This is a genomic window from Marinactinospora rubrisoli (assembly GCF_042664915.1).
In the GTDB taxonomy this organism is placed as follows: Bacteria; Actinomycetota; Actinomycetes; order Streptosporangiales; family Streptosporangiaceae; genus Marinitenerispora; species Marinitenerispora rubrisoli.
Genome location: NZ_JBHTBH010000009.1, coordinates 115,343 through 230,685 on the forward strand (window position 1 = coordinate 115,343; position 115,343 = coordinate 230,685).

Below are 115,343 nucleotides of genomic sequence, written 5' to 3' on the forward strand. Positions count from 1 at the left end.
CCCACTTCACGGGAGGCTCCATGGCAACGGTTCCCGAGGGCCGCGTCGACGGCGCGGCCCTGCGGGCGCGGGTGGCGGACTTCCTCGCCGCGCACGACCCCGCAACGACCGATCCGACCGAGTTCCTGGCCGCCCGGTTCGACGCCGGGCTGGCCTGGGTGCACTTTCCCGAAGGCGCCGGTGGGCTCAACGCGCCCCGGCACCTGCAGCACGTCGTCGACAGTGAGTTCGCCCGCCACGGCGCCGAGCCGGCCGGGCGGGAGATGCTGCTGATCGGCCTGGGCATGGCCGCCCCCACCATCGCCGCCTTCGGCACGCCGGAGCAGCGGGACCGCTACCTCCGGCCGCTGTACACCGGCGAGGACATCTGGTGCCAGTTGTTCAGCGAGCCGGAGGCGGGCTCCGATCTGGCGGCGCTGGCCACCCGCGCGGTCCGGGACGGCGACGGGTGGCTGGTCAACGGCCAGAAGGTGTGGACGTCGCTGGCGCACCGGGCGCGGTGGGGGCTGCTGCTGGCCCGCACCGATCCTGACGTCCCCAAGCACCGGGGGCTCAGCTACTTCATCTGCGACATGGCGGCGCCGGGTGTCGAGGTCCGCCCGCTGCGGCAACTGACCGGCCAGGCCGAGTTCAACGAGGTGCGGCTGACCGACGTGCGCATCCCGGACACCGACCGGCTGGGCGCGGCCGGTGACGGCTGGCGGGTGGCACAGACGACCCTCATGCACGAACGAATGGCCATCGGCGGCGACGCCGAGCCGCGCGAGGGCGGTCTGATCGGCGTGCTCTGTGCGCTGTGGCGCGACCGGCCCGAGCTGCGGACGCCCGGGCTGCACGACGCGCTGCTCCGCCTGTGGGTGGACGCCGAGGCGGCCCGGCTCATGCGGGAGCGGCTGCGACAGCAGGTCGCGGCGGGCCGGCCCGGTCCGGAGGGCTCGGCGGCCAAGCTGTCCTTCGCCCGGCTGAACCAGGAGATCTCCGCCCTGGAGCTCGAACTGCTGGGCGCCGAAGGGCTCGCGTACGACGACTGGTCGTTCCGGCGGGCCGACGGGGTGGACCTGTACGGGCGCACGGCCGGGTTCCGCTACCTGCGCACCAGGGGGAACTCGATCGAGGGCGGCACGTCGGAGATCCTGCGGACCATCATCGCCGAACGCGTCCTCGGCCTGCCGGCCGAGCCACGCGTGGACAAGGACGTCGCATGGAAGGACTTGTGAGCCCGGACGCCGACGGCCCCCGCCTGCTGTACGGCGAGATCGAGGAGGACCTGCGCGCGAGCGTGCGGGCGCTGCTCACCGACCGGTGCCCGTGGCAGGCCGTCCTGGCCAGGGTCGAGACGGCGGAGGTGACCGACACCGCGCTCTGGCGGGCGCTGGCCGCGATCGGCGCGGCCGGGCTGCCCATCGCCGACGCCGACGGCGGCTCCGGGGCGTCGTTCCGGGAGGCGTCGGTGGTGGCGGAAGAGCTCGGGCGGGCGGTGGCGCCGGTTCCGTTCCTCGGCAGCGCGGTCCTGGCCACGGCGGCGTTGCTCGCGCTCCCCGATTCCGGCGGCGGCCGGCCATCGGCCGGGACGCTGGCCGGCCTGGCGGCCGGCGAACGCACGGCCACCCTCCTGGTGCCCCTGGCGACGCCGCCGGACGCGCCGTTTCCGGCGTCCGTCCGCGCCGCGGACGGGCGGCTCACCGGGACGGTGCGCGGGGCGGCCGACGCGGACGTGGCGGACCTGCTCGTGGTTCCGGCCACCGGACCGGACGGAGCGGGTCTGTACCTGGTGGCGGCGGCCGACTCCGAGCGCACGCCGCTGGTCGGCCTGGATCTGACGCGGCCGCTGGCCGACATCCGGCTCAGCGCGGCGCCCGCGCGCGCACTGGCGACCGGCGCCCCCGCCGAGCAGGCGGTGCGGTCGGCGCTGGTGACCGGGGCGGCGCTGCTGGCGGCCGAGCAGCTCGGCGTGGCGGAGTGGGCGCTGGAGACGACGATCGGCCACCTGCGGATCCGCACCCAGTTCGCCCGTCCCCTCGGCTCGTTCCAGGCCCTGAAGCACCGGCTCGCCGACCTGTGGGTGGCCATCTCGCAGGCCCGGGCGGTGGTCCGCAACGCCGCTGGCGCGGTGGCGGCCGGCGGCCCCGACGCTCCGCTGGCGGCCGCGCTGGCCCAGGCGTTCGTGCCCGGTGTCGCCGTCCGCGCCGCCGAGGAGGCCGTCCAGATGCACGGCGGGATCGGCTTCACGTGGGAGCACCCGGCACACCTGTACCTCAAGCGCGCGAAGAGCGCCGCGCTGGCGCTGGGCACGGCCGACCGGCACCGGGCGGCCATCGCCCGGATGGTGGATCTGCCGGGGGCGGACGGATAGCCGGTATGAGGACGTCCCGGCCACCGTCGTGTTCCCGAACGGGAGGCGGGGGCGTCTCCGGCCGGGTCAGGTGGGCGGCCGGGGCCCGCTCGGCTGACGGACGAGTGGGAGGGTGCCCAGGGCGCCCTCCCACATGCGGATCGGTCCGGCGGCGTGCGGCTCGAACCGGACCGAGTCGATGTCGTGCCCGGCCGTCAACCGGACATCCGCGTTGAGGGCGGCGGCCAGCCGGCGCAGCAGGGTGACCGTCGGAGCGGTGCCCCCCTCCTTGATGCACTCGATCTCATCGATGGTCATGGCCGCCCGCCCGGCCAGGTCCGGAACGGAAAGTCCCAGAGCATTCCGCCGGTCATACAGCGCCTTACCGAAGGCCAGGGACTCCCGGATCGCCATCCGCTCCGGGTCTTCGGGGGGAGAATCCGGACGCACCCAACGCGGGTGGTACCCGGCCATCACACCCGCCTCTCATGGCTCTCCACGACCGCCCTCTCGTGCTCGCCGGCCCAGAGTTCCCGCGCCCGGAACTCGCACGTCGTGACCGCGTCGCAGGGCCGTGGTCCGGACGCGCTGTCGTTCACGACCCGAGCGTCCGTCCCACCTCTTCAGCGGGAATGACCTGTGAGCGACCGGCACGCAGGTCGGCGAGTCGTGCCTCGGCCACCCACCCGTCCTCGCGGTCCAGGTACTCCTCATAGGCTTCGACCCATTCGGCCGGGACCACGGCCGCCGCTCGACGATGTCCCCGCCCACGCGTGATGTAGGTGATCTCGCCGCCGAAAGCGGCCCGGTTCACGACCTGGGAGAATTCGTCGCGGGCTCTACGGATGGAGTACTCCGCTGGTTCAGCGCTCATGATGCGATCATGCGCCAGGTCCGCCGGGGTCGCCACCGAATCACGCTCATCCACCCGCCCGCACCACCGTGCCGATCCGCCGCAGCGCCTCGTCGATGTCGGCGTCGGCGATGTCCAGGTGCACGACCATGCGGATCCGGTCGGCTCCCAGCGGGAGGGCGGCCACGCCGGCGGCGCGGAACTCCGCGGCGCGGCGCTCCGCCGCTCCGGGCTCGGTCGTCACCAGCACCATGTTGGTGCGGGCGACGGCGGCCAGGCCGGGCAGTTCGGACAGCCCGGCGGCCAGACGTTCGGCCCGGGCGTGGTCCTCGGCCAGCCGGGCGACGTTGTGGCGCAGCGCGTACAGCGCGCCGGCGGCGATGATGCCGGCCTGGCGCATGCCGGCGCCGAGCATCTTGCGGGCGCGGCGGGCGCGGGCGATGGCCTCGGCGTCGCCGGCCAGCGCGGATCCCACGGGGGCGCCCAGTCCCTTGGAGAAGCACACCGCGACCGTGTCGGCGCCCTCGGCGGCCTGCTCCGGCGAGACGCCGAGCGCCACCGCGGCGTTCCACAGCCGGGCGCCGTCCAGGTGCACGCGCATGCCGTGTGCGTGGGCGAAGCCGGCGACCCGGCGCTGCTCGGCACGGGGGACGACCCGGCCGGTGAAGGTGTTCTCCAGGCAGAGCAGCCGCGGCCGGGCCCGGTGGATGTCGTCCACTCCGGCCGCCCAGGCGTCCAGCAGCTCCTGGCCGGGGTAGCCGTGGTCGCCGCCGTAGGTGCGGGGGAGCACCCGGCTGAGGACGGCGAGCGCGCCCTGCTCGTTGCCGACCACGTGCGATCGCTCGTGCGCCCAGATCTCGTCGCCGCTGGCGGCCGACACGAACACGCCCAGCTGGTTGGCCATGTGGCCGGACGGCACGTACAGGGCGGCCTCCCGGCCCAGTGCCGCCGCGGTCTCCTCCTCCAGCGCCCGGACGGTGGGGTCTTCCCCGAACACGTCGTCGCCGACCTCGGCCTCCGCCATCGCCCGCCGCATCTCACGGCTCGGCCGGGTGACCGTGTCCGATCTCAGGTCGATCATCTGCGCGCCTCTCCGCTCGCCCGCGTCCGATCCAGCGTAGTGAGAGGGCCGGTCAGCGGCGGCGGGGCCCTCCGGTCACGGGGCCGCGATGGGTCACCTCATTGACACGCTCTGTCGGCTGCTGTTCCATGAGCGCAACGTGACTGACCTCACCCGAGGGGCGAACGGGGGTCCGCATGGGCAGAGCAGGTCCCGGACGGCTCGCGTCGACGCTCGCTCTCGGGCTGGCCCTGCTCCTCGGCGGTACGGCGTGCGCCGGCAGTCTGCCCGATGACGGCGACGGGGCCGTGGTCACGTTCGTCGCCACCCGGGCCAGCGGCGGTGACTTCCAGGCGCTGGTCGACCGGTACAACGCCGCCAACCCCGACGCACGGGTCCGCTACGTCGCGCTGCCGGCCGCCGCCGACGCCCAGCGGGTGACGCTCGTGCAGGACCTGCAGGCGCGCACCGGCCGCTACGACGTGCTGTACGTCGACGCGGTGTGGACGGCGGAGTTCGCCGCCCGCGGCTGGCTGAGCCCGCTGGACGAGGACCGGTTCGCCGGTCCCGAGATCGTGGACGCCGCCGCGGCGACCGCGCGCTGGGACGGCCGGCTGTACGCGGCCCCGTGGGCCACCGGCACCGGCCTGCTCTTCTACCGCAGCGACCTGCTGGACGGCCCGCCGCAGACCTGGGCCGAACTCCTCGATGACTGCCGGGTGGCCGAGGAGCACGACATGGACTGCTACGCCGCCCAGTTCATGCGGTACGAGGGACTCACGGTGGCGTTCATGGAGGCCGTGGCCTCGGCCGGCGGGGAGGTCGTCACCCCCGACGGCGAGGTCCGGGTCGACTCGCCCGAAGGCCGGGAGGGCCTGCGGTTCCTGGTGGACGCGATGGCCGACGGCCACATCCCGCGCGCCGCGCTCACCTACAACGAGGACATGACCCGGCTCGCCTTCCAGCGGGGCGACCTGCTCTTCATGCGCAACTGGGCGTTCGCCTACCCGCTGATGGACGACCCCGGCGAGGAGTCACTGGTCCAGGGCCGGTTCGACGCCGCTCCCCTGCCCGGCCCGGACGGTCCCGGCACGGGCACGCTCGGCGGGAACAATCTCGGGCTGTCCGCCTACAGCGACCACAAGGCCGAGGCCCTGCGGTTCATCGAGTTCCTGCAGAGCGAGGAGGTCATGCGCGGCTGGCTGGAGGAGACCAGTACCCCCATGGCCCGTGAGGCGCTGTTCACCGATCCCGAGATCCTGGAGACGCGGCCCTATCTCGCGCCGCTGCGTGAGGCCCTTGACCAGGTGCGGCCCCGCCCGGTGACGCCGCGCTACACCGACGTCACCAACGCCATCCAGAAGCACGCCTACGACGCCATGACCGGTGAGGCGACCGTTGACGAGGCCGTGACGGACATGCAGGAGGAACTGGAGAGGGCGGTGCGGGGCACATGACGCGGCGGACCTGGCGGCGGACGCGGCACGGCGACCCGGCGGGCGTTCCGCCCGGGCGGGTGCTGGCGGCCGGCGTGCCGGGCGGCACGGCCCGTACCGTTCGCCCGGCGAACGCCGGTCCCGGCGCATCGGGCGCGCCGGGCGGCACCCGCCCTCCAAGTCGGCCATGGCCCCGGGGCCGGCCCATCACCGAGCGGGGCGTCGAGCGCAGGCTGGCGTTCTGGCTGCTGGTGCCGACCGTGGTCGCCCTGGGGCTCGTGGTCTGCTACCCGGTCGGCTCCGCGGTGGTCCGGTCGCTGTTCGACGACCCCATCGGGCGCGACCCGGTGTTCGTCGGCGCCGACAACTACCTCCAGGCGCTCGTCGGCTTCGACCGGGAGGACTTCTGGGCGGCCGTGGGCAACACGGTGTTCTTCACCGTGGTCAGCGTGGTCCTGGAGACGGCCCTCGGCCTGGCCATGGCGCTGGTCATGCACCGGGCGTTCCGCGGGCGCGGCGTGGTGCGGGCCGCCGTGCTGCTCCCCTGGGCGCTGCCCACCGCGGTGAGCGCGGTCATGTGGGACTGGATGCTGCAGCCGGAGGGGATCGTCAACGCGCTGCTCGGCACCCAGGTGGTGTGGGGCGGCGCCGAATGGCCGGCGAAGTGGTCGATCATCGTCGCCGAGGTGTGGAAGACCGCTCCGTTCGTGGCGCTGCTGATCCTGGCCGGTCTGCAGACCATCCCGCCGCACCTGTACGAGGCCGCGGCGCTGGACGGCGCGTCGGCGTGGCGCCGGTTCACCTCGGTCACGCTCCCGCTGGTCCGCCCCGCCCTGGTGGTGGCGGTGCTGTTCCGCACGCTGGACGCGCTGCGGATGTACGACCTGCCGCAGATCCTGACCGGCGGGGCGAACAACACCGAGACGCTGTCCATCCTGGTGGTGCGGACGGCGACCGGCGAGCTCAAGGCCGGCTACGGCGGTGCCCTGTCCACGCTGACGTTCCTGTTCGTGTTCCTGTGCGCGTTCCTGCTGATCCGCGCGATGGGCGCCAACGTGTTCGCGGGGTTCCGGGCGGAGGGGGGACGGTGACGGTGGTGGGGGGTACCGCGCGCGCGACGCGGCCGGGCGGTCCGCGTTCCCGCGCCGGGGCTTCGCGGCGCGGCTGGACGTGGGAGTCGTGGGTGATCGGCGCCGGCATCGTGCTGCTGGTGCTGTACTGCCTGGCCCCGTTCTGGTGGATGTTGGTGTCCAGCCTCAAGGGGCCGGCGGAGATCGCCTCGAACCGGCTCTGGCCGGAGGACCCCACGCTGGTGAACTACCGGGGGGTCTTCGGCGGGCAGAACGACTTCGGCTACGCGGTGCGCAACAGCGTCGTCATCGCGGTGGCGACCACGGTGTCGGCCATGGTCATCGCGGTGTTCTCCGGCTACGCGCTGGCGCGGCTGCGGTTCCGGGGCCGCAACCTCGTCCTGACGCTGGTCCTGGCCTGTTCGATGTTCCCCGGCGTGGCCATCGTGACCCCGCTGTACCAGCTGTTCAGCGACTGGGGCTGGATCGACCAGTACCAGGCGATGGTCGTGCCGAACATCAGCTTCGCGCTGCCGCTGGCGATCTTCGTGCTCACCACGTTCTTCCGCGAGATGCCGTGGGAGCTGGAGGAGGCCGCGCGGGTGGACGGCTGCGGCCCCATCGCGGCCTTCTTCCGGGTGATCCTGCCGCTCGCCGTGCCGGGCGTGGTCACCACGGGGCTGCTGGTGTTCTTCGCGGCGTGGAACGAGTACCTGATCTCCAGCGTCGTGTCGATCACGCTGGCGTCCAACCCGGTGACGGTGGCGCTGGCCAAGTTCGCCGGGGACACCGAGTTCCAGCAGCCGTTCGGTTCGCAGATGGCCGCCGGCGTGGTGGTCACCGTGCCGCTGGTCGTGCTGGTGCTGCTGTTCCAGCGCCGCATCGTCTCGGGGCTTTCGGCGGGCGGATTTCGTTGACCGGGCGGGGGCGCGCCGCTGCCTGGAACCTGGGAAGGGAGAGGGCATGTCACCGGTACGGGTGCTGATCGTGGGTGCGGGGTCGCGTGGCGGCGGCTACGCCAGGTGGATCCGGCGGCATCCGGAGGTGGCCGAGGTGGTCGCCGTCGCCGAGCCGAGGGCCGCCTACCGCGAGCCGCTCGCCGACGAGCACGGGGTGCCGCCGGAGCTGCGATTCGCCGACTGGCGGGAGGCGGCGGCGCTGCCGCGGTTCGCCGACGCCGCGCTGGTGTGCACGCTCGACGACGCGCATCTGGAACCGGCGGTGGCGCTGGCGGGACGGGGCTACCACCTGCTCGTGGAGAAGCCGCTCGCGCAGACGCGGGAGGACTGCGAGACGATCGTCGCCGCTGCCCGGCGCAATGGCGTGATCCTGGGCGTCTGCCATGTGCTGCGGTACGCCCCCTACACGCGCATGCTGAAGGAGATCGTCGGCTCGGGGCGGATCGGGGAGATCGTCAGCGTCGACCACCTCGAACCGGTCGGCTTCTGGCATCAGGCGCACTCCTACGTCCGGGGGAACTGGCGCAGCGCCGAGAGCACCGCGCCGATGCTGATGGCCAAGTCCTGCCATGACCTGGACTGGCTCCGCTACATCGTGGGCCGGGACGCCGTGGCGGTCTCCTCGTTCGGGTCGCTGCGGCACTTCCGGCCCGAGCACGCGCCGCCCGGCGCGGCGGAGCGCTGCGTGGACTGCGCGGTGGAGCGTGACTGCCCCTACTCCGCACCGCGCGTCTACGGCCGGTTCCTCGCCGAGGGCCGCACCGGCTGGCCGCTCGACGTGCTGACCCCGGAGCCGACCGAGTACACGGTGGCCGAGGCGCTGCGCACCGGGCCGTACGGGCGGTGCGTCTACCACTGCGACAACGACGTGGTCGACCACCAGGTGGTGTCCCTGGAGTTCACCGGCGGCGTGACGGCGACCTTCACGATGACGGCGTTCAACCGCCCGCGCCCGCGCGAGACCCGGATCTTCGGCACCCGGGGCGAACTGTACTGCGACGGCAGCCGCATCACGCACTACGACTTCCTCACCGACCGCACCGACGTGGTCGATGTGGCCGCGGCCAACGACGGCCTGATCGACTCGGGCCACGGCGGCGGGGACGGCGGGCTGCTCGCGGAGTTCCTGCCCGCGGTGGCGGCCGGGGATCCGTCCCGGGTGGCGACCAGTGGTGAGGACGCGTTGCGCTCGCACCTGCTGGTGTTCGCCGCGGAGCGGGCCCGGCTGGAGGGCCGGGTGGTGCGGTTGCGGCCGGACGGTCCCGAGGGCGTCCGGCCCGTGGCCCGGCTGGCCGATCACGGACCGGCCGGTCAGCGGCTGGCCGGGGGCACCGTGCCGGAGTAGCGTACGCCGGGCGAACGATCGCCCGGGATCCGCGATCCGTTCCGCGGCCGGGACTCCCCGGCCCTCGGCTCCCTCGCGGTCCGTCGCGGCCGGGCGCCGTGACCGGCCGTCAGTCCAGTCCGCGGGCGCTCATGGCCTCGCCCAGCGCCTCGGCGGAGCGGAGCAGGTTGACGACCACCGGGACGACCATACGGTGCGGCCGGCGGCGCAGGCCGCGGGCGACGTAGGACTCGCGTGCGGTCTGCCAGGCTCGCGCGACCATCGGCACACAGCGGATCGTCATGGCCAGGACCAGCGCCACGCGGTCGGGGCGGACGCCGAAGACGCGCAGCGGCCGGGCGAGCCGCTCGAACAGGGCGAGCATGGCGGTGACCCGCGTCGTCGCGGTGACCAGCCCGGCCAGTAGCACCGCCGCACCGAGCTGGCCGCACACCCGGGCCGCCACCTCCCAGCCCTCGGTGAGCGTCTGCACGGCGGCGATCAGCACGAGGAACGGCAGCAGCGGCCGGAGCGTCTCCCACAGCCGCCGGACGCCGAGCCCGCACACCGGGTACAGCACCGCGACCGCCGCTGTGGCGCCCACCGCGACCCAGGGGTCCGCGACCAGCAGCAGCCCGGTGACCGCGGCCAGCAGTACCAGCAGCTTGGCGCCGGCCGGCAGCCGGTACACCACGGTGTCGCCCGGCACGTACAGCCCGAGCACGCTCACGGCCGGTGCTCCATCAGCTCCCGGTAGTGGGCGACGGCGGCGCCGGGCGCGCCGTCGAAGACGATCCGGCCACCGTCCATGACCAGCGCGCGGTCGAAGTCGGCGATCATCTCCAGATGGTGGGTGAGCAGCACGACCTGCTGCGGCAGCCCGCGCAGCGTCTCGGAGATGACCCGGACGTTGCGCAGGTCGAGCAGCGTGGTCGGCTCGTCGCATACCAGGACGTCGGGCGCGGTGACCAGCACGGACGCCAGCGCGAGCATCTGCTTCTGGCCGCCCGAGAGCAGGTGGGCGGGGTGGTCGCGGTGGTCGGCCAGCCCGTGGCGGCGCAGGACATCGTCGACCCGGGCCGCGGTCTCCGCCGCGCTCAGGCCGTCGCCCCGCAGCCCGACCGCGACGTCCTCGGCGACCGTCGGCATGATGATCTGGGTGTCGGCGTCGGAGAAGACGAACCCGACCCGGCGCCGGATCGCGCGAGCGTGCCGGCGAGTGTCCTGCCCGTCCACCAGGACACGGCCGGAGTCGGGGATGACCAGCCCGTTGAGCAGTCGCGCCAGAGTGGACTTCCCGGACCCGTTGGCGCCGATCAGGGCGACCCTGCGCTCGGCGATGCGGACCGAGACGTCGCGCAGCACCGTCCGCCCGTCGTAGGCGTGCGTCACGTTCTCCAGTTGCAGCAGCATCTGCTTCCGTTGTTCCTGCTGGACGGAGCCGCCTCCGGGGTTCGGGGCGGCGGGGTGGGGACCGAGCGCAGCCTACTTCGGCGGGCGGGGCGCGCCGTCACCGGAGGGGCCGGGCTCCGGCCCCTCCGGTTCCACCCGGTGGCCCGCCGGCGGAATCGGGTAGGCGCGGTGCACGCCGGCCGCCACCAGCGCGGCGATGACGGCCTTCGCGAGATCGCCGGGGAGGAAGACGAACGCACCGACCAGGGTGGCCACCATGCCGTCGCCGAGCACGACCGCGCTCCACGGCAGCCCGAAGAGGTAGATGACGACGATCCCGCCGAGCACGTTGCAGGCCAGCCCCGGCCAGAAGCGGTACTTCGGCAGCATGCGGTCGGTGAGCAACCCGATCACCAGCGCGCCCGCGAGCCAGCCGATCATGTACCCGCCGGTGGGGCCGAGGAACGGCGCGAGCCCGCCGCGTCCGCCCGGCAGCAGCGGCAGGCCGGCCAGGGTGAGCACCAGGAAGGTCAGCACGGCGAGCGCGCCGCGTTTGGCGCCGAGCAGGCTGGGCGCCAGCATGATGGCCAGCGACTGCAGGGTGATCGGCACCGGCCCGACGGGGATCGCGATCGGCATGCTGAGGACCGCGATGAGCGCCGCGAACAGCGCGATCAGGGCGGTGTCGCGCGCGGTCAGGCCACGGCGGCGGATCTGTGGTGCGGCCGGTCCGGGGGTTTCGGCAGGTTCGGCCATGTTCGTCCTTCGGAGGGTCGGTTCGGCGCGGGTCCTCCCCCATCTTGGCCACGGGTGCCGACCACCGGAATGTCGGATCCGACAACATTCGGTACCGCGGAGTTGTGGGACTGCTCCGGGCGCCTCGTCGGTCCGGGCGGGACCGGCCGGTCCCGCGCGCCGGAGCTGTGGACCGGCGGGCGGGTCAGCCGGCCGCCGGGAGCACGCAGGCCGGCCGCGGGGAGTCGAGGCGGTGGCCGGTTGGCCGCGGGATGCCGGTGCGCTCGTCGACACGCAGCACGGTGAGGGTGCCGGACCGCTGGTTGGCCACGATGAGGTGGCCGGCCACCAGCGCGAAGTGCCGCGGCCAGGCTCCTCCGGTGGGGACCTCGGCGAGGCGGCGCAGGACGGCGCCGTCGGCCTCGACGGCGAACACGGTGACGGTGTCGGGGCCGCGGTTGGCGACGTAGAGCCGACGCCCGTCGGGTGAGAGCACGACCTCCGAGGGGTGGCAGCGCGTTCCGGTGGTCTCGGTCGCGGCGACGGCGGTGACGTGCCGGGCGGTGGCGGAGGCCGGGTCCCACCGCAGCACGTGCACGCGGGCGTCGAGTTCACCGGCGATGTGCAGGTGGCCGCTCGGGTGCACGGCCACGTGCCGTGGCCCCGTTCCGGGCGGCAGGCAGGCGGCGGTTCCGCCCGGTCCGTTGATCGCGCCGGTGTCCGGGTCGGCGGGGTAGCGGCGCAGTTCGTCGGCGCCGAGATCGGCGACCAGCAGGTGGCGGCCCCCGGGGGCGGCCGTGACGCTGTGCGCGTGCGGGCCCTCCTGGCGCTCCGGGTCCGGGCCGCTGCCGGAACCGGCGAGCAACCGCTCCCGTGGCGCGGGGGCTCCGGTGCCGGTCAGCGGGTGCACCGAGACGGCGCCGTCCTGGTAGTTGGCCACGACGAGCCGGCGGCCGGCGGAATGCACGAGAAGGTGGCAGGGTGCGCCACCGCCGGTCGGCACCGTGCCCGTCTCGGTCAGCGTGTCGCCGGGCCCGACCGTGAAACCCGTGACGGCGCCCCCATCGGGGAGTTCGTTCACGGCGTACAGCAGGCCACCGTGCGGGTGCCGGGCGAGGAACGAGGGGTTCGCGGTACGCGCGGCGGCGCCGCCGTCGGCGAGGTCGCCGGTGGCGGGGTCCAGCCGGACGCGGCGGATGTCGGCGGCACCCGAGTCGTCCGCGCCGTATCCGCCGATCCAGAGCAGCTGCCGTTCGCTCATGCCCGCCCTCTCGCACTCGGTGGTGGGACCGCCCGGCCACCGGGGTCAGGGCGCGCGGCGCATCCTATGCCGAAGCGCCGCGCGGCACCATGGCAGCACGCCGGGTGGTCCGGGACTCCCACCGTGGGCGAAAGACCCGGACCACCCGGACAGCGTGCCGTGGCCGCCGGTCAGCCGACCAGTTCGGCGCTCTGCGGCCGCGACAGCGTGTACTCCAGCAGCCGCTTGAGGACGTTGCCGGAGGACCGGCGGTCGCGGGCGTCGAAGTCGATGATGGGCACCTCGGGCCCGATCTCCAGCGCCTCGCGGATCTCCTCGGTGGTGTATTCGAGTTCGCCGTCGAACCTGTTCAGCGCGATGACGTACGGAATGTTCTGGTTCTTCTCGAAGTAGTCGACCGCGTCGAAGCAGTCGGCCAGCCGACGGCTGTCGACGACGATGACGGCACCGACCGCGCCGCGCACCAGGTCGTCCCACATGAACCAGAACCGTGCCTGGCCGGGGGTGCCGAACATGTACATGATCAGCTCCCGGTCGAGCGTGAGCCGACCGAAGTCCATGGCGACGGTGGTGGTCACCTTCTGCGGCGTGGCGGAGGTGTCGTCATGCGCCCGGCTGGCCTCCGTCATCACCGCCTCGGTGGTGACCGGAGGGATTTCCGACACTGATCCGACGAGGGTGGTCTTCCCCGCACCGAATCCGCCGGCGATGACGATCTTGGTCGACATCATCGACGCTGTGTCATTGGAAGAGACGTTCGAGCCCACGGAGCGCCCTCTCCAGAACTTGGTTTTCCGACGGACTGTGTCCGGTGATGGTCGGGTGGATGTAGACGAGCCCCTGGTCCGCGAGGTCACTCAGCAGCACCTGGGTCACGCCCAGCGGGATCTTCAGCTCGGCCGCGATCTCGGCGACCGATCGCGCTTCGCGGCACAGCCGGTAGATGTTCTGCGACTCCGGCATGAGGTTGTTCGGCGGCTCGGTGCCAGGGTCCGCGGTCGACACGAGGGTCTGCACCATCAATGGATGGCGAGACCGGGTTCGCCCACCCGTGAAGGTATAGGGACGAATCCGCGCGCCCCTTCGCCTGCGATAGCTCATTGCGGTGAAAACCTCTTCATGATTCGCTCCGGAGTCGTAAAGAGACGGGACGTCAGCGGGCGATGACCTCGCGGAGCTCGGACCGCAGCTGGGGGGTCAGCACGTGGCCGGCGTTCTCCACCAGCAGGGTCATCTGGTAGGCGACGATCTTCATGTCGGCGTCACCGGAGGTGAGGACGGCGAGCGACGAACCGTCGCTGATGGACATCACGAACAGGAAGCCGCGCCGCATCCGTAGGATCAGCTGCTCGGCGTCTCCCTTCCCGAACATCCGGGCGGTGCCGTCGGCGAGGCTCTGCAGACCGCTGGCGATGGCCGCCAGCTGCTCCGCGTGCTCCTCGGGGAAGTCCCGGGACGCGGTCAGCAGCAGGCCATCGGAGGAGACCACGACCGCGTGCTCGACGCCGGGCACTTCGGCGACGAAGTTGGAGATGAGCCAGGTGAAGTTTTCAGCGCTCTCGCTCAGGCGGTTGTCCATGTCCGTCCAGGTTCTTGGTCGTTGCGTGTGAAAGTGACGATTCGTGGGGCGCGCGTCGCGGCGCTACTCGTCCTTGGTCGCGGCGCGCTGACCCTCCAGGAAGCCCTCCAGATCCTCGCGGATGCGCTCGGCCTTGCTCTCGCCGTCGGCGTCGTCCGCCACATCGGCGGCGCTGTCGGCTTCCGGCATCGGGGCGGGGATGGTGGTCGCCCGCGAACTCCGGCGAGGGAGCCCTGCCGAGGTGAAGGAACCGGTTTCGTCGGTGTCGGTGGGCTCGTTACGGGGCCTGTTGGGCGTTGCGGAAGCGGTCACGGGAGTTGAGGGGCGCTCGGTGGGCGGGGTCATGGGCGCGACGCGCACGGGTTCGGGGCTCAGGGCTTCGGGGGCGGTCGCGGGGCCGGTGACGCTGAGCAGCTCGTTGGGCACGACCACGTGGGCGCTCAGGCCGCGGAAGGCGCGGGCCTGCAACTGCACCTGGAGACCGTGGCGGTGCGCGATGCGGCTCACCACGTAGAGGCCCATGTGCCGGATGACCTGCTCGTCGAGCACGGGGGCACCGCTCAGTCGCTCGTTGAGCGCGTTGAGCTGGGTCTCGGGGATACCGATTCCCTCGTCCTCGACCGTGAGCAGCAGTTTGTCCTCGCCCATGGGCTGGGCGCTGATGACGACCTGCGCGTGGTCGGGCGACTTGGCGGTGGCGTTGTCGAGCAGCTCGGCGAGCAGGTGGCTGATGTCGTCGGCGGCCTGGCCGGAGAGGAACATCTCCGGCAGCCGGCCCAGCCGGACCCGGTCGTAGTCGCTGATCTCGGACAGCGCCGCGCGTGCGACGTCGAGCAGCGGCACCGGCTCCATGTGGGAGTCGCTGCTGTCCTGCCCGGCGAGGACCAGCAGGTTCTCACCGTTGCGCCGCATCCGGGTGGCGAGGTTGTCGATCTTGAACAGCTGGTCGAGAAGCTCGGGGTCCTCCGTGGAGTCCTCCAGGTTCTCGACGATGGCCAGCAGCGAGTCGACCAGGGTGAGGTCGCGCATCGCGAGGCTGGCCAGGGTGGCGGTGACCAGTTGCTGGTCACCCGGCGTCTGGGGGAGCTCGGAAAGCACCGGGGCGGAGTCGGCGCCTCCGTCGCCGGACACGCCCTCCTCGGCGGCCGGTGCGGGAGCGGCCGGCTGTTCGCCGGGCGGCTGCGGGGCCGCGGGCCACGGCGCGGGCTCCCGGCGCCGTGGGAAGCCGAACCAGTCCAGGACCCGGCGCAACCGGCCGCCCTTGGCAGCGCTGGAGGCGTGGTAGTCCTGACGCATCATGTGCGACAGAGGATGGTCCGCGCGATCAGCAGATGACGGCGCCTGTGCCACAGCACATCTCCTCGATAAAGGGGGACTGACCAACGACGGCGGGCCGGCGACACGGGTTCGGCGGGAGACCACCGCGCGTCTTGGCTCACCGGGGTCCCGACGGGACGGCCGTCCGCCGGGAACCGAGGATGGCGTCCGCGACCACTCCTCGCCGCGCATCCGGCCAGTGAACCGCCAATAAAGCCGCCTACATACAATCGAATCGGCCGAAACACTAGCACAGGAAATCCCTACACAGCAGGCGTTCCCGACGCGTGCGACACCGGTTCGGACGCCCCTTCTCGATCCTGACCTTGGCGGTTGCCATGGAACGGACGGACGATACGCCACCGGGCGCGCAAACCGTCACCGTGGTGTTACACAGCGGCAGTCCGGGCGAAACCCGGCGCTCGGCCGGACTCCCCCGCCGCCCCCGGCCCCGCCCGGGACAAACCACACTCAGAGCGTCCATCGGAGACAACCTAGCGTGATCGCCGGCCGCCGGGCGCGTTTTCCACAATGTCCGCCCTGGTTCTCCCGCCGCCGTACGCGGTGTTCCGGGCCGGGTCAGTGCCGGGCCGAGGTGGAATCGCGCACCACGAGCGTCGGCTCGAACCGCAGCCGCTCGTGCCGGTGCGCCGGATCGTGGAGCTCGGAGAGCAGCAGCCGCATCGCCGCGCGGCCCATCTCGTACTTGGGCTGCGCCACGCTGGTCAGTCCCGGGTGCACCAGCGAGGCGACGTCGATGTCGTCGTAGCCGACGACGGAGATGTCGTCCGGGGTGCGGATCCCGCGCCGCCCCAGCGACTTCAGCAGCCCCAGCGCGAGCTGGTCGTTGGCGCAGAACACCGCCTGCGGACGGCGGCGCGGGCCGCCCGCCAGCACGGACTCGACCGCCTCGGCCCCGGCGCGCGCGTTGAGCTGGGGCCGCTCCACGATCCGCACCGCCCCGGTGGGGTCGAGCCCCGCCTCGACGCACGCCGCGCGCAGGCCGGCGAGGCGGTCCCGGCACTGTTCGATCGCGAATGGGCCGCTGACGAAGGTGAGCCGCTCGTGGCCGAGGCTGATGAGATGCCGTCCGGCCGCGAGCCCGCCGGCGTGGTTGTCGACGCTGACCCCGCACCCCTCGTGGGCGGCGACGTCGCCACGGTCCAGCAGCACCCAGGAGATCCCGCGCTGCCGCAGCCAGTGCAGGTCCGAAAGGTCGTCGTCGACCGGCATCACGACCGCGCCCGCGGCGCGCTGCTCGGCGAGCAGCCGCAGCGACCTGCGCTGGCGTTCCGGGCGCTCGGCGGAGTTGAGCAGAATGACGGCGAGCCCGGCCTCGACCGCCTCGTCCTCCACACCGCGCGCGACCTCGGTGAAGAACGGGTTGGTGACGTCCAGAACGAGCAGCCCGATCGAGTCGCTGCGGCCGGACCGGAGGCTGCTGCCGGAGGAGTTGCGCACGTAGTCCAGCTCGCGGATGGCCTCCTGCACCCGCCGGCGCGTCGCCTCGGCCACCCGCTCCGGCCGGTTCAGCACGTTGGACACCGTCCCGGGCGACACCCCGGCGCGCGCCGCGACCTCGCCGATTCCGACCGGCCGCCGGGATGACGACGGCTGCGAGGCGGTGGCTGACACGTTCGGCTCCCTTGCCCGGCGAGAGGTACGGCTGCGGGCCCCGGGCAGGCCGGAGCCGCCCTCTGATGCTACCGCTCGGCTTGAATCGTTTTAGCTAGCCGAGCGGCTCCGGGGCGGAGCGGTTCGGACAGGAAGCGAGGGCGCCCGAGGTCACGTTCTGCCACCCGGCCTGGACACGCTTCGATCCGGCCGGTCGCCGCGCGCCTCTTCCGGCACGACACCGTGTGGATCACCGCACCCCCGCGTCGCCGCGGCCGGTCCCACCCCCACGATGACCCGCCCCGGCGTCCCCGGATGAGCCCGCACGGCTACGGTGGCTCCCCCGCACGGCCATCGCTCCGGCACCCCGGTCACCTGATCGCTGACGGCAACCGGCCGCAAAAGACATGCCGGTCCAGCGGGGGTACGGCGTCAGCCGCCCGCGCGGGGTCCTCGGCCAGGGGCGTCGCGCCGCCAGGTCCGCCAGGTCGATGGCGTGTCGCCGCGGCGGTTCGCCACCACGCCGGACCGGGGCCACGCCGGCCCCGTCCCGCGGTCCACGCCACCCCGTACGGGCTCCGGGGACGGATTCGGCGGCCTGGCGGAGTGTGCCGCCTCCTCCACTGGCCGGGGCTCGGCCGATTGGCCCGGCTTCGACGCGGCGGCCACCCCGAGGTACTCGGCGGTTAGCCGGCTTCCGGCGGTCTCCTGGGTCAGCCATGCGGCGACCGCGGCGCGATCCTCGCCGGTCGGCCGGCGGTGGGCGTCGAGCACAACGAAATTCGCGTCGGCGGTCTCCGCGAGGTCTTCTCCGCGGCCCGGCCTGACCGGCAGGGGTCCCCAGCTCGGGACGACACCGTCGCCGCGCGGCCGCCCGGCCTGACTCATTTCGGGATGGTGTACGAGCACGGTTCCCGCGTCGGAGTACGCGACCTGCCCCACGGCGGGACTCCGGAAGGTGCCGGTCATGTTCTCCAGTGCCCCGTGATCGCGGGCCAGCCGGGAGAACTCCTCCCGGGAGAGGACGGGGGGCACGGCCACCGTGTGTTCCGTCCACCCCTGGCTCGCCTGGAACCTGCGGATCAGCATCTCGGAGGCGCCGGGGCGGTAGATCGCGGACGGCATCATGAAGGAGGGGTGTCCCGCGTAGAAGAAGGTCGCGTATGAAGGGCTGCGGTGTTCACCGGTGACCACTTTTTGTCCATTCTGTCGCATAACGACCCCTCGGAAGCATTCACACCGCTATACAGGCTCCATGGAGTACAAGGCAAGGCGATGGTCGCGCTTGGGCTGAACAGAACCGGCCGCCGATCACCCCGCCAGCTTCTGCAGCGCCTTCGCGATGCGCTTGTCAGAGACCGGGTAGGCCGTGCCCAGCTCTTGCGCGAAGTAACTGACCCGCAGTTCCTCCAGCATCCAGCGGACCTCCCGGACGTCGGCGTCGGCCGCGCGGCCGGGCGGCAGGTCGGCCACCGCCTTGTCGTAGGCGGTCCGGCATTGCGCGACCTTGGCCAGGTGCGTCTGGTCGCGGCGCGGGTTCTCCGGCAGCTTGTGCAGCCGGTGCTCGACCGCGCGCAGGTAGCGTTCGAGGTCGGGCAGGCGACGCCGCCCGGCGGCGGTGACGAAACCGGGGAAGACGAGCTCGGCGAGCTGTCCCTGCACGTCGTTGAGCGACGGCAGCACGGCCAGGCTGGTGGTGCCCTTGATCCGGCGCCGCACCTGCTGCCAGAGCACGAGGACCCGCTCCACCGCGGCGACCACCTCGGCGAGGGTGTCGGCGAGGTCGGCGCGCACGCGGTCGGCGAGGGCGTCGAACGCCGCCGGTTCCCAGACCGGGCCGCCGGCCTCCGCCATCAGCGCGTCCACGGCGCAGGTGAGGCAGTCGTCGAACAGCGCCGGCACGCTGCCGTGCGGGCCGTCGCTGAGCACCAGCTTGGACCGGTTCCCCAGCCCGCGCTGTACCACGGCCACCGGTGAGGGGATCCGCAGCAGGAGGAGCCGCCGGGTTCCGGCCCACATCGCGTGCCGCTGCTCGGCCTCGGTGTCGAAGATCCGCACGGCCACGCTGTCGCCCTCGTCGACGAGCGCCGGATAGCCGCGGACCGCGTGCCCGGCCGTCTTGCGCTCGAAACGCCGCTGCAGCGGGCCGAAGTCCCACGCGGTGCGGCCGGTCTTCTCGATCCCCTTGGCCTCGGCCGAGATGGCGGCCTGCAGCTTGGGTTTGAGCCTGCGACGCAGCTCGTCGAGGTCCTTGGCCTCGGCGAGGGCGCGGCCGCGGTCGTCGACCGCCCGGAAGGTGACCTTGAGGTGGTCGGGCACCCGATCCAGTTGCCAGGCGTCGGAGGGGATGCGGATCCCGGCGGTGCGGCCCAGCTCGCGGCCCAGCGCGTCGAGCAGCGGCTCCTCATGTGGACGCAGCCGGGCGAGGACCGCCCTGGCGTGGTCGGGGACCGGAACGAAGGAGGTGCGGATCGGTTTGGGCAGCGACCGGATCAGCGCAGTGACCAGCTCCTCGCGGAGTCCGGGAATCTGCCAGTCGAACCCGTCGCTCTCGACCTGGTTGAGCACCTTGAGCGGAATGTGCGCGGTGACGCCGTCGGCGTCCGCGCCCGGCTCGAACTGGTAGGTGAGCGGGAAGGTGTGCTCGCCCTGCCGCCAGACGTCGGGGTAGTCGCGCTCGCTGACGTCCTCGGCGCGCTCGTTGATCAGCATCGACTTCTCGAAGTTGAGCAGCTCCGGCTGCCCGCGCCGGACCCGCTTCCACCAGGAGTCGAAGTGCCGGGCCGAGACGCACTCCTCGCCCAGCCGCCGGTCGTAGAAGTCGAACAGTGTCTCGTCGTCGACGAGGATGTCCCGGCGCCGCGCGCGGTGCTCCAGGTCCTCGACCTCGTCGAGCAGCCGCCGGTTGGCGTGGAAGAACGCGTGGTGGGTCTGCCAGTCGCCCTCGACGAGCGCGTGCCGGATGAACAGTTCCCGCGACACCTGCGGGTCGATCCGGCCGTAGTTGACCTTGCGCTGCGCGACGATGGGCACCCCGTACAGGGTGACCTTCTCGTACGCCATGACCGCGCCCTGGTTCTTCTCCCAGTGCGGCTCGCTGTAGCTGCGTTTGACCAGATGACCGGCGAGGTTCTCCGCCCACTCCGGTTCGATGCGCGCGGCCATGCGGCCCCACAGCCGGGAGGTCTCGACGAGTTCGGCGGCCATCACCCAGCGCGGCTGCTTCTTGAACAGCCCCGACCCGGGGAAGATCGCGAAGCGGGCGCCGCGGGCACCCAGATACTCGTGCTTGTCGGGGTCCTTGAGCCCGATGTGCGACAGCAGCCCGGACAGCAGGGACACGTGCACCTTCTGCGGGTCGGCGGGCGCGGTGTTCACCGTGATGTCGAGGGTCTTCACCACCTGGCGGAGCTGGTGGTAGATGTCCTGCCACTCGCGGACCCGCAGGTAGTTGAGGAACTCGGTCCGGCACATCCGGCGGAACTGGCTGGAGGACAGCTCGCGCTGCCGCTCCTGCAGGTACCCCCACAGGTTGAGATAGGCGAGGAAGTCCGAGTCCTTCTCGGCGAACCGGGCATGCCGCTCCGCGGCGGCCTGCTGCTTGTCCACCGGGCGCTCCCGCGGGTCCTGGATGGACAGCGCGGCGGCGATGACCATCACCTCGCGGACGCAGCCGTTGTCACCGGCTTCGAGCACCATGCGGCCCAGGCGCGGGTCCACCGGCAGCTGGGCGAGCCGGCGGCCGAGCGGGGTCAGCCGCCGCCGCGGGTCGGGCTCGTCGGGGTCGATCGCGCCGAGCTCGTGCAGCAGCAGGATGCCGTCCTTGATCTGGCGGCGGTCCGGTCCCTCCACGAAGGGGAAGTCGGCGATATCGCCGAGCCCCAGGGCGGCCATCTGCAGGATGACGGAGGCGAGGTTGGTGCGCAGGATCTCCGGGTCGGTGAACTCCGGCCGGGAGAGGAAGTCCTCCTCGGAGTACAGCCGGATGCAGACGCCCTCCGCGACCCGCCCGCACCGGCCCTTGCGCTGGTTGGCCGACGCCTGGGAGATCGCCTCGATCGGCAGCCGCTGCACCTTGGTGCGATGGCTGTACCGCGAGATGCGCGCGGTGCCGGGGTCGACCACGTACCTGATTCCGGGCACGGTCAGCGACGTCTCGGCGACGTTGGTGGCCAGCACGATCCGGCGGCCGCGGTGCGGCGCGAAGACCCGGTGCTGCTCGGCCGCCGAGAGCCGGGCGAACAGCGGCAGCACCTCGGTCTCGGGCAGCTTCAGCTTCTCCAGCGCCTCGGCGGTGTCGCGGATCTCCCGCTCGCCGCTGAGGAACACCAGGATGTCGCCCAGCCCCTCCGCGCGCAGTTCGTCGACGGCGTCGCAGATCGCCTGCGTCTGGTCGCGGTCGTTGTCGGCGGTGCCGTTCCCGGCCGTGCCGGTGTCCGCGCCGTCGCCGGTGATGGGGCGGTAGCGGACCTCGACGGGATAGGTGCGGCCCGACACCTCCACGATGGGGGCGTCTCCGAAGTGCCGGGAGAACCGCTCAGGGTCGATGGTGGCCGAGGTGATGATGACCTTGAGGTCGGGCCGGCGCGGCAGCAACTGCTTGATGTAGCCGAGCAGGAAGTCGATGTTCAGGCTGCGCTCGTGCGCCTCGTCGATGATGAGGGTGTCGTACTGCCGGAGCAGCCGGTCCTGCTGCATCTCGGCCAGCAGGATGCCGTCGGTCATCAGCTTGACGAGCGTGTCACCGCCGGCCTGGTCGGTGAAGCGCACCTTGTAGCCGACGGCGTCGCCGAGCGAGGTGCCGAGCTCCTGGGCGATGCGCTCGGCGACGGTGCGCGCGGCCAGCCGGCGCGGCTGGGTGTGCCCGATGGTGCCGAGCACGCCTCGGCCGAGTTCCAGGCAGATCTTGGGAAGCTGCGTGGTCTTGCCGGACCCGGTCTCGCCGGCCACGATCACCACCTGGTGGTCGCGGACGGCCGCGAGGATATCGTCCTTCTTCTGGCTGACCGGCAGTTCCGGCGGGTACTCGATCTCGGGGACGGCGGTGCGGCGCCGCCGGATCCGCTGCTCCGCGGCGTCGACGTCGGCGGAGATGGCGGCCACCACCGCGTCGCGTTTGCGGGAGTCGCGGATCTTCTGGAGCCCGTCGATACGCCGACGCAGCCGGTGCCGGTCGGACGGCATCAGCTCGGTGAGGCGTTCGCGCAGTTCGGCGAGGGGGGAGGGCGGCACAGGCGGCGTTCTCATACAGGGGACAGGATAAGCGGGACCGCAACCGGTTTTCCGGTGGCCCGGCGGTGCAACGCGCCGGGTGGCCGCCCTTGTTCCCGGTGGCTCAACGCGGTGCCGGCCCGGCGCCCGCCGGCCCGCCGCCCGGTGTGACGGTCTGCAGCAGCCCCCACGTGAAGTCGGCGATGTACCGTCCCACCGCGCCGTCCGGTCCGGACGCGGTGAGCGCGAGCCGCCACCGCGAAGGCGCGGTGCCCTCCATGGGGGTCACCGGGGCGAACGCCCGCGCGACGTCGTCCACGACGAGCGCCCACGGCCGCAACTCCCCGACGTGCCGGGGCACCGGGGCGGGCGTGCCCGGGGCGCGCACCAGCCACTCCTGCCACACCGCCCCGCCCGGCCCGGTGACGACCTCCCAGCGCAGGTCCGGCCAGAGCGGCAGCCGCCAGTGGTGGCGGCGCAGCCGCAGGTCGCCGAACGGCCGGTCGGCGACGGACTCGGCCGCCCCCAGCACGTACCGGTAGCGGCGCACGCCCTGGGGAGCCGTCCGGGAGCGCAGCATCGCCTGCCACCGGCGGTTGACCTCGCGTGATTCGGTCCGCGTGGCGTTGAGGGCGCGCAGTGCCCCCTCCACCAGTTCGGGCCGCTGGTCGGCCATGCGGCGCAGCAGGACCATCTGGAACGCGCGCGGTCCCCATCCGTTGTCCGGTGTCATCGCCCCAGCCTGCCCCAGGCCGGTGGCCGACGGGTGATCCGGGGGGCGGCGGAGACGGGCGACGGCCCGCGCCCGCAGGATCTATGCTCTCTGCGTCCGCTGACCCGACATCCAGGACGTCCAGTGCCAGTACCGGAAGTGCCACCGACCACCGGGCCGTGGGGAGGCCCGGCGTGATCGCCCGTGGCCGCCGGCGGCTGGCCCGGCTGCGGCCCGAGGATCCGCGCGAGGTGGGGCCGTACCGGATCGTGGGCCGGGTCGGTTCCGGCGGCATGGGCACGGTGTACGCGGGCACCACGCCCGAACTCTCCGGCTACCTGGCCGTGAAGGTGGTGCACGCGGCGCACGCGGTCGATCCGGCGTTCCGGCGCCGCTTCGCCCGCGAGGCGCGTCTCATGGTGCGGGTGGACAGTTCGTGCGTCCCGCGGTTCCTGCGCGCCGACGTCGAGGCGCCGCTGCCCTGGCTGGCCACCGAGTTCGTTCCGGGCCCGACCCTGCGGCACCACGTGGAGCGGCACGCCCCGCTGCGCGGCGGCATGCTGCTCGGGCTCGCCGCCGGTGTCGCCGAGGCGCTACGCGCCATGCACTCCGTGGGGATCGTGCACCGCGACCTCAAGCCGAGCAACGTGGTCCTGGCACCCACCGGCCCCAAGGTGCTGGACTTCGGCATCGCGCACGCCGCCGAGGACCCGACGCTGTGGCTGCGGCTGCGCCGGATGCGGCGCCGGGTGCGCGACCTGCGGCTGCCCGTGCCCTCGGCGCTGCCACCCCGGCCGGGCCGGACGCGGGACTCCACGGGCGCGGGGCGGCCCGACCTCGTGGGCACGCCGGGCTGGATCAGCCCGGAGCAGTACCGCGGCCGGCCGGTGACGGACCGGTCCGACGTCTTCCTGTGGGGCGCGCTGGTGGCGTTCGCGGCGGCCCGGCACGACCCGTTCGGTCACGGGCACCCCAAGGTGCTGGCGCGCCGGGTGCTGCTGGAGGAGCCCGACCTGGCGGGGCTGCCGCCCGGCTTGGAGGAGCTGGTGCTGGCCGCCATGGCGAAGGACCCGGCCGGGCGCCCCGACTCCACCGAACTACTGCGGCGCGTCCTGGCCCTGGCGGAACCGCTCCTCCCCGGCGACGCGGCACCGCGCACCGACCGGCAGCGGGTGCGGGCGCTGCTCGCCCGCGAGTGGACCCGGGTGGCGGCCCGCCCGCCGAAGCCGCCGCTGGCGCTCCCCGCCTGGCTGCCGGGCGGCGGCCCCGGCCGCGGCACGCGCCGACCGCCGGATCCCGGCTAGGGTCGGATCAGCGGCGTGCCGCGCGGGCCGGTGTCGGCGTTCACGGCATGGAGCGGTCCGGTTCACCCGGCGGCTGCGCCGGGAGAGCAAGGTTTTCATCTCGATTCAAGGACATGGTGACGCTGACCCAGTAGATATCTCTTGTTGTCGGTAGAGAGCCGACCGACACGGGTAGACAACTGCTGGGCGACCACGACCCAGCAATACCGGCCATGCCGGGCGGTGCGCCGTGATGGCCGTGGCGAATTCTCCGGGTATGCTCCCGCGTTCCGCCGGCGCCGATCTCCACCGGCCGAGCCGGAGTCCGCACCACCGGGACGCCGCGAGGGTGCCACGGCGGTGGAGAGCCGCCGCGCCGGCCCTAGAGAGTAAGGACAACTGTGCGGATTTCGGTGATCGTCCCGGCCTTCAACGAGGAGGCGGTGATCGGGCGCTGCCTGGAGGCACTGGTCGGCCAGATCTCACCGGTCGACGAGGTCCTGGTCATCGACAACAACTCCACCGACCGGACCGCGGAGATCGCCGGCCGGTACGCGGACCGTGGTGTGCGGGTGGTGCGGGAGACCCGGCAGGGGCTGATCCCGGCACGCAACCGGGGGTTCGACGAGGCCGTGGGCGATGTGCTGGGGCGCATCGACGCCGACACCGTGGTGGAGCCCGACTGGTCGCTGCGGCTGCGGGAGGCGGCGGCCGACCCGACCGTCTCGGCGGTGACCGGCCCGTCCTGGTTCTACGACGCGCCGCTGCCGCGCGCCACCCAGGCCACGCACCGGCTGTTCTGCCACCAGGCGAACCGGGTGCTGGCGGGTTACCCGATGCTGTGGGGCTCCAACATGGCGCTGACCCGCGAATGCTGGCAGGAGCTGCGCGAGCACGCCTGCCCGGGCCCGGACATCTACGAGGACCTGGACCTCGCCATCCACCTGCACCGGCTGGGACGGCGGGTGCACTACGCGAAGTCGCTGCGCACGTCCATCTCCGCGCGCCGGGCGGCGGGCTCCCCCCGCGACGTGAGCCGGTACCTGCGGGTCTGGCCGCGCACCTACCGGCTGCACGGCGAACGGCGCGCGGCGGCGGGAGCGTGGGCCATCCACGCGGCCGTCCTCGTTCCGGCGCAGCCCGCGCTCGCGATGGTGCTGCGGGCCTACGCGCCCGACCAGGGGCTGTCGCTCAGCCGGCTCTTCTCTTCCCACGACGAGGCGGTCTCCCGCCCGATCCCCTGATCGCCGCCCGTTCGGCGGGCGCTCACGCGGAGCGGGAGCGCGCCGTCCGCCGCCCGGCCAGTGCCTCCCGGTAGACCCGTTCCAGCCGTTCGGCGAACCGCTCGCCGGTGTAGTCGGCCGCCAGCCGCCGGGACCCCGCGGCCAGGGCGGCGCGCAGGCCGGCGTCGCGGACCAGGCGGCCGAGACCGGCGCCGATGGCCGCCGGGTCGGGTTCGGTCAGCACGGCGTTCTCCGGGGTCACGCCCTCGCTGAGGTCGGGGTCGCACGCCAGGATCGGCAGCCCCGCCGCGACCGCCTCAACGACGGCCATGGGGTGGTTGTCGAAGCCGCATGAGGTGATCGCCGCGATGTCGGCGCGGTCGAGTGCGGCGAGCACCTCGGCGTGCGGGCGCGCGCCGAACAGCCGGACCGGCATCGGGTGTGCGGCGAGGAAGGCGCGGCACTCCCGCTCCTGCGCGCCGCCGCCGTACACCTCGGCCCGCCAGCCGGTGGGGGGCAGGGTGCGCAGCGCCTCCAGGAACGGCAGGACCCGTTTCTCCGCGCTGAGCCGGCCGGCCCACACGATGGTCGGCTCCCGCGCGGCGGTCCGCTCCGGCCGGTCGCGGGCGGTGACGGTCACGTTGGGCACCACGTGCAGCGGCGGGCGCACCCCCCGGTCGGCCAGTTTCTCGGCGAAGTGCCGCGAGGGGACCAGGACCGCGTCGGCGGTGTTGGCGTGCCGGACCATGAAACGCCACACGTTGTGCTGCGCCGGGGTGGCGTCCTCGGCCGGCCGGTAGGTGTCGGGTCCGGGGCGGAGCATGAGCCGCTGCAGGCGGACCAGGCGGCGCGACCACAGCAGCGGATCGGCGAAGGTGTCCTCCAGCTGGCGGTGCATGAGGGTGTGCATGGTGACGACATAGGGAGCGTCGCAGGCCCGTGCGACCGCGCGGGCGGCCATCGATAACCCGAACTCGGTGTGACCGTGCACGATGTCGAAACCCCCGCGCCGGGCGATCTCGGCGACCAGCCGACGCTGGTGGTGCGGCAGCGGCAGGTAGGGGCGGTGCTGGTCGAACGCCAGCCGCGCGGCGCTGGGCAGGTGGATGACGTGCGCGGCGCGCATGTCGCGCCGTTGCCCGTAGCTGGCGCACACGATCGTCACGTCGTGGCCCCGCTCGGTCAGCAGCCGGTGCTGGGCCGCCACGAGCGTCTGGACTCCCCCCACTGCGGGCAGGAAGTAGTCCGTGAACAACCCGATACGCACCGTTACAGAATAGGGGCCGGACACAGGCGACCTGGACCGACACGGCCGCGCGCGGCCGGTGCAGCCACGAAGGCCCGATCCGGCGGGCCGCCACCGGCCGCGCTTTACACACCGGCACGGCGCGGTTACGATCGGCAGGTCCGGGAGCGCTCCCAGCCCCCTCTCCCCGCGGAGGGGAGACCGGAAGGAGCACGATGCCCCGTTCACGCACGCTTCGCCGAATCCTGCACCCGCTGACCGGCCTGGGGACCGCGATCGCCCTGGCGCTGGCCGTGCTCGGCGCCGCCCCGGCCGCCGCGGCGGCCGGGCAACAGGACGCCACCCGCATCATGCCGCTGGGCGACTCCATCACCGGCTCGCCCGGCTGCTGGCGCGCCCTGCTGTGGGACGCGCTCCGGGAGAGCGGCCACACCGGCCTCGACTTCGTCGGCACCCTGCCGCCCCAGGGGTGCGGGATCGACCACGACGGCGACAACGAAGGACACGGCGGCTACCTCGTGACCAACGTCGCGAATCAGGGCCTGCTGGTCGGCTGGCTCCAGGCCACCGACCCCGACGTCGTCCTCATGCACTTCGGCACCAACGACGTGTGGAGCGGCATCCCCACCGCCACGATCCTGGACGCCTACGGCACGCTCGTAGCGCAGATGCGCGCCCACAACTCCGAGATGCGGATCCTCGTCGCCCAGATCATCCCGATGGATCCGGCGCGGAGCTGCGCCGGCTGCGGCGATGGCGTCCAGCGGCTGAACGCCGCGATCCCCGACTGGGCCGCCGCCGAGAACACCCCGGAGTCCCCGGTCATCGTGGTGGACCAGTGGACCGGGTTCGACACCGGCGCGCACACCTACGACGGAGTGCACCCCAACGCCGCCGGCGACCGGCTGATCGCCGAACGCTGGTTCCCCGCGCTCACCTCGGTCCTGGGGTGACGCCGGGCCGTGCTCTTGGCGGCTCCGAACCGCGGGGTGCCCACAGCGCGGCGCTACCCCGGTTTGACCGAGGTGAGCACGTCGGTCCACGCGGCCAGGTAGGCCGACAGGTTGGCCCGGGCGATCGGCGTGTCCGGGCCGCGCACGCGCAGGAACAGCCCGTCCGCCGTTCGGGACACCCAGAACTGGGCGTCGTCGGCGATCGTCTCGTTGCTGATGTGCCACGGGTCGATGCCGGGGTACCGCTCCGCGCCGGGGAACCGCCGGTAGTCGATGTAGGAGAGCATGAAGACGTCGTTGCGGGTCCGCCTGATACCGCCCACCGCGGCGAGGGCGGCGGGCAGCGGCACCTCGGCGGTGGCCAGGGCCTCCCGGAACGCCCGGTGCGCGGCGGTGAGCACCTGGGGGAATCCGCCCGCCGCGTCCACATCGAAGGCGATCGGCGCGGCTTGGATGAACCAGCCGACGGCGGTGCGCCAGCGTGGGTCGGTGCGGGTGTGCAGCGGCGTGACCAGCCGGAAGCCGTCGGTGACACCACCGAGCCGCCGCGCGGCCAGCCCGGCGGACGCCAGCAGTCCGGTGAACACGCTGCCGCCACCGGCCCGGCACACCTCCTCGAACATGGCGGCGGCCGGGCCGTCCATGAGCCTGCGGCACTCCGTCAATTGCCGTTCCGGCCGCCCGGCCCGCACCCCCAGGTCGAGTGGGAAGGACGGCAGCGCTCCGTCGCCGGAGCGCAGCAGCTCCCGCCACGGCCGGACCTGGTCGCGGCCGGGCGGCGGGCGCGGTGCCCACTCACGCGCGCAGTAGTCGACGAAGCTGCCCGTCTCGGGCAGCTCGACCGGCCGCCCGTGGCTGATCGCCTGGTGGATCTCGTACAGCTCGTGCACCGCGAGCGCGAGGGAGTACCCGTCGACGTCGCAGTGGTCGAAGCCGCAGAACACCGTCGTCCGGTGCGGGCGGACGATCGCCCCCGGCAGGTAGGACGGCCAGGAGAGCGGGCGGCAGCGCCGGTCGAAGCCGCGGCGCAGGTGCGCGGCCAGCCGCGCCGAGGTGCCGAAGTGACCGGCCTCGGAACGGACCAGCCGCAGCCGCGCCGCCGGGAGCACACGGCGCTCGACGCCGTCCGCCCCGCCGCCCCGGGGCGCACCGAACGCGCTGCGCAGCGTCTCGTGCCGCCGGATCCAGTGGGTGAAGGCGGCCTCCAGGACGTCCAGATCCGCCCGGCCGGGCAGGTCGAAGGCGAAGGCCAGCCACGTCCCGACGTCCTGGCCGGCGACGGCGTCCATGTGCAGGCGCTGGTTGAAGGAGGGCGGCGCGGGGTGGCGGGGTTGCTCCGCCATGGCGGCCAGGGCCGCCGGCGCCGCCCGCCACTCCACCACGGTGCCCGGTTCGGGGGCGTACCGCCCGATCGTGGTGACGCGCATCGGACCGGGGCTCAGCCGCGCGACGCGTCGAGGGCGGGGGGCGCCACGGCGTCCCGCCCGATCGGGTAGTCGCCGGTGCGCACGACGGTCGCGACGATCTCCCGGACGCGTTCCAGGTACCGCCGGACGTTGACGCGCGCGACCGGGGTGTCGGGGTAGGTCGTCTTCAGGTAGGTCTGCTCCCACATCCGGTTGACCCAGATGGGCGCGTCGAACCCGGATCCCGGACCGGCCAGCATCTCGAACCGGGCCTTCTCCCGCTCCCGGGCGCCGCCGATCCGGCGGGTGTCGATGAAGGACACCATCGGCGGCACCGCCCGAGGGTTGCCCAGCAGCCCTCGCACGCCCAGGCCCAGGAGTTCGAGCACCCGGACCGCCGGCGCGTCGGCCAGCTCCCGGGTCGCGGAGAACGCGTCCTGCGCGGTGCCGACCAGGTCCCGGAAGCCGTCGTGCCCGCTCACCGGGAAGTACAGCGGCGCCAGATTGATGAACCAGCCCTGGGTCGCCCGCCAGCGGCGCAGGTCCCGGGTCTGCAGCACGGTGAGCGTCCGGTACAGGTCGTGGCCGCCGAGCTCGTAGGCCGCGATACCGAGCGCGGCGAACACGCCCGAGGCGAAGCGGCCACCGCTCGCCTTGCACACGTCGGCGAAGGCGTCCGCCTCGACCTCGTCGCACAGCTGGATCTCCAGCTCCAGCTTGGGGTACTCGCGCTCCGGGGTCACACCGAGGTCGAGCGGGAAGACCGGTGAGGTCCCGTCGCCGGCGCGCCAGAAGTCGAGCCATCGCTCGATCGCGGGCGACTCCACGGTCAGCTCGGCGGCCCTGGCGCGCTCCACCGCGCTGTACTCCAGGTGGCTGCCCGGCTCGGGCAGCTCCGCGGGAACACCGGTCACCTCGGCCTCGTACAGCCGCCGGATCTCTTCGTAGACCCGCAGCAGCGAGTAGCCGTCGGTGTGGACGTGGTCCACCCCGTAGTAGAAGGTGGTGGAATCGTCGCGGATGATGGCGCCCATGACGAAAGCGGGCCAGCCCAGCGGGCTCGTCGACGTCGCGAAGCGCTGGTAGAGGTGATCCCGGATCTCGGCGCCCGTGGTCAGGTCGCCGACCACGGAGGTCACCAGTTCCACCGCGTCGGCCGGAACGCGGTGGCGGCGCAGCTCACCGTCCTCGGCTCGGTGGAACCAGGTGAGCAGCGTCTCGTGCCGGGTGACCCAGGAGTGCAGCGCCGCCGCCATCGCCTCGGTGTCCACGGCTCCGGGCAGTTCGAACACCACCGAGACCCACGGTGAGTGCACGATCCCCGCCTCCTGGTTGGCGAGGCACCGGCGGATGTGGTTCTCCTGCGTGAAAGAGAGCGGGGCCGGGTGCTCGGGGGCCTCCGCGGCGGCGTCCAGCGCCGCCTGGCTCACGCCCCACTCGACGACGCGGCCGGGCCGCGGCTGGTAGTCGTTGATGCTGTTCATCAGCATGGCTGGTGTCCTGTTCGTTTCACTGCGTGGTTTCTTCGCGGGCCTGCGGCCCGATGGCGGGCGGCGGCGCGGCGCGGTCGACGGACGTGCGGGGAACCCGTCGGCCATAGCGGCGCGACCGTCGCGGCTACACGGCGACGGGCACCGGGGTCCCGGTCGTGAGGTCGCCGGTGACGGCGACCGTACCGAGGATCCGCCGGATGAGGTCGACGTATCGGGGAACGTGCTCGGCGGCGTGGCCGGAGCTGGGGTACCTGCAGGTGGCGTACACCCCCTCGTGCGTGCGGTTGATCCACAGGTAGACCTCGTCGCGGGAGGCCACCCGCGCGTAGCAGGCGCGGGCGTTCCACTCCGGCCACCGTTCGGAGCCGGGCGTGGCGCGCAGGTCCATGTAGGAGAGCACGAACCGGGGCCGCAGTGGCGTGCCGAGGAGTTCGCAGACCCGGGCGAAGGGCACCTTCGCCATGGGCCGGATCTCCCGGGCCGCCCGGCCGGCGCCGCGCACGAGGTCGCCGAACCCGCCGTGCTCCGGGACGCTGAGTTCCAGCGGCGCGAGCCCGATGTACCAGCCGAGGGACGCCGCCCACCACGTCTTCGACCGGGTGTGGAAGGGGATCAGCGTCCGGAAGACGGGCGCGCCGCTCAGCTCGTTGCCGGCGAGGGCCGCGGCCGCCAGCACGGCGGTGAAGAGGGAGCCCCGTCCCGCCCGGCAGGCGGTCTCGGCCGCCGCGGCCTCCTCCGAGCTGAGCAGCCACTCGCACCGGCCGCTCTGCCAGGCGGGTTCGCCGGGTCCCGAACGCACCTCCACGGGGAATCGCGGGAGTCCGTCGCCGGCGCCCAGGAAGTCCCGCCAGCGGCGGACGGTCGGGTGGTCGCCGCCGAGGGCGGCCGCCTGGATCCGCTCCGCGCTGCCGAAGTCGACGTAGCTGCCCACCTCGCCCAGCGCCACCGGCGTACCGGAGATCTCGGCCGCGTAGAGGGTCTGGATCTCATGCGCGACGAGCAGGACGGAGTAGCCGTCGACGTTCAGGTGGTCGAACGCGAGACAGACGGTCGTGGAGTCCGCGTGCGCGATCGTCGCGAAGGCGTAGGACGGCCAGTCCAGCGGGTCGGTCGCGCGGTCGAACAGGTCGTCGAGGTGGCGGGCGATCTCCGCGCCGTCGGCGATGTGGCCGACCACGGCCGGGCGGACGGAGACGTCCTCCGGCGCCAGCGTGCGGCGGCGCAGCTCGCCGCGGGTGTGCCGGAACGTGCTGCGCAGCGTCTCGTGCCGGCCGATCCAGTGCCGGAGGGCGGCGCGCAGGGCCACCGGGTCGACGGTCCCGGGCAGTTCGAAGACGGTCGCCAGCCAGGTCGGCGCGCGAATGTGCACCTCGCGGTCGCGGACGGCGTGCCGCAGGTGTGCCTCCTGCAGGTAGGAGGGTGGGCGGGGGTCGTCTGATAACGCGCCCGGGTCGGTGGCCGGTACCGCTCGCCATTCGGTGAGCAGGCCGGGGCGGAAGGGGTAGTCGGAGAGTTCGGTGAACTTCATCGCTGTCTTCCTCGTGCGGACGGAATCCCGGACAGCGGACTTCCGGCGCTGCGCGGGATGTGAAAACAGGTGAGGTGCGACCAGGATCCTCCAACAACAGCACGCACGGCGCCAATTCGCGCACCATCAGGAATCACCGCAGAATTCCTCGGATACCCAGGTCGCCCAGAAAGCACAGAAAACCATTCACAGCAGGCGGAAAGGGACGAGAACGTGGCCGGTGCCGACCGGAATCGATAGGGGCGAGACGTCGCGACACCCTCCCGACGTGCACCCGTCACGTGCACGACACACCACCGACATGCTCACACCGCGTGCGCGGCACGACACGCCCCGCCGTCGTGGGAAGAGACAGTATCAGTGACAAATCAGAACGCAATAGTCGCGAAATGTGAGCAAGGGCACCACAATAACCACGAACCGGACGTTGCATCGCGGTCCCTGCGAGCGGTGCGGCACCGCCGCCCCCGCACGGCGGACGCAACCGCAGGCCGTCGGCGGAGCGGCCCGGCACGACGGCGGGAGGCGCCCGCCGCCCCTCCGGCATGACGCACCGGCCGGCGCCGGCGGGCCGCGCACGGGGTGGGCGCACGCACTCAAGAACACCACTATGCTCGGGACACCGGCACCCGAGTTTCGCCGTGAATGACGGCACTGGTCATCGGATGATCACACCCGCCCGGATTTCCGCAACAGCGAACGACATGCGATTGAACGGTATCGCAATATTCGGGGGTCCCCCGGGAACAAATGTCGAAGAACCCGGGACTGATCGCGCCACGTTCCCGTTCGGTAGTTCTTCGGTTTTTGCCAGATTTCCCGGTTTTCGAGGTATTCCCGCGCGTCTCCCCTGGATTCAGGTGTTCTCCGAGGTTCGCGGCCCCGGCGGCCCGGCCAGGCCTGCCCCCAGGCCGGGCCGACGCGCGCCAGGCGGACCCGTGGCGGTCCGACCGGCCACCGGCCGCGCAATCGCACGGCCACCGGCCCCGGACGCGAACCGGCCGGACGGCCCGCGATGCCGTCGTCCGGCCGGTTCGCGACGGGCCGCCGGACTCCACCCGCCGCACGCCGTCGGCAGGCCGCTTCGATACGCTGGTCCGTCACGCGGCGCGGGCGACCGCGACGAACACGGCAAGGGGTCAGGAAGGCAGATGTCGGTCGACGAGCGGCTTCGCGTTCCCATCGGTTCGGCGGCGGCGACCTGGTCGACACGGCCGGACTGCCGCCGTGTCCTCGTCATCGCGCACACGGTGACCTCGGTGACCCGGCTGCTCGACCTGCTTCCGATATTCGACTCCGACCCGCGAATTCAGGTGGTCGCCACCCGCGCACGGACGTCCAATTTCCGCGAGGGCGTCACGGAATTCCTCACCGACCTGGGGTTCGCCGTGGCGCCATGGGAACAGGCCGTCGAAGAGCGCTTTGACCTGGCGGTTTCCGCGAGTCTGGGCGACGACATGCACCTCCTGCGGGCGCCGCTCATCGTCGTTTCACACGGCGCGGGATATAATAAGCTGATGAAACCGGAAACCGGAAACCGGAAACCGGAAACCGGAAACCGGAAACCGGAAACCGGAAACCGGAAACCGGAAACCGGAAACCGGAAACCGGAAACCGGAAACCGGAAACCGGAAACCGGAAACCGCAGTGCGGTGTTCGGGCTCTCCACCGAGACCCTAGTTCGGGACGGCCGGCTGGTGCCCTCCGTCCTCGTCCTCTCTCATCCGGAGCAGCTCGACCGGCTGGGTGCCTCGTGCCCGGAGGCGGTCCCGTCCGCGCTCGTCGCCGGTGACCCCACCTACGACCGCATCCTCGCCGGTCGCAGATGGCGGGCGGAGTACCGGCGGGCGCTCGACGTCGGCGAGCGCCGGATGGTCCTGGTCAGCTCGACGTGGGGCCCGTCCTCGCTGCTGGGCCGGCGTCCGGAGCTGCTGAGCGCGCTGGTGGGCGAATTGCCCGCCGACGAGTACCGCGTGGTGTTCGCCGCCCATCCGAACGCCTGGCACGGGCACGGTCCCTGGCAGCTGCGGAACTGGCTGGCGTCCAGTGAACGCGCGGGGCTGCGGGTCCTGCCGCCGCGAGTCGGCTGGCAGGCCGCGCTGGTCGCCGCCGACCACGTCATCGGCGACCACGGGTCCGTGACCTTCTACGGGGCGGCCCTCGGCACGCACACCATGCTCGGGACATTCCCGCACGACGAGCTGGATCCGGCCTCGCCCATCGCCGAGTTCGGCCGGACCGCGCGGCTGCTGGCCGGGGACCGTCCCCTGCGCGACCAACTGGTGGCGGACGCCGATCGGCACCGCCCGGACCGATTCGCCGGTGTCACCCGGCTGCTCACCTCGCTGCCCGAGAAGTCGGCGCGGGTGCTGCGCACGGCCTGCTATCGGCTCATGGACCTGCCCGAGCCCGGCCACGCCGTCCGTGTCACACCGCCCGAGCCGCCCCGGCCGTTCCAGCGGCAGTGGCCGGACGTCGGGGTGTCGGTCCCGATGACGGTGACCGCGGACGGCGACGCGGCCGAGGTCCGCGTCGAGCGGCGCCCGGCGGAGCTGGTGCGGGACGGCCGGGTGGTCCTCGACCGGCCGCACATCGTGGCCGGTGCCGATGAGCCCGACACGCACTGGCTGGAATCCGCGGACATCGTCGTCGAGGCGCGGGACACCGGCGAGCCGTGGCGGCGGGTCGCGGACACGCTCGCCGCGCATCCGGGTGCGCGGTTCGCCGCCGTCCGTTCCGGACCCGACTGCCTGGTGGGCGCACGCGGCGGTCGCCGGTTCCGGCTGCGTCCCGAGACCGATCCGTCCGGAATCGCCCCGGAGGTCTTCGCGTCGGCGTTCTGGCGGGTGTACACCGCGCTGCGGGGCAAGGTCGCCGCGGGCACGGTGAAGGTGCACGTGGGCGAGCGGCACGTGGTGCTGCGGGTGGTCCCGGAATGAGGGTGCCGCCGCCGGCAGCCGCGCCTTGTCCGCTCCCCGGCGGCGACCGCCGCGAGCACGCCTGTGCTCAGCGGCCGTTCAGGCCGGCCAACCGCTCCCCGACCCTGCGGGCATCGCGCCGCGCCTCCGCCGCCGTGTACAGCTCGAACGCCCTCTCCAGGTCGGCGCGCGCTTGATCCGGCGCCCGCCGGCCAAGGGCGTCGGCCCGCAGCACGTGCACGTCGGCCGCCCGGCGGTGGTTGCCCAGACGGGTCAGGCCATCGATGGCGGCGTCCCAGTGCCGCACCGCTTCATCGAGCCGTCCCGTCCGCTCGGCGAGTTCGCCAAGCGCCGTGCGGACCCGCGCCTCGTTCTGCAGGTCCGGCACCGGCCGGGACCGCACCTGCTCCCAGGCCAGGCCCAGCCACTGCCGCGCCTCCTCGAACCGCCCCTCCCCCAGACGCGCCTGACCGAGCTTGCGCATCTCGTTCAGCTCGGCCCGCTCGTCCGGCGGGGTCAGTCCGCGCGCGACGTCCAGCGCGTCCGCGAAGAACGCACCGGCCCGGGGGAACTCTCCGCTCTCCAGATGGACGTCCCCGACCGCCTCCAGGGCGGTGAGCAGCGCCAGGGGCTGCCCCGGACCGGCCGCCCGGGCGAGCTCGACGGCCGTCATCGCGTCGGCCAGCGCCGCGGCACGCTCCCCGTCACGGCGTAGCGCGATCGAGCGCTGCACGTGGATGCGGGAGAACTCGGCCGGGGAGATCAGTTCGCTGGACCGCGCCGCGCGGATCAGCTCGGTGTGGGTGTCGACCACGTCGTCGAAGTGACCGCGCACGAACCAGAAGGCCCACAGCGCCTCGCAGAGCCGGCACGCCGCACGGAACCGGCCCTGCCGGACGGCGAACCCGACGACCGACTTCAGCGTGGCACGCTGCGGGCCGAGCCGGGCGTGGGCGGCCGCACGGCTGTCGAACGGCATCCGCGGGAGCGGCGGCGCCGCGGGCCGCGCCACCCGCTCGTGCAGCCAGCGGCCCGGCAGCAGCACGTCGTGCGCGGCGAGCGCCAGGTCCAGGTAGTGGTCGAGGATGCGGGTGACCAGGTCGTCCCCGCCGACCGTGCCGGCGCGGAGCGCCAGCATCACGTGCTCGTCGCGGAAGCGGTACCGCCGGTCCGGCCCGGTGTCCGTCGAACCCGCGTCGAGGACGTCCAGCACCTCGGCGTCGACCAGTGCCGCGAGGCCGCGGTCGGCCGCGCCGCGGTCGCCGCCGGCGAGCGCCGCCGCGAGGTGGCCGTCGAACTCGGCGTCGGGATGCCAGGCGAGCATGCGCGCCAGGTCACGCTCCCGCGCCGGGACGGCGTCGAGGGGGTCGGCGGCGATCCGCGTCGTGCCGGCCGGTCCCGTGCGCGTCCCCAGAACGGCCTCGTGGACCGCGGCGATCCCGGGTGGCGAGTCGCGCTCGGCACGCCGGATGCGCGTGGCCAGGTGGACCAGGGTACGCGGACTGCCCGACGCCGCCGCGGCGAGGTCCTCGGCCATCCGCCGGTCTGCCGGGGTAGCGAACGGTACCCGCGCCCGGGCGCTGAGCAGCCGGACGGAGTCGTCGCCACCGAGCGGGCCGACCGGGATCTCGTACGGCTCGATGTGGGTGAGGACATCCGCGGCGGAACCGCCGCCGTCCTCTCCGTCGCCGTCCAGCGCCGGGTCGAAGGGGCGCGTCCCGGCGACCACCACCAGGCTGCCGGCCGCGGTGGGCACGAAGTGCCGGATCTGCGCGAGGCTGTCCGGTGCGTCGACGAGGACGGCGCACGCTCCCCGGCCCAGCAGCGTCTCGCGGACCAGGCTCGACCGGCGTTCGACCGTCGCGGGGATGTCCTCGTCCGCGTGCCCGAGCCGTCGGCAGAACACGCTGAGCGACTCAGCGATCCCGTCACGCCCCGGCGCCACCCGGTAGAAGCCGCCGCGGAACCGCGCCGCCTCCTCATCGCGCAGCACCTTCATGAGCCGCAACGCGAGCGCGCTGGTGCCGATGCCCGAGGGCCCGAACAGGGTCAGCAGGGTGACGACATCCGGGCCGTCCATGACGATCGCACGCGCCTCGTCCAGCACGTCGTCACGGTCCACGAACCTTGGTGGGCCGGGCACCCAGTAGGGCGGAGCGTCCTCGGCGGCGGCCGACCGGTCGCCCGTCGCCAGCCGCAGGTCGCCGCGCATGCTGCCGATCTGGATCAGGGTGCCGGAAGCATCGCCGGCCGAGTTGCCGCCGGTGCCGGCGGCCGGGACGTCCGCCGGTCGCCGCTCCCGGTCGCCGGCACCATCGCGGTCAGCCATGAGACACTCCCCCATCCGCACGTGGCGTCATCGCGGCGCCGCCCCCGTACGGTGGCGCGTTTTCGGCCCGTCTCACGCCGCTCTCGGGCCTTCCGGCCGCAGGTGGGCCATCAGCGCGCCCAGACGGGACCAGGCGTCCGGGTCGGTCCCGTCGCCCAGCGGATACCAGACCGACGGCGCGCTCTCGGGCCCCAGGGCACGGCCCTCGGCCGGGGCGGCCAGCGCCGCCCCGAGGCCGATCTCCGACACGCCGCGGCTGCCGACCGCCATGCCCACCGGGTTCGGGGTGCCGAACCAGTGCGGCGAGTAGGTGAGGTCCGGGCGGCCGGTCAGGCGCTGGACCGTCATGGTGAGCAGGCCGCCCCGATCGGCGAACTCCCGGGCGAGGTCGGCGAGCTCGCCGATCGGTGGCTCCTCATCGTCGCGGTAGCCGACCGCCGCCGTGATCGTCTCCTTCACCCCGGAGGTCACGCGCGCCACCCGCTGAGTGCCGATGAAGCTCCGGGTGCCGTCGCCCGGCCCGGCGATCGTCAGCAGCGTCGCCTGCGGTGCCCGGCGGCGGCACAGGTCCGTCATCTCGGCCGGGTTCCACGGTGACAGGGCCGGTTCGCCCACGCCCCAGCCGGCCGGTGCGGCGCCGGTGAAGGTGGCGGCCAACGTCTCGATCGCGCCGCCGATGACCAGGTCCTCGGTGGCGGGGTGCACGAGCCGGAGGTCGACGAGCAGCTGACCGCCCGGCGCCGACGGCGCGTCGAGGAAGGTGCGCGAGGGGCCGCCGGTGGCGGCGCCGGGCGCGGGCAGCGTGTACCCGGCGGCGGCGTCCCACACCAGCGGTGCGCCGGAGAACCCGTCGTAGTGTCCGCTGCCGTCGGGCTCCTCGACCACCCAGCGCGCCTTGGCGTTGTTCAGCAGGGTGCGCAGCGGAAGCGTGACCCGCGATCCGGCCGGGGTGAGCACCTGCAGGCCGCGCTCGCTCCGCGCGGACGCCGCCGCGGCGTCGGCGATCCAGGACGTGAGCGGGACCAGCGGCCGGTCCTGCACGACCAGAGCGGTCCTGGCGGTGACGAGCTCGACCGCCGGGTGCTGCGTCAGCGACATCACGCCTCCTGTCCGTGGCCCACGCGCCCGAGCAGCCGTGGGGCGGCCGACCACACCGTGCCGCCGAGCCGGTCGGCCAGGCCGTCGGCGAACCGGTGGGCCAGCGCGACCGACTCCGGGTCCGAGCGCGCCGCCCGGGCCTCCACCCACCAGCAGGGGTCGGGCATCCGGGCGGCCGTGTCGGCGCCGAGCAGCCGTTCGACCTCGCCGGCGACCTCGACGCGCTGCGCCGCCTCGATGCTGAGCAGCGGCCGCCCGGCCGGGTCGCACAGCTGGATCACCGCGCCGTCGCCGCCGCCGCGGACCTTCAGGTCGGCACCGGCGCGCACCATGGCGTCGACCAGCCCGCGCACGTCCGGGGGCCGCCCGACCAGCGCGACCACGTCGTAGCTCACCCGTTCTCCTCCGTCTCCTCGACCAGTGCGGTCTGCATGAGGCGCGGGGACTCGCCGCGCCGGATCCACCGCCCACGGCCGGGCGGCTGCGCGTCGGCGTACACCCGTGGGAAGAGCTGGCCCTCGCTGCGGTCGCCGGACATGAGCACCGCGCCGGTGCCGATCTCGCGCATGGCCTGCACCAGCGGGTCGTACAGCCCCCGGGCGGCTCCCGCGACACGGCGGGCCACCACGAAGTGCAGCCCGATGTCGGGACCGTTGGGCACGTAGGGGACGAACGGGGCGAGCGGCTTCTGCCCGGCCGTGGTGAGAACGTCGTAGTCGTCGGCGAGGACGACGATGCGCGGTCCCTTCAGCGTGCCGGGCTCGGCCCGCCCGGGATCGGACTCGTCGGGCATCCGGTCGGTCAGCTCCTTGGCGACCCCGTTCGCCAGCCCCGCGCAGACGCGGGCGCTGCTGGCGTAACCGCCGAGGTAGGGCTCGGGGATCACGCCGCGCAGCGTCCGCCGCGGGTCCATGACGGCGAAGACCACCTGCTGGGGGGTGTACCGGCTGATGAGCCCCTCGGCGACCAGCCGCAGCAGGTTCGTCTTGCCGCACTCGCCGTCGCCGAGCACGAGCAGGTTCTGGTCGCGGTCGAACAGGTCGAGCAGGACGGGGTCGAGGGCCCGCTCGTCCACCCCGATCGGGACCAGCCGGGCCTCCCGGTCGGGACCCGGCAGGGTGCGGGCCGGCAGCCGGTACGGCAGCACCCGGACCGGCGGCGCGACCGGGCCGCGCCACACGCTGCTGACCGCCCGCGCGGTCTTCTCGACGACCTCGGCGAGGTTGTCGAGCTCCGGTAGCGCGTCCACGCGCGGCAGCGCCACCTGGCCGAAGAGCTTGCGGTCGGTGAGCGCCCGGCCGGGCACGTCGGCGCTGATGGTCTCGGCGAGTTTGCGGTCTACCGAGGAGTCCGACGGGTCGTTGAGCCGCAGCTCCACCTTCTGCCCGAAGTTGGACTGCATGGCCATGCGGACGTCGTTCCAGCGCAGCATCGCGGCCACGACGTGCACGCCGTACCCGCTGCCGCGCTGCAGCAGGTCGGAGACCATCTCGTCGACCTGCTCGAAGTCCTTGCGGATGGCGCCGAAGCCGTCGATGCACAGGACGACGTCGGCGCTCGGCAGCTCCGGGATCTCCCCGCGCGCGTGCATCCGGCGCAGTTGCTGGACCGAGTCGATGCCGCGGTCGCGGAACACCTGCTGGCGGTGGTCGAGCATGTCCCGCACCTCCTCGACCGTGCGGCGGACCCGCTCGCTGTCGCTGCGGCTTGCGACACCGCCCACGTGCGGAAGGTCGGACAGCGCCTGCAGACCGCCGCCCACGAGGTCGAGCCCGTAGACGGCCACCTGCTCGGGCGTGTGGGTGAGGGCGAGGGACAGCACCATGGTGCGCAGCAGGGTGGTCTTGCCGGTCTGCGGGCCGCCGATGATCGCCAGGTGGCCGCCGGATGCGGTGAGGTCGAGGCTCCACAGCCCCTGCCACTGCTTCGCCGCGTCGTCCAGCACGCCGACCGGCACCTGGAGCCGGGGCAGGTCGGTGGGCAGCCGCATCGCCTCGCCGGTGAGCTGAATCGGCCCGGTGACCAGGTCCAGCGTGGTCGCCGACGGCAGCGGCGGCAGCCAGATGTTGCGGGTGGGCTCGCCGTGCCGTGCCAGCTGCCCGACCATCACGTCCAGCAGAGTCGGGCCCGCCGTGCGCTCGGGCAGGCCGGGTTCGTCCCCGGCCGCGGCCGGCTGCTCGGGCGAGCCGGCGGTGTTGTACGCCGGGTAGCCGCGGACGGGGGCGCGCTCCTGCTGCCGCTCCTCTTCCTCAGCCGAGACCGGCCCCCGGTAGGCGCCGGACACGTATCCGGCCTTGAACCGCTGGTAGACCGTGGTGTCGACCTTGAGGTAGCCGAAACCGGGAAGCGCCGGCAGGTGGAAGGCGTCCGGGCTGTCCAGCACCGTGCGGCTCTCCTCCTCGGAGAAGGTCCGCAGCCCCAGCCGGTAGGAGAGGTAGGTGTCCAGTCCGCGCAGCTTGCCGCCCTCGATCCGCTGGCTGGACAGCAGCAGGTGCACCCCGATGCTGCGCCCGATGCGGCCGATGGACAGGAACAGCTCGATGAAGTCAGGGCGCGCGGTGAGCAGCTCGCCGAACTCGTCGATGATCACCAGCAGGTGCGGCAGCGGCGGCAGGCTCGGGTCCTGCGTGCGCCGGAAGGTGTAGTCGCCGATATTGGCCACATTGCCGGCGTCGCGCAGCACCTGCTGGCGGCGCTGCACCTCGCCGGAGAGGCTGGCGTGCACCCGCTCGATCAGCGCGGCGTCGTCCTCCAGGTTGGTGATGACCCCGGCGACGTGCGGCAGCCGCTCGAAGGGCGCGAACGTCGCGCCGCCCTTGTAGTCGACCAGCACCATGCTGACGCGGTCCGGCGGATGGGTGGCGGCGAGCGCGATCACCAGGGTGCGCAGCATCTCGCTCTTGCCGGAGCCGGTGGCCCCCACGCACAGCCCGTGCGGCCCCATGCCGAGCTGGGCGGCCTCCTTGAGGTCGAGGACGACCGGCTGGCCGAGATCGTCGGCGCCGATGGGCACCCGCAGGAAGGCCCGCTCGCTGCGCGGCGACCACAGCCGCGCGACGTCCATCTCGCCGGGGTCGGGCACCCCCATCATGGTGGGAAAGTCGACGCTGCCGCCCTCGGCCGCCGTCTCCTCGACCGACTCCCGGGACAGCCGCAGTGCGGTCAGCATCGACGCCAGGCCCGCGGCCGTGGCCGCGGAGACGTCGTCCACCGTGCCGGTCAGGGTCGGCGCGGCCTCCGCGCGCAGGTCCTGGACGCGCACCTGGTCGCCGGCGACGGTCAGCCGGAGGCTGACGTCCCCGGGCTCCTCGACCTGGTCGGCGACCAGGTGGATCACCGTGACGCCCAGATCCGCGGGGGCGACGGCCTCGTCGGGACGGACCAGTTCGCTGGCGACCTCGCCGTGCGTGTCGTGGACGACGACCAGGCGGCGCATCATGCGGTACGCCTCACGCTTGCCCATGCCGCGCCGCACCTCGGCCGCGAAGTCGGTGCGGGAGCGCAGGTCGTCGGCGAGCAGCACCCCCAGCTGCGCCGGGGTGGGGGCGATGAGCCGGGCGTTCACCCCACCGTCGCGGCGCTGCGGATCGAGCACCTGGGGCAGCCACTTCACCCACTCCCAGTCGGCGGCGCGACCGCCCGGGTACATCACGGCCAGCGCGGCGTCCTCCGGGGCGTGGAACGCGCTCAGCTGGACGATGAGCGCGCGCACCAGGCGGAGGACGTCGGCGCGGTCGCCGACCACGCTGACGTTGCCGACCATGTCCAGCGGCACGGTGAGCGGCATCTCCGGCACGGTCTCGAAGCGCCGGATCACGGCGTCGGCCTCGGAGAGCATGAACGGGTCGGTGGGGGTGAGGGCGGTGCCCTTCTCGGCCAGCTGGAGCGGCCGCCCGGGCATCAGCCCCGTCCCGAGCCGCACCCGCAGGAAGTCGGGATCGCGGCGGCGGCGCTCCCACAGACGGGTGGGGTCGCGCACGATGTCGTACAGCGCCTCGGGCGGCGGATCCAGCAGCCGGGCGGCCGCGCGGGCGTCGCGCTCCCAGCCGCCGAGTTCCTCGCGCAGCTCCTCCAGGTACTGCAGGTACAGCTCGCGCTGGCTACGGCGCTGCCGGGCGGCCTGGCCGCGCCGGGAGAACATCATGGCGGCCCCGCCGAGCAGCGCCACGACGAGGACGACGGCGCCCAGCACCATGAACGCGGGGTTGCGCATCACCATCATGATGGTCAGCGACGCCGCCATGCCGATCATGGGGAGCAGAGAGAGCCACTGGTTCCCCTGCGCGTTGCCGTCCGGGAGTGTGGGGGGCGCCTCGACCTGGTAGGGGCCGTGCTGCGGGGGCGGGTGCATCGTCCTGGCCGGCCGATGCACTATTCGGGTCGTCACCAGCCTTCTCCTCGAATGGGATGGCGCAGGTTCGGGAAATGTTCGACGGGGTTCGCCCGTATTCTATAGAGGGTGTCCCTGACGGCGGCCTGTCAATTCGCAGGCACGGCACTGAATGAGACGGATCGGAGCTGTCCCCTGACTTCCGACGCACTGGACATCGCCGGAGACGTGCACGCGCTTATCGAGGACCTGGTGCCGGTGACGGTTCCGGACGCCGCGTTCGAACGCCGCCTCGCGCGGGTGGTGGTGCCCTTCGGCTGGACGGAACTGTCCGCTTCGACGTGGGACGTGCTGGAACGCTGCGCGGCGGCCCCACGCGATCGGTGGCCGGGCGTGGTCGACGCGTGGTTGCGGGAGATCGCCGACCGCGCCGCACTGGCGGTCGCCGAGATCGAACTCCTCGGCGACGTCCGTGAACTGCTGCGGGTGAAACTCGTCCCCACCATGCCGCCCGACGAGCGAAACGGACTGGTGTGCGTCCCGGCCGGCCGGTATTTCGACGCGCTGATCGTCATCGACCATCCGAAATACGGCGCGCCGCTGACCAGAAAACGCGCCGACCTGCTGCAACTCGGTGACCTCGGTTATGTCGTCCCCAAGACCCACGAGCGAGAACTCGCCGGCATAAGACCCGAGCCGTGGCCATTGTCGCCGCAGGATCGCGCACTGGCCTACCGCAAGCCCGGCAGCCCGTACGTGTCGGCCCTGCTCACCGAACTCGGCCGCCTGCTCCCCGACCCGCACCCGTTCGGGGCGCTGGTGGCGGTGCCGAGCTTCGACACACTGCTGCTGTACCCGATCCGGTCCCGCGCGGTGCTCGACGTGATCCCGGCGTTCACCGACGCGGTGGCCGCGCTGCAGGCCGAGGCCGACGAACCGTGCAGCGGCGAGGTCTTCTGGTGGCACACCGGCGACCTCTCCCCGCTGTCCGAATCCCGGACCCGCAAGGCGCTGCGCATCCAGCTGCGCGGCCGCCCCTGAGACGGCCGCCGGCCGCGCCCCGACCGCCACGCGGCTCACCCGCGCCAGCCCTCCGGCACGGACGGCCCCGGGGCCGTCCGCCGGTCCTCGACGACGACGGTCCGCGCCAGCTTGTCGTGCAGACACTGCCGCAGTGGGCGGTCCCACAGCAGCCACAGCAGGTTCAGCTGCTGCACGACCGGCAGCCAGTTGGTCACGTGGTAGAGGCCCGGCGAGTAGCAGAACGCCCGCACCGCCGCCCGCCCGGCGGAGACCGGCCGGCCGTCGTCCGCCCGGACGATCCGCAGCCCCACGACCCGCTTGCCGATGGTCCGCCCCCACTTGGCGACCTGCAGCCACTCGTAGAGGAAGGCGACCAGCACCAGCCCGCCGACGAGCAGGATCGGGAACACCGGACCCGCCTCGTCCGGCTCCCCGCCTCCGGCCACCACCACGGAGACCAGCACGGCGCCGATCCCCACGACGAACGTGCAGAACAGCGCGAGGACCACATCGACCAGCCGCGCCAGGAACCGCAGACCGGGATCGGCGACGGAGAGCCCGGGCGCGGCAGCGGGCGACGGGGCGTGCCCGTGGCCGCCGGCCGGATGATGCGGATGGGGTGGGGGGTGCATGGTTCTCTCTTCTCGCTTACCGGGTCAGGGGTGTCCGGGTGCCGTGGTCACCGGGCTGCGGTCCATGGCGTCGAGCTCGGCGGGGTCCATGGGGGCGCGGGGTTCCGGGTCAAGGTGATCGGCGAGGCGCCCCCGGCGGACGCCGACCCCGGCGACGTCGATGAAGGAAGGCTGGCACATGCTGAAGCCGTTGCCGCGCTCGTACATCAGCAGCAGCGGCTCGTATGGGTCAGGGAGCCCGGGGAGCGCCGCACCGGACGCCTGCAGGGCGCGGAAATGCAGCGCCCACACACAGGTGTCTTTCACTATCGGAAATACGTAATACGGGAAGCTCGACCTTACCTGACGGACCAAATCTTCGTCCGCACGCACAGTCTCATCAAACTCTGCAGCAAGATCCCCGAACGGCCAGCAGACGCCACCGACCTCCTGCGCCCACCAGGCTTCACGCCGCAAATACTCACGCATCAAAGCGACCTGTGACCTTTCCTTGGCCACGCTTTCAGGGAAGTCGAACGCCGAGATACGGTCGGCCAGCGTCTTGACCGAATCGCCCATATTCAAGCCCCTTCCGGACGCGGCATGTCCAGCGCGTCGAGTTCGGCGGGGTCCATGGGGGCGCGGGGTTCCGGGTCGAGGTGGTCGGTGAGACGGCCCCGGCGGACGCCGGTGCCGGCGACGTCGATGAAGGAAGGCTGAGACATGCTGAAGCCGTCGCCACGCTCGTACATGAGCAGCAGCGGCTCGAACGGGTCGGGCAGATCTGGGAGTTCGGCTCCAGCCTCCTGAAGGGCACGGAAGTGCAGCGCCCATTCCCAGGTGTCCCGCACCATCGGAAACACCGGGTAGGGAAAGCTCGTCCTGACCCTGTGCACGAGCTCGGGATCCGCCCGCACCGTCGGGTCGATAGCGGCCGCGAGGTCGCCGAACGGCCAGCCTGCCCCCTCCACCTCGCGCGCCCACCACGCCCGCCGACGCAGGTACTCCCGCACGAGCACCACCGGCGACTTGCGCTTGCGCCCTCCTTTGGAGAGATCGAACGCCAGGATACGGTCGGCAAGTTCCTTCGTCGCGTCACCCATTACCGAATTTCCCCAAGAATATAGTCGACGAGTTCGTCGAGATTCGACAGGTCGGGAGCGAACTCGAAGTCCGGTCGCTCAATACCCATGCTCTCGTAGAGCCCGAAGGGGTCCCCGTTCTCCCCCGGGGCCAGGTCATGCGCCGCACGGTATTCCGGACTCACCGCCGGATACTCGTACTCGTCATAATATCCGGGGTCCGTCAGCCGGAACGGCACGCCCTCGTCCATCAGCGCACTCTCCACCCCTTCATGCATGATGAGGCGACGGAAGTCCATCGCTTCCGTGGGGGACAGTTCGCCGCGCTCCGCCTTGAGCCAGAGGTCACCGACGTGGGTCATCGGCGTGAAGAGCGCCGTGACCGAATCGTTGGGACCGCGGGCCACATCATGCTCCCGATAGAAAAGGTGGTCCTTCACTCGGTCGAGGAGGTCCTGGTCGATACCCGTGTGGTCGGAGATGCGCTGGGTGTCGCCCTCCATCTCGCGAATCGTCCGGTAGTCATGGGCCGCCTGGCGCGACTGCGGTGGCTCGGCGAAGACGTTGCCATCACCGTCGAAATAGCGCCCGGTTTCGTCCGTGAAGCCCTCGCGGACGAAACGCGCCTGAGCATCGTAGTATCCGCGCTGCGTCTCGCCTACCGGGCCATCGAAACGGCCGGAGTCGGAATCGCCGTTCGTTGCGCCGGAGCTGTCGGCGGCGTCGTTGTCCGGTGCTTGGTTGCTCGGAGCTTCGCTGTCCGGAGCGTCCGGAGCGTCGCTGTCCATGTCGGCGTACTCGGGCCGCTCGTACTCGCGGGGGTCGACACCGAGTCCGTCACTGCCACCGGCACGCGGACGCCGGGGACGCTCGTCCTGCCCCTGAGACTCGGTCTCGGAATCACCCCGGCCCGGCGCATCGTCGTCCGAACCCTCGGTGCGATCGGGACGGTCATCGGCGGGCCGGTCGGCATCGGCGTCCGGAGACGTCTCAACGTCCTGGTCGCCATCCCGGTCGCCGGGCCTGTCCCCCGGCTGGTCGGCGGGAACGTCGTCACGCGGCCCGCTGTCGTCCGGCGACCGGCCATCGTCGTCGGGCAGCCGGTCCCCGGTGTCGCCTGTCTCGTCCGTGGGCGTCCGGTCGGGAGCAGGAGTCTCGTCCGCGGGCGGGGAGTCGCCGCGGTCGCTGGGGGAATCCCCGGAGTCCGGGGACTCCGGGGAAGGCGGCAGCGGCTCCGACGGCCCGTCCCCGCTCCCCGACGGGCGGTCCGGCCCGTCGCCGTCCGGGAGTTCCCCGCCGCCCACCGGGGCGGGCTGACGCTCGGAGAGTCCGGCGGCGTCGTCCAGCGCCTCGTCCAGGCCGTCCAGGCGGCCGGAGTCGATGTCCAGCCCGTCCAGCGCCTCGCTCAGCTCCCGGGTCGAGGGCATGTCCTCCGGACGCTGTCCGCCGGGCAGCTGGTCGGCGTCCAGCCGGCTCGGTGCGTCGGGGGCGTCCGCGTCGACGTCGGGACCGCCTCCGGCGCGGCGGCCCCCCTGGATCAGGCCCTTGACCACACCCGCGCCCACGAACATGCTGCCGATGTTGAGCACGCTCTGCGTGATCACGTAGCCCGGCCGGTCGCCCCACTCCCGCCACGGGACGATGGCGTGCGCGAACTCCGTCCAGCCGGTGGAGAAGTTGCCCCACCACTCACCGAATGAGCCGACACCCCACCCGTTCTCGCCATAGAAACCGGCGAGCGCGCCGAACCCTTCGAGCATGCCGCCGTAGTTGTCGGCCAGGTTGTCGCCCCACTCGCTCCAGGAGCTGACCCCCCAGCCGTTCTCCCCGTACAGCCCGACCAGCCCGGCGACGTCCTCGGCGATCCCGACCCCGAAGTCGGCGATGCCGTTCCAGGCGTCCTCGTACCACGGGGCGTCGTACTCCTGCGGCGTGGCCCACGGCGTCTCGACGTCGCGCGGCGCCTCGGTGAAGCCGTAGCCCTCCTGCCCCTCGCCCAGTAGCGTTTCCCCGTTGGGGTCGAGCGCGACGAACGTGGTGCCGCCGAAGATCGCGGTGATGGCGTTCGCGCAGGTGCGCTCCGCCACCTGGTAGTCGTTCAGCGCCGCGAGCACGTCGTTGTTCAACGCGTTGTGCTCGTTGACCTTGTCCTCGTTCTCGCGCCAGTCGTCGTCGCCGTCGATGTCGTCGCGGAAGGTCTGCGCGTCGGCCTTCAGGGTCCGCAGCCGGGCCAGGATCGGGCGGACCTCCTCGGCGAAGGCGATGAGCGCGTCGCCCACCGTCCCGGTCGCCGATCCGAAGTCGTCGCCGGCCGTGGCCACCGGATCTACGGCCGCCAGGAGTATGTCGGCCTCCGGAGCGATGTAGTTGCCCTCCAGGCCGCCCCACGCCGACTTGATGTCCTGCCCCGCCTGGGCGATGTCCTCGCCGTCGCCTTTGAGAGCCCGCCCCGCGGCCTCCACCTCGTCCGGTTCGACCGGTGGGATGGGGATCGCCGCCGGGTCGATCACACCGTCACTCAACGCCGCCGCCCCTCGTTCTCAGCTGTCGAGCCCGGGGAGCGTCTCGCGTCCCCGTTCGTCGATTTCGGTTCGATGTCATTCGGCATAAAGAATTCGGGACGCGAAAACGGCGTCCGCGCGGTGCTGCGAAAGTGGCGATCCCGCTGCGGACCGATGAATAGCGCCCGCGCGATCAGCTCACGGCCGCTACTGCGGGATTTTCCCCGCGTTCTCCTGTGCGGTCGCGGCCATTTCCAGGTTGCCCTCCAAGTAGGCGGTGGTCGCCTGGGTGCAGCCCTGGACCGCGCTGGCGCTCTTGAGCACCATGTTCTCCAGCTTGCCGGCGTATTCCTCGACGAATTCGCCCAGCGCGGTGGTTATGGGACCGCTGGCCGCCTGAGTGCTCGCGGTCTCGACGTTGGTGGAGAACGTCGTGATCTTGCCGACGAGGCCGCCAGAGCCGTCGTCGCCCTGGACGTAGCCGCCGACGGTCGTCATCACGCCGCCCACCACCGGCGCGTCGATGTCCCATCCCGACATGTGCTGTCCGTCCCTCCCCGAAAGTGCGGCCGGCGGACGTCCGGCCCCGTGAGTCCGTGGTTAGGACCCGTACTATCGCCCGCCGGTTCCGAATCTGTCGGCCCGGAAATTCGCCGGCGGCATCCCCGCAGGTATCTGGCCGGAATCGGCCATTTCCGCCTCTCGCTCCGCGACGCGGGCCATCAGCCGCGCGATGCTGGCGCCGAGCCCGGCGACGTCCTCCCGCACCTGGGTGCGCAGCCGTGCGGTGGACGCCCGCAGCCGGGCCTGCGGATCCCGTGGCTCCGCTTCCGCATCGGCGCCGAAATCGCTGCTCACGGCCGTTTCGCCGGCGTTCTCCGACGCCGCCGCCGCGTCGTCCCAGTCCGCCGGTTCGACGACTTCGAACTTCACGCCCAGCCCCCTGTGCACTTCACGGGAAACGCTGATCGACCTCCCATTACCTGTATTATAAGTATCCTTTACCTGGATGAACATGGCCGTCGCGTGCGCGACCGGCAATCGGATTTCGGGGGAACCAGTGGCGCGCGCCGTCCGTCAGTACCGAGGGAGATGATGACGGGCGACGCTGCCGCGACCGAGGAACAGGTGAACAGATGTCTCGATGGGACTACGGCGACCAGACGCTGACGACCCTCGTCAGCAACACCTCGAACTCACAGCAGGACCTCGGCACACTCATCCAGCAGCTGATCGCGGCCGCCGAGCCGCTGTCGGGCAAGTTCAACGGCGCCGGCAAGGCCGCCTTCGACTCGTTCAAGGCCCGTTCCGAGCAGATCACCGCGGACCTGAACGCCGGCCTCGGGTCGATCAACGAGGGCCAGCGCGGCATGCAGACGGCCTTCTCCTCCGGCAGCCAGACCATGGCCGAGGACGCCCGGCAGAACATGAGTGCGGCCAACTTCGACGCCGCCAAGTTCCGGACGGCCTGAGCAGAGCACGATCGGAGGGGAGCCCGATGACCGAGGGACGCAACAGCTACGACATCGGCGCCTCGGAGGAGGCGCAGACCAACATCCACGCCGTCATGGGGCAGCTGGAGGCCATCATCGGCAGCCGCGACGTGGACGTCAGCAACGCGATGGCCGACTTCGAAGCCACCGGCGTGTCCGATGAGTACAGCGCCAAGGAGCTCAAGTGGCACAACGCCGCCAACGAGGTGCGTGAGATCATCCGACTGGTGCGCAGCACCCTGGAGAGCAACGACGGCACCGCACAGCAGACGCTGAGCCGCGCCAGCGCGGCGGTGCAGGCCATCTAGGGAGCGCCGCCTTCGTACCCCGGCACCGGGAGGGACGCGCCGGCCCGTCGGCGTCCCTCCCGCGCCGCGTCCGCACCGCCCCCGCGACTCCGTGACCGAGAGGACCCCCGATGGCTCGCGACTACGACAGCCAGTTGCTGGAGTCGGTCGCCGTCCGCCGTCAGCGCCTCCGGGAAGCCGTGGTCTTCGGCGCGCAGCGGACCCGCAGGCGGCTGGACGAGAACATCATGCGGGTCTTCGTCAGCCTGTGCGTCTCGGCGGTGCTGTGCGCGGGGACCGTCGGCTGGTCCTTCCTCCAGAACCAGCTGCGCGACCAGGAGACGGAGCAGGAACAGGCGGCCGGGCCGCCGAACGTCAGCGCCGCGCCGCTGCCGGCCGACTGGGTCGGCACGGAGGTCACGCTGCCCATGCTGCGCGCGGAACTGGACCGCGCGGGCGTTCCGCCGGACCTGTACGTCCTGCCCGGCGAGCCCCGGCCCGAGGCCGGCAGCGTCGCCAGCTACTACCTGCTCACCGACGACGGGGACCGGCTCTCCGCCGGCATCATCGAGTTCGAGCAGGGCCGCACCGGAGCCGAGTTCGGCACCGTGGACGAGGCCGCCCGCTGGCTGTACCAGCAGTTGGTCACCACGGAGTCCGGCCCGCAGCGGCTGACCGCCGCCGAGGAGTCCGCGGCCCGCGAGCAGACCGCCGAGACCGTGACCCAGGCCGAGGAGCGGATCGCCGAGAGCACCGGCGGCAGCTATCAGCACGCCTTCGAACCGGGGCAGATCCTGGACGCGTTCGGCCCGGAGAGCGGCTCGCTGCTCTTCCCCGACGGAACGCCGTTCGCGCAGCGCGGGCTGCCCGAGTACGCGTGGGACGGCTCCGAGACGGCCGGCTCCGGCGAGCCTGGATCCGAGGGCTACCAGCGCTACCGGGTCATCCACCCGTTCCGGGCCACCGCGTCGCTGTCCCCGGCCACCGTGGGCAGCCCCGGTGGAGCCGTCCGGTTCCGCATCACCGCGAACGGGTTCAGCCAGCCGCCCGAGCTGCCGAGCATCCGCTGGTTGCTGAGCAACGGATACCTTGAACGGGTCGAGGTGACGGATGTCCCCCAGTAGCCGCGATATCGGGCGCCGTCCCGCCGGGGAGCGGGGCGCGGAATCGACAGGAAGGGCTCGATGACCGTGTGGAGCCGGGTGACGCTCGTCGGCGAGCGGCGCAGGGTCGACGCCGTCCTGCCCGCCCAGGAGCCGATCGGCGCGCTGCTGCCCGAAGTTCTCCAGCTTCTCGGCGATCCCGTGTCCAACCCGGCGCAGCCCCTGCACCTCACCACGGCGGCCGGCGTCGTACTGGAGGGCGACGCCACCCTCGCCGGCCGCAGCATCGCGGACGGGTCGGTGCTCCGGCTGGTCCGCGCCGACGACCCGCTGCCCGCGCCGGTCGTGCACGAGGTGCCCGAGGCGGTGGGCGACGCGCTCGACGGCCACCGGGGCCGGTGGACCCCGGCGGCGGCCCGGTGGACCGCCACCGCGGCGGCGGCGGTGCTCTGGCTCGCACTGGGCGGCCTGCTGTGGACCGGCCTGGGCGGCGGCGCCGCGGTGGCCGCCATCGCCGCGCTCGCGGTGGCGCTCATCATCACCGGCGCCGCCATAGGCCCCACCTGGCGGGAGGCCCTGGGCACGGCGCTGTCGCTGAGCGGCGGCGCGCTCGGCTGCCTCGCGCTGTGGCTCGCCGCCGACCTGTACGGCTGGCCCGGCTGGGTGCGGTGGGACGGGATCGCCGTCGTGGCCGCCCTGCTGGTGATCCTGCTCGGCCTCACCTCCGGCCTCGGCCGCGGCGGCGTGGTCGGCGGCGGGGTCGCACTGGTGCTGGCGCTGCTGTGGCCGGTCTGCGCGGTGCTCGGCCTGGACGCGCACCACGTGGCGGCGGTCACGGTCGTGGCGTGCGTGGTGCTGCTCAGCCTGCTGCTGCGGATGGCGCTCACGACGTCGGGGCTGACCGCGCTCGACGACCAGCGCAGCTCCGGGGCCACCGTGGCCCGGACCGACGTGCTGACCGCGCTGGTCGGCGCACACCGCGGCATGACGGTCGCCGTCGTGGCGGTGGCCCTCGCGGGCGCGGTCGCCGGGCTGGTGCTGGCGCTGGAGTTCAACGGCTGGACGGCGGCGCTGTCCCTGCTGTTCGCGATCGTGCTGGCCAGCCGGGCGCGCTTCTACCCGCTGATCACCGAGAAGGCCCCTCTGCTCGCGGCGGCACTCGTGGTCCTGGTGAGCGCCGCGCTGGCCGGTGCCGACGAAGCCGCCTGGGCGTTCTGGGCGGCCCTCGGGCTGCTCCTCGCCGGCCTGGCCATTCCCCTCGTGGTACTCGCGGCCGAACCGCCGGAGTACGTCCGCGCCCGGCTGCGGCGCATCACCAGCCGGATCGAGGCCGTGGCGGTGGTCGCGCTGATCCCCGTCGCGATCGGGGCGTTCGGCACCTACGAGCGCCTTCTCACCACCTTCTGACCCACGACCGCGGAAGGAACGCCGATGGACGCCCCCGCGAAGTCACCGGCCGCCGGCGGCGTGGCCACGGCCGCCGTGAGCGGCGACTCGCTGCCGCGCCGGATCGGCCGCGCGGTCGTCCGCACCTTCCGGCCGGCGGACGACGTGCTCGCCGTGATCGACTCCGGGCACGCGCTGCAGCGGCCGATCACCACGGGACGCCGCATCGTGCTGACCAGCCCGCGCGGCGGAGCCGACGTCAGCGTGCTCACGACGCTGTTCGCCATGGCGTTCGCACACTACCGGCACGACCGGGTGCTGGCCGTCGACCTCGTCCCGGGCCGGGGGACGCTCGCGCTGCGGTTCGGCGTGCGGCCACGGCTTTCCCTGGCCGACCTCGCGGCCGGCCGGATCGAGGCCGACTCCTTCGAGCACCTGGAGCCCTCCCTGACTCCAGCGCGCGAACGCGTCTGGCTGCTTCCGGCCACCGGGGACGGCGACGACTCCGCACCGGCCCCCGAACTGCTGCCGAACACGGTCCTGCCGCTCACCCGCTTCTTCGGCGTGACCCTGGTCGACCGGGGCGCCCGGCCCTCCGCCGACCTCGACCGCGCGACCCTGGCGAGCGCACACGCCCACGTCCTGGTGGAGGCGGCCACCCGGGAGGGCGCGGCGAGCGTCGGCTGGGCCCTGGACCGGATGATCGCGGACAGCGACGAGTCGGTGCTGGCCCGCACCGTGGTGGTCTTCGTGGACGCGCGGCCGGGCGAGGACCCCGCGTTCAACTTCGCGGGAACGGCCGAGGTCCTGCGCGGCGGCGGCGCCGAGGTGTTCCGGCTCGGCCCCGACCGGCACCTCGCACGCACCACCGCCATCGACCCACGCCGACTCGCCGAGGCCACCCGCACCACCACGACCCGGGTGGCGGCGGAGACCCTCCGCCGCTCCGGCTGACCGAACCGCGCCCGAGAACGTACGGAGGACCATGTCCACTCCGCCGCCTTACGGACCCCCCGGCGACTTCCCCGCCGGCCTCCCCATCCCGCCCTACGCCCACACCGGCCCACAGGCCACACCGCAACCCGCGCCCCCGGTCACCGTCCACGCGATCCCCGGCTGCCCGGTGGCCGAAGCCTTCATGGAAGGCCGCCCCCACCCCGGCGGGCCGGTGCAGCCACAGTCACCCCCGCCCGCACCGGCCGAGAACGGCTCCTACGAACACCGCCTCCGCGCCGTGACCGGCCTCCCGACGTCACGCGTCCCCCGCACCATCTACCACGCCACGGGCGGCCGGATCCACCCGGGACGGAAGGGGTAACGGCCCCCTGGAGGAGGGCGTCGGCGGGGTTCATACAGGCGTTCAGCGGCGAGAGCGTCGGCTGCACCTGCGTGGGGCGGCACGCGGGTTCCCGAGCACCGAATGACGCAGGCGTTGGTCCACCCCCATGTGCGTGGGGCCCACGCGGTAAACGCCCGCAACGGCGGCATCCAGGGCGGTCCACCCCCACGTGCGTGGGGCCCACACTTCCCGACCTGCAGCAACATAGCCCGTTATCGTTTCTTTACCAGAAAACACGCACCCACGAGCATCGTCGTAATCAATCAACCACGCTACGTATTCACCACCCCTCTGGAATGGGCGCCTGTTCCTCCTCCACCGGGTTCATCATCACGAACTGGAGGCCCCCCCCAATCGACCACCTCCCGACGTTGCGGGCCCGCCGTTCGGATCAGGAATCGCTGTTCGTTGTCGGTCGGGTGGATGCACACGGCGGAGCCCTCCCCGAGGGTCGCCTGGACGATGTCCCACAGTTCTTCCCGGACGCGGGCTGAGAGCGTGCCCACGTAGAGGCCCGCCCTCGGCTCGATCATCCAGCGGGTGAGGGCGCCGCGCACGTGGTCGGGGACGGCTGAGGTCGAGATGACCACCATGTTCGCCATGGTCGCCTTTCACATCACGTCGTCGCCGTAGTTGACGCCCCCGGCGACGCTGCCCCGTTCCGGGTCCCACAGTTCGACAAGGCGGACGGGTTCCTCCTCCGCCTCCTCCGGATCGGGCCGGTCCGGGTCGAGGAGCCACTGGACGTCCCGGACCATCTGCGGCAACCGCCAGAACAGGCGGAAGTCCTCCCGCAGCCGACGTCGGACCTCGGACTCCGGATCGTGCGACTTGGAGAGGGAGAAGGCCAGGGGGATGGTGGTCCGCGCCTTGTACAGGTCGGCGATGTCGTACACGAAGGAGTGCTGTTTGCCTGCGTGGATGAACCCCAGGGCGGGTGAACAGCCGAGGTGGGCGATCACCGCGTGCGCGATTCCGTACAGTGCCTGGCTGCCGGCCGAGAGCGCGAGGTTGACGGGGTCCTGGTCCCCCCAGCTGCTCGGGTCGTAGTTGCGCTTGAAGGGCTTCAGGCGGTGGCGCTGGGCCAGGGTCCGGTAGAGGGCCTTCATGCGCGATCCCTCGATGCCGCGCAGTACCTCCAGCGGCGTGCCTCTCTCGATCTCCTGCTGGAAGCGCAACTCGTACATGCGCACGGCGACGTCGAGCCGGGCCTCCGGGTCGGCCCATGCGCGGGCCTGGCGTTCCAGCCACGCCGTGGTTCGGTCGGCGGGCTGGACGGCTCCGTAGCAGCGGACTCCGCCGGAGCCGACGCACACGACCGTCGTGCCGTGCCGCATGAGGGTCGACAGCGCCCGGTGCGTGATCGACGTCCCCGGCCCCAGCAGCACGCACGCCAGCGCGGCCGTCGGCAGGTACGTGCGCTGGACTCCGCCGGCCGGGGTCTCGATGACCGCGCACACCCCTGTGTCGGTCTGCTCGACGCGGGCGATGTCGATGTAGAGGAACGACAGGCCGTCGGAGACCCGGGGCAGCATCGCGAGCGTGGGCGATGCGAGCCGCCGCCGCGCATCGGCCTCCGGGAGGCTCACGACTCGCGTCCGATCACGGCCAGGCTGAGCAGTCCGCATCCGTGCGACTTGCCGCGGCCGATGCCGGTCCGCACCGCCGACCGCAGGGCGTCCGCGTCCATCACCTCGGCGGTTCCCTGGAACAGCACGGAGGCGTGCCGGATGCGCCTGCCGCGGGACCGGTCGACCGCGTCCGCCCGGTCCAGGGACACGAGGGAGTGCAGCCGCAGCCCGTGGCCCTCCGCGCGCTGCCGCCACCACGCGTCCGCCTCCGCGCCGCGCAGCGGGGTCGTGACCTCGGTCTTGCCCCGATCCTTGGAGCCCCCGATGCGGCGGGTCGGACTGGCGACGATGCGGTAGCGGACCAGCAGCCCGGCCGCGAGGCAGTCCAGCAGCGGCGTGAGGTCACGCGTGTCGACCGTCCCGTATCCCTCCGGAATGCCGGAGGTGTCGAGCGGGCGGTTCGCCTGCACGAGCACCGACGTGCCGGCGCGGGTCTGCTCGACCCGGAAGAGCAGGTCCGCGGCCTGGCGCGGATGCGGCCCGAGCCCGGTGGGCGGCAGCAGCCGCATGAGCCGCCGGTGCAGCGCCCCCATGTCCCCGAGGTCGGCCCGCGCCTCGGCGCAACGGGGGTTCGGGACGATTCTGGTCAGTCCGAGCGTCATGACGTTCCCCGCACGTAGTCGTACAGCGCCGCGAGGTAGCCGTTGTGGTCGCGCCAGCGCGCCAGCGTCGCGGGCAGTTCCTCGGGGAGCACGGTGACCGGCCGCGTCGCGTACGCCCGCCGCGCGCCGCTGAAGGACCGCGGGACATCGCTGAGGACGGTGCGTTCCCCGCTCCGTCCGGGCGGCACACGGTCGCCCTCGTACACGAAGTCCACGCGCACCGTCTCACCCGCATGCCCGTGCCGACGCCCGGGCAGCGGTGGCGGTAGCGGGACCTTCTCCAGCTCCGTGACCGGATCCGCCACCCCTCGGCGCAGGACGAGCGGCTGGTCGGGGACGCAGGCGCGGCGCCCGAGGTAGGGCTGCCAGTGCGGGGCGAGAAGCGCGTCGGCGATCGGCTGTGCGGCCTCGTCGGGCGCGGTGACTGCGACCGTGAACACCGCGCCCGCGAGGTAGGCGCGATGGGTGACGATCGTGCTCACCTCGGCGCCCCTCCGCTTGCCTTCCGCGGTGGGGACGGTGCGGCCGGCCGGCATTCCCCCGCCCACCGTGTGGAAATCGACCGTCCGGGTTCCGGGCCGGTCGATCCGCACGGTGATTCCGAGATCGTCGTAGCGGCTGAGGTCGGCACCACGCTCGACCCCCTGCGCCGCCGCGAACATCCCGACCAGTCCGGACCTTGTGGGGAAGGCGACGGTGTCCCGCAGCCCGTAGGCGCTGTGCTCGCCCCAGCTCTGCAGCGGACCGGCGAGGCGGAGCAGGAATCCGCTCATTCGGCCGGCCCGAAGGCGGCGCCGAGCGCTCCGGACAGCACGCTGTGCACCGAGTCGTGCCGGTCGCCGAGCCCCGTGAGCTTGCCCGACTCGCCGTCGATGCCGGCATGCCCGTCGAACCGGATCTCCTCCCGGCCCCACAGTGCGTGCAGGTTGGTGGCGTAGCCGGACAGCGCCGAACGCGCCGCCGCGGCGTACCCGCGGTCGCCGACGACCGGCTGCTCGAACGCGGGAGCGAAGGAGACCGGACGGTCGCCGCGCACCGCCACGTAGACGAGGTCGGGCAGCGTCATCGCGGCGGTCGCGTTCTGCTTCCCGCTGGGGACGGTGCGCAGGAACGCGGTCAGGAACTCCCCGACGAGCTCGCAAGCGGTGCCGGCGTCGTCGTCGAGGTTGCGGAGCAGCCCGGCGACGTTGACGTTGGCGTACCGGTAGAAGGTGCCGGCGCTGAACTGCCCGACGTTCATGTGGCCGCTCCCCCGGTCCCCGGCCACGCTGGGGATGTCGTCGACGGCCGTGAAGAAGTCGGTCTCCACCTCGGTCCCGTGCACGGTGAACGCGTGCGCGAACTGGACGGCCCCGTCGACGTCGCCGCCCGGCAGTTCGGCGAGCATCCGGCCGAACAGGTTGATGGTGGCGCTGCGCGAGCGCAGGACCTCGCTGACCTCGTCGGAGGGGACCGCCGTGCCGGGCTTCTTCTTGGCGGCCTCCTTCGCGATCTCCTCGCGGTGCCGGGCGGCGAGCTCGGCCAGCTTGTCGATCCCCGGCTCGGGGAGGTACAGCAGCACCGAGGTGGCGACGGCCTGCCCGTCCTGTTCCTTCTCCAGCTTGATGCCCTTGCCCGCGGCGGCGACGACCTGCCGGCCCGCCTCGCGGGCGAGGTACGGGTCCCAGCCCTGCCCTTCGAGCCGGGCCGCGATGCCGGCGGCGAGGCGGCGGGTCCGCACCGCGCGGTCGCCGAGACGGGCTTCGACCTCGTGGCGGACCGCGCGCTTCCAGCTCTGGCTGGACACGCGGGTCCGTTCGTACCCGCCGTATTCGACGGTCTTGGGCAGGCCGATGTCGTCCCGGTTGATGTTGCTGTACGGAAGCGTCTGCAGGGCGTGGATGTCGAGGTAGGCGGCAGTGGTCATGAGAGTCGGTCCTCTGTCTCGATAGTGGTGTCCCCGGCGGTCCCGGACGCGTCGTCGTCCCGGCGCTTGCGCTCCCGTTGGATGTCATCGCGGGTGCGGTGGTACCGCTGCACCCACTCCTTGGCGACCTGGTCCCGCTCGGAGCCCCATCGGGCGAGGTCGCGCAGCAGGTAACCCCAGTCGACAGGGATGAGGTCGGCCCGCAGGTAGGAGACGAGCTTGGGCAGCTCGCGGTGCAGCCGGTCGACGCGGTACCGGGCGAGCAGGTGGAGCCGGTCCCGCGCCGTGTCGCCGTTCACGCGGCCCTTCTCCACCGCCCAGGCCAGGGTTTCGCCGAGGTTGCGCCGCCGGCTCCGACCGGCGGCCGTGTTCGCGGCGCCGGTGGAGCCGCCCTCCGCGCCGTCGTCTTTCTCCAGGGCCGCCCTCGCGACGTCCTGGTCGCGCGCCCCGCGCTGCTGGGCGGCGATCAGCGCCGCCACGGTGTAGAAGGCGCGTTCCGTCGCGTGGTCCGGCCGCTCCGGGAGGAATGGCGCGACCACCGCGTGCGCGTGAAAGTTGGCGATGTCCTTCGGGGGTCGGCCGATCCCGCGGCGCAGCGCCGTTCGCAGGCCCGGATCATGCTCGATGACGTGCCGGATGCGGGCCGTCATGCGGTCGCCGGCGGCGACGAGTTCTTTTTCGTTCACGCACTCTCCTCTGGAGCGTTCTCGGTCACCCAGCCCGCGTAGAGCCCCCGCCGGGCCCGTTCGACGGCCTCGGCGACCCGCGGGCGGCGCGTGTAGGGGCCGGTGACCTCGTCGAAGACCCGCAGCGCGATACGGATGAAGGCGTTGCCCGGGCCGGTGCGGTCGCCGTCCAGCGCTATCGACCAGAACTCCTGTTCGGCGAGCGGCCAGAACCTCGCCATCCCCGCACGCCGCCACGGCCCGTTCCCCTCCCGTACGCCCGTGCTGTCCCGCCATGCGGCCACCAGGACGGCCGCCAGGGCCCGGGCCGATCGTTCGGCGGCGTCGTGCGCGGTGGTGACCCGCAGTGTCGCCTCGGGCGTTCCGTCGGCTGCCTCGTCGGCGAGCCGGTCGAGAATGGGCGGCGTGCCGGCGGTGAACCACTGCCGGTCCCGGGTCTGCCCGTCCTGGTCGAAACCGTAGGCCCGGACCCGCAGCGCCGCCCGCAGCTCGTGCGGCACGCCCGAGGCGGCGGTGCACGTGTCGAAGATCAGCGGGCGGTGGGTGGTGCCCTTGGAGCTGCTCTTCAACAGCAGGGCGTCGATGTCCCGCCAGATGGCGCGGTCGGCGTCGGCCGGTCGCGCGTACCTCGATCCCGTCTTGCTCGTGTCGTGGATGAGGTACGGATCCTCGATCTCCGGCCCTGTCCTGCGCCACGCCCAGGTGATCCAGGCGTCCTCGACCTCCCGGCCGTCCGGGGAGGGGCTCAACAGCACCGCGTGGCGGTACCGGTTGACCAGCCGGGCCGCCAGTCCGTCACCGCTCGGCGGCAGCCCGAGCGGATCGGGGAGCCGGTCCTCCTCCCACGGCGCGAGGTCGGCGTGCTCGGCGTCGCCCGGGTAGGGGATGTTGAGCAGCAGCGAGTGGAACAGCGTCGGTCCGAGGGGGTGGAAGGACACGCTGCGCCGGAGCGGACCGGCGGTGGTGTTCGCCTCCGTGACCGTCCCCGACTTGCCCGTGACACTCCTGCTCGCGCACCGGCCGGAGGACCCGTAGTAGAGCCACATCAGGAGCGCCCACGCGGCCTCCGCCGCGGGGACCGGCGCGGGGTCCGCGTCGATGTGGTGTCCCAGCCACACCTGGTTGTTGCCGGAGGGCCGCCCCCACACGAGCTTGTTGACGCCCGCGCTCTTCGGGCACTCCTCGCGCAGCCGCGGATCCTGCATCCAGGGGCGCTCGGTTCCGAACAGGTCGAACCGCCCCGGCAGTCCGGCGAAGTAGGCGTCGATTCCGGGGCCGTGCCGGTGCTCGTGCTCCGGCAGTCGGCCGGCTTCGAGGTAGCCGGCGCGCCGGAGCAGCCACTCGTCCGGGTCCTCCGCCGTGTCCAGCCCGGTCACCCGGGCCGTGAGCAGCGCGAGCACCCGCCAGAGGCCGGCGGTGGCCGGCGGGAGCGGCAGCTCCACGTCGGAGAGCTCGTGCGCCCGGGCGAGGACGTCCCGGAGGCCGAGGCGGCGGACGTCGGTGCCCGCCGCCCTGGGTTGTGCGAGCAACCAGGGGTGCACGGAGAGATCGAAGGGGACTCGGGGTGGCATGAGGGACTCCGGTAGGCCGGGTGGAGAGTCGGCGATAGTCGTTGTGGGTCCCCACCTTTGTGGGGGTGGGGCCTGGACGTGCGGCCGACGGACGTGCAGAGGTCGCGGAGATGCGGGTGGCGGTCAGTCACCGGCGCGGGAGCCGTCTCGCTCCACCACCAGCCCCAGTTCGTCGTCGAGGAGCGCGGTCCGGCCCGCGATCTCGGCGGGCCGGACCGCGCCGTCCCGCGACAGGCCGTGCACGAGGAGGCGGACGTCGCGCAGGTGGACGTTCGCGCTCCACGTCTCGGGGACTGCGGCGCTTGCGTTGTCCTCGTCCAGCCAGCTCGCCGGAACGGGGATCGTGCGGGCCAGGAGGAGACGCAGGTCGGCGGGGGTGAACGTCCCGTCGGGGCTGCTTCCTCGGGCGGGCAGTGCGCGGTCACGACCCCGGTCCAGCCAGCGCTCTCCCTGGTCGTCCTCGTAACAGCAGATGACGCGCAGCGACTCCGCGCCGAACCGGGTCGCCACCTTGGATTCACCGAGGTCGTCGCGGTCCGTGAGCCGGTACAGGTCCCGCCGCACTTCCGCCGGTGGCGGGACTGCCGCGTTCGCCCCGAGCTGCCGGTGCGCGATCTCCTCCGCGAGCCGGTCGACGTCACTGTCGGGGTTGCCGAGGTTCAGGTCGGCATGCTCGTACATGCCGTCCACGAGCTCCTGCACGTCCTCGGGGACGCGGATCGGCCGTCCCGCCCACTTGCGCAGCAGGTTGTGCGTGCGCAGCAGGAGCGACGGGTGGTAGACGAAGCGCCACGGCCGCGGGAGTGACCGCGTGTCGTCCGGCCGGGCGGGGGCTATGACGACCATGCGCGGTTCCCGCGCCCATTCCGGCCGCTTGATGAGGTCCAGGTGCTCGTGCCGCCAGCACCGTCCGGCCCGCTGGAGCAGGAGGTGCATCGGCGCGAGGTCGGTGACGAGCAGATCGAGGTCGAGGTCTAGGCTCTGTTCGATGATCTGCGTCGCGACGAGGATCGCCGACCCCGGCCGCGCGCCCTCGCGGGCGCCCTGCTTACCGAACCTGCGCACGATCTCGGAGGTGATCAGCTCCCGCTGCTCGGCCGGAAAGCGCGAGTGCAGCAGGTACAGCTCCAGGCGAACCCCGGCCTCCGCGTCTCCGAAGCGGTCGGCCAACCGCCCGGCGATCTGGTCGTAGGTGCGCTGGGCCTCGGCGACGGTCGTGCAGATGACGGCCGCGCAGCCGCCTTCATCGAGGAGACCGGCGAGTTCGTCGGCCAGCGCATCGGCCCGCCCCTCGGCGCCGCCCAGGTCGACCTCGCGCAGCGATACCGCGAGGGGTGGGCGCGGCGTGGTCGGCAGCGGTTCCGGGTTGGCGGTCACCTCGTGGGTGCGCCCGTCGACGTAGAGCCACCCCGGGTAGGCGATGGCGGGTGGAGCCGTGCGCTCGCCGCGGCGCCGGCCTGCGCCTTTCAGATAGGCGTCGACGAGCATGGCGGCGATCTTGTGGTGCAGCGTCGCCGACAGCAGCACCACCGGCACCTGGAGCCTGCCGAGCCAGGTGAGCAACCGGGTGAGCAGGGCCTGCATATACGGGTCGGCGGAGTGGACTTCGTCGATGACGACCGTCTTGCCGCTCAGCCCGAGCATGCGAACGACGTTGTGGCGGCCCCGCAGGGCCGCCATGAGCGCTTGGTCGATGGTCCCGATGGCGTAGTCGGCGAACAGCCCGCGCTTGCGCCCTTGGAGCCACTCCGTCACCTCGATGAGACGCCGCCGTTCCGGCGACTCCACGCTGGTGGCGCCGACGTCCCCGTCTCCGGGGCGGACGCCACTCGGCGGACCGGGGACTTCCGGGAGGTAGTCGGTGTTCAGCCACGCCATGCCGTGCAGCAGCGTCATGCTGCCGGCAGCGTCGACGCGCCCGTCCAGGTACGCCCGCACGCGGCCGTACATCTGGTCCGCGGTGGCCATGGTGGGCAGGGCCAGGTACAGCCCATTGCGGCCGGACGCCCGGCCCATGATCTCGGCGCCGTACAGTCCCGCTTCGGTCTTGCCCTCGCCCATCGGCGCCGCCACGACCAGCAGGCCGGGGCCGGTGCACAGCTCAGGCAGCCACCGTTCGAGGGACCGCTGGAGGCCGTTGGGCTGCGGGATCCCGGGAAACGCCGCCGTGAACCCCCCGCTCCGTGCCGGGGGACGAGACAGCCCCGCCTCGGCCAGCAGGCCGGGAACAGTGCGGCGCGCCACGGCGAGATGCCGCCGCAGATCCGCGGGGCCCTCGGAGAGAAGGGCGAGCTGCCGGCGCACGAAGTGCAGCTGGCTCACCAGCCAGTCGGCCTGAATGACGATCCCACAGACCAGCGCGGCCACCACCCCATCGATCCGCGACGGCGGAGCCGGGCGCCCCATCAGCTCACTGACCACATCAAGGTGCGCGCGCCGCTGCTCCTCCCACGCATCGTCGGCGTAACCGAGCGCCCGCAGCGGTGATGCCGAATGGCTCTCCTCCTGATGGTGGAATCGCCCGTGGTGCCCGCCGAGCAACTGCGCGACCATAGTCGCGGCGGCGGGCATGCCTTCCGCTGGATACCCGATTCGCGGGAGTGCGTATTGCAGCCACTGGGCGGCCACGTGATCATGACCGTGATGAACCGTGGACGCCGGGTATTCTTTCGGGAGGGCGGACGAATCCATTGCCTGAAACTCGTAAGTGATCTTGCCGATATCATGCAGCGCAGCCCAATGGGCCACCAGGAGACCCGCACCATCGACGTCCACTCCGAGCCCGTCGGAAATGGTCGACCGGGTACCGTCGGCTATGTGATCGCGCCACAGCGCTTCGGCGGCCGCTCCGGCATCGAGGAGATGACAGGCGACCGGATAGGTGACACCTTCCCCCAATCCATCCGATTTCCCCCACAGACGAAGATCAACACAATGCCCCCGATCTTCGCGAGAGGGCACAGAATCGTCCGACAAGGATGAATCCCCTCAGTCCAGTCCTCCCCGATACCTGCGTAGATAAGTAACAAGGGCCGAGGATTATTGGGCTTTCAGGAGAAAAATCTTGAAACTACTTTCTGCGTCTGAGCGACTACAGGAGACTCCAGTAGGCGGCCATTTTTGGTCACAAATCAATAACGGCCAGCGTCGTCCCAGGTGAGGAAGTGTGAGCCCCACGCAGGTGGGGGTGGACCGCACACACGTCGCGCGGGATATCACGCGCATCGGTGAGCCCCACGCAGGTGGGGGTGGACCGCCCCCCATCGCCTACTACGGCTCGAAACTGAGGTGAGCCCCACGCAGGTGGGGGTGGACCGCATTTCACGCGCCCCCTGACGTAACCGAGATGGTGAGCCCCACGCAGGTGGGGGTGGACCTGCGCTCAGGATGAACGTGCTGAGGAGGTACTCGTGAGCCCCACGCAGGTGGGGGTGGACCGTGCAGCGGGACCGGCATCCGCGCACACGTGGGGTGAGCCCCACGCAGGTGGGGGTGGACCTGCCGGACACACTCCGGCGCGTGTCCCGGGGGCGTGAGCCCCACGCAGGTGGGGGTGGACCGCGCGTTCAGCAGGTTGGTGCGGATCTCGTGTTGTGAGCCCCACGCAGGTGGGGGTGGACCGCGGCCCAACTGGCCCCAGGCGCGAGTTCCCCGGTGAGCCCCACGCAGGTGGGGGTGGACCGGTCGTCTCCGAGGTGACCTCGGCCCCCTCGGCGTGAGCCCCACGCAGGTGGGGGTGGACCGTGGTCGCGCCGGTGCCGGCCGGGCGGCAGCGGGTGAGCCCCACGCAGGTGGGGGTGGACCGCGCGCGACCGCGCGGTGGCAGGAGCTCGGCCGGTGAGCCCCACGCAGGTGGGGGCGGACCGACTCGCAACCCGTCCCCGCCGGTCCGCAGCGCCTTCGACTCCGCTGCTCCGGCCAAGCGCCCACTCCCGTCAGTGCCGGTCCACCCCCAGCCTGGCCAGCAGGTCTGCTCGCAAGGCCACGAACTCCGGGGCCGAGCGTCGGCGTGGGCGGGGGAGGCCGATCGGCTGGTCGTGGGCGATCACGCCGTCGCGCATGACCAGCACCCGGTCGGCGAGCAGGACGGCCTCCTCCACGTCGTGGGTGACCAGGACGACGGCGCAGCCGTGGCGCTGCCAGAGTTCGGCGACGAGGTCCTGGGCTTTGATCCTGGTGAGCGCGTCGAGCGCGGAGAAGGGTTCGTCGAGCAGCAGCAGGTCGGGGTCGCGGACGAGCGCGCGGGCCAGGGCCGCGCGCTGGGCCTCGCCTCCTGAGAGGACCTTGGGCCACACGTTCACCCGGTGGCCGAGGCCGACTTCCTCCAGGGCGCGGACGGCACGGTTCCGGTCGGGGCGGCCGGGCAGGCCCAGGACGACGTTGCGCCATACCCGTTTCCAGGGGATCAGCCGCGGCGCCTGGAAGCCGACCGCGCGCCTGCGGGCCACGGTGACCTCGCCGGTGATGTCGTGGTCGAGGTCGGCGAGGACGCGCAGCAGGGTGGATTTGCCGCAGCCGCTGGCGCCGAGCAGTGCGACGAACTCGCCGGGCGCCACGTCGAGGGAGAGGCCGTCGATGACGGCGCGCCCGTCGAAGGCGCGGGTGAGACCGCGCACCCGCACGACGGTGCCGTCGGCGGGAGCGGCTGGTGCGGGGGTCAGGTTCCGCTGAAGGCCGGACGCCATGCGAGAAGCACCCTTTCGAGGACGCGGACGATGAGATCGGCGAGGAGGCCGAGGAACGCGTAGAGGACGAGGCAGACGACGATGACGTCGGTCTGGAAGAACTCACGGGCGTTGTTCATGAGGTACCCGATACCGGACGAGGCGTTGATCGTCTCCCCGAAGACCAGCGCCAGCCAGGCGGAGCCGAGGGCGTAACGCAGGCCGACGAGCGCGCTGGGCATGGCCCCGGGCAGCACGATGTGCCGGACGGTGCCGAATCGGCCGAGCCCGAGCGTGCGGCCGGCCTCGATCAGCGCGGAGTCGACGTTGCGGATCCCCCCGTAGATGTTCATGTACAGCGGGAACGTGACAGTGAGCGCGATGAGGGCGATCTTGGGTTCCTCGCCGATGCCGAACCAGATGATGAGCAGCGGGATGAGCCCGATGGTGGGTACGGTGCGCAGCATCTGCACGGGGGCGTCGATGAGGTCCTCGCCCAGGCGGAAGAGCCCGGACACGGTGGCGAGGACGACGGCGGCGCCGATCCCGATGCCCAGGCCGGCGAGCACCCGGCTGAGCGAGGTCAGCACGGCGTCCTGCAGTTCGCCGGTCTCGGCGAGTCCGGCGGCCGTTGCGACGATGGTGCCGGGGGCGGCCAGGGTCTCCTCCGGTAGCGCCCCGGTGGTGCTGGCGAGCTGCCAGAGCAGAACGAGGGCGAGTGGGCTGGCGGTCTTGATCAGCCAGCGGGGCGGGCGGCCGCGGCGGCGCCCGCTGGAGTGCACCGTCTCGGCCGGGACGGCAGGGTCCGGCGTCCCGGTGCGCCGCCCGGCCGTGTCGGGTTCGGCGGGGTGGGGTTCGGCGGGATCGGACCGGAGTCCGGCGGGGGGCTGGTGCAGGCTCACGGGCGTTACTCCTCAGGTCGGCGGTCGGTCTCGGGCGGTCGGGGAGCCGGGGCGGCACCGGCTCGGATCAGCCGACGTCCCCGGCCCGGTCGACCACGTCCGTGACGTGCGCGGTGAGGTCCAGCTCGCGGTCCGGGAGCACCTGCCCGTCCACCCAGGTGCGGTGCACGGCCGCGAGTTCCTCGGCGAAGGCGTCGTCCACGGGCACCCTCCGGTAGGCGGTGTTGGAGTCGCCCACCTCCCGGGCGATCTCGACGGGCTGCCGGGAGAACTCGGCGTAGAACTCGGCGTAGGCGTCGGAGTCCTCCCGTCCCCACGCGTAGGCGCGGTCGACCCGGTCGGCGTAGTCGGCGATGGCCTGCACCCGGAGCGGGTCGGCCAGCGTCTCCTCGGTCGCGCTCAGCACGGAGTAGCCGGGCAGCAGGTCTTCGCCGTCGACGAGCACCCTGGCGTCGAGCTCGCCGACGGCGCGCGCCTGGTACACGCCCCAGATCGCCCAGGCGTCGATACTGCCGGAGGAGAAGGCGGTACTGGCGTCCACCGGCGCGAGGAAGGACGCGTTGACGTCGCCCGCCGACAGCCCCTCTTCGCGCAGCGCCTCCAGCAGCAGGTAGTGGCCGATGCTGCCGCGGGTCGTGGGCGACACGTCGGCGCCTCGGAGGTCGGCGACGGACCGCGCGGCGCTGTCCTCGGGCACGAGGAGGGCGGTGCCCTTGCCGTCGTTGGACCACGCGGCGACCGCGCTGATGGAGGATCCGCCGGCGATGGCGCTCACGGTGGGGGCGTCCGCCGCGGCCCCGATGTCGATGGCGTCGGCCTTGAGGGCCTCGTGCAGGTTGACCGCCGCGGCGTACTCGGACCACTCGATCTCATAGGGCACGTCGTCCAGCAGCCCGGCCTCCTCCAGCAGCGCGCGGGTGGCTCCGGTCTGGTCGCCGACGCGCAGGGTGACGTCGGAAATGTCCTCGGCGCGCACGTCGTCGCCGGCGGCGCATCCGGCGGCCAGGACGAGGGCCAGCGCGAGCGTGGCGGCCGGGGCGCCGCGGTGGACGGTCATGAGGGGCTCCGATTCCAGTACGCCACTGACACGGAGGGCGTTCCACATTGTGCTCGTACGGTCCCGCAATATAGTAATCTCTACTAAGTCAGTCAAGTTAGTGGATTTACCGGAGCGGTACTCCGGCCCCGCGCCCCGCACCGGTGCGACCGGGCCGGGCGGGAGCGACACTGTGGGAATGACGATCGACACCTCCAGCCGGCCGGCACCGCGTCCCCGCGCCGGGACCCAGTCGGTGGACCGAGCCATCGCGATCCTGCGCTGTTTCGAGCGCGCGGTGACGCTCACCCCCACCCAGGTCGCCCACCGGCTCGATCTGACGGTGAGCACCGCGCACCGCCTGATGCGGGCGCTGCACGAGACGGGCCTGCTCGGCCGCGACCCCGTCACGGAGAGCTACCACCTCGGCGTGACCTCGGCCGTGCTGGGGCGGCTGGCCCTCGAACGGCTCGGCACCACGGTCATGCAGCCGACACTTGAGCGCCTGCGGGACGCCACGGGCGAGTCGGTCACCCTGGGAGTGCGTTCCGGCGACGAGGTGGCCGTACTCGTGCAACTGCCGTCCGCGCACCCGCTGCGCTACGACCAGCAGCCGGGTGCCCGCAACCCGATCCACGTCTGTTCCATGGGCAAGACGCTGCTCGCCTTCGGCGACCCGGCCGTGGCACTCCCCGAGCCCTTCCCCCGCTACACCGACGCGACCATCACCGACCGCGCGTCCCTGGACGCGGAGCTCGCCCGCGTCCGTGCGCGCGGATACGCGGTCAGCGACGGGGAACGGGTGATCGGCGTGCGCGCCATCGCGGCACCGGTCCGCGACCACGCGGGCCGGGTGTTCGCGGCGGTCGCGCTGCAGGTCCCCAGCGTCCGGTTCGGCGACGACCGGCTGGCCGAGCTGGCCACGGCCGTGACGGCGACCGCGGCCGAACTCTCCGCCCAGGCCCCGGGCCGCGGCTGACCGCGCCCGGCGCCCGCGTCCTCAGACCGCCGCGGCGGCGCGGTGCGCCAGCTCCGAGCGGACCAGCGGAAGCAGGTCCCGCCCGTAGGCGACCGCGTCCTCCAGCGGCTCGTAGCCGCGGATGAGGATCGTGGTCACCCCGATGTCGACGTAGTCGAGCAGGGCGCGGGCGACCGTCTCGGGGCTGCCCACCAGCGCGGTCGAGTTACCCGCCGCCCCCGTGGCCTTGGCCGTGGCGGTCCATAGCGCCCGGTCGTGCACCTCACCCCGATCCGCGGCCGCCAGCAGCCGTCGTGACCCGGCGCTGGACTCCCGGTTCAGCACGTAGGGAGCGCTGCCGTTGCCGGCCGGCGGCACCGTCCCGCCCTCGATGACGCGCAGGATCGACCGCGCCCGCTCCCACGCCTCCTCGTCGGTGCGCCCGAGGATCGGGCGGAAGGACACCGATATCCCGACCTCGGCCGGATCCCGGCCGGCCGCGGCCGCCGCGGCCCGCACGGAGGCGATCTGCTCCGCGGTCTCCCGCAGCGGCTCGCCCCACAGCGCGTAGACGTCGGCGTGCCGCCCGCCCACCCGGTAGGCGTCCGCGGAGGATCCGCCGAAGTAGATCGGCACGCGTGGCCGGGTGAACGTGGGGACCCGGGACAGCGCGCCTTCGACCCGGTAGAACTCGCCCTCGAACGAGAACGGCTCGGTGGCCGCCCAGGTGCGGCGGACCACGTCGAGGTACTCGTCGGTCCGCCGGTACCGCGTCGTCTTGTCGGTGTGGTCGCCGTCGCGGCGCTGCTCGGTGTCGCTGGCGCCGCTGATGATGTGCACCGCGATCCGGCCACCAGTGAACTGGTCGAGCGTGGCGATCTTGCGCGCCCAGACGGTCGGTGCGACGAAGCCGGGCCGGTGCGCGATGAGGAAGCCGAGTCGTTCGGTGTGCGCGGCAGCGTACCCGGCGACGGCGAACCCGTCGGCGTCCCACGAGTGGTAGCCGATCAGCACCCGGTCGAAGCCGGCCTCCTCATGCGCCTGCGCGAACCGGCGGGTGTAGTCGCGGTCCAGGAACGGGCCGCGTACGGGGCGGATCTCCGAGGCGTCGCTGGTCCGGATCATGCCGATGAACTCGACCATGGTTCCCTCAATCCCACATTGCGTGAATGGCGCCTCGTAATGTAATAATTCCTAGTAACTTGGTCAAGTAAGTGCGCTATGGAGAGGATCCGCCGTGCCCCAGGAGTCCCGGCAGAACACCGACGGAACTGAGCACCCGCCGTCGCACGGCGACCGCGTCTGGCACGGCCGCCTGGAGCACGTCCGGGCCGCCGACCTGACCAGCGACACCCGGCAGACGTCCGGGATGCGGCGCTTCGAGGCCGTCTCCGGCAAGACCGTCGGCTCACGCAAGATCTGGATGGGCGAGACTCACGTCGGCCCGGCGACGAACTCGGGCGACCACCACCACGGCGAGGCCGAGACCGCCATCTACGTCGTCTCCGGCCACCCCTCGTTCGTGTTCGCCGACGGCGACGAGGAGGTGCGCATCGACACCGGCCCCGGCGACTACATCTTCGTGCCGCCCTACGTGCCGCACCGGGAGGAGAACCCCTCTCCCGACGAGGAGGCCGTGGTGGTCATCGGCCGCAGCACCCAGGAGGGCATCGTGGTGAACCTGCCCAGCCTGTGGGCGACCGCGGAGGAGGGGCTGCCCGCCGACGCCGCCGGAGGACCGGAGCCGGACGGCGACGCGCCGGCCGACGGAGCCGGCCGGTGAGCGCCGCACCGCCGGTCACCGTCACCGAGTACACCGATCCCGGCTGCGTGTGGTCCTGGGCGGCCGAGCCCCGGCTGCGCTGGCTGCGCCTGCGGTACGGCCACCTCCTCGCCTGGCGCCAGGTCTTCGGCGTGCAGATCGCCGACCTGCGGGCCGAGCGCCCGGAGTTCGACCCACGGGCCGACGCGCCCGAGTACCTGCGCCGGTGGGCCTCCGTCGCCGAGCGCACCGGCACCCCCCTCACCGCCCGGCTGCACTGGATGCACGGCTCCACCGCACCGGCCGGCCGGGCCGCCATCGCCGCCCGCGACCAGGGTGACGCGGTCGCCGCCCGTGTCCTGCGCCGGCTGCGCGAGGCGGTGTTCCTGCACGGCGAGCCGGCCGACACCGCACCGCGAGTGCGCGCCGCACTGGCCGGCGTTGCAGGGCTGGACCCGGAACGGCTGCTGGCCGCCATGGAATCCGCGGAGGTCCGCACGCGCCTGCGGGCCGACGCCGCCGAGACGCGCCGCGTCCACCCCGCCACGGCGGCGGCCGCCGCGACGGGTCCCGGCACGCCCGCTCCCGGGCACCCGGTCGCCGAGGGCTCCGGCCATCGTTACGCCTTCCCGACCCTGGTCCTCACGGCCGGCGCCCGGGCGATCGTGCTGCCCGGATTCCGCGGCACGGAAGAGTACGAGGCCGCGCTGACCGAACTGCTCCCCGGCATCACCGGCCGCGCCCGCCCGTTGCCGCCCGCCGACCGGCTGCTCCGGGAGACCGGCACCCTCACCGGCCCCGAGGTCGCCCTGCTCGCGGGCGGGCGCCCGCCCACCGGCGCCGTCCGGGTCCGCACCGGGACCGGCGACGTGTGGCTGCCGCGCGCGGCGGACGCCGCACCATCGGCCATCCCGTCCGTGGAAAGGAGCGCATCGTGAGCATCGACCACGCCCGGCCGGGGGCGAGCCGAGTCCCCGTTCCGGCGGGTGGGGACGCGGCGGAGACCCCGGACATCTCCCCCGACGGGTTCCGGCACGCCCTGGCCGGGCATCCCGCCGGTGTCGTGGTGGTCACCGCGCGGGTCGGCGGGGAGCCGGTGGGCCTGACGGCCTCCTCCTTCACCAGCGTCAGCCTGCGCCCACCGCTCGTGTCGTTCTACGTCGCGGACGGTTCGTCCACCTGGCCGCGGCTGCGGCGCGCCGGCCGCTTCGCCGTCACCCTGCTCGCCGAGGACCAGAGCACGCTGGCCGCCCGCTTCGCCTCCCGGGAGGCGGACCGGTTCGGCGCCCCCACCGCATGGCGGACGGGGCCGCACGGCACCCCGCTGCTGGACGGCGCGACCGCACACCTGGTCTGCCGGACGCACGAGATCCGGGCGCTCGGCGACCACTGGCTGGTCGTCGGCCGGGTCGCCGGTGCCGAGGTGCACCGCACGGACGCCCCGCTGCTGTACCACCGGGGAACGTTCGGCGCGTTCCGCCGGCACGCCTGACGTCGCGCCGTCCGCGGGGGACGGACGTCCGCGCCCCGGCCGTCGGCACATGCCGCCACGTGACCGGAGCAGGTCACGTGCGTCCTCTGGAACCGGCGCCGGACTAGGGTGGCGGTATGGAAGCACAGCCGGGGCGCGATCCCGACCTGGAGCGACTGCTCGGCGGCGCGGCGGCGGTCTCGTCCGGCGAGCGCGCCGAGTCGGACTACGAGACGCTGCGCGACCTGCTGCGCGAGGCGATCGGCCTGTGCGTCCACCTCGCCCGCGCGGCCGAGGCGGCCGGGGACACCCGCCGTGCGGAGGAGCTGGGACGGCGGCGCCGGTCGTTCGCCGACGTGCTTCGTGACGTACGGGTCGACGACACCGCCCGCGTCCGCCGGTCGACCGAGGAGGTCCTGCGCTTCATCCGCGACGCGGAAGCCCAGGCGTAGTGGACGCGGCGCCCGGCCCGTACACGCTCCCCGAGGAGGAGAACGCGCGGATCTTCCGGGACGAGATCGTCCCGGATCACCTGGCCGGCCGGCCGCGCCAGCGCGCCCCCGTCCTCGTCATCGTGGGCGGCGCCACCGGGGCGGGTAAGACCCGGGTCACCGACGCCATCACCAGCACACTGAACCGGCGCGGCGGGGTCCTCCACATCAACATGGACGACTTCAACCCGCACCACCCGGACTACTACTCGCTGCGGCGCGACGATCCCGGCAACGCCAGCACCCACCTGTGGCCGGACGGCCTGCGCTGGTGGCGGCAGGCACAGGAGTACGCGGCGGCCCAGGGGTGCGACGTCATCATCGAATCGGCCATGCGGACCCCGGCCGAGTTCGAGGACATCGTCGGTCATTTCGGGCCGCGCGGCTACGAGACCCACCTCGTCCTCATGGGCGTTCCGGAGGCGGTCAGCAGGCAGGGCGCCCTGGGCAGGTTCCTCGACCAGTACGAACGCCTGGGGCGCGGCCGTTATGTGCCGCCGGAGGTCCACGACGAGTGCTACGCGGGTGTCGCCCGCGCCGCCCTGGCCGTCGAAGACCGCCGGGTGACGGTCGACCACCTCTTCATCCTGCGGCGCAGCGCCGAGGGCGTCTACCCCAGTCGACTGCACGACGATGGGATCGGACCGAGCGCGGCGCTGGCCGCCGAACGCTCCCGCCCCTGGACGGAGGGCGAGACGCTCCGGTTCCAGACCCGTCAGGCGGCCCTGCGGACGAAGGCGCAGAGCCTCCCGGAACGACTGCGAGAGCTGGACGAGATCGACGGCCTGGCGCGGCCGTACCTGCACCGGCCGGGCGGCACCGCCGTACCGGCCCGGCCGCCCACCCCGGGCTTCGGACTGGTGCAGGCCGCCCGCCAGCCGACCGGGACCGTCCCGCCCGCCGGAAAGGACGCGGAACGGCCCCCAGGCCCGGCGTCCGATCCCCCGCGGCACCGCCTCGGCCCGCAGCAGCGCTGAACCGGAAGGAAACCACCCGTTGCCCAGCACGCGCGACCTGCCGTTCCTGGCCGAACTCACCGTGGTACGGCACGGCGAGAGCCTGGCCAACGTCGCCTTCGCCGAGGCGGAGGCGCACGGCCACGACCCGCAGGGCCTGCCCGCGCGGGACGCCGACGTCCCGCTCTCCGGCCGTGGCGAGAAGCAGGCCCGCCGCCTCGGCGAGAACTGGCTGGCCCGCCTCCCCACCGCCGGCCGCCCCGGAGCCGTCGTCGTCTCCCCCTACGTCCGCGCCGGCCAGACCGCCCGGACCGCGTTGGCAGCGGCCCGCCTCGACCTCCCGCTGTACGTGGACGAGCGCCTGCGCGACCGGGAGATGGGCGTCCTGGAACTCCTCACCCCGGCTCAGATCCGCCGCCGTTTCCCGGAGGAGGCCGAGCGCCGGGCGAGGATCGGCGAACTGTACTACCGCGCGCCCGGCGGCGAGTCCTGGGCCGACATCGCCCTGCGCACCCGCAGTGTGCTCGCCGACCTGCACGAACGGCACGCGGGCGAGCACGTCCTGATCGTCGCCCACGACGCGACGGTACTGCTGCTGCGGACCGTCATCGAGGGCCTCGACGAGGCGGGCATGACCGCGGCACCGTCGGCGCACAACGCCGCCGTCACCCGCTGGGCGTTCCAGGACCGGTACACGGCCCGCCTGCTGGACGACAACGTGGTCTCCCACCTGGCGGACTGACCACCGCGATACGCCTAGGCGAGATGGTGTCGCACCGACTCCCGGATCGCTTCGGCGTGCTGGTAGATGCCGTCCAGAGAGTCGATGAGGTGGCGGGTTTCGTTCTTGTCCGCGTCGAAGACGCCGAGGTACTTCCGCGACCGGCCGTTGAAGTGCAGTCGTGCGATCGGCTTCCGGTTGTTGTCGTCGAGCAGGACCGCGAAATAGGACTTGGAATCGCGGTGCACGATGCGGTCGGGCTTCACTTCACTGCACGCGATCGCCTTGACGATCTGATACCCCTCCAGTTCCTCCAGGGTGGTCTCGATCCCGGTGCCGCCGTCCGGGTGCTCCGGGGCGACGGCCTCCTCGGCGCGCGGCTCCACATCCGCCGCCGGGAATCCCGAGCCGAGCGCGGTCTTCAGCCGGTCGTTCACCTGCTCGTTGAGGAACTGCGCGGCGGCCTTCATCACCAGAGGGGCGAACTGCTCGCGCACCTTCTTGGTGAACGAGCCATCGTGGACACGGCTGGCGAAGAACCGGATCCACTCGTCATCGGGCTCCCGGAACTGGGTCGCCAGCGTGCGCTTGATCTCGCCGATGTACTTCAGTTCGCCGGCCGCGCTGATAACGGAGTCGAGGTCGAAGTCGTCCTTCGTCAGTTTGCGGAGTTCGGGGAGGAGCGTCTCGTCGATGTCGGTGAAGTCGAACACCAGGAAAGGCTTGACGTCCATCCGGTTCGGCGCGTCGAGATCGGTGTAGAACTGGTAGGTCTCGCCGTTGGTGAGCACCGCGATCCGCGCGTTGGTGACCGCGAAATAACGATACAGCTGTGACGCGTGCTCAGTTCTGAGCGGCCCACTCGACTTCTTGCATTCGATGAGGATCTGCACCTCGCCGTCTCGCATGATCGCGTAGTCGACCTTCTCACCTTTCTTCACGCCGACGTCGGCCGTGAATTCGGGGACGACCTCCAAGGGGTCGAAAACGTCATAGCCGAGGATCGTCGATATGAACGGCATGACGAAAGCGTTCTTGGTGGCCTCCTCGGTGACGATCACCTCTCGCTGGCTCTGCACCTTCGCGGAAAGCACAGCCACCTTCTCATTGAATTCCATACGCCACCCACCCCTGACCACCGACACACCTGATTACGCGATCCGGCTTTCCACCGGGAAAATGAGGACGAACGAGAGCGGGCAGCATTCACCTGGGGACGTGCGCCGCCCAGGGCGGACCTTCTCTTATTCCCGTCCTACTCGCAGCCTGGATTCAGGATGTTACCTGGAAAACGAATGACGCTCGCCGCCCAAAATGGCCGAACCCGGACCACGTCCTTCCCGAATACCCGGCCGGGTGTCGCTGCCCCGCCGCCTCCGTTCCCGCGCCCGTCCTGGCGCAACGCGGGAACCGGCCCGGGCGTCAGCGCGGCCGCATCTCCCAGCGCGCCGCCTGACCGTCGCGGGAGACGGTGGACAGCAGGCCGTCCGCGGTGAACTCCATCGCCACGGGTGGCCCGTCGATCCAGTGGAACTCGACGGGGTCCACGGCGGGATCGCTGAGGCGGCGCAGGTACACGTGCGGCTCCTCGTCCCGCCACACGGCGTAGGCGAGCAGGTCGCGGTCGCCGTCGGCGGCCATGGTGGTGACGCGCGGTCCCTCGCCGAGCAGGGTCACCGGCGCGTCGTCGCCGGGGGTCCACGCCACGACAGGGCCGAACCCGGTGCCCGCCACGTCGGTGGCGGCCTCGGCGACCGACTCCTCGCCGCCCCGCGCCACGACAGGGCCGGAGGTGAACTCGATCTGCCGGACCGGCCGGGCGGGGTCCAGCACGAAGGCGCCCTCCTCGTCCCCCGTCGCGGCGTCCCAGACGCGCACCACGCCCTCTGCGTCGCCGGTGGCGATCCGGCCGCCGTCCGGGCTGTAGTCGGCGGCGGTGACCGGAGCCCGGCCGTGCCGGAGGGAGTGGCTCTCCTCGCCGGTGCCGGAGTCCAGGACGATGACGGATCCGCGCGCCATGCCGGCGACGGCGTCCGCGGACTCCGGCGCGAAGGCCAGCGCCGTCACGCCGTTCTCGGCCGCCATCTCGTCGTCGCCCGCGAGCAGGAACGAGCTGCCGCCGCTGTCGACGTCGTCGTCCATGAAGATGACCTCCCCGTGCGCCCCGGGCATTCCGAAGCCGACCGTCCCGTTGTACGGCGAGACGGCGAGCGAGCTCGGCATCGCGGGGAACCGGAGCGCCTGGTTCCGGACGTTGATCCCCCGGGGCACCCGCACCGCCCCGGGGTACTCGGGGAGCTGGAGGGCGCGGATCTCGCCCCCGAACTCCACGTCGAGTCCGTCGGCCGCCCACTCCCCGGCCCACGCGACGGTGGTCCCGTCCTCGCCGAGGGCGGCGAAGCCGAGATCGGGCGGGTCGCTGATGAGGGGCCGGTCGATGCGGGTCGGGTCCGGCAGCGGCTCCGCCGCGGTCGCGGTGTCCTCCGCCGCGAGCAGCCGCGCCGCCAGCAGTACCGCGAGAGCCGCGGCGGTGACGCCCGCTCCGGCGGCGGCCAGCCGCGGCCACCTCCAGGCGCGGCGCCGAGCCCGGACGGTGACGTCGACGAGCGTCCGCTCGTGCTCGTCGATCTGCTCCACGACGGGCGCCGGGAGCCAGCCGTCGGCCTCACCGACCGGGGGCAGCGTCCGGAGGATCTGCCGCGGCGTCGGCCGCCGGCCGGGCCGCTTGTCCAGGCAGGCGGCGACGAGATCGCGGAACCGGTCGGGGACGCCGGTCAGGTCGGGGTCCTCGTGCACGACGCGGTAGACGAGGGTCGCGGCGGCCCCCGTGCCGAACGGCGGCCGGCCGGTCGCGGCGAAGAGCAGGACGCCGCCCAGCGAGAAGACGTCCCCGGCCGGTCCGGTCCCGGCGGCCTGCACCTGCTCGGGTGAGGCGTAGCCGAGCGTGCCGAATGCCTCCCCGGTGCGGGTGAGGGCGACTCCGTCGGCCGCCGCGGCGATGCCGAAGTCGATGACCCGCGGCCCCTGGGCGCTGAGCAGGATGTTGCCCGGTTTGAGGTCCCGGTGCACCAGTCCGGCGCGGTGGATCGCGTCCAGCGCCTCGGCGAGCGCGGCCGCCAACGGAGCGAGGGCCGACTCGGTGAGCGGGCCGGCCCGCCGGACCGCGGCCGACAGCGTGGGGCCGGCCAGGTACTCGGTGGCCAGCCACGGCACCTCGGCCTCGGGGTCCGCGTCGAGAACCGCGGCGGTGAAGGCGCCGCTGACGCGCTGGGCGATGTCGGCCTCGCGGGCGAACCGCTGCCGGAACCGCGGGTCGGCCGCGATGTCGCGGTGCACGACCTTGAGGGCGACGTCGCGCCCGCCCGGGGAGCGGGCCAGGTAGACGCGCCCCATGCCACCGGCACCGAGACGGGCGACGAGCCGGTAGCGGCCGACGGCCGCCGGGTCCTCCGAGGTGAGCGGCTGCATGCTCACCGCACCTCCCAGACCCGTACGGCGTCGTTCTCGACGTCGTGCACGGCCAGGTACGCCCCGTCGGGGCTGACGGCGAAGCGGTCGAAGGACGTTTCGGTCTCCCCCGTGACCGCCGGGCCGTCGATGGCGCCGATTCCGGCGCGGGCCGAGACGTCGTACAGCCGCAGCACGCCGTCCACGCCGCGCAGGAACAGGATGCGGCCGTCGGGGTGGAACCCGATGAGGTGCGGGCCGCCCCCGACATCGAGGTCGTGGATCCGCTCGCCGCTCTCCCGGTCCCACAGGGTGACCTGGCCGTCGCCGTCGCCGGTGCTGGTCGCCACCAGGGTGCCGCCGGGCTGCACGGCGACGCTGGCCACGGCCGTCTCGTGCTCCAGCACGGTCGCCTCGGCGGGCGGCCCCTCGGCGCTCAGTACGTCGTCGACCGGCCAGACCAGCACGCTGGTACCGTCGTCGGGGCCGACCAGCACGTCGCCGTCCGGGCTGAAGTGGCCTGACGTGATGGGGAGCGCGCCGGTGACGGGCCGGCCCTCCTGGTCCATCAGGCGCGGGCCGCCACGGTTGCTGTCGATGAGCGCCACGCCGCGGTCCGGGTGGAAGTCCGACAGCGCGAACAGTGAGGACTCCAGGCGGGCGCGGCCGCTCTCGGGCGCGCCGCCGGCGATGTCCCCCGCGTCGTAGTAGACGATCCGCGAGTCGTTCGGCCCGAGGCTGGGCCGCTTCCACACGACGCCGAGCAGCCCGTCGGGCGTGAACCCCATCCCGTCGAACGCTTGGGTTCCCGGGTCCGGGGCCAGCTGGTAGGTGGCCCGCCCCGTGGCCGGGTCGACGACGCGCACGGCGGAGCGCCCGTCGCTCGGCCCGACGGTCGACTCCGCCACGAGGAGGACGTCGCCGTCCGGGGCGAAGCGCAGGTCGTCGACGTAGGCGACCCTCCCCTGTACGCCTTCGTTGATCAGCGGCAGCGTCCCGGTCTCGGTGAACGTCGGCATGGGCAGCGCCTCCCCCGGCTCGTCCGTGGGCGCGGGAGGCACCGTCGGCGCGGTGGCCTCGGCGTCCGGCGGGGTGTCGTCGCGGGCGAGCACCGCGATGCCGCCCGCCGCGAGGAGAGCGACCGCGGCGAGTCCGGCGCCGGCCATCGTCCACATCCCTCGGCGCCGGCCCGGCCGCGCGGCGGCGGGCGGTGTGTTCCGGCCGAGGTCGGCGATCTGCCGCTCGTGGTCGGCGATGAGCGCGCCGATCCCCGCTCCGGCGGGATGGGCCGGGGCGGGCTCCGGGTCCGGATCGGCCGGCGCCAGGGCGTGCACGGCGTCGAGGAGGGAGTCGAGGTCCGGGCGTTGCGCGGGTGCCTTGTGCAGGCACGGGCGGATGAGCGCCTGGTACCGCTCGGGAACACCGCTCAGGTCGGGTTCGCCTCGCGCGACGCGGTACAGCACCGAGGCCGCCGACCCCGCGCCGAAGGGTCCGGGCGGTCCCGCCGCGGCGAAGGCCAGTACGGCGCCGAGCGCGAAGACGTCGGTCCGGTCCGTGACCTCCGTTCCCAGCGCCTGCTCGGGTGCCATGAACCCGGGCGTGCCCAGGCCCTCGCCCGTGCGGGTCAGAACGGTCCCTTCCAGTGCCCGGGCGATACCGAAGTCGATGATGCGCGGGCCGTCCGCCGACAGGATGATGTTGCCCGGCTTGAGGTCGCGATGCAGCAGTCCCGCGCGGTGCACCGAGGCGAGCGCCTCGACCAGGCCGGCCGCCGTGCGGCGGAACACCGGGTCGGGCAACGGCCCCGTCCGCCGCACCGCCTCCGCCAGGGTGGGGCCGGTGACGTAGGAGGTGGCCAGCCACGGCCGTGGCCCGTCGGTGTCGGCGTCGACCACCGGCGCCGTGAACGCTCCGCTGACCCTGCGCGCGAGCGCCGCCTCGCGCGCGAACCGCGCCCGGAACTCCGCCTGGTCGGCGATGTCGTCCCGGACGACCTTGACCGCCACGAGCATGCCGCCGCGTGACCGGCCGAGATACACCCGGCCCATCCCGCCCTCGCCGAGCGCGCCCAGCAGCCGGTACGGGCCGATCGTCGACGGGTCGGAGGGGGAAAGCGGGCGCATGACACCTCGGGAGGATCCAGAAGAAAGGGAGGTGACGCATGATATCGATCCGACCGTGGTGGCGGTTCGGACGGCGCGGCGGCGGTGCGCGGTCACCGGCCAGGAGCCGCGGCACCCTCCGTGTGCGGTGAGCGGGTACCCCTCCGGCCCCTCGAAGGCGAACGCGGGCCGAAGGAGCCGTCCTTCATCGGGGCGAAGATCCTGATTCCGGCGGCGGTGCGCCGGTCGTGGTGCTCGTGCCGGTCGGAGGCCCCGGAACCAGAGCGCCACACCGAGGCCGGGGCGTGCGGCGCCGGCGAGACCGCGGCCCGGCGCAGCCGCAGGTGCCGCTGACGGAAGTCCGCCGCGGCGTCCACGTCGCGGACCTGCGGGGCGATCTCGCCCGCACGCTTCTTCGCCACCCGCCGGTCCGGCGACGTCGTCCTGGGGGCCGGCAGGAAGCGGAACCGATCACCCGTGCCGGCACCGCCGACCACGGCCGCGCCCGGCCCGCCCACCTGACCGAGGAGGGCCGCAGGCGCCTGGCCGAAGTATCGGGCGGCCGTCCGCGCCATCGAACCGCGCATGGTCAGGGCGGCCCGCCGCAGCACATGGCGGCGTTCCTCGCCGACCTCGACGGCATAGCGACGGCCCCGGAGGAATGACCCACGGCTCAAAGGGGCGCACATGTCACGGTCGCGGGCGAGAACCCGGTCCGGCAACCGATTGCCGCCGGGCCGAGCCGCCTGTTATCGTGCCTCGGACGCGTCCGGTCGCCCGCGGCCCCGGAGGGACAGTGGTGGCATGAACCGCGACAGAGTGGTCTGTAACCCCGTTGATCTGGCCTACCGCTACCAGGACGTGCGCTTCAGCGGCGTCGTGAACGGGGTCTCGCTCACCGAACCGCGCCGCAGTGTGCACCGCGAAGGTGCGGACCCCTCGATCGTCCGGTTCCGCGGCAGGTTCTTCCTGTTCGCGTCGATGTCGCGCGGGTTCTGGCACTCGGCCGATCTGGTCGAATGGGAGTACCGCGCCAGTTCCACGCTCCCCGCGTTCGACTACGCGCCCGACGCCCGGGTGATCGACGGGGCGCTCCACGTCTGCGCCTCGCGCAAGGACGCGCCCTGCCCCTTCTTCCGCAGCGACGACCCTCTCACCGAGGACTTCGCCGAGATCGCGCCCGGGCCGTTCCCGTTCTGGGACCCCAACCTCTTCCAGGACACCGACGGCTCGACGTACCTCTACTGGGGGTGCGACAACAAGACGCCGATACGCGGAGTGCGCGTCGACACCAACGGCTTCACGCCCATCGGCGACCCGGTCAAGCTCGTCTTCTCCGACGTCGCCGCGCACGGCTGGGAACAGGTCGGCGAGAACCACCGCAGAGAGCCGCCGCGCACCGAGCACGAGCGGAAGGTCGCGCAATTCCTGGGCGACGATCCGTTCATCGAGGGCGCGTGGATGACCCGCCACCGCGGCAGGTACTACCTCCAGTACGCCGCCCCCGCCACCGAGTCGAACACCTACGCCGACGGCTACTACACCGCCTCCGCGCCGCTGGGGCCGTTCACGTACTCGCCGTACAGCCCCTTCTCGTCCAAACCGGGCGGCTTCATCACCGGGGCCGGACACGGCAGCACCTTCCAGGACGCGCACGGCAACTGGTGGCACGCCGCGACCATGCGCGTCTCCGTCAACGACGTCTTCGAGCGGCGGATCGGCCTCTTCCCCGCCGGATTCGACGAGGACGGCGTGCTCTTCTGCAACCAGAACTTCGCGGACTACCCGTTCGCCGTGCCGGACGGCCGGTTCGATCCGTGGACCGGGCCCGCCTGGATGCTGCTGTCCTACCGAGCGCGAGCGACCGCCTCCTCCACGGAGCCCGGACACGACGCCGCGCTCGCCGCCGACGAGAACGTTCGCACCTGGTGGGCCGCCGCCGTGCGCGACCCGGGACAGTGGCTCGCACTCGACCTCGGCGCGGCCATGGACGTCCACGCGATCCAGATCAACCTCGCCGACCACCGGCTCGCCGAGGTCGCGCCGCGGTGCCCGGACGGTGTCGACGCCGGGCACTCCTGGCGCGGGATCTTCGTCGGCCACCAGGCGGCCGAACTCCTCGTCGAGGTGTCGCCGGACGGCTCGGCCTGGACGGCCGTGACCGACACCCGCGGCACCGGCGTCGACGGCCCGCACCGGCTCGTCGTGCTGGACGAGCCCTGCCGGGTACGGCATGTCAGGGTGACCGCGGGCCGCCTGCCCTTCGACGGCCCCTTCGCGCTCAGCGGCGTGCGCGTCTTCGGAACCGGCGACGGCGAGCCGCCGGCGCCGGTCACGCCGCACGCCGCACGCGTCGACGGCCGCACGGTGCGCCTGACCTGGCCCGGCTCCCCCGGGGCACACGGGTACAACGTCCGCTACGGACCGCACCCCGGCAAGCTCTACGCGAGCTGGCTCCTGTACGAGCGGACCGGCCTGGAGCTGCGCGCCCTGAACGCGGGCGTGGACTACTGGGTCGCGGTGGACGCCTTCAACGAGAACGGCATCGCACCGGGTCCGGTGATCGCCGTGCCGTCGGCGCCGGACCACGATGTTCCGGCGGCCGACGCGGCGGGCGGCGACCAAGCGCCCTGAGGTCCCGCCCGGCGTCCGCCCCCCACCCGTCCGCCGGCGGCCGGACTCAGGCGGTGATCACCGCGGCGGTCCGCAGCAGCTCCGGAAGCGTGCCGGTGAACTCCGGGAACAGCCGTACCGCGACCGCCCACGCCTCCGGGTCCGCGCCGAGGTGCGCGCGGGCCGAGCGGCGTATCTCGGCGCCGAATCGCGCGCGGACACGGGGCCGGTCGTCGTTGCCGGTGGCGAGGTCGTTGAGGTACCCGAGGATCCGGCGCGGCTCCGGGCACCGTTCCAGCACGTCCGTCGGCGTGAGCAGCCCCCGGTCCAGGACCTCCGTGAGCCACCGGAGGCCGTGCTGGTGGCGGTAGCCGCGGGAGACGGGCGGTGGCGTGCGGAGCAGGTCCAGCAGCAGCGACCGCGGGCAGTCGCGCTCCTTGGCGAGCTCCAGCAGCAGCGAGGGCGGGAACGGTTTCGCGGCGTGGGCCCGTTCCAGTTCCGGCCAGGGCAGCGCCCCGCCCTCGGAGAGGATCTTCTTCAGGCGCTCTGCGGTGTGCGCGCGCTCGTCGAGCAGGCCGGACACCACGCGTTCGGGGTCCTCCTCGGCGGCGAGGTGGCGGCGCAGCGTCGCGACGGGATCCGGGTCGTCCAGTGCCGCGGCGATCAGCCGCCGGGTGGTGGCGGGGAAGCGTGGATGCTCGGCGACCTCGCGGACGGCCTGGGCACCGTTGCGCTCCCCCAAGGCGACGAGCAGCCGGAGCCGGCCGGCGAGCGTGTGCAGCCTGATCCGGTCGAGGAGCACGCGGGTCACCCCGATGTCACCGGAGCCGATGCCGGCCGTCAGCCAGTGCCGGTAGTGGCCGAGATTGGTGTCGCGCAGTTCGCGGAGCAGCGGCTCGGCGACCGGCTCCCGCCCGCCGTCGCGGCGGTCACCGGCGAGCATCCGGACGCGTTCGGCCTGCGGGATGGCGCAGTGCGCGAAGAGCCGGGCGTTGACGTGCGGGTCATCGAGGTCGAGCAGCCACTCACGATCACGCCGCGGCAGGAAGTCGGCGGACGCGAAGGACTCCAGCGCCGGGGTGCCGTGCGCCGCGACCACGGCGTCCCGGACGCGATCGGACGGCCTGCCGTAGACGAGCAGGTGCTGGACGGCGCGCGCGTCCAGGTGCGGGACCACGGCGAGTCGCGCCTCCTCCGAGGCGCACATCAGCAGGTCGAGGAAGACCGCGCGGGACTTCTCCGGCGGAGTGGCGGGGAAGACCGCCTCCAGCGGGCGGGGCCAGCGGGTGCTTCGCCGTTTCGCCGTGCCGGCGTCGGCGACCAGCGCGGTGAACGGGCCGTCGAAGCGCGGCAGCCGCGCGTACAGGGTGATCCAGGACGCGGGGTCCGTGCCCAGCGGCTCGAGGGCCTCCGCCACGGCCGCCCGGGTCGGCGCATGGTCGTAGGGCAGCGCCGCCAGGATCCGGTGAGCGGGCGCCACCTCGCCGAGCAGGCGCGCGGGCGACCACCAGCCCCCGGTGATCCCGCGCCGGACGGGTTCGGTGAACGCGAACCGCTCCGCGCGGGCCTCCTCGCCGGAGAGCACCTGCACCGGCAGCCGGGCCGCATGCTTGACGGCAGCCGAGGGCGCGCTGTGGAAGCCGGTCAGTGCGAAGTCCTCCGGGCAGTCCGGCCACCGGCTGAGCGCCACGCACTGCATGCCCTCGAACGGCCGCCGCTCGTGTTCCCGCCGGACGAGCCCCCAGTCCAGCGGGACGCACGGCGCTCCGAGCCGCTGCGGGTTGCGCCGGACCCGGAGCAGCGCGCCGACCGCGGCCGGGTCGATCCATTCTCCCTCCGGGCGCCGCACCCGGAGGAAGGCGCCCGGATCGGGTGCGGAGGCCGCCGCGCGCAGCAGGTCCGCCAGGCCGGCGTGCTCCGCCTCCGCCACCTCCCCGGCGAGCCGGCCGACCGCCTCGGCGCCGGCCCGGTCGGCGACTACCGCGCACGCGTCCAGCAGCGCCGGCAGGGGGAGGTCGGACGCGAGCACCCGGACGCCGTGCGCGACGACTTCGGGGAACGGCCCGGCGAGGGCGGGGTACAGCACGTCGTTGTCCGGGGACCGCAGCAGCATTGGAACCAGACCCTGCTCCGTGTACCAACCGGGATCACCGGGGTCGGCGGCGGCCAGCACGGCGGAGCGCAGGCCGGGGATCACCTCGGCCCAGCGGTGGCGGCCGTAAAGGACGCATCCCGCCTCGGGGTCACCGAGCGCCGCGACGTGCAGGTACAGGTCGCGGTCGAGGGCGCCGTCCGGCTGCCCGAGCACCGCCCGTACCAGGCCGGGCGCGGAGCCGGCCACCGCCTCCGCCACCCGTTCCGGCAGGCTGTACCGGTCGGCGAGGGCGGCGGCGGCCTCCTCCGGCAGCCGTTTCAGCAGATCGGTTCCGACGGCGGGGTCCGCCATCCAGAGGGCGGCGCGGAGCGGGCTCATGCCAGTGGGACGCACAGCAGGTCCTTCACTCGGGAAAGGGCGGTCTCGTGTGCACCGTGCGGCCCGGACGGCGGAGCGCCGCGTGCCGCACGCGACGAGTCGATCTTCCTTGGACGCGGCCGGCGAGATTTCCGCCCCATCGTTTCGTCGGCCGATTCCGCCGAATCGTGCGGCCACGGCGGTGACACGACGCGGTCGGCGTACGCCGCGCGCCGTCGGGTTCGTGATCGCTGGTCGGCGGCTCGACGTCCCCCCACGGCCGGCCCCCTCCAGGGCAGTCGGGTGCACAACGACTTCGCGTCCATCGGCCGCTTCGCCAGCGGTCCGGAGCCGCTGACCCATCCGCGGCGATACCCGCCGGGCCCTGCTCAATGACCACCAGCACATCCCCACCGATACCCCGGTGTACGAGAAGGCCGGGTGGACGGGCGATGCGCGGCTCACGGCCACGACCGCGAGCTACGAGTTCGGCATGAGCCGGTTCCACCGCGAGTACCTGAGCGACGTCCTGGACTCCCGGCTTCCCTCCGGAGAGCTGCCCGCCACCGTCCCCACCTCGGGCTGGGGCTACGAGGGCGCCCCCGAACGTCCACCCCATGCGTACCTGCCGGGTGGTTCTGGGGCACGATCGGGCCATCGGCTCTCCCGTCATGGGCCCCCGGCTCGCCGCCAAGGTGTACGCACGGGCGTGCCAGGCCGAGCGTGATGGGCGTCGCCCCGGCCCTGCCGGGACCGGCTAAAGTGGCTCCGGTCCGGCTTCGCCGGGTTCATTACCATGCCGTTCCCGTGCGGAGCGATGCCCGATTCGCACCGCACCGAATATGCCCGGCAGCCGCGCGCTCGCTCGTTCGTCTTCGCCCCCTGCCCCCGCGCCCCCGGAAGAGTCCCGTGCACAGCACTCCAGATGAGTTCGCCGCCGCCGGTCTCGCACCCCGCACTGACAAGGACCCCACCCACATCGGTGGCTACCGTGTCGTCGGGCGATTGGGATCGGGTGGGATGGGGGCCGTCTACGCGGCCGTCGACAACGGCGGCGCGCCCCTGGCGCTGAAGGTGGTGCACCGCGAGTACGCCACCGACCCCGAGTTCCGCGCGCGCTTCGCCCGCGAGGTGAACCTGATGCGCCGGGTGACCGGCACATGTGTGCCGGCGTTCCTCGACGCCGACACCGAGGACGCTCGCCCGTGGCTGGGCATCGAGTACGTGCCGGGTCTGACGCTGAACAAGCACATCGGCCGGAACGGCCCGCTGACCGGCGACATGCTGCTGGGGCTGGCCGCGGGGATCGCCGAGGCGCTGCAGGTGGTGCACTCCGCCGGGATCGTGCACCGCGATCTCAAGCCGGGCAACGTCATCCTCGCTCCGACGGGGCCCAAGGTGCTGGACTTCGGGATCGCCCGCGCGATCGAGGAGTCCGCTATCACCCGCACCGGCGGCCTGCTCGGCACCCCGGGGTGGCTCGCTCCGGAGCAGTACCGGGGTGCCGCCCCCGCCCCGCAGTCGGACATGTTCGCCTGGGGCGGACTGGTGGCCTACGCGGCCACGGGCCGGCGCCCCTTCGGCTCGGGTACCCCGGACGAGCTCGCATTCCGCACCATGGAGCACGAACCCGACCTGGCGGGGGTCCCCGAGCATCTGCTTCCACTGGTCGCCGCGGCACTGGCGAAGGACCCGGGCCGGCGTCCGACCGCCGCCCAGGCACTGGACGCGGTCACCGCGATGTGGACGGGAAGCCCACAGGTCACCAACGAGGAGGCGACCAGAGTACTCCCCGGCCTGCTCAATGAACGCTGGACCGAGGTCGGCGCCGCCGGGGACGGCAGCACCGTGTGGAACAGCCTCGCCCCGCCCAAACGCTCCCGGTGGCGCGCCCGCAAGGTGCTGGTGCCGGTGGCGGCGGGGCTCGCGCTGGTGCTGATCGGGGGCATGGGCGCCCTCTCCTGGCAGCGCGCCATGAGCACTCCGGACGGCGAGAACGGGGCACAGGAGCAGGGCGGCGAGAACGGTGGGGAGCAGGGGGGCGACGGCGGCTCCGGCGGCGACGAGCTTGCCGACGTGGACCAGGGTGGCGCCAACCTACGCGCCGGCGACTCCGAGGACGACTTCACCGTCGGCGCGGTGCAGGTGCGGAACATCTCCCCGGACACCATCGAGGTCGCCACCCGGCAGGCGCACAGCGACGGCGATTCGACCGTCGGGGCGGCGGAACCGCAGCTGCACATCACTTTCTCCTCCGCTGAACGCGAGGGCGACGACGTCGTCTTCACCGGCAGCGCCGAGTACTTCCGCGACACGGGCAGCTACACGCTGCACACACAGGACTTTCAGGCGATGGAATTCCGGCTGCAACAGGAGGACGTGGCGAACCTCTACAACCGGGACTGGGACAGGTTCTACCGGTCCACCGACTCCGAAGTCCTGACCACGCTCGACGCCGACCGGCCCACCGACGAGTTCACCTTCACCATCCACGATGTCCCCCCGGAGAACGCGAACCCGGCCGCCGACCCGGTCACGGCGTACGAGATGCGCTATCTCCGCTATGAGCCTCCCGCGGAGCTATGGGGGCACACCCTCACGGAGCAGGAACGCGGGTGGTACGGGGTGTGCTACCAGGAGGGACCCGAGTGGCATGACCAACAGCCGATCGGGGAAGCCGAGGGCGGCGGGATGCCATGCGGGTGACCCGGCCCTGGGGCGGTCCAAGGGTGACCGGGTGGCCGCGGCCGAACCGGACCGCGAGGCCGCGCGTCGAACCACACGAACAGCCCCGCTCCCCCGCTGATACGGAACCAGGTCGATGACTGACGGAACCCCCACGTACTTCGCCCCCCTACTGGACGACGACCCCGAACGCATCGGCCCCTACCCGGTGGTGGGCCGGATCGGGGCCGGCGGGATGGGCAGCGTGTTCGCCGCCCGGGACGACCGGCGCGACGGGTACGTCGCGGTGAAGGTGGTCCGCGACGAACTCGCCACGGACCCCGAGTTCCGGGCTAGGTTCGCCCGCGAAGTGGACCTGGTGCAACGGGTGCACAGCCCCTGCGTACCGGCGTTCCGCGGCGCCGACACCGAGAGCACCACCGCCTGGCTGGCCACCGAGTACGTTCCCGGGCCCACGCTGCGCGAGTACGTCCGCGCGAACGGCGCGCTGAGCGGCGGGAAGCTCCTGGCGCTGGCCGCCGGCCTCGTGGAGGCGCTGCACGCCATCCACGGCCAGGGCATCGTGCACCGGGACCTCAAGCCGGGCAACGTCATCCTGGGGCCGTCGGGCCCCAAGGTGCTGGACTTCGGGATCGCCCGCGCGATCGGGGAGACCGCGCTCACGCGCACCGGCGGAGTCGTCGGCACGGCCGGCTGGATGAGCCCGGAGCAGTACGGCGGCGGCCAGGTCACCGAGCAGTCCGACATCTTCTCCTGGGGAGCGCTGGTGGCCTTCGCCGCCACCGGCCGAGAGCCGTTCGGGGCCGGCGCGCCGAACGCGCTGGCCTACCGGGTGCTGAAGTCCGACCCCGACCTGGAGGGAACGCCGGGCGAACTCCGGCCACTGCTGGAGGCGGCGCTGGCGAAGGACCCGGCCGCCCGGCCAACGGCGGGGCAGGCGCTCCGTGCCGTCGAACGGTTGTGGAGAAGCACCCGCGCCGTGGATGCCGCTCCCGGCCAGGATCCGGCCACCGCGGTCACCACGCTGCTCAACGCGGAATGGACCGGGATGGCGGCGGCGCCCCCGAAGCCGCCCCGGAAGCGGCGCCGCCGCCCCCTGCTGGTCGCCGGTGCGGTCCTAGGTGCCCTGACGCTCCTAGGCGGCGGAGCCCTCGCCGCTCCCCTGGCGATGGACACGCTGTCCGAACAGGAGAGTGGAAACGACGGCGGAGCCGACGGCGGCGGCCCGGACAACGGGAACGCCGGTGGCCAGGTGGGTGAGGACGGCGACGGCGGGGGCGGCCAGGATGCGGGCGGGACGGCCGGCCCGCCCGATGCCGCCGTCGACCAGGTCTCCGGCGGCGGCAACGATGACGGCGCGACGGCTCAAGTCGGCGCGGCGCAGGGGAACGTCGGACTGTTCACAGCGTCGCTGGGCGGCGGCCTTGCCGCAACGCAGGTCTTCGTCCATAGCCCGCAACCCACGGACGACGGGATCCGGTTCACCATCAACGGGCAGTCCCAGGGAGTCCGGGGGCAGGCGCCCGGGTTCACCCAGGACGCGTTGTACGTGGTCGCCGACGGCGAGGAGCTGACGCCGGACTCGCAGTTCAGTTACACCCCCGCACCGGAGGAGCCGCAGGGGCAGGAGACCAACGAGTTCACGCTCTCGATCTCCGGAGCCCCGGAAAGCGGCCTGTTGGCTTTCCAGGGCCCGACCACTGACGGCGGGCAGCTTCCCCCGGTCGGGATCTGTTACGACGCCGCCACCGGCATCTTCACCGTCGAGTACTCGGAGTGCACCTGAACGACGGCGTGCCGAGCGAGCGGGCCCGCCATGTTCATTCCGGCCAGCCGACCGACTGCGGACGCGGCGTCGAAAATCCCGGAAAACCGGCCCTGACCCGGGCTCCAGACGCACGCGGACCGTCCCGCGCACCGAGTTCGGCGTCGGCGCAACCTACTGACCGGTCGGCCCGTGGGTCATGGTGGTTTGCATCGCGTGACTTTCACCCTCGAATGCCGCCAACGAGGTGATGAAGCGCTCGGCCGCGGCGTCGACCTCGGCGGTCGGGGTCAGCAGCCTTTGCAGCAAGAGTCCTCGCAGACATGCGGTCGCGATGATGCTCTGCCGCCTGGCGTCGGTCGGCGTAGCGCCGTCGCGAAGAGCCGCCGCTTCGAGAAGGTGCGCCAGGCCATCGATGTCGACGACGAGCTCCTGGAATGCGTCGCGTTCATAGACCGCGAGCCCGACCAGGTGGAAGAAGGCATGGGTGCGGTCTTCGTGCGCGGGGTCGGAGTAAAAGTTCCAGATGGCTCTGCACAGGGCCACGAACCCGAGTTCGCTGCCGGTCGTGGCGATGACGAGGTTATCGCGGCGGCGCGCCTCTAACAGCACAGCACGCAGCAGACCCGGCCGCGACCCGAAGTGATACGTCAGCAACGTGTGGTGCACACCGAGCCGCTCCGCTACTTGGCGCATCGACAGGTTCGGGCTGGGGCCGTTCTCGCCGAACTCATTGAACAACGCCTCCAGGAGACGCTTCTTCCCTTCCCCCACCGGCGATCTCACGTTGCCTCCGTTGACAGTTTCACCACTGTTGAGTACGTTACCGCACGTTCAATTCACCACTGTTGAGGAAAGTGGCGCGGTCGCATCATGAAGAGAGAAACCCGATGAGCGAGATATTGCACGGCTGCTTGCCGGACACGGAGTACCTGGAGGTGACCGCCCGGTCAGGGCACCGCTACGGCGTCTGGGTGACCACGCCCCCCGGTCATGCCGACTCCGCGGATCCCCTACCGCTGATCTACGTGCTGGACGGCAACTGGACGGTCGGCCTCACCGCGCCCCTCATCGTCAGTCAGGCGGACCCGTATCTGACGATCGCGCCCTACATCCAGGTCAGCATCGGGTACACCGGTGAGGAGGCTGCGGCCTGGGCACAGATTCGCAACCGCGACCTCGTGCCGCCGGGGGAACCCATCGGGGACGACATGCTGGCCACCCTCACGGCGGCTCGCGATGCGGGTGCGATGACCCAGGAGCAGGTCGACGCCTACCTCGCGGAGCTAGCGGAAGCCCACGCCGACGTCTTCCTCGACTTCCTGACCGGCGAACTCCACCCTCACCTGCGGTCGAAGCTGCGGGTCAGCGAGTCCGGGCACGGCCTCTTCGGCTACTCCTACGGAGGTCTTTTCGCCCTCTACGCATGGCTGCGCGAGACAGGACTCTTCGCGAGCGTCGGTGCGGGCAGTCCCGGTGTGGCCAGTGCGGACAGCCAGATCTTCACCCTCGTCGAAGCTCTGCCAGAACTCGGCGAGGACGCAGCCGCTCCACGGCTGCACATCACGCTGAACGAAGCCGAACTGCTAGGAGACATTCCCTTCTATCGCGGAATGGCCCGTAACGTCCTTACGACGGTGGAACGGCTGCACACCCAGGGGCGGTCGGAGCAGGTTTCGAACGCGTTGTTGCAGGAGACGCACGTCACCGGGCTACAAGCATCATTCCTCAGCTACTTGAAGACCTGCCACAGGCGCTAGGACCGTGTCAGCGTCGTTCGCGCGGGGGCGATCCCCCGGTAGCGGAAGCACAGCGCCGGCCTTCGTGACCGCGACACACCGCGTTCCCCCGCCTGTGCGCGCCACGGTCGATCTCTGCCGCATCTCGCCGTTCATGGTGGCCGTGCCCGGAGGTCGCCTCACCGCTATGGGACACCGGGTGGCGCAGGCCCGCTGTTCGTGATCCGGTGGAGGATGCGCTGGCCGCTGCGGGCATCGAGCAGCCCCCTACCGCCCGGCTTCCGGAAGATCGAGGTGCACGGTGAGACCGCCGTCGGGGTTGGGCCGCAGGGCGAGCCGGCCAGCGTGCGCGCGGGCGATGGCGGACACGATGGCGAGGCCGAGTCCGTGCCCCGAGCCGCGGGTGAGGGAGCGGCCGGCGCCGCGCGTGAACGGCTCGGTCAGCGTGTCGGCGAGCTCCTGGGGGACGTGCGGTCCGGTGTTCGTGACGGTGACCCGCGCGCCCGCGCCGCTGCGGGAGAGCCGCACCGCGGCGTGGCCGCCCCGCTGGTTGTGCCGGACGGCGTTGCGGAGCAGGTTGGAGACGGCCTGCCGGACGAGGACGGGATCGCCGAAGGCGCTGGCCGTTCCGGTGGTCGTGCGGACGTCGACGCCGGCGCCCGCCGCCTCGTCGGCGAGTTCGCGGATGACGGCGTCGACGGTCTCGGCGAGGTCCACCGGCTCCTGCGCGAGCGCGCCGTTGTCGGCGTTGGCGAGGTCGAGGAGCGCGTCGACGGTCTCGATGTTGGACTGGTTGACCTCGCGGACCCTCTCGGCGAGGGCGCGCAGTTCGGCGGCCTCGGCCCGGGGGTCAGCGAGGACGACGTCGAGCATGGTCTTGGTCGTCGCTAGCGGGGTGCGCAGCTCGTGTGAGGCGTTCGCGGCGAAACGGCGATGCGCGGCGAAGGAGCGTTCCAGCGAGGCCAGCATGCGGTCGAAGGTGTCGGAGAGGTCGTGGATCTCGTCCTTGGGGCCGTCGAGGCCGACCCTATGGTCGAGCGCCCCGGTGGCGGCGCGGGTGGCGACGGCGTTGATCGCGGCGATCGGTTCGATGATGCGGCCGGCGACGATCCAGCCGACCATGCCGCCGAGGAGGGCGAGCATGATGAGGGCGATCACGGAGGCGACGAGGAGGGTGTCGAGGAAGTCGGCCACGCTCGTGACCTGGATCCCGTCAGTCGGCCTGGCGACCCCGGACCATTCGCTCGACTCGCCTTCCAGGTCTCGCCGATCAGGCAAACCGGCGATGTGGTAGCTGGGAACGTAGCGCATGTAGAGGTAGACGATGGCAATGAGTACGGCGCCGCACCCGGTGACCAGCCCCGCGTAGCTCAGGGTCAGTCTGGTGCGGATCGTCAACCGGTGACGCAGCAGCCGGGATCGGCGTGGGTGGTCAGCGCGCGGAGCGGGCACGTCAGGCCCCGAATCGGTAACCGGCGCCCGGTACGGTCTGGATCACGCGGGGTTCGCCCAGGCGTTTACGGAGGTTGGAGATCGTCACCCGGGCGGCGTTGGTGAACGGGTCGGCGTTCGCGTCCCACGCCTTCTCCAGCAGGGTTTCGGCGCTGAGCACTCCGCCGTCGGCGTTCATGAGCACCTGGAGCACGGCGAACTCCTTCGGGCTGAGCCGGATGAAGCGGCCGTCGCGGTAGACCTCCCGGCGGAACGCGTCGAGCCGGATGCCGTGGGACTCCACGACGGGCGGCCGCGCCGGCTGGCTGCGACGCTCAAGGGCGCGCAGGCGCGCGACGAGCTCGGGGAACTCGAACGGCTTGGGCAGGTAGTCGTCGGCGCCGAGCTCGAACCCGGCCACCCGCTCGTGGAGCGCGCGGGCGGCGGTGAGCATGAGCACCCGCAGCCGGGGGTGCTCGGCGGCGATCCGGGCGCAGACGTCGTCTCCGTGAACGCCGGGGATGTCGCGGTCGAGAACGACGATGTCGTAGTCGTTTCCGCTGATCGAGTCGAGAGCCGTCACCCCGTCATGGGCGATGTCGGCGGCGATGGTCTCGCGGCGGAGACCCGCGCGGATCGCGTCGGCGAGGTACGGCTCGTCTTCGACGATCAACACGCGCATTGGTGGCCTTCCTGGTGCGGGCGAGGATCGCACCAGGGAACCACATCATGTGTTGCGAGAACTTAAGCGAATTCCTGAACACTCCGGCAACAGGGCCGGTGCTCGAATGGGCGGCGTCCGCGAGGCAATCGCGTCCCGCCCCAGAAGGAGCACGATCCATGCTGGAACACCGCACGTCGAAGCTCGCCGCCTTGGCGGCACTCCCCCTGCTCTTCGCCGTTCTGAGCGGCTGCGGCGCGTCGAACGAGGATTCCGACTCGGGCGGCGCCTCCGACGGCACGCAGTCGTTCGAGGACTACCAGGTCGCCTTCGCCGGGTGCATGCGCGAACAGGGCATCGACATGCCCGACCCCTCCGCCGACGGGAGCATGAACCTCGACGGCGGCGGCGACCCGGAGGCGTTCAGCGCGGCGGCCGAGACGTGCCAGGGGGAACTGGGCCAGCCGCCGGCCCCCGAGGGCGGCCCTGCGCCGTCTGACGAAGAGCGCCTCGCCGATGCGCTGGCGTTCGCCGAATGCCTGCGGGAGGAGGGGTACGACGTGCCCGACCCCGAGCCCGGTCCGGGGGCGCGCCCCGTGCCGGAGGGCGTGCCCACGGAGGTGCTGGAAGCCTGCTCGTCCGATGACGCCGCCGGGTCCGAAGGCTGATGGCCGCGAGCGACAACGTGCCCGCCCCGGAGGCCACGACGAACTTGGAGTTCCCGGTGACCCGGGAACGCGGGAACGGCGCGACGGGGTCGCGCCGTTCCCGGCGCCGCCTGGTGCTCGGCCTCGTCGCCGCGATCGCCGTGGCCGTCGGCGCGGGCGTACCGATCACCGCCGCCGCGGGGTTCGGTACGAGTGCAGAAGAACCCGTGACCACCTTCGACGGCGCCACGGACGAGGTGGTCCGCGGCCCCCTCGAAGGCAGTACGACCGCGTCGGGCACGCTGCGGTTCTCCGATCCGCGCACGATGCAGGCCGCGCGGGACGGTGTGATCACCGCTCTGCCCACGGCCGGCTCCGTGCTGGCCCTCGGCGACCGGATCTACGCGGTGGACGACGTACCCGTCTTCCTCCTGCGCGGGAGCACGCCCGCGTGGCGCGACTTCGAGATCGGGATGAGCGACGGCCCGGATGTGAAGCAGTTGGAGGAGAGCCTGCAAAGTCTCGGCTACTTCGACGAAGAGCCCGACGACGAGTTCACCTGGCCCACGGCCAACGCGATCGACGCGTGGCAGAAGGAGGAAGGAATGCAGCGCACCGGCCGGTTGCCCCTCGGGTCCGTCGTGTTCGCCTCCGGCGATCTGCGGATCGGGAACCTCACCGCGCGAGAGGGGGACCAGGTCGGCCCGGGCGCGGAGTTGTTCGACGCGACCGGCACCAGCCAGATCGTGGACGTGGACCTCGCACTCGCCGACCAGCAGCTCGCGGTCATTGGCAGGGAGGTCGTCGTGCGCCTGCCCGGTAACACGGAGACGACCGGCGAGATCGCCTCGGTGGGCACGCCGACCGAGAGCGAGGACGAGGGCCGGACGGTCATCCCGATCGTCGTCACGCTGGACGATCCGGACGCCGCCGCGTCGTTCCAGGAGGCGTCGGTGTCCGTCGACGTCCCGAGCGAACGGCGTGCGGACGTCCTTTCGATCCCGGTCGGCGCCCTGATCGCGCTCGACCCGGACCAGTACGGCATCGAGGTCGTCGACGCCGACGGCACCACCCGGCAGGTGCCGGTGACGACCGGACTGTTCGCCGCCGGCCGGGTGGAGATCTCCGGCGAAGGCGTGGCGGAGGGCCAGCGAGTGGTGGTGCCGCAGCGATGAATCCGATCATCTGCCTGGACGACGTGCGGCGCTGCTACGGTGAGCCGCCCGTTCTCGCCTGCGCGGGGGTCACGCTCCGGATCATGCCGGGTGAACTGGTGGCGATCGTCGGCCCCAGCGGGTCGGGGAAGTCGACCCTGCTCAACCTGATCGGCACACTCGACCGCCCCACCGCGGGCGTCGCCCGAATCGACGGACTCGACGTCAACGACCTGGATGACCGCTCCCTCTCGGCGCTGCGGGCGCACCGCATCGGGTTCGTGTTCCAGCAGTTCCACCTCGCCGAGGGAGTCTCCGCCCTCGACAACGTCGCCGACGGCCTCCTCTACGCCGGGGTACCGCGTGGTGAGCGCCGCCGGCGGGCCGAGATCGCGCTGGAACGCGTCGGCCTGGGGCACCGGCTCGACCACCGGCCGAACCAGCTGTCGGGCGGCGAGCGTCAGCGGGTGGCGGTCGCACGCGCGGTCGTCGGCGACCCGCCGCTGCTGCTCGCCGACGAGCCGACCGGCAACCTCGACTCCGTCGCGGGGGCCGCGATCGTCGACCTCCTGCACGAGCTGAACCGGCAGGGGACGACCGTGGTGGTGATCACCCACGACGGCGAGCTGGCCAAGCGGCTCCCGCGGCGGATCGCGATCCGCGACGGACGCGTGGTCAGCGACTCCGCGACAGCGGAGGCGGTCGCATGAGCACCGCCACCACCGCGGCCGCGGCGGACACCCCGCCACCCGCGCGACCGCCGGCACGGTCCCGGTTACTCGCCCGCGACGTGCTGCGGCTGGGCACGACCGGTCTGCGGGCCCGTCCGACCCGCGCCGTGCTCTCGGCGCTGGGAATCGCGATCGGCATCGCCGCGATGATCGCCGTCGTCGGGACCTCCGCCTCCAGCCAGGCGCGCCTGAACGAGGAACTCGCCCGGCTCGGCACCAACCTGCTGACCGCGACCGCGGGCACCGACCTGACGGGGGAGGAGACGAACCTGCCCCCCGACACGCTGGAACGGGTCAGCATGGTCGAGGGGGTGGAGCAGGCGAGCAGCACCGCCGTCCTGGAGGAGCCGGTGTACCGCAGCCCGCTGTCGGATCCGGACGCCACCGGCGGAATCGCCACCATGGTCGCCGACCAGGACCTCCTCGGCGTCGTGTCCGGACAGGTGCACGCCGGTTCCTGGCTGAACCCGGCGACCTCGGACTTCCCGACCGCCGTGCTCGGCAGCACGGCCGCGGAGCGGCTCGGCGTCGTGACGCCGGGAACACAGGTGTGGCTGGGAGGCGCCTACTTCACCGTCGTCGGAATCCTGGAGCCGGTGGCCCTGGCTCCCGAGCTCGACACCGCCGCGCTCATCGGCCCGGCCGTTGCAACCGAGCTGTTCGGGTTCGACGGCAGCCCCACCACGATCTACGAGCGGTCGGCCGACGACGCGGTGGAGCGGGTCCGGGCCCTGCTGGCTCCGACGGTCGCACCGCAGGCACCGAACGAGGTCGAGGTCTCGCGGCCCTCCGACGCCCTCGCCGCACAGAACGCCGCCGACCAGGCGTTCACCGGCCTGCTGCTGGGACTGGGCTCGATCGCCCTGCTCGTCGGTGGAATCGGCGTGGCCAACACCATGATCATCTCCGTCCTCGAACGGCGGCGCGAGATCGGGCTGCGCCGTTCGCTGGGGGCCACGCGGTGGCACGTCCTCGTCCAGTTCCTCGCCGAGGCGCTGCTGCTGTCCGCATTCGGCGGCGTCTTCGGAAGCGCCTTCGGGGCCGCCGCCACCGGCGTCATGGCCCTGGTCAACGGCTGGCCCTTCACGCTCCCACCGGGGGCGATCGTCGTGGCCATCTCGGCCACACTCGCGATCGGCGGGATCGCGGGACTCTACCCGGCGGTCCGCGCGGCGCGAACACCGCCGACGGCGGCCCTCAACTCATGACGGGTGACCTGGCGGTCCGGCCTTTCCCGGACTGGACGTCGCCGGTCCCGCCCACCGTGAGACGTCCCGCCGTGAAACGTCGCGAACCCCAGGTCGGAATCCCGGAAAACCGGCCCTGACCTGGGGTTCTACTCGTCTACCAGTGGTGCGCCATCAGGGACTCGAACCCCAAACCCGCTGATTAAGAGTCAGCTGCTCTGCCAATTGAGCTAATGGCGCCCTGCCGACCGCGCCAGCCCAGGGTGGTCGACGCCCTGTACTCTACCGGATCCCGCGCCCGGGCTCGTACCTCGTTCGTTCTCGTGGCCGGTCACGCCTCGTGTTCTCGCGGGTCAAACCGTTATCCGTCCGTCCCCCGACGTCGTGTCTTCGCACACCAGTCTCGTTCACGTCACGCAGCCGCAGCACGATATGCGCACCCGATCGCTTGGAGACAAGAGTGCGAATCTCATACCCACGGTCCGTGTTAGGCACGGCCGTCACGTTGATACTGGCCGGCGGTGCCGTGCTCGTTCCGGGAGGGGCCGCCGCGGCCGATGAGCCCGGTGTGGTGATCAGCGAGGTCTACGGTGGGGGCGGCAACAGCGGGGCCACCTGGCGGAACGACTTCGTCGAGTTGGGGAATGCCGGTGCGGCGGCGGTCGGGGTGGACGGGTGGAGCGTGCAGTACCTGCCCGCTCAGCCCGGAAGCGGTACCCGGGTGCAGGTGACCGAGCTCTCGGGCGAGATCGCGGCCGGTGGGCGCTATCTCGTGCAGGAGGGGGCCGGCAGCGGCGGTAGCCGGGATCTGCCGGTCGCCGACGCCGAGGGCGGTATCGCCATGGCGGCCGGTCAGGGGACCGTGCTGCTGGTCGCGGGCACCGAACCGGTGACGTGCCGGACGGCGGCCGCGTGTGCGGCCGACGACGCGGTCGTCGACATGGTCGGCTACGGCGCGGCGGCCGTCCACGAGACCGCGCCCGCGCCGGCGGGGTCGAACACCCTCTCCGTCGCCCGCGACGGAGAGCTCACCGACACCGACGACAACTCCGCGGATTTCACGGCCGGTGACCCGACGCCGGTCAACGCCGCCGGCGAGACCGGCCCCGGTGATGGCGGCGGCGGTGCGCCCGGGCCGGAGCAGCCCGGTGAGCTGCGGATCCACGACATCCAGGGAACCACCCGGGTCTCGCCGCACTCCGGCCAGGAGGTGGCCGGGGTTCCGGGAGTGGTCACCGCGGTGAACCCCACCGGATCCGCGCGGGGCTTCTGGTTCCAGGACGCCGAGGGCGACGACGACCCGCGCACCAGCGAGGCGCTGTTCGTGTTCACCGGCTCCACCACGCCCGATGTCGCGGTCGGCGACGAGGTGCTCGTGACCGGCAGGGTCGCCGAGTACCGGCCGGGCGACGCCGACATGAACCACCAGTCGATCACCCAGCTCACCGGCGCCGTCTGGACGGTCCTGTCGTCCGGGAACGACGTGCCGGAGGCGGTGGAGCTGGAGCCCGATACCGTGCCGGACGCCTACGCTCCCGACGCCGGGGGCGACATCTCCGGGCTCGGCCTGCGGCCGGACGACTACGCCCTGGATTTCTGGGCCGCGCACGAGCACATGGTGGTGCGCGTCGAGGACGCTCGCGTCGTGGGCGCCACGGACGGCTACAACGCGCTGTGGGTCACCACGAAGCCGGAGCAGAACGCCAGCCCGCGCGGCGGCACCGTGTACGGCTCCTACGCCGACGCCAACTCCGGGCGGCTCAAGATCGAATCGCTGATCCCGTTCGCCGAGCGCCCGTTCCCCGAGGCCGACGTCGGCGACGAGCTGCGCGGCGTGACGGAGGGCCCGCTCTACTACAGCCAGTTCGGCGGCTACCTGCTCAAGGCGACGACGCTCGGCGAGCACGTCGCCAACGGGCTGGAGCGCGAGACGACCTCGCGCGCCCGCGACTGGGAGCTGTCGGTCGCCACCTACAACGTGGAGAACCTGTCCCCGGCGGACGATCAGTCGAAATTCGACCGTCTCGCCGAGGGCATCGTGCAGAACCTGCGCAGCCCCGACATCGTCAACCTGGAGGAGATCCAGGACAACAGCGGCCCGGTGAACGACGGCGTGGTCGACGCCGACGAGACCCTGGAGCGGCTGATCGCGGCGATCAAGGACGCCGGCGGTCCCACCTACCACTGGCGGCAGATCAGCCCCGAGAACAACCGGGACGGCGGCGCGCCCGGCGGCAACATCCGCAACGCGTTCCTGTTCAACCCCGCCCGGACCACCTTCGTGGACGTTCCCGGCGGAGACGCCACCACCGGCGTGGAGGTGACCACCGAGAACCGGCGGGTGGGGCTGAGCGCGTCGCCCGGCCGCATCGCGCCGCAGGATGCGGCGTGGGAGTCGTCCCGCAAGCCGCTGGTGGGCCAGTTCCGGTTCCAGGGCCGCGACGTCTTCGTGGTCACCAACCACTTCAACTCCAAGGGCGGTGACCAGCCGCTGTACGGCACCGTCCAGCCCCCGAACCGGTCCTCCGAGCAGCAGCGGCACGCGCAGGCCGCGCTGGTGCGCGACTTCGTCGACGAGCTGATCGCCGCCGACCCGGACGCCAACGTCCTGGTGGTCGGCGACCTCAACGACTTCCAGTTCTCCCGCACCCTGGAGACGCTGACCGCTGACGGCGGGCTGTACAACCCGATGACGGACCTGCCGGCGGAGGAACGGTACAACTACCTCTACGACGGCAATGCGCAGTCGCTGGACCACATGCTCGTCTCGCCCCGTGTCGAGCACCGGGTCCGATACGACATCGTGCACGTGAACGCGGAGTTCCACGACCAGACCAGCGACCACGACCCGCAGGTGCTGCGGTTCCGCCCGCTCTCCGGCGACCACAAGCTGGACCGGCGGGAGGACAACCGGTACTACCGGGGCAACGGCCACCGGTAACGCGTCGCCCCGCGGTGGCGGACGGGCGGCCGTCCGCCACCGTCCGGGCACTCGCACGCTCGCCGGGCCCGCACACGAAAGGACCCCGGGCCGGATTCGGCCTGGGGTTCTCGACTGTGCGCCATCAGGGGCGCGAATCCCGACCCGCTGGGAGACGGCTCGCCGCGATCCGGTCAGTGCCGCCAAGTGCCGTTCCGTGCTGAAAAATCCCAGGATCGAGCACCGTTCCTGGCACGTGATACCAGCACTGCGGTCCTGGCCCGGGACCATCGAGACACATAAGGAGCGCATCTCCTCATTTGTGCCCTCTTGTCGCGCACGGAAGGGATTTGTACGGACGCTCCCCATCCTCATGAGAGGTGAAATTCCCCAAGGACGGAAACTCTGGAAATTCCCAGGGAGCGGAGCCGTGCCATCAGATGTGATTTCGACTGCCGCCTGGGTAGCATTCTGCTCGATGTCGCTATCCTCAGCCCCAAAAAGGGCATACGCGAATACTTTCATGTTTCCGCGGTTTCCGGTCCGGCGCGTGCCGAGCGATCCACACCGTGACCGACGTTCGCGCCCGGTCTAGCCGCCGCCCCATCCGCGGCGCTCACGGTCCGGTGGCCCGGTAGCCGCCCACCCCGGCCCGACACCCGCAGCCGTTGCCGCACTCTTCCGGCGCCGCTCAGCCGGCGTGGATTCGCCATGCCAACACCCCGTCACGCATCGTGACCGCCGCACCCACAGGAGGGGAACATGTCGATGCGACTACAGGAGTTGCGGGAGCTTCTCAACGCCGCGGGGCGGCGCATCCGGATTCCGCGCGCCGCCTTCGAGCTGGACGGCCTGGTCGACCGGGTCGCCGCAGTGTTTCCCGGCGGGGAGCTGGAACTGGAGGCCGCGTCCGGTCGGCCCGATCAACTCACCGCCACCGGACAGGTCGCCCCCTCGGCCGGCGAGGAGCCGCTGCCGGTCCGCGCCGAGTTCAGCAGCGACGGCGCCGTCGTTACCGGCGTGTCGGTGTCGGTCGGACTGCCCCGGCAGCGGCTGCCGCACGACGAGATCACCGTGGACCTCGCCCCGCTGGTGGCACAGGGCTTCTCGGCCCCGGAGATCCTGCTCACCGCCGGCGCGCCCACCCCTCACCGGGCGAACGTGCCGGCCGGCTCGTGGTGCCTGCTGCGGCTGCCCGTCACCGGCCCCACAGGGGCCACCCGTGACGTGGAGTTCCGCGCCCGGATCAGTGATCTGGTCCCCGACGCGCCGCTGCGGTTCACCAGTGCCCCCGGCACCGAGCTGGCCGCGCACACGCTGGGCGCCGCGCTCGGCCTCGCCGACGCGCCCGCGCTTCCCGGCAGCGCGCTCGCCCCGCTCACCGACCTCACCGTCACGCATCACCCCGACACGCGTGCGTCGCTGGTGCTCGGCCGCGGTGATCACGGCCGCCTCGCGGTCCTGCGGCACGCTGACGGCGCCGGGCTGCTCATCATCGACGGCGCCGACGGAGACTGGCAGGTGCTCTCCGCCAGCCGGACACTCGACCGCGCCGCCCTCGCGGCGATCGTCGCTCCGCTCACGGCCGAGCACGACGCGGGACCGCGCACCCCACTGGTCGAGACCGTCGACGAGGGCACGTGGCTGGTACTGCCCCGCGATACCGCCCCGCTCACCGTCCCGCTGCGCGCCCGTCCCCGGCCGCTGCTCGACCCCGGCAACCGCGACGGTCTCGGCCGGCCGCTGCCCAAGGACCAGCCCGTCCGCCGTTCCGCCGCGTGGCTGCGCGCCAACCGGGCGCGCCGCTACGCCGTCGCCACCCGCGACGGGTTCCTGCTGCTCGACGCCGTCGGCCCCCGCAGGATCGGGCGGCGCGCGCCGGTCACCGCCCGCGCGGTCACCCCAGCGGGCTGGACCGCGCCGAAGATCGAGGACGGCATCGTCAGCATCGCCTACCGCAAGCCGCCGCTGGCGGTGACCGGCGCGCTCACCACCCGCCCGGCGGAGTCGCCCTACGCCCAAATGTTCGGCGGCGCCCTCACGGTGAACGCCCAGGCCGTCAACGGTGCCGCCGTGGCCGCGTTCGTCGTGCCGGAGAGCGGCCAGGCCGGGGCGTCCTTCTTCGGTTACGGCATGATCGGCCGGAAGAAGGGCATCGGCCCGCCGCCGTTCCAGGTGCGCGGGATCGCCGGCGGCATGGGCTGGAACAGCCACATCCGCACACCCGAGGTGGACGAGATCTCGGCCTTCCCTTTCGTGCAGATCCTGAAGAACACCGGGCCCATCGCCGGGAAGGGGCGGGACGCCGCCGAGATCCTCAAGGCCCTCGACGCGTGGATCACCCCGGGCGACGACCAGCTGTGGATCGCGGCCGGCCTCGCCTTCAGCAGCTTCGAGATGCTCAAGGGCGAGGCGATGCTGCTGCTGCAGACCGGCCCCGACCTCACCATCGCGCTGCTCGGCCGGGCCGGCATCGACTTCCCGCCGGAAGGCTCCAAGAAATACGCCCGGCTGGCCATCGCCATCCGCGCCGCGCTCAAGCCGGCCGCCGGTGAGCTGTCGATGAGCGCCCAGCTCACCGACGACTCCTTCGTCATCGACAAGAACTGCAAGGTGCGCGGCGGCAGCGCCGCGGTGCTGTGGTTCGGCGACAACCCCAACCGCGGCGACTTCGTCTACACCATCGGCGGTTATCACCCGCACTACGAGCGGCACCTGCCCGACCACTACCCGCGGGTCCCGCGCCTCGGCCTGGACTGGGGCGTCGGGTCCACGGTGAGCATCTCCGGCGGCGCCTACTTCGCCATCACGCCGGCCGCGGTCATGGCCGGCGGCAAACTGGAGGTGCGGTTCCACTCGGGGATGGTGCGCGCCTGGCTGGACGCGTGGGTGGACGCGCTGGTGCAGTGGAAGCCGTTCTACTTCGACGTCGGCATCGGCGTCTACATCGGCGTGCAGGCCAGCGTGAAGGTGGTGTTCGTCCGGATCACCATCACCGTGGAGGTCGGCGCCGACATCCGGGTGTGGGGGCCGGAGACCGGCGGCGAGGCGAGGGTGAAGCTGTGGTTCGTCTCCTTCACCATCGGCTTCGGCGCCTCCAGGGGCAGCAGGCAACCGGCCCTCGACTGGCCCGGGTTCCGCGGCATGCTGCCGCCCGCCGAGAACATCGTCCGGATCATCGCCGGGGACGGCCTGCTCGGCGCCGACGGCGTGGAGGGCACGCTCTCCGACACTCCGGCGTGGCAGGTGTCGGCGTCCGGGTTCGCCTTCCGCACCGATTCCGCCGTGCCGCTCACCGAGATCTACCTCGGTGACGGCCGCACCCCCGAGCACTCGCGGGGCGGCCTGCGCATCCGCCCGATGGACCGCGGCGGCCTGACCAGCACCCACCGGGTCGAACTCACTCACGGTGGGGACGCCGTCGACCTTGATCGGTGGTCGAACCGGGCGATGACGAGCAGTGTCGCCGCGGCGCTGTACGGCTCCGGCGACGGCGGCACCCTCCCCGGCAAGGACGATCACCTGGTCGCGGACAAGCTCACCGGGATCGAGCTGACCTCGCCGCCGGTCTCGCACGGCACCACCACCGGCGACATCTCCGAGGAGGCGCTCGCCTTCACCCCGATCTCCCCGGACGGCCCGCAGCCGCTCGACCCGGCGGCCGGCCCCGAGGGACCACGCGCCGAGTACCCGGGTGGCACGATCCAGCGGATCGTCGACACGGTGGCCACCGCTACCCGCGCCGACCGCGACGCGCTCGCCGCCGCGCTCACCGGCTTCGGGGCGGAGCTCGGCGACCGGGACAGCGAGCTGCCCGGCTACGCCCGCGACGCCGCCACCGCCTTCACCGCCGAGCCGATGCTCGTCGCGGCCAGCTGAGGAAGCAGGGAACACAGCGATGCCGACACACTCCGTGCCACGCCGCACCCGGTTCTTCGACCACCGCATCCCGTCGCTGGACGCGGGCAAGTACCAGATCACCGTCACCGAGGAGATCGAGGAGCTGAGCACCGGCTCCGACATCCCCGGCGCGCGGCAGCCGTTCGACGTCCGGGCGCTTCGGTTCGGCGTCTCCGAGAACGACGTGCACGCCTGCTACCCGGTCCCCGGGACGGTCGGCGAGTACCAGGAGCTGCTGCCGCACATCACCCTGGACTCGCCCGGCCTGCCTTGGGCCCGCAAGCTGAAGCAGGAGAAGGAGGAGATCGACCGGGGCGTGCCGTGGATGGCGCTGCTCGTCTTCCGCGAGGGCGAGCTGCCCAACGACGAGGACGCCCTCGGACTGGTCGAGCCCTGCACGGTCACCCAACTGCTCGACGGCGACCTGGGCGGCACCCCGCCCGGCATCCCGAGGGACTCACTGTTCGCCGACGAGCACGACCTGGTGTGCAACACGGTGCTCGTCCCGGCCGACCTGCTGCGCGCCGTCCTGCCCCGCCCCGCCGAGGCGGCGCTGCTCGCGCACGCCCGCGAGGGCGGCCCCCCGGACGCCACCCACACCCGGAGCGAGGATGACCCGCCGGACGAGGACGAGCTGAAGACGGTGGTGGTCGCCAACCGGTTCCCGGACGCCGCCGGCGGCAACCACGCGGTCCACCTGATCTCGTTGGAGGGGCTGGAGTCCCTCCTCACCGGCGACTCCGGTGACTCCGTCTCCGGGAACGTGCGGGTCGTCTCGCTCTGGTCGTGGTCGTTCGAGTCGCTGTACCGCACCACCCGGGGGTTCGGCGACGTCGTCCAGTACCTCGCCACCGAGGGGCGCGAGGACGCCCGTCCCGACCTGCTGTTGCGGCTGCGCACCACCCCGCCCGGCTCACCGACCGCGCCGCAACAGGAGGCGCTGGCCCGGCTCGCGCGGGGCGCCACCGCGCTGCCGCAGCGCCTGGAGTCGGGGGAGGCCAGCTACGCCTTCTACCGTGGCCCTTTCACCGCCGAGCCCGCCCAGCCGCTGCCCGCCGAGCTGCCGCCCCGGCTGGACTCCGGCAACGCCGCACTGATCTACCTGGCGAAGTACGGGATCTTCGACGCCGGCTACGCCGCCGCGTTCAGCCTCGGCCGCAACCTCGCCCTTGCCGACCCGGAGTTCCGGTCCCGGCTGCTGGCGTACCGGTCCGCCGCCCGGTCGGCGACCCGCCGGCTGGCCGGCCACCCCAGGCTCGCCGGGCGGTCGATCGAGGATGCCGGGCTGCTGCGCGGCGGGCTCGCGCGCCGCTCCTTCGACCGGCTGCACCCCGCCGACGGCGGCGCCCGGTTCACCCGCGCGGTCGCCGCCGTCGGCCCGGCGCTGCTGGCCGGGGGCCGCCGGGCCCGGACCCGGGCACTCGCCACGCCGCGGCCGGGCGCCGCCGACCTGCGGGCCAACCTCGCCGAGCCGGCCGCCCGCACCCTGCTCCGGGGCGCGGTACGCACCGAGCTCGACCCGGTGGTGGCCTGGCTGGACCGGCTCCGCCGTCTGGAGATGGTGCCGTTCGACCATCTAGTGCCCGACCCGCGCATGCTGCCCGAGGAGAGCCTGCGGTTCGGCTACGTCGACGCCGGGTGGGTCCGCGCGGCGGTGGACGGCGCGCTCAGTGTCGGGGTCGGCCACACCCTGGACGCCGACCTCAACGAGCTGGCCCGCGATGGAGTCGAACCGCCCGCCTCGGTGGTGCTGATCCGGTCCGAGCTTGTCCCGAACTGGCCCAAGACCATCTACACCGCGCATCGCGACGACGCACCGGTCGAGCCGGTCCGGATCGCCCGGTTCGCCGACGACGTCCTCGTGCTGTTCTTCGACACCGTGCTCGACACCTTCACCATCGCCGAGCCGCCGCAGGGCCTGCACTTCGGGGTCAGCAGCCTGGGCCAGCTCATGCTGCGCAATCTCGACCCGGACGCCGACCCGGTGGGCGAGCCGATCCGGGCGTTCCCCGAGGAGACGCACGCCTTTGGGCGGTTCCTGCGCAACGCCTCCGACGCCGAGCTGGGCGCGGACGTGCTCAACGTGGCCGACGGCCCCGGCGCGCTGCACCCGGCGGTGAGCCAGGCCCTCGCCGAGGGAGGCGGCCACGACGGCGAGCTGACGCCCGCCAAGTTCGCGCTCCAGCTGATCAACACCCCGGAACTCCAGAGCTTCGAGCGTCCCTGACGGCCGCACGGCAGAAAGGCAGCCAGAACACCATGTCAGCGAGCAGCACCCTCGTGGTGCCCATCGACGTCGCCGCGCTCGCCGTCAACACCCGCGTGCGCGACGGCGGCTCCATCCGCCGGGCGGCGGCCAACTTCCAGCGCGTCGTCCGTGACCACGCGCCCGCCGAGCCGGCGCCGTTCGACAACGACAAGGACTGGCGGGACGACCCGGACGTCCTCGGCGTCTACCTCCAGTGGCAGCTGCCCGAGGCGCTCGCCCGGGGCAGGCACGACCCTGACGGCGGGGTCGGCGACTTCCCGCTGGTGCCGAACCGCTGGCTGGTGGTCCGCTACCGGTACGAGAGCCGCGAGGTCCGGTCGTGGCTGGTGGAGAGCGACTACCTGGACGAGTGGCAGGGCACCGTCTCCTACCTCGACCCGCACGCCGGCACGCCCACCGCCACCAAGATCGGCCGCAGGCACGACATCGCGCCCGGCTCGCCATGGCGGGAGCCGAGCGGCCGACGTGAGCCGTTCCTCACCGCCATCGGGCCGGGCCTGCTCAACTTCTCCGTCTACCAGCCGTTCAACGAGAACGTCTTCTCCATGCACGATCCCTTGGATGGGATCGACGGGGACGACCGGCTGGCCTACTTCGTCGCCGGCTGGTACGCCGACCCCGACAGCGACATCCTCATGAGCGAGGAGGACTCCGCCGCGCTCATCGAGTCGCTGGATTGGTCGCCCACTCCGGGATCCGGTCCCCGCAGGCGGTCCGTCTACACCGGCAGCGTGCTCGGACTGAACTGGACGCCGGACACGGAGATCCCCGACTCCATCCCCGACCGGCGGGACATCGCCGTTGCGGTCGGCAACAGCACCGCCGAGGCCGCTTCCGCCTTGCTGGACGAGGCCGACGGCACCGGAGCGCTCTCCGCCGACGACGCCGAACTGTTCCGGGCGTTCGTGCTCGACGCGCTCGACCAGCTCGACAAGCCCGAGGGGCAGGACCTGGTCCAGCGCGCCGCCCACCGCTCCGGCTTCGCCCGGGGGCCCGGCGGATACACCTGGCAGGTGGCCGACCGCGGCGACCCGTTGGCGCTGCCGCCCGAGCCCGCCGACCAGCGCGTCCGGCGGCTCCGGGCCGAGCACGACACCATCGGCGAGCTGAACCGGCTCCAGGCCGAGCACGACCGGATCGAACGCGAGCTCGCCGCCGCCCAGGAACGGCTCTACCACCTGTGGTACCTGAACGCTCTCCCGGAACGCGACAAGCCCCGGGAGTTCACCAGCGCCATCGGCGCCCAGCTCGACCCGGACGACCCGGACGGCGCGGCCGGGAGGGTGAAGGCGCTCACCGAACAGCTCGCCGAGGCGCGCAGCGCCCTGCCGTGGGGACGCGACCCCGAGGACCTGGCGGAAGCGGCCAAGGCGCACGCCGATGCCCACGGCCTGCCCGAGCACCGGGTACTGGTCCGGGTGCCGGCCGAGGAGTTCGACCACTCGGCCGACCCCGTGGTGCTGCTCCAGGGCGCCAACCTGCACGCGCCGCTCAGCCGGGACGGCGCGCTCCCGTGCCGCACCCCGGACCGCGTGGTGACCCGGGTCACCGACGCCGGCACCACGGTCGACGCCGCCGGGGTGCAGCCGGACGTCGCCAAGGTGCCGCTGGACGACCTGCCCGAGGCACTGCGGGCGCTGGCCACCGAGTTCTTCATCCTGGAGCGGGCCCGGGCGCGCGGCCTCAGCCTCGACGACCACGACGGCGCCCTGCCCGAGCTGGGCACCGGGGAGTGGAAGCAGGCGTGGCAGCCCATGGCGCTGCACTGGAGCGGCGACTACTTCCCGGTCCCGTTCCAGGACACCGACACCGGCACCGACTACTGGTGGTTCGACGGCGTCCGGTACCGGTGGACCGGCCAGGGCGACCGGCCGGACCCGTTCACCGTCCAGGGCAACCAGTTGCTCATGCCGAGCGCCGGCGCCGCGCTGGAAGGGCAACTCGCCGCGTACTCGGCGCACCGGGGTGACCTGCCCGCCGACCTCATCCGCTCGCTGCGCCGGGAGGCGGCGGAGCAGGACCTGCTCTCCCAGCGGCTGGACGGGTTCGGCGCGGGGCTCGGGCAGCGCAAACCCGGCGGCGGACTGCTGGTGCCGACCGGCCCGCTGGCCGAGCTCACCGGCCATGGCGACCGGCAGGCTCCCGAGCCCGGCGACCTGCCGGAGAGCGACTGGGACCCGAATCCGGAGTCGCGGTTCCAGCAGCTGCGGTCCGGGCAGATGCTGTTCACCGGACTGTCCATCGTGGACCGGTTCGGGCGCTCGGTGGACCTGATCCTGGACCCCGCGCACTTCACGCCGACCGCCCTCCCGGACTCCATGGTCCCGGATCACCCGATCGGGGAGACCGGGGCGGACCGGTACGTGGAGCTCGGACCGCGGCTGCTGCAACCCGGCCGGCTGCATTTCGGCTTCCTGTCCGCCACCGGCGACGAGGAGATCGATTTCCGCCCCGAGGAGAACCCGGTCTGCGGCTGGCTGTTGCACAACCGGCTCGACGCCGCCCTCGCCTGTTACGCCCCCGAGGGACGGGCGCTCGGCGAGCTGCGGACCGTACTCGCGCCGTCCGGCAGCCGCGAGGTGGCCTGGCGGCGGCTGCCGGGATCGTCGCTGGTGAGCCTGGACGACCTCGCCGCCGACTTCCCGCACCTGCACCGCTTCCTGGCCGCGATCCAGCGCAAGGGGCCCGACACGCTCACCGCCGTGCTCGCCACCGTGGACGAGGCGCTGACCACCATCGACCCCGAGGCGCCGCAGGACGGCGGCATGGGGTTCTTCCTCGGCCGGCCGCTCGCCATGGTGCGCGCCAAGCTCGACCTCCAGTTGGACGGGCCGCCGCGCACCGACGTCAACTGGTTCGACGTGATCGACCCGCCCACGCCCAAGGCGCTGGAGTACCGGTGGACCATCCGGCTCGGCGAGCCGGCGCACAGCGACGACGGGCTGGTCGGGTTCGTGCTCAACGGCGACTACGACCACCTGGAGACGGTGGTCGCGCCGGAGGGTCCGGACACCGGCTACCTGCGCCCCATCGGGGCCGGGGAGCGGCTCAGGCTCAGCTTCGACTCCGCCGACACCGCCGAGGTCACCCTGCTGGTGGACCCGCGCGCCGCCGTGCACGCCACCACCGACCTGCTGCCGGTCGGCTCATTGCACATCCCGGCCCGGTTCGTGGAGCCGGCGCTCGCCGCGATGGCCGTCTGCTTCAGGTCCGGACCGCTGCTCGCCGCCACCCGGGAGACCGAGGTCGACGGCCGGACGGTGGAGGTGGCGATCCTGCCGGAGCCGGCCACGCCCGTGGGCACCTGGTCGTGGAGCGAGCAGGTCGGCGAGGAGTGGCGGGACCGGCCGATCTCACCGCTCGCGCCCGACGAACTGCCGCGCACGATGCCGGAGATCCGGTCCGGCTACCTGGTGCTCGGCGACGCCACGTCGGCCGGCCGCGCCGCCACCTGACCACCACCACTCGCCGCCCGCCCCTGCTGCGGGGCGGGCGGTCTCCGACTCATGTAGAGAGGCCGCCGATGACACTCATCAACACGGTCCGGACCGACCCGGCGAACGCCACCGGCTTGGAGTACCGGTTGTACACCAACCCGCACCCGCTGCGGGTGTCGCCGCAGGGCGCCGAGGAGGGCGACGATCCGGCGATCGACCCGGCGCGCGGTCAGCTGACCATCGTGGCGTCCCGAGCCGCGCGCTACCCGCTGCTGCTGCGCAAGCTGTCGGTGAAGGTCCCGACCGGAACCAACTCGCCGGACCTGGCGCTGTCGCTCGACCGGGTCGAGTCGACCATCAGCCTGGGCTGGGGGTCGCGGGTCAACAACGGGTGGATCGAGTTCACCCCCACGGACCCCCACGTGGAGATCGGCGCGGACGAGGGCGTCACCGTCATCATCGGCAACATCCCGATCAACCACGAGGTCGGCGCGGTCGAGCTGGTGGTAGAGGAGGAGTCGGCGGAGAAACCACCGAGTGGCGACCCCGACTGGGACACCCGCCGGGCGAGTCTGTTCACGGGGAAGTTCCCGCTGGACTTCTACCTCGACCAGTTCATGGCGGACCGGCAGGAGATCAACAACGGCGGTGACGTCAAGCTGACGTGGAAGCGGTCCGAGGGCGCGAACACCACACTGCTGTACGGCGGTAACGATCCCATCGACGTACGCGACCGCGAGCAGTACGAGGTGAAGAACGTCAAGCAGACCACGACGTTCTACCTGATCGGCAGTGTGGGGAACGTGGAGATCATCCGGTCCGTCATGGTGACCGTGCTCAACCCGGACCTGGTGGTCAACAAGCTCACGGTGAACGACTCGCTGGAGGCGAAGGGCGACGTCACCGTCGCGGCCGGAAAGGCGTTGGCGGTCAACACCATCCGGTCCACGGGGGACGGCGCGATCACCGTGGCGAACAATCTCAATGCCGACGGTTCGCTCACCGTCACGGGCGTGCTTCAGGCGAACAACAACATCACTGTTGCCCAGGGGCAGCAGCTCGCCGTGCCCAAGATCGTCGGTAACGGTGGCGGGGTGACGGTGGACAGCGCGCTGACCACGAACGCCGCACTCACAGCGAACGAGAACGTGACCGTCGCCTCCGACAAGACGCTCAAGGTGGCGCGCGTGGAGGCGACGGCGAACAACTCGGTGTGGGTGAGCGCCGATCTGGCCGTCACCCCGGGGCGGGCGCTCACCACCAACAACATCCGGGGCACGGACGATCGGACACTGACGATCAGTCACAGCAACCTGACCGTGATCGGTCCGATCTCCCTGGCCAAGGGCCGCCACAAACGCGTCTGGAGCCAGAATCAGGCTCCTACGTCGAGCAGGCCCTTCAAGGCGACGGCGCCCACGGACGGCATCCTGTACGTCCAGACCGACATGTTCGACAACACCAGCCATAACGAGAACCAGGGCTACAAGGCCACGTTCTGGGTGACCGTCGGCGGTCAGACCTACCGGTGCCAGGAGGCGATGCTCCGCCAGACCGGCGCGGACGGTCGGCGCAACTCGCTGGCCATCCAGGTGAGCAAGGGGGAGAGTATCCAGGCGTACCTGACAGTGGACGGCTCGACCTGGTATAGCAGGGTCGGCACGGTTCTGATCTGGTTCCCGTTCGGCACCAACACCGACCTCAGCGTCACCCAGGCCGCCGGTGAGGTCACCGAGGAACACGAGGAGGCCGTGGCCGAGCCCGTCCAGGTGCCCGAGCAGGCCGCGTCGGGGGAGGTCCGCGAGACCACCTGATCCGATCACCGAATATTCGGCACTGCGGACCGTGGAGGCGTGTCCCGCTCGTCCTGCCCGCCCTGATCGTCGAACTCGGCCGGCACCGGGAGCCCGCGGCCCCGTGACGTGACGAAACCCCAGGCCGAATCCCGAAAACAGATTCCGGCCTGGGGTTTTACTCGTCCATCAGTGGTGCGCCATCAGGGACTCGAACCCCAAACCCGCTGATTAAGAGTCAGCTGCTCTGCCAATTGAGCTAATGGCGCCCGCCGTGCGGCTGGTCGGACCGGGTGCTCGGCACCGGACCGGACCGACGTGCACAACTGTAGCAGTCCCGGAAACCGGTCGCGAACGAGTTCCTCCGGACCGGCTGAGCACCCATCCCGGCCGGGGCGGGTGCTCAGCGACGCCCGGGAACCGGTGCGGCTACGACCACGTCATGACCACCGTGACGATGATGCCGATCGCGACGACGACGCCGACCGCGGCCAGGATGTAGGGGGTCAGGGGACGGCGCGGCGCCGTCTCGGCTTCCTTGTTCTCCGACACGAACCGGCGGAACATCATCGTGGAGCCCGCGGGGTCGGCCGCCTTCTCTTCGTTCTGTGACATGAGCCCGACCCTAGCGACTCGCGACCGGGTTTGCGGCATTTCCCGACACACCCGGCACCGGGCGCGCGCGGGCGCCGCCGGGCGAGGCGGCCGAGGCGGGCCGCGGACCTGGGCGGATACGTCGCCAACACCGGCGCCCGCCGCTCGGCGTCGTGACGAAATTCCCGAATCCCCGCAACTTGCCGGGACGGGCTCCACGGGTCACGAGGCGACGAGGCCGGTCGTCCCGTCCGCGCGCGGATCGGCGGATTGCGGCGCCGCCTGGGCGAGCAACGCCGCGTGCGCGGCGGGCGGTGCGCCGGTCTGGCGCAGCGCCAGGCCGGCGGCGCCGAGCGCCCCGTCGATCGCCAGGATCGGTGCGACGCCGAACCTGCGGCGCACCCCGGCCCGGACCGCCTCCGCCACCGGGCCGGCCGCGAGAACCGCCCCGGCGAGGACGACCGGCTCCCGGTCGGGTTCCGCCCCTTGTGCCGCGGCGGAACCGGCGGCGGTCTCCGGTACCGGCGCCACGGCGGCGAGGTTGGTGAGCAGCCGCCGGGCCGCGTCCTCGGCGATGCCGGAGGCGACGGGGTCGCCGTCCCCCGCCGCTCCCATGACCTCCGGGGCCAGCCGTCCCAGTTCGGCGGGCGGCCGGTCGTGCACGGCGCGGATGATCGCCTGGGGATCGCCCGGCGGCACGCCCAGCGCGTCCGCCAGCCGGCCGCGCAGCACCGTCGGACGGCCGCGGCCGTCGATGGCGGCCAGCACGGCGCGCAGCCCCGCGAGGCCGATCCACACGGCCGACCCCTCGTCCCCGAGCAGCCACCCGTAGCCATCGCACCGGCACAGCACCCGGCCGTCGCGCACCCGCGCCGCGACCGCGCCGGTCCCCGCGATCAGCACCAGGCCCACCGGCGCGGCGCTGCCCGCGGCGAACGCCACCGCGACGTCGTCGTTCACCTCCGGGTCGCCGGGCAGCCCGAGTTCGGCCCAGACGCCGCGCACCGTCGCCAGCGCCCGGGCGTGCCCGGACTCCCCGGCGCCCGCCACCCCGAAGACCGCCCGCACGACCGTGACGTCGCCCGCGGCACCGAGGGCCTCGCGCAGCGCGGCGCGGAACGCCCCGCCCGGATCGGTGCTGGAGTTCTGGTTGGCGCCTCCGGCCCGGCCCCGGCCGGCCACCCGCCCGTCGAGCGTGACCGCGGCGCACCGCGTGCTCGTTCCGCCGGCGTCCACGCCGATCACGATGTCGACACTCATGAAGGAACTCTAGGAGACGGCGCGGCCAGGGGCATCTGCCGTCGCGGCGGCGCTCCGGTGGCGCACGTTTCCGGGTTCGTCCGGCTCGCTCCCCGGCCACTCACAGTGAACTGAATTCACTTTGCAATACCGGCTCCCAGCGATTTTCGGCGCGCCGGCGGGACGGCCCCGATCGCCTTCGGCGCCGGGGAAAGCCGATCACCGACTCCGCGACTGACGGGTTTTTCCGGATCGCCGAAAATCAGGCCGCACTCAGGGATGATCGCGATGATCTGCACGTCATCCCCCCAACAGTGTCATGAAACGCCGCACCACCCCCTTCCCTCTCATGAGGCGCATTACCCGGACATTCCGGCATGCTGCGGTTTCTGGCATTGTCCAGGAACGCCGGCCGGCGTTTCCGGCCGCCGTTCTTCTCCGCACCCACTTCTCGTACGGCACCCGCCCGGCGAAGGGAACGGAATCGGCGGGGCCGGTCCGGCCGGCACCGAATTCCCCTTCCAGCGAAAGCGAAATGCCAGCGCACCGTAAGGCCGATGCTGCAGACTGGTGCACGCGACCGCAGCACTGGTCGCAACCCCTGTGCGCGAGCGAGAGCGGAACGGGGGAACTCCCGGAGGCAGGAGGACGGCCTGCACCCCGGGGAGACGTGTCTGGCGGAGCGGATCGGGGGGCGCGCAGCGCCCGCGCGGGGGAATCCGGGCGAGTCCGCCTGGAAGGCAGCGGGTCCGTGTGCGCATGTCCGCCTCCGCCAGACACCATAGGCGCCGGGTTCTCCGGGCGGCACCGGTTGGGGAGCCGGCCGCCCGGACCCGGAGCCGCACGATCGGCGCCGATCGTGGGACGGCGCCGCCGCCGCATCGGCGCGAAGCCGCTCACTGACCGAGCGGCACTCCCTCACCCGCACCGCCGCCGCCGATCAGGAACCGGGGATCACCCCCCAGCGCGGCGGCCACCCGCGCGACCGGGTCCCGCGCGCGGCGGGCCGCGATGTCAGAGACCAGGGCGCTGATACCGACCCCCGGATGCGTCACCAGCCAGGCCGCCGCCAGCCGGAGCGGCAGCGGCAGCCGGCCGGTCAGGTCGAGCAGCCGGTCGACGGCGGCGGGCTCGGCCGCCACCCGCTCGGGTCCCACCAGCCGCCGCAGCAGGGCCCGCGCCTCCCCCGGGGCCAGCTTGTCCACCGCGATCGCGAGCACGCCCTCGCGCACGATCAGGTCGGCCAGCCAGTAGCGGCTGGTCACCACCACGGCGCAGGTCGAGGTGCCGGGGAGCAGCGGCCGGACCTGTTCGGCGGAGTAGGCGTTGTCCAGCACCATGAGCAGCCGGCGCCGCGCCAGGACGGAGCGCAGCAGGGCCGCCCGTTCGTCCGTCTCGACCGGCAGCCCGTCCAGCACCCCGAACGGGCGGAGGAACCGGCGCAGCACGTCGGCCGGGTCCCGCGGCGCGCCCGTGTCGCCGCGCAGGTCGACGTAGAGCTGCCCGTCGGGGAACCGCTCGGCGGCCCGGTGCGCCCAGCGCACGGCGAGCGCGGTGCACCCCGCGCCGGCCGGTCCGCTGATCAGGGCGCGGCGGGGCTGCCGGGCGTCGGTGCGCAGCCGGTCCAGGGCGGCGAGCTGACCGCGGCGCCCGACGAAGAACGGGATGTCGGCGGGGAGCTGGGCGGGAGGCAGCGACCGCGGCCGCCCGGCCGGGTCCGGCGGCGCAACGGTCCCCGATTCCGCCGGCACCGTCCGCTGGGGCGGGTCGCAGAGGTCTCCGCGCAGCACCGAGTGGAACGTGGCCTGCAGCTCACGGCCGGGGTCGATCCCCAGCCGTTCGGCGAGGGTCTGGCGGGTGCGTTCGTACACCTCCAGGGCCTCACTCTGCCGCCCGGACCGGTACAGCGCCACCATCAGCAGCCGGATCAGCGGTTCGCGGTGCGGGTACCGCCCGGCCAGGTCGGTGAGCCCGGGCAGCGCGGGTTCGTGCCGCCCGAGCGCCAGCATCGCGCCGTAGCGCAGCTCCGCCGTGCGCAGCAACTCCTCGGTGACGGAGCGCACCTCGTGCTCGTGCAGGCGGGGCGAGACGACATCGGCCAGCACCGGGCCGCGCCACAGCGCCAGCGCCTGGCCGAGGGCGTCGCATTTGCGCGGGAGGTCGCCGTGGTGGTCGGCTTCCAGGGCCGCCACGGAGAGGGCGCGCAGCCGGAGCAGGTCCAGCTGATGGTCGGCGAGCTCCATGCGGTACCCGTGCGTGCCGCTCACGAGCGGCTCGCCGGCGTGCACCAGGGCCAGCGCGGCGCGCAGCCGGGTCACGTGCACCTGAAGGGCCGCGCGGTACGCCTCGGAGGGGGGCACCCCCCACATCCGGTCGACCAGTTCGTCCACGGGAACGGTGCGGTTGGCCCGCAGCAGCAGCGCGGCCAGCAGCACCCGGCGTTTGTTGCCCTGGATCTTGACGACGCGGTCGCCGACGCGCACGCTGAGCTGGCCGAGTACTCCGAACGAGACGTCTGCCACTGTGACTCCCGTGAGGCGGCCCTGCTTTCCCATCCGGTGGCGCGGCGTGCGATCCGCGCCTTCAGGGTGCCCCGTGACCGGAGGCCGCGCAATCGGGTTCACCGGGATCGCAGACTTGTGTATCGGCCCGAATTGCCGAATCTTCCCCACCGCGCATTGACTCACCGCGCCGAACAGAAGGAAACTTTCCAACATGGCGAAAACGGCGAAAGCGTCGGCCTCTCCGTCGCCCGACCCGGCCGGGGATCCGGCGCCGGGCGCGCCCACGACGGTGCTCCGCATCCGCGCGCTGCTGCCGTCCCTCGCACCGGCCGAGCAACGGGTGGCCCAGCGCATCGTCGACGACCCGGAACGGGTGGCCGCCTCCTCCATCACTCAGCTCGCCAAGGACTGCGACACCTCCGAGGCGACCGTCATCCGGTTCTGCCGCACGATCGACTTCAGCGGTTACCGGGAACTCCGCCTCACCCTGGCCACCGAGGCGGGCCGCGCGCGGGGCGCCCGGGAGGGCGCGCGCGAGGCACCCGGGGACATCAGCCCCGACGACACGCTCGTCACCGTGGTGGAGAAGATCGCCTACGCCGACGCCCGCGCCGTCGAGGACACCGGCGCCCAGCTCGACGTCGACGCGCTGCACGACGTCATCGAGGCGCTGGCCACGGCGCGGCGCATCGAGATCTACGGGGTGGGCGCGAGCGCGTTCGTGGCCGCCGACTTCCAGCAGAAGCTGCACCGGATCGGCCTGGCGTCCTACGCCTGGTCCGACACCCACGTGATGCTGACCAGCGCCGCGCTGCTCGACGAGCGCGACGTCGCCATCGGCGTGTCGCACAGCGGCGCGACCATCGACACGATCGACGCCCTGGCCGAGGCGCGGCGGCACGGGGCGCGCACGGTGGCGATCACCAACTTCCTGCGCTCCCCCATCACCGAGACCGCCGACCTGGTGCTGACCACGGCGGCCCGCGAGACGACCTTCCGGTCCGGCGCGACGGCGAGCCGGCTCGCCCAGCTCACCGTTATCGACTGCGTCTTCGTCGGACTCGCGCAGCTCCGCTACGCCGACAGCCAGCGGGCCCTGGAGACCACCCGCCGGGCCGTGCGCGGGCTGCGGGTCGAGCGGGACGACCGCCGCAGATCCCGCGACCGCGACGGCTAGCGAGCCGCGAGTCCCCAGTGGAAGGAAAGGCATGGACCCCGATCTGGACACC

The 115,343-nt window shown here is 72.6% G+C and carries 92 protein-coding genes, 2 tRNA genes and 1 CRISPR repeat array (1 of these 95 cut by a window edge); of the genes, 39 read left to right on the forward strand and 55 right to left on the reverse strand.

What is annotated here, in order from left to right; all coding sequences use genetic code 11:
- Positions 1–20 precede the first annotated feature (20 nt).
- Positions 21–1,217: an acyl-CoA dehydrogenase family protein gene (locus ACFQRF_RS19025; RefSeq protein WP_379872481.1), complete on the forward strand. Its 1,197-nt coding sequence runs from the start codon at positions 21–23 to the stop codon at positions 1,215–1,217.
- A complete protein-coding gene (locus tag ACFQRF_RS19030) occupies positions 1,202–2,353 on the forward strand; it encodes an acyl-CoA dehydrogenase family protein (protein WP_379872482.1) in 1,152 nt (383 codons plus the stop codon). Before ACFQRF_RS19025 ends, ACFQRF_RS19030 begins: the two co-directional genes overlap by 16 nt.
- Positions 2,354–2,419: 66 nt before the next feature.
- Here ACFQRF_RS19030 and ACFQRF_RS19035 read toward each other — a convergent pair whose 3' ends face one another.
- The 3 genes from ACFQRF_RS19035 to ACFQRF_RS19045 all read right to left on the reverse strand — a co-directional run bounded on the left by ACFQRF_RS19035 (position 2,420) and on the right by ACFQRF_RS19045 (position 4,266).
- Entirely contained in the window at positions 2,420–2,746 is a 327-nt protein-coding gene (locus tag ACFQRF_RS19035) for a helix-turn-helix domain-containing protein (RefSeq protein WP_379872483.1), read from the reverse strand.
- 181 nt (positions 2,747–2,927) lie between these two features.
- Positions 2,928–3,206 (reverse strand): antitoxin of toxin-antitoxin stability system, encoded by a 279-nt coding sequence (locus ACFQRF_RS19040; RefSeq protein ID WP_379872484.1) that lies wholly within the window; start codon positions 3,204–3,206, stop codon positions 2,928–2,930.
- Positions 3,207–3,252: 46 nt separating this feature from the next.
- A complete protein-coding gene (locus ACFQRF_RS19045) occupies positions 3,253–4,266 on the reverse strand; it encodes a threonine aldolase family protein (RefSeq protein ID WP_379872485.1) in 1,014 nt (337 codons plus the stop codon).
- Positions 4,267–4,442: 176 nt separating this feature from the next.
- Here ACFQRF_RS19045 and ACFQRF_RS19050 point away from each other — a divergent pair, with 176 nt between their 5' ends.
- The 4 genes from ACFQRF_RS19050 (at position 4,443) to ACFQRF_RS19065 (ending at position 9,055) form a co-directional block, all read left to right on the forward strand.
- Complete coding sequence (locus tag ACFQRF_RS19050) at positions 4,443–5,702, forward strand: ABC transporter substrate-binding protein (RefSeq protein WP_379872486.1); 1,260 nt, start codon at positions 4,443–4,445, stop codon at positions 5,700–5,702.
- Positions 5,699–6,772, forward strand: a complete 1,074-nt coding sequence (locus tag ACFQRF_RS19055) for a carbohydrate ABC transporter permease (protein WP_379872487.1) — start codon at positions 5,699–5,701, stop codon at positions 6,770–6,772. Before ACFQRF_RS19050 ends, ACFQRF_RS19055 begins: the two co-directional genes overlap by 4 nt.
- Before the next feature lie 92 nt (positions 6,773–6,864).
- Positions 6,865–7,668 (forward strand): carbohydrate ABC transporter permease, encoded by an 804-nt coding sequence (locus tag ACFQRF_RS19060; RefSeq protein WP_379872488.1) that lies wholly within the window; start codon positions 6,865–6,867, stop codon positions 7,666–7,668.
- Positions 7,669–7,714: 46 nt separating this feature from the next.
- Positions 7,715–9,055: a Gfo/Idh/MocA family protein gene (locus ACFQRF_RS19065; protein WP_379872489.1), complete on the forward strand. Its 1,341-nt coding sequence runs from the start codon at positions 7,715–7,717 to the stop codon at positions 9,053–9,055.
- Between the two features lie 109 nt (positions 9,056–9,164).
- Here ACFQRF_RS19065 and ACFQRF_RS19070 read toward each other — a convergent pair whose 3' ends face one another.
- From ACFQRF_RS19070 to ACFQRF_RS19125, 12 genes are all read right to left on the reverse strand, one after another.
- Positions 9,165–9,764, reverse strand: a complete 600-nt coding sequence (locus tag ACFQRF_RS19070) for an energy-coupling factor transporter transmembrane component T family protein (RefSeq protein ID WP_379872490.1) — start codon at positions 9,762–9,764, stop codon at positions 9,165–9,167.
- Positions 9,761–10,444, reverse strand: a complete 684-nt coding sequence (locus tag ACFQRF_RS19075; RefSeq protein WP_379872650.1) for an energy-coupling factor ABC transporter ATP-binding protein — start codon at positions 10,442–10,444, stop codon at positions 9,761–9,763. The genes ACFQRF_RS19070 and ACFQRF_RS19075 overlap by 4 nt, the downstream gene beginning before the upstream one ends.
- 75 nt (positions 10,445–10,519) lie before the next feature.
- Positions 10,520–11,182, reverse strand: a complete 663-nt coding sequence (locus tag ACFQRF_RS19080; protein WP_379872491.1) for a biotin transporter BioY — start codon at positions 11,180–11,182, stop codon at positions 10,520–10,522.
- A gap of 184 nt (positions 11,183–11,366) precedes the next feature.
- Positions 11,367–12,422 carry a lactonase family protein gene (locus tag ACFQRF_RS19085; protein WP_379872492.1) on the reverse strand — a complete coding sequence of 352 codons (1,056 nt, stop codon included), beginning with the start codon at positions 12,420–12,422 and terminating at the stop codon, positions 11,367–11,369.
- A 170-nt stretch (positions 12,423–12,592) separates the two neighbouring features.
- Positions 12,593–13,150: a GTP-binding protein gene (locus tag ACFQRF_RS19090; RefSeq protein WP_379872651.1), complete on the reverse strand. Its 558-nt coding sequence runs from the start codon at positions 13,148–13,150 to the stop codon at positions 12,593–12,595.
- Between the two features lie 13 nt (positions 13,151–13,163).
- Complete coding sequence (locus ACFQRF_RS19095) at positions 13,164–13,523, reverse strand: DUF742 domain-containing protein (protein WP_114400794.1); 360 nt, start codon at positions 13,521–13,523, stop codon at positions 13,164–13,166.
- Between the two features lie 52 nt (positions 13,524–13,575).
- Positions 13,576–14,001: a roadblock/LC7 domain-containing protein gene (locus ACFQRF_RS19100; RefSeq protein WP_114400793.1), complete on the reverse strand. Its 426-nt coding sequence runs from the start codon at positions 13,999–14,001 to the stop codon at positions 13,576–13,578.
- 63 nt (positions 14,002–14,064) lie between these two features.
- Positions 14,065–15,300 (reverse strand): sensor histidine kinase, encoded by a 1,236-nt coding sequence (locus ACFQRF_RS19105; RefSeq protein ID WP_379872493.1) that lies wholly within the window; start codon positions 15,298–15,300, stop codon positions 14,065–14,067.
- 597 nt (positions 15,301–15,897) lie between these two features.
- On the reverse strand, positions 15,898–16,953 hold the full coding sequence (locus ACFQRF_RS19110) for a LacI family DNA-binding transcriptional regulator (protein WP_379872494.1): 1,056 nt from the start codon (positions 16,951–16,953) through the stop codon (positions 15,898–15,900).
- 411 nt (positions 16,954–17,364) lie between these two features.
- Positions 17,365–18,147, reverse strand: coding sequence for a hypothetical protein (locus ACFQRF_RS19115; protein ID WP_379872495.1), 783 nt, complete (start codon positions 18,145–18,147; stop codon positions 17,365–17,367).
- Between the two features lie 96 nt (positions 18,148–18,243).
- Positions 18,244–22,179, reverse strand: coding sequence for an ATP-dependent RNA helicase HrpA (hrpA, locus tag ACFQRF_RS19120; RefSeq protein ID WP_379872496.1), 3,936 nt, complete (start codon positions 22,177–22,179; stop codon positions 18,244–18,246).
- Between the two features lie 88 nt (positions 22,180–22,267).
- Complete coding sequence (locus tag ACFQRF_RS19125; RefSeq protein ID WP_379872497.1) at positions 22,268–22,876, reverse strand: hypothetical protein; 609 nt, start codon at positions 22,874–22,876, stop codon at positions 22,268–22,270.
- A 173-nt stretch (positions 22,877–23,049) separates the two neighbouring features.
- Between ACFQRF_RS19125 and ACFQRF_RS19130 the strand changes: the two genes are divergently transcribed.
- On the forward strand, positions 23,050–24,159 hold the full coding sequence (locus ACFQRF_RS19130) for a serine/threonine-protein kinase (protein WP_379872498.1): 1,110 nt from the start codon (positions 23,050–23,052) through the stop codon (positions 24,157–24,159).
- A 380-nt stretch (positions 24,160–24,539) separates the two neighbouring features.
- Complete coding sequence (locus tag ACFQRF_RS19135) at positions 24,540–25,382, forward strand: glycosyltransferase family 2 protein (RefSeq protein ID WP_379872499.1); 843 nt, start codon at positions 24,540–24,542, stop codon at positions 25,380–25,382.
- A 22-nt stretch (positions 25,383–25,404) separates the two neighbouring features.
- On the opposite strand, the gene ACFQRF_RS19140 is transcribed toward ACFQRF_RS19135, so the two are convergent.
- Complete coding sequence (locus ACFQRF_RS19140; protein ID WP_379872500.1) at positions 25,405–26,628, reverse strand: glycosyltransferase; 1,224 nt, start codon at positions 26,626–26,628, stop codon at positions 25,405–25,407.
- Positions 26,629–26,822: 194 nt separating this feature from the next.
- Here ACFQRF_RS19140 and ACFQRF_RS19145 point away from each other — a divergent pair, with 194 nt between their 5' ends.
- Positions 26,823–27,560: an SGNH/GDSL hydrolase family protein gene (locus ACFQRF_RS19145; protein ID WP_379872501.1), complete on the forward strand. Its 738-nt coding sequence runs from the start codon at positions 26,823–26,825 to the stop codon at positions 27,558–27,560.
- 53 nt (positions 27,561–27,613) lie between these two features.
- On the opposite strand, the gene ACFQRF_RS19150 is transcribed toward ACFQRF_RS19145, so the two are convergent.
- The 3 genes from ACFQRF_RS19150 to ACFQRF_RS19160 form a co-directional block, all read right to left on the reverse strand.
- Complete coding sequence (locus ACFQRF_RS19150; RefSeq protein WP_379872502.1) at positions 27,614–28,987, reverse strand: condensation domain-containing protein; 1,374 nt, start codon at positions 28,985–28,987, stop codon at positions 27,614–27,616.
- 11 nt (positions 28,988–28,998) lie between these two features.
- Positions 28,999–30,456 carry a condensation domain-containing protein gene (locus tag ACFQRF_RS19155; RefSeq protein ID WP_379872503.1) on the reverse strand — a complete coding sequence of 486 codons (1,458 nt, stop codon included), beginning with the start codon at positions 30,454–30,456 and terminating at the stop codon, positions 28,999–29,001.
- A gap of 127 nt (positions 30,457–30,583) precedes the next feature.
- On the reverse strand, positions 30,584–31,987 hold the full coding sequence (locus tag ACFQRF_RS19160; protein WP_379872504.1) for a condensation domain-containing protein: 1,404 nt from the start codon (positions 31,985–31,987) through the stop codon (positions 30,584–30,586).
- Between the two features lie 1,151 nt (positions 31,988–33,138).
- On the opposite strand from ACFQRF_RS19160, the gene ACFQRF_RS19165 reads away from it, so the two are divergent.
- Complete coding sequence (locus ACFQRF_RS19165; protein ID WP_379872505.1) at positions 33,139–34,926, forward strand: hypothetical protein; 1,788 nt, start codon at positions 33,139–33,141, stop codon at positions 34,924–34,926.
- A gap of 67 nt (positions 34,927–34,993) precedes the next feature.
- Here ACFQRF_RS19165 and ACFQRF_RS19170 read toward each other — a convergent pair whose 3' ends face one another.
- From ACFQRF_RS19170 to eccCa, 4 genes are all read right to left on the reverse strand, one after another.
- Positions 34,994–37,234 carry a hypothetical protein gene (locus ACFQRF_RS19170; RefSeq protein WP_379872506.1) on the reverse strand — a complete coding sequence of 747 codons (2,241 nt, stop codon included), beginning with the start codon at positions 37,232–37,234 and terminating at the stop codon, positions 34,994–34,996.
- 72 nt (positions 37,235–37,306) lie between these two features.
- Positions 37,307–38,332: a DUF6177 family protein gene (locus tag ACFQRF_RS19175; protein ID WP_379872507.1), complete on the reverse strand. Its 1,026-nt coding sequence runs from the start codon at positions 38,330–38,332 to the stop codon at positions 37,307–37,309.
- Complete coding sequence (locus ACFQRF_RS19180; RefSeq protein WP_379872508.1) at positions 38,332–38,727, reverse strand: hypothetical protein; 396 nt, start codon at positions 38,725–38,727, stop codon at positions 38,332–38,334. Before ACFQRF_RS19180 ends, ACFQRF_RS19175 begins: the two co-directional genes overlap by 1 nt.
- On the reverse strand, positions 38,724–42,719 hold the full coding sequence (gene eccCa / locus ACFQRF_RS19185) for a type VII secretion protein EccCa (RefSeq protein WP_379872509.1): 3,996 nt from the start codon (positions 42,717–42,719) through the stop codon (positions 38,724–38,726). The genes ACFQRF_RS19180 and eccCa overlap by 4 nt, the downstream gene beginning before the upstream one ends.
- Positions 42,720–42,890: 171 nt before the next feature.
- Between eccCa and ACFQRF_RS19190 the strand changes: the two genes are divergently transcribed.
- Positions 42,891–43,703 carry a hypothetical protein gene (locus tag ACFQRF_RS19190; protein WP_379872510.1) on the forward strand — a complete coding sequence of 271 codons (813 nt, stop codon included), beginning with the start codon at positions 42,891–42,893 and terminating at the stop codon, positions 43,701–43,703.
- Between the two features lie 35 nt (positions 43,704–43,738).
- On the opposite strand, the gene ACFQRF_RS19195 is transcribed toward ACFQRF_RS19190, so the two are convergent.
- The 6 genes from ACFQRF_RS19195 to ACFQRF_RS19220 all read right to left on the reverse strand — a co-directional run bounded on the left by ACFQRF_RS19195 (position 43,739) and on the right by ACFQRF_RS19220 (position 48,896).
- Positions 43,739–44,317, reverse strand: coding sequence for an RDD family protein (locus ACFQRF_RS19195; RefSeq protein WP_379872511.1), 579 nt, complete (start codon positions 44,315–44,317; stop codon positions 43,739–43,741).
- 24 nt (positions 44,318–44,341) lie between these two features.
- Positions 44,342–44,875, reverse strand: a complete 534-nt coding sequence (locus ACFQRF_RS19200) for a hypothetical protein (protein ID WP_379872512.1) — start codon at positions 44,873–44,875, stop codon at positions 44,342–44,344.
- Positions 44,876–44,877: 2 nt separating this feature from the next.
- The gene (locus ACFQRF_RS19205; protein WP_379872513.1) at positions 44,878–45,399 is read right to left on the reverse strand and encodes a hypothetical protein; all 522 of its coding nucleotides are present in this window, start codon (positions 45,397–45,399) and stop codon (positions 44,878–44,880) included.
- The gene (locus tag ACFQRF_RS19210) at positions 45,399–47,900 is read right to left on the reverse strand and encodes a hypothetical protein (RefSeq protein WP_379872514.1); all 2,502 of its coding nucleotides are present in this window, start codon (positions 47,898–47,900) and stop codon (positions 45,399–45,401) included. Before ACFQRF_RS19210 ends, ACFQRF_RS19205 begins: the two co-directional genes overlap by 1 nt.
- A 186-nt stretch (positions 47,901–48,086) precedes the next feature.
- On the reverse strand, positions 48,087–48,419 hold the full coding sequence (locus tag ACFQRF_RS19215; RefSeq protein WP_379872515.1) for a DUF6507 family protein: 333 nt from the start codon (positions 48,417–48,419) through the stop codon (positions 48,087–48,089).
- A gap of 72 nt (positions 48,420–48,491) precedes the next feature.
- Entirely contained in the window at positions 48,492–48,896 is a 405-nt protein-coding gene (locus tag ACFQRF_RS19220; RefSeq protein WP_379872516.1) for a hypothetical protein, read from the reverse strand.
- Between the two features lie 119 nt (positions 48,897–49,015).
- On the opposite strand from ACFQRF_RS19220, the gene ACFQRF_RS19225 reads away from it, so the two are divergent.
- The 5 genes from ACFQRF_RS19225 (at position 49,016) to ACFQRF_RS19245 (ending at position 53,102) form a co-directional block, all read left to right on the forward strand.
- On the forward strand, positions 49,016–49,351 hold the full coding sequence (locus tag ACFQRF_RS19225) for a hypothetical protein (protein WP_379872517.1): 336 nt from the start codon (positions 49,016–49,018) through the stop codon (positions 49,349–49,351).
- Positions 49,352–49,377: 26 nt separating this feature from the next.
- On the forward strand, positions 49,378–49,680 hold the full coding sequence (locus ACFQRF_RS19230) for a pore-forming ESAT-6 family protein (protein WP_379872518.1): 303 nt from the start codon (positions 49,378–49,380) through the stop codon (positions 49,678–49,680).
- Between the two features lie 110 nt (positions 49,681–49,790).
- Positions 49,791–50,783 (forward strand): TNT domain-containing protein, encoded by a 993-nt coding sequence (locus ACFQRF_RS19235; RefSeq protein ID WP_379872519.1) that lies wholly within the window; start codon positions 49,791–49,793, stop codon positions 50,781–50,783.
- A 60-nt stretch (positions 50,784–50,843) separates the two neighbouring features.
- A complete protein-coding gene (eccD, locus tag ACFQRF_RS19240) occupies positions 50,844–52,169 on the forward strand; it encodes a type VII secretion integral membrane protein EccD (RefSeq protein WP_379872520.1) in 1,326 nt (441 codons plus the stop codon).
- Positions 52,170–52,193: 24 nt separating this feature from the next.
- Positions 52,194–53,102, forward strand: coding sequence for a MinD/ParA family ATP-binding protein (locus ACFQRF_RS19245; protein WP_379872521.1), 909 nt, complete (start codon positions 52,194–52,196; stop codon positions 53,100–53,102).
- A 657-nt stretch (positions 53,103–53,759) separates the two neighbouring features.
- On the opposite strand, the gene cas2e is transcribed toward ACFQRF_RS19245, so the two are convergent.
- From cas2e to ACFQRF_RS19300, 11 genes are all read right to left on the reverse strand, one after another.
- Positions 53,760–54,089 (reverse strand): type I-E CRISPR-associated endoribonuclease Cas2e, encoded by a 330-nt coding sequence (cas2e, locus tag ACFQRF_RS19250; protein ID WP_379872522.1) that lies wholly within the window; start codon positions 54,087–54,089, stop codon positions 53,760–53,762.
- A 9-nt stretch (positions 54,090–54,098) separates the two neighbouring features.
- A complete protein-coding gene (gene cas1e / locus ACFQRF_RS19255) occupies positions 54,099–55,076 on the reverse strand; it encodes a type I-E CRISPR-associated endonuclease Cas1e (RefSeq protein WP_379872523.1) in 978 nt (325 codons plus the stop codon).
- Positions 55,073–55,720 (reverse strand): type I-E CRISPR-associated protein Cas6/Cse3/CasE, encoded by a 648-nt coding sequence (gene cas6e / locus ACFQRF_RS19260; protein WP_379872524.1) that lies wholly within the window; start codon positions 55,718–55,720, stop codon positions 55,073–55,075. Before cas6e ends, cas1e begins: the two co-directional genes overlap by 4 nt.
- Complete coding sequence (gene cas5e, locus ACFQRF_RS19265; RefSeq protein WP_379872525.1) at positions 55,717–56,493, reverse strand: type I-E CRISPR-associated protein Cas5/CasD; 777 nt, start codon at positions 56,491–56,493, stop codon at positions 55,717–55,719. The genes cas6e and cas5e overlap by 4 nt, the downstream gene beginning before the upstream one ends.
- The gene (gene cas7e / locus ACFQRF_RS19270) at positions 56,490–57,626 is read right to left on the reverse strand and encodes a type I-E CRISPR-associated protein Cas7/Cse4/CasC (protein ID WP_379872526.1); all 1,137 of its coding nucleotides are present in this window, start codon (positions 57,624–57,626) and stop codon (positions 56,490–56,492) included. The genes cas5e and cas7e overlap by 4 nt, the downstream gene beginning before the upstream one ends.
- Positions 57,623–58,312, reverse strand: a complete 690-nt coding sequence (casB, locus tag ACFQRF_RS19275; protein ID WP_379872527.1) for a type I-E CRISPR-associated protein Cse2/CasB — start codon at positions 58,310–58,312, stop codon at positions 57,623–57,625. The genes cas7e and casB overlap by 4 nt, the downstream gene beginning before the upstream one ends.
- Positions 58,309–59,883, reverse strand: a complete 1,575-nt coding sequence (casA, locus tag ACFQRF_RS19280; RefSeq protein WP_379872528.1) for a type I-E CRISPR-associated protein Cse1/CasA — start codon at positions 59,881–59,883, stop codon at positions 58,309–58,311. Before casA ends, casB begins: the two co-directional genes overlap by 4 nt.
- 123 nt (positions 59,884–60,006) lie before the next feature.
- Positions 60,007–62,844 carry a CRISPR-associated helicase Cas3' gene (gene cas3, locus ACFQRF_RS19285; RefSeq protein ID WP_379872529.1) on the reverse strand — a complete coding sequence of 946 codons (2,838 nt, stop codon included), beginning with the start codon at positions 62,842–62,844 and terminating at the stop codon, positions 60,007–60,009.
- A 205-nt stretch (positions 62,845–63,049) separates the two neighbouring features.
- Positions 63,050–63,748: direct repeats of the CRISPR family, unit length 28 nt; unit sequence GTGAGCCCCACGCAGGTGGGGGTGGACC.
- 70 nt (positions 63,749–63,818) lie between these two features.
- On the reverse strand, positions 63,819–64,568 hold the full coding sequence (locus ACFQRF_RS19290) for an ABC transporter ATP-binding protein (protein WP_379872530.1): 750 nt from the start codon (positions 64,566–64,568) through the stop codon (positions 63,819–63,821).
- Positions 64,541–65,449, reverse strand: coding sequence for an ABC transporter permease (locus ACFQRF_RS19295; protein WP_379872531.1), 909 nt, complete (start codon positions 65,447–65,449; stop codon positions 64,541–64,543). Before ACFQRF_RS19295 ends, ACFQRF_RS19290 begins: the two co-directional genes overlap by 28 nt.
- A gap of 67 nt (positions 65,450–65,516) precedes the next feature.
- The gene (locus ACFQRF_RS19300; protein ID WP_379872532.1) at positions 65,517–66,506 is read right to left on the reverse strand and encodes an ABC transporter substrate-binding protein; all 990 of its coding nucleotides are present in this window, start codon (positions 66,504–66,506) and stop codon (positions 65,517–65,519) included.
- A gap of 178 nt (positions 66,507–66,684) precedes the next feature.
- Between ACFQRF_RS19300 and ACFQRF_RS19305 the strand changes: the two genes are divergently transcribed.
- Positions 66,685–67,464, forward strand: a complete 780-nt coding sequence (locus tag ACFQRF_RS19305; protein WP_379872533.1) for an IclR family transcriptional regulator — start codon at positions 66,685–66,687, stop codon at positions 67,462–67,464.
- 21 nt (positions 67,465–67,485) lie between these two features.
- On the opposite strand, the gene ACFQRF_RS19310 is transcribed toward ACFQRF_RS19305, so the two are convergent.
- Positions 67,486–68,586, reverse strand: a complete 1,101-nt coding sequence (locus ACFQRF_RS19310) for an LLM class flavin-dependent oxidoreductase (protein WP_379872534.1) — start codon at positions 68,584–68,586, stop codon at positions 67,486–67,488.
- 94 nt (positions 68,587–68,680) lie between these two features.
- Here ACFQRF_RS19310 and ACFQRF_RS19315 point away from each other — a divergent pair, with 94 nt between their 5' ends.
- The 6 genes from ACFQRF_RS19315 (at position 68,681) to ACFQRF_RS19340 (ending at position 72,865) form a co-directional block, all read left to right on the forward strand.
- Positions 68,681–69,226, forward strand: coding sequence for a cupin domain-containing protein (locus tag ACFQRF_RS19315; protein ID WP_379872535.1), 546 nt, complete (start codon positions 68,681–68,683; stop codon positions 69,224–69,226).
- Positions 69,223–70,143: a DsbA family oxidoreductase gene (locus ACFQRF_RS19320; protein ID WP_379872536.1), complete on the forward strand. Its 921-nt coding sequence runs from the start codon at positions 69,223–69,225 to the stop codon at positions 70,141–70,143. The genes ACFQRF_RS19315 and ACFQRF_RS19320 overlap by 4 nt, the downstream gene beginning before the upstream one ends.
- A 2-nt stretch (positions 70,144–70,145) precedes the next feature.
- Entirely contained in the window at positions 70,146–70,697 is a 552-nt protein-coding gene (locus tag ACFQRF_RS19325; protein ID WP_379872652.1) for a flavin reductase family protein, read from the forward strand.
- Between the two features lie 116 nt (positions 70,698–70,813).
- The gene (locus ACFQRF_RS19330) at positions 70,814–71,128 is read left to right on the forward strand and encodes a hypothetical protein (protein WP_379872537.1); all 315 of its coding nucleotides are present in this window, start codon (positions 70,814–70,816) and stop codon (positions 71,126–71,128) included.
- Entirely contained in the window at positions 71,128–72,144 is a 1,017-nt protein-coding gene (locus ACFQRF_RS19335) for a zeta toxin family protein (protein WP_379872538.1), read from the forward strand. The genes ACFQRF_RS19330 and ACFQRF_RS19335 overlap by 1 nt, the downstream gene beginning before the upstream one ends.
- A 19-nt stretch (positions 72,145–72,163) precedes the next feature.
- Complete coding sequence (locus tag ACFQRF_RS19340; protein ID WP_379872539.1) at positions 72,164–72,865, forward strand: histidine phosphatase family protein; 702 nt, start codon at positions 72,164–72,166, stop codon at positions 72,863–72,865.
- Between the two features lie 14 nt (positions 72,866–72,879).
- Here ACFQRF_RS19340 and ACFQRF_RS19345 read toward each other — a convergent pair whose 3' ends face one another.
- From ACFQRF_RS19345 to ACFQRF_RS19360, 4 genes are all read right to left on the reverse strand, one after another.
- Positions 72,880–73,938 (reverse strand): type I restriction endonuclease, encoded by a 1,059-nt coding sequence (locus ACFQRF_RS19345; RefSeq protein WP_379872540.1) that lies wholly within the window; start codon positions 73,936–73,938, stop codon positions 72,880–72,882.
- Positions 73,939–74,266: 328 nt separating this feature from the next.
- Positions 74,267–76,312: a WD40 repeat domain-containing serine/threonine protein kinase gene (locus ACFQRF_RS19350; protein WP_379872653.1), complete on the reverse strand. Its 2,046-nt coding sequence runs from the start codon at positions 76,310–76,312 to the stop codon at positions 74,267–74,269.
- 2 nt (positions 76,313–76,314) lie between these two features.
- A complete protein-coding gene (locus ACFQRF_RS19355; RefSeq protein ID WP_379872541.1) occupies positions 76,315–78,414 on the reverse strand; it encodes a WD40 repeat domain-containing serine/threonine protein kinase in 2,100 nt (699 codons plus the stop codon).
- A 92-nt stretch (positions 78,415–78,506) separates the two neighbouring features.
- On the reverse strand, positions 78,507–79,070 hold the full coding sequence (locus ACFQRF_RS19360; protein WP_379872542.1) for a hypothetical protein: 564 nt from the start codon (positions 79,068–79,070) through the stop codon (positions 78,507–78,509).
- A 127-nt stretch (positions 79,071–79,197) separates the two neighbouring features.
- Between ACFQRF_RS19360 and ACFQRF_RS19365 the strand changes: the two genes are divergently transcribed.
- Positions 79,198–81,027 (forward strand): family 43 glycosylhydrolase, encoded by a 1,830-nt coding sequence (locus tag ACFQRF_RS19365; RefSeq protein ID WP_379872543.1) that lies wholly within the window; start codon positions 79,198–79,200, stop codon positions 81,025–81,027.
- Between the two features lie 46 nt (positions 81,028–81,073).
- Here the strand turns inward: ACFQRF_RS19365 and ACFQRF_RS19370 are convergent, their stop codons facing one another.
- On the reverse strand, positions 81,074–83,494 hold the full coding sequence (locus ACFQRF_RS19370; RefSeq protein ID WP_379872544.1) for a hypothetical protein: 2,421 nt from the start codon (positions 83,492–83,494) through the stop codon (positions 81,074–81,076).
- 370 nt (positions 83,495–83,864) lie between these two features.
- On the opposite strand from ACFQRF_RS19370, the gene ACFQRF_RS19375 reads away from it, so the two are divergent.
- From ACFQRF_RS19375 to ACFQRF_RS19385, 3 genes are all read left to right on the forward strand, one after another.
- Complete coding sequence (locus tag ACFQRF_RS19375; protein ID WP_379872654.1) at positions 83,865–84,185, forward strand: alpha-L-rhamnosidase-related protein; 321 nt, start codon at positions 83,865–83,867, stop codon at positions 84,183–84,185.
- A gap of 182 nt (positions 84,186–84,367) precedes the next feature.
- Positions 84,368–86,164 (forward strand): serine/threonine-protein kinase, encoded by a 1,797-nt coding sequence (locus ACFQRF_RS19380; RefSeq protein ID WP_379872545.1) that lies wholly within the window; start codon positions 84,368–84,370, stop codon positions 86,162–86,164.
- A gap of 115 nt (positions 86,165–86,279) precedes the next feature.
- Positions 86,280–87,929 (forward strand): serine/threonine-protein kinase, encoded by a 1,650-nt coding sequence (locus tag ACFQRF_RS19385; protein ID WP_379872546.1) that lies wholly within the window; start codon positions 86,280–86,282, stop codon positions 87,927–87,929.
- A gap of 153 nt (positions 87,930–88,082) precedes the next feature.
- Here ACFQRF_RS19385 and ACFQRF_RS19390 read toward each other — a convergent pair whose 3' ends face one another.
- Positions 88,083–88,694 carry a TetR/AcrR family transcriptional regulator gene (locus ACFQRF_RS19390; RefSeq protein WP_379872547.1) on the reverse strand — a complete coding sequence of 204 codons (612 nt, stop codon included), beginning with the start codon at positions 88,692–88,694 and terminating at the stop codon, positions 88,083–88,085.
- 104 nt (positions 88,695–88,798) lie between these two features.
- On the opposite strand from ACFQRF_RS19390, the gene ACFQRF_RS19395 reads away from it, so the two are divergent.
- Complete coding sequence (locus ACFQRF_RS19395) at positions 88,799–89,668, forward strand: alpha/beta hydrolase (protein WP_379872548.1); 870 nt, start codon at positions 88,799–88,801, stop codon at positions 89,666–89,668.
- A gap of 246 nt (positions 89,669–89,914) precedes the next feature.
- Here the strand turns inward: ACFQRF_RS19395 and ACFQRF_RS19400 are convergent, their stop codons facing one another.
- Positions 89,915–91,045 carry a sensor histidine kinase gene (locus ACFQRF_RS19400; RefSeq protein WP_379872549.1) on the reverse strand — a complete coding sequence of 377 codons (1,131 nt, stop codon included), beginning with the start codon at positions 91,043–91,045 and terminating at the stop codon, positions 89,915–89,917.
- A gap of 55 nt (positions 91,046–91,100) precedes the next feature.
- On the reverse strand, positions 91,101–91,760 hold the full coding sequence (locus ACFQRF_RS19405) for a response regulator transcription factor (protein WP_379872550.1): 660 nt from the start codon (positions 91,758–91,760) through the stop codon (positions 91,101–91,103).
- Between the two features lie 158 nt (positions 91,761–91,918).
- On the opposite strand from ACFQRF_RS19405, the gene ACFQRF_RS19410 reads away from it, so the two are divergent.
- Genes ACFQRF_RS19410 through ACFQRF_RS19425 form a run of 4 tightly spaced genes read left to right on the forward strand, consistent with a single transcriptional unit; the run spans position 91,919 to position 95,479 of the window.
- Complete coding sequence (locus ACFQRF_RS19410; protein WP_379872551.1) at positions 91,919–92,407, forward strand: hypothetical protein; 489 nt, start codon at positions 91,919–91,921, stop codon at positions 92,405–92,407.
- Positions 92,407–93,561 (forward strand): peptidoglycan-binding protein, encoded by a 1,155-nt coding sequence (locus ACFQRF_RS19415; RefSeq protein ID WP_379872552.1) that lies wholly within the window; start codon positions 92,407–92,409, stop codon positions 93,559–93,561. The genes ACFQRF_RS19410 and ACFQRF_RS19415 overlap by 1 nt, the downstream gene beginning before the upstream one ends.
- Positions 93,558–94,250, forward strand: coding sequence for an ABC transporter ATP-binding protein (locus ACFQRF_RS19420; RefSeq protein ID WP_379872553.1), 693 nt, complete (start codon positions 93,558–93,560; stop codon positions 94,248–94,250). Before ACFQRF_RS19415 ends, ACFQRF_RS19420 begins: the two co-directional genes overlap by 4 nt.
- Positions 94,247–95,479, forward strand: coding sequence for an ABC transporter permease (locus ACFQRF_RS19425; protein ID WP_379872554.1), 1,233 nt, complete (start codon positions 94,247–94,249; stop codon positions 95,477–95,479). Before ACFQRF_RS19420 ends, ACFQRF_RS19425 begins: the two co-directional genes overlap by 4 nt.
- A 143-nt stretch (positions 95,480–95,622) precedes the next feature.
- Here the strand turns inward: ACFQRF_RS19425 and ACFQRF_RS19430 are convergent.
- Positions 95,623–95,698: transfer RNA gene (locus ACFQRF_RS19430), tRNA-Lys, on the reverse strand.
- 244 nt (positions 95,699–95,942) lie between these two features.
- Between ACFQRF_RS19430 and ACFQRF_RS19435 the strand changes: the two genes are divergently transcribed.
- The 5 genes from ACFQRF_RS19435 to ACFQRF_RS19455 all read left to right on the forward strand — a co-directional run bounded on the left by ACFQRF_RS19435 (position 95,943) and on the right by ACFQRF_RS19455 (position 109,798).
- Complete coding sequence (locus tag ACFQRF_RS19435) at positions 95,943–98,399, forward strand: endonuclease/exonuclease/phosphatase family protein (RefSeq protein WP_379872555.1); 2,457 nt, start codon at positions 95,943–95,945, stop codon at positions 98,397–98,399.
- A gap of 741 nt (positions 98,400–99,140) precedes the next feature.
- Complete coding sequence (locus tag ACFQRF_RS19440) at positions 99,141–102,257, forward strand: DUF6603 domain-containing protein (protein ID WP_379872556.1); 3,117 nt, start codon at positions 99,141–99,143, stop codon at positions 102,255–102,257.
- A 19-nt stretch (positions 102,258–102,276) separates the two neighbouring features.
- On the forward strand, positions 102,277–104,505 hold the full coding sequence (locus tag ACFQRF_RS19445; protein WP_379872557.1) for a hypothetical protein: 2,229 nt from the start codon (positions 102,277–102,279) through the stop codon (positions 104,503–104,505).
- Positions 104,506–104,537: 32 nt separating this feature from the next.
- The gene (locus tag ACFQRF_RS19450) at positions 104,538–108,002 is read left to right on the forward strand and encodes a hypothetical protein (protein ID WP_379872558.1); all 3,465 of its coding nucleotides are present in this window, start codon (positions 104,538–104,540) and stop codon (positions 108,000–108,002) included.
- Positions 108,003–108,070: 68 nt separating this feature from the next.
- Entirely contained in the window at positions 108,071–109,798 is a 1,728-nt protein-coding gene (locus tag ACFQRF_RS19455; protein WP_379872559.1) for a hypothetical protein, read from the forward strand.
- Positions 109,799–109,970: 172 nt separating this feature from the next.
- Here ACFQRF_RS19455 and ACFQRF_RS19460 read toward each other — a convergent pair.
- From ACFQRF_RS19460 to ACFQRF_RS19480, 5 genes are all read right to left on the reverse strand, one after another.
- Positions 109,971–110,046: transfer RNA gene (locus ACFQRF_RS19460), tRNA-Lys, on the reverse strand.
- Positions 110,047–110,206: 160 nt separating this feature from the next.
- Positions 110,207–110,392: a hypothetical protein gene (locus ACFQRF_RS19465; protein ID WP_379872560.1), complete on the reverse strand. Its 186-nt coding sequence runs from the start codon at positions 110,390–110,392 to the stop codon at positions 110,207–110,209.
- A gap of 201 nt (positions 110,393–110,593) precedes the next feature.
- Entirely contained in the window at positions 110,594–111,631 is a 1,038-nt protein-coding gene (locus ACFQRF_RS19470) for an N-acetylglucosamine kinase (RefSeq protein ID WP_379872561.1), read from the reverse strand.
- Between the two features lie 116 nt (positions 111,632–111,747).
- Complete coding sequence (locus ACFQRF_RS19475) at positions 111,748–111,909, reverse strand: hypothetical protein (RefSeq protein WP_379872562.1); 162 nt, start codon at positions 111,907–111,909, stop codon at positions 111,748–111,750.
- 597 nt (positions 111,910–112,506) lie between these two features.
- Positions 112,507–114,132 (reverse strand): AfsR/SARP family transcriptional regulator, encoded by a 1,626-nt coding sequence (locus ACFQRF_RS19480; protein WP_379872563.1) that lies wholly within the window; start codon positions 114,130–114,132, stop codon positions 112,507–112,509.
- Between the two features lie 193 nt (positions 114,133–114,325).
- Here ACFQRF_RS19480 and ACFQRF_RS19485 point away from each other — a divergent pair, with 193 nt between their 5' ends.
- Both ACFQRF_RS19485 and murQ read left to right on the forward strand, forming a co-directional pair.
- Complete coding sequence (locus ACFQRF_RS19485) at positions 114,326–115,291, forward strand: MurR/RpiR family transcriptional regulator (protein WP_379872564.1); 966 nt, start codon at positions 114,326–114,328, stop codon at positions 115,289–115,291.
- A 31-nt stretch (positions 115,292–115,322) separates the two neighbouring features.
- Positions 115,323–115,343 carry the 5' end (the start) of an N-acetylmuramic acid 6-phosphate etherase gene (gene murQ / locus ACFQRF_RS19490; RefSeq protein ID WP_379872565.1) on the forward strand. 954 nt of this gene lie beyond the right edge of the window, so only the first 21 of its 975 coding nucleotides appear in the window; its start codon is at positions 115,323–115,325; its stop codon lies off the right edge, out of view.

What these genes read in the sequence shown, in the direction of transcription:
- eccD (WP_379872520.1), top strand. Translation starts at nt 50,844, where the DNA reads ATGACCGTGTGGAGCCGGGTGACGCTCGTCGGCGAGCGGCGCAGGGTC.
- ACFQRF_RS19160 (WP_379872504.1), bottom strand. Translation starts at nt 31,987, where the DNA reads ATGAAGTTCACCGAACTCTCCGACTACCCCTTCCGCCCCGGCCTGCTC.
- ACFQRF_RS19230 (WP_379872518.1), top strand. Translation starts at nt 49,378, where the DNA reads ATGACCGAGGGACGCAACAGCTACGACATCGGCGCCTCGGAGGAGGCG.
- ACFQRF_RS19395 (WP_379872548.1), top strand. Translation starts at nt 88,799, where the DNA reads ATGAGCGAGATATTGCACGGCTGCTTGCCGGACACGGAGTACCTGGAG.
- ACFQRF_RS19330 (WP_379872537.1), top strand. Translation starts at nt 70,814, where the DNA reads ATGGAAGCACAGCCGGGGCGCGATCCCGACCTGGAGCGACTGCTCGGC.
- hrpA (WP_379872496.1), bottom strand. Translation starts at nt 22,179, where the DNA reads ATGAGAACGCCGCCTGTGCCGCCCTCCCCCCTCGCCGAACTGCGCGAA.
- ACFQRF_RS19155 (WP_379872503.1), bottom strand. Translation starts at nt 30,456, where the DNA reads ATGCTGATGAACAGCATCAACGACTACCAGCCGCGGCCCGGCCGCGTC.
- ACFQRF_RS19350 (WP_379872653.1), bottom strand. Translation starts at nt 76,312, where the DNA reads ATGCAGCCGCTCACCTCGGAGGACCCGGCGGCCGTCGGCCGCTACCGG.
- cas7e (WP_379872526.1), bottom strand. Translation starts at nt 57,626, where the DNA reads ATGACCACTGCCGCCTACCTCGACATCCACGCCCTGCAGACGCTTCCG.
- ACFQRF_RS19195 (WP_379872511.1), bottom strand. Translation starts at nt 44,317, where the DNA reads ATGCACCCCCCACCCCATCCGCATCATCCGGCCGGCGGCCACGGGCAC.
- ACFQRF_RS19415 (WP_379872552.1), top strand. Translation starts at nt 92,407, where the DNA reads ATGGCCGCGAGCGACAACGTGCCCGCCCCGGAGGCCACGACGAACTTG.
- ACFQRF_RS19105 (WP_379872493.1), bottom strand. Translation starts at nt 15,300, where the DNA reads ATGATGCGTCAGGACTACCACGCCTCCAGCGCTGCCAAGGGCGGCCGG.
- cas5e (WP_379872525.1), bottom strand. Translation starts at nt 56,493, where the DNA reads ATGAGCGGATTCCTGCTCCGCCTCGCCGGTCCGCTGCAGAGCTGGGGC.
- ACFQRF_RS19080 (WP_379872491.1), bottom strand. Translation starts at nt 11,182, where the DNA reads ATGGCCGAACCTGCCGAAACCCCCGGACCGGCCGCACCACAGATCCGC.
- ACFQRF_RS19065 (WP_379872489.1), top strand. Translation starts at nt 7,715, where the DNA reads ATGTCACCGGTACGGGTGCTGATCGTGGGTGCGGGGTCGCGTGGCGGC.
- ACFQRF_RS19085 (WP_379872492.1), bottom strand. Translation starts at nt 12,422, where the DNA reads ATGAGCGAACGGCAGCTGCTCTGGATCGGCGGATACGGCGCGGACGAC.
- ACFQRF_RS19175 (WP_379872507.1), bottom strand. Translation starts at nt 38,332, where the DNA reads ATGTCGCTGACGCAGCACCCGGCGGTCGAGCTCGTCACCGCCAGGACC.
- ACFQRF_RS19235 (WP_379872519.1), top strand. Translation starts at nt 49,791, where the DNA reads ATGGCTCGCGACTACGACAGCCAGTTGCTGGAGTCGGTCGCCGTCCGC.
- ACFQRF_RS19025 (WP_379872481.1), top strand. Translation starts at nt 21, where the DNA reads ATGGCAACGGTTCCCGAGGGCCGCGTCGACGGCGCGGCCCTGCGGGCG.
- ACFQRF_RS19310 (WP_379872534.1), bottom strand. Translation starts at nt 68,586, where the DNA reads ATGGTCGAGTTCATCGGCATGATCCGGACCAGCGACGCCTCGGAGATC.
- ACFQRF_RS19385 (WP_379872546.1), top strand. Translation starts at nt 86,280, where the DNA reads ATGACTGACGGAACCCCCACGTACTTCGCCCCCCTACTGGACGACGAC.
- ACFQRF_RS19465 (WP_379872560.1), bottom strand. Translation starts at nt 110,392, where the DNA reads ATGTCACAGAACGAAGAGAAGGCGGCCGACCCCGCGGGCTCCACGATG.
- ACFQRF_RS19305 (WP_379872533.1), top strand. Translation starts at nt 66,685, where the DNA reads ATGACGATCGACACCTCCAGCCGGCCGGCACCGCGTCCCCGCGCCGGG.
- ACFQRF_RS19125 (WP_379872497.1), bottom strand. Translation starts at nt 22,876, where the DNA reads ATGACACCGGACAACGGATGGGGACCGCGCGCGTTCCAGATGGTCCTG.
- ACFQRF_RS19095 (WP_114400794.1), bottom strand. Translation starts at nt 13,523, where the DNA reads ATGAGCTATCGCAGGCGAAGGGGCGCGCGGATTCGTCCCTATACCTTC.
- ACFQRF_RS19100 (WP_114400793.1), bottom strand. Translation starts at nt 14,001, where the DNA reads ATGGACAACCGCCTGAGCGAGAGCGCTGAAAACTTCACCTGGCTCATC.
- ACFQRF_RS19040 (WP_379872484.1), bottom strand. Translation starts at nt 3,206, where the DNA reads ATGAGCGCTGAACCAGCGGAGTACTCCATCCGTAGAGCCCGCGACGAA.
- ACFQRF_RS19200 (WP_379872512.1), bottom strand. Translation starts at nt 44,875, where the DNA reads ATGGGCGATTCGGTCAAGACGCTGGCCGACCGTATCTCGGCGTTCGAC.
- ACFQRF_RS19485 (WP_379872564.1), top strand. Translation starts at nt 114,326, where the DNA reads ATGGCGAAAACGGCGAAAGCGTCGGCCTCTCCGTCGCCCGACCCGGCC.
- ACFQRF_RS19470 (WP_379872561.1), bottom strand. Translation starts at nt 111,631, where the DNA reads ATGAGTGTCGACATCGTGATCGGCGTGGACGCCGGCGGAACGAGCACG.
- ACFQRF_RS19165 (WP_379872505.1), top strand. Translation starts at nt 33,139, where the DNA reads ATGTCGGTCGACGAGCGGCTTCGCGTTCCCATCGGTTCGGCGGCGGCG.
- ACFQRF_RS19440 (WP_379872556.1), top strand. Translation starts at nt 99,141, where the DNA reads ATGTCGATGCGACTACAGGAGTTGCGGGAGCTTCTCAACGCCGCGGGG.
- ACFQRF_RS19045 (WP_379872485.1), bottom strand. Translation starts at nt 4,266, where the DNA reads ATGATCGACCTGAGATCGGACACGGTCACCCGGCCGAGCCGTGAGATG.
- ACFQRF_RS19170 (WP_379872506.1), bottom strand. Translation starts at nt 37,234, where the DNA reads ATGGCTGACCGCGATGGTGCCGGCGACCGGGAGCGGCGACCGGCGGAC.
- ACFQRF_RS19220 (WP_379872516.1), bottom strand. Translation starts at nt 48,896, where the DNA reads ATGTTCATCCAGGTAAAGGATACTTATAATACAGGTAATGGGAGGTCG.
- cas6e (WP_379872524.1), bottom strand. Translation starts at nt 55,720, where the DNA reads ATGACGCTCGGACTGACCAGAATCGTCCCGAACCCCCGTTGCGCCGAG.
- ACFQRF_RS19355 (WP_379872541.1), bottom strand. Translation starts at nt 78,414, where the DNA reads ATGCGCCCGCTTTCCCCCTCCGACCCGTCGACGATCGGCCCGTACCGG.
- ACFQRF_RS19115 (WP_379872495.1), bottom strand. Translation starts at nt 18,147, where the DNA reads ATGCGACAGAATGGACAAAAAGTGGTCACCGGTGAACACCGCAGCCCT.
- ACFQRF_RS19150 (WP_379872502.1), bottom strand. Translation starts at nt 28,987, where the DNA reads ATGCGCGTCACCACGATCGGGCGGTACGCCCCCGAACCGGGCACCGTG.
- ACFQRF_RS19450 (WP_379872558.1), top strand. Translation starts at nt 104,538, where the DNA reads ATGTCAGCGAGCAGCACCCTCGTGGTGCCCATCGACGTCGCCGCGCTC.
- ACFQRF_RS19410 (WP_379872551.1), top strand. Translation starts at nt 91,919, where the DNA reads ATGCTGGAACACCGCACGTCGAAGCTCGCCGCCTTGGCGGCACTCCCC.
- ACFQRF_RS19035 (WP_379872483.1), bottom strand. Translation starts at nt 2,746, where the DNA reads ATGGCGATCCGGGAGTCCCTGGCCTTCGGTAAGGCGCTGTATGACCGG.
- ACFQRF_RS19205 (WP_379872513.1), bottom strand. Translation starts at nt 45,399, where the DNA reads ATGGGTGACGCGACGAAGGAACTTGCCGACCGTATCCTGGCGTTCGAT.
- ACFQRF_RS19365 (WP_379872543.1), top strand. Translation starts at nt 79,198, where the DNA reads ATGAACCGCGACAGAGTGGTCTGTAACCCCGTTGATCTGGCCTACCGC.
- cas2e (WP_379872522.1), bottom strand. Translation starts at nt 54,089, where the DNA reads ATGGCGAACATGGTGGTCATCTCGACCTCAGCCGTCCCCGACCACGTG.
- ACFQRF_RS19245 (WP_379872521.1), top strand. Translation starts at nt 52,194, where the DNA reads ATGGACGCCCCCGCGAAGTCACCGGCCGCCGGCGGCGTGGCCACGGCC.
- ACFQRF_RS19215 (WP_379872515.1), bottom strand. Translation starts at nt 48,419, where the DNA reads ATGTCGGGATGGGACATCGACGCGCCGGTGGTGGGCGGCGTGATGACG.
- ACFQRF_RS19425 (WP_379872554.1), top strand. Translation starts at nt 94,247, where the DNA reads ATGAGCACCGCCACCACCGCGGCCGCGGCGGACACCCCGCCACCCGCG.
- ACFQRF_RS19225 (WP_379872517.1), top strand. Translation starts at nt 49,016, where the DNA reads ATGTCTCGATGGGACTACGGCGACCAGACGCTGACGACCCTCGTCAGC.
- ACFQRF_RS19090 (WP_379872651.1), bottom strand. Translation starts at nt 13,150, where the DNA reads ATGTCGACCAAGATCGTCATCGCCGGCGGATTCGGTGCGGGGAAGACC.
- ACFQRF_RS19445 (WP_379872557.1), top strand. Translation starts at nt 102,277, where the DNA reads ATGCCGACACACTCCGTGCCACGCCGCACCCGGTTCTTCGACCACCGC.
- casA (WP_379872528.1), bottom strand. Translation starts at nt 59,883, where the DNA reads ATGCCACCCCGAGTCCCCTTCGATCTCTCCGTGCACCCCTGGTTGCTC.
- ACFQRF_RS19405 (WP_379872550.1), bottom strand. Translation starts at nt 91,760, where the DNA reads ATGCGCGTGTTGATCGTCGAAGACGAGCCGTACCTCGCCGACGCGATC.
- ACFQRF_RS19145 (WP_379872501.1), top strand. Translation starts at nt 26,823, where the DNA reads ATGCCCCGTTCACGCACGCTTCGCCGAATCCTGCACCCGCTGACCGGC.
- ACFQRF_RS19455 (WP_379872559.1), top strand. Translation starts at nt 108,071, where the DNA reads ATGACACTCATCAACACGGTCCGGACCGACCCGGCGAACGCCACCGGC.
- ACFQRF_RS19290 (WP_379872530.1), bottom strand. Translation starts at nt 64,568, where the DNA reads ATGGCGTCCGGCCTTCAGCGGAACCTGACCCCCGCACCAGCCGCTCCC.
- ACFQRF_RS19420 (WP_379872553.1), top strand. Translation starts at nt 93,558, where the DNA reads ATGAATCCGATCATCTGCCTGGACGACGTGCGGCGCTGCTACGGTGAG.
- ACFQRF_RS19050 (WP_379872486.1), top strand. Translation starts at nt 4,443, where the DNA reads ATGGGCAGAGCAGGTCCCGGACGGCTCGCGTCGACGCTCGCTCTCGGG.
- ACFQRF_RS19055 (WP_379872487.1), top strand. Translation starts at nt 5,699, where the DNA reads ATGACGCGGCGGACCTGGCGGCGGACGCGGCACGGCGACCCGGCGGGC.
- ACFQRF_RS19300 (WP_379872532.1), bottom strand. Translation starts at nt 66,506, where the DNA reads ATGACCGTCCACCGCGGCGCCCCGGCCGCCACGCTCGCGCTGGCCCTC.
- ACFQRF_RS19030 (WP_379872482.1), top strand. Translation starts at nt 1,202, where the DNA reads ATGGAAGGACTTGTGAGCCCGGACGCCGACGGCCCCCGCCTGCTGTAC.